General features: G+C 71.4%; 118 protein-coding genes and 1 pseudogene (1 of these 119 only partly in view). 85 read left to right on the forward strand and 34 right to left on the reverse strand.

Annotated features, from left to right (window positions below):
- A pseudogene (locus tag MJ604_RS00005) lies at positions 1-216 on the forward strand (FliA/WhiG family RNA polymerase sigma factor); the annotation flags it as partial.
- A 125-nt stretch (positions 217-341) separates the two neighbouring features.
- Here MJ604_RS00005 and MJ604_RS00010 read toward each other — a convergent pair.
- Positions 342-851 (reverse strand): inorganic diphosphatase, encoded by a 510-nt coding sequence (locus MJ604_RS00010; RefSeq protein WP_243056225.1) that lies wholly within the window; start codon positions 849-851, stop codon positions 342-344.
- 83 nt (positions 852-934) lie between these two features.
- Between MJ604_RS00010 and dacB the strand changes: the two genes are divergently transcribed.
- The 7 genes from dacB (at position 935) to folE (ending at position 8,620) form a co-directional block, all read left to right on the forward strand.
- A complete protein-coding gene (gene dacB / locus MJ604_RS00015) occupies positions 935-2,311 on the forward strand; it encodes a D-alanyl-D-alanine carboxypeptidase/D-alanyl-D-alanine-endopeptidase (RefSeq protein WP_243056226.1) in 1,377 nt (458 codons plus the stop codon).
- The gene (locus MJ604_RS00020; RefSeq protein ID WP_243056227.1) at positions 2,308-3,339 is read left to right on the forward strand and encodes a zinc-dependent metalloprotease; all 1,032 of its coding nucleotides are present in this window, start codon (positions 2,308-2,310) and stop codon (positions 3,337-3,339) included. Before dacB ends, MJ604_RS00020 begins: the two co-directional genes overlap by 4 nt.
- A gap of 2 nt (positions 3,340-3,341) precedes the next feature.
- A complete protein-coding gene (gene tilS, locus MJ604_RS00025; RefSeq protein WP_243056228.1) occupies positions 3,342-4,316 on the forward strand; it encodes a tRNA lysidine(34) synthetase TilS in 975 nt (324 codons plus the stop codon).
- 122 nt (positions 4,317-4,438) lie between these two features.
- Entirely contained in the window at positions 4,439-5,164 is a 726-nt protein-coding gene (locus MJ604_RS00030) for an Ig-like domain repeat protein (protein WP_243056229.1), read from the forward strand.
- Positions 5,165-5,179: 15 nt separating this feature from the next.
- Positions 5,180-5,731: a hypoxanthine phosphoribosyltransferase gene (hpt, locus tag MJ604_RS00035; RefSeq protein WP_243056230.1), complete on the forward strand. Its 552-nt coding sequence runs from the start codon at positions 5,180-5,182 to the stop codon at positions 5,729-5,731.
- Positions 5,732-5,957: 226 nt separating this feature from the next.
- Entirely contained in the window at positions 5,958-8,006 is a 2,049-nt protein-coding gene (ftsH, locus tag MJ604_RS00040; protein ID WP_243056231.1) for an ATP-dependent zinc metalloprotease FtsH, read from the forward strand.
- On the forward strand, positions 8,003-8,620 hold the full coding sequence (gene folE / locus MJ604_RS00045; protein WP_243056232.1) for a GTP cyclohydrolase I FolE: 618 nt from the start codon (positions 8,003-8,005) through the stop codon (positions 8,618-8,620). The genes ftsH and folE overlap by 4 nt, the downstream gene beginning before the upstream one ends.
- Positions 8,621-8,628: 8 nt before the next feature.
- On the opposite strand, the gene MJ604_RS00050 is transcribed toward folE, so the two are convergent.
- A complete protein-coding gene (locus tag MJ604_RS00050) occupies positions 8,629-9,813 on the reverse strand; it encodes a sulfotransferase (protein ID WP_243056233.1) in 1,185 nt (394 codons plus the stop codon).
- Between the two features lie 68 nt (positions 9,814-9,881).
- On the opposite strand from MJ604_RS00050, the gene folP reads away from it, so the two are divergent.
- The 6 genes from folP to MJ604_RS24105 are packed head-to-tail and all read left to right on the forward strand — an operon-like array spanning position 9,882 to position 13,910.
- Complete coding sequence (gene folP, locus MJ604_RS00055) at positions 9,882-10,706, forward strand: dihydropteroate synthase (RefSeq protein ID WP_243056234.1); 825 nt, start codon at positions 9,882-9,884, stop codon at positions 10,704-10,706.
- A 2-nt stretch (positions 10,707-10,708) separates the two neighbouring features.
- A complete protein-coding gene (folB, locus tag MJ604_RS00060; RefSeq protein ID WP_243056235.1) occupies positions 10,709-11,083 on the forward strand; it encodes a dihydroneopterin aldolase in 375 nt (124 codons plus the stop codon).
- Positions 11,076-11,645 (forward strand): 2-amino-4-hydroxy-6-hydroxymethyldihydropteridine diphosphokinase, encoded by a 570-nt coding sequence (gene folK, locus MJ604_RS00065; RefSeq protein ID WP_243056236.1) that lies wholly within the window; start codon positions 11,076-11,078, stop codon positions 11,643-11,645. The genes folB and folK overlap by 8 nt, the downstream gene beginning before the upstream one ends.
- 7 nt (positions 11,646-11,652) lie before the next feature.
- A complete protein-coding gene (locus MJ604_RS00070) occupies positions 11,653-12,138 on the forward strand; it encodes a DUF3180 domain-containing protein (RefSeq protein WP_243056237.1) in 486 nt (161 codons plus the stop codon).
- 9 nt (positions 12,139-12,147) lie between these two features.
- The gene (locus tag MJ604_RS00075) at positions 12,148-12,771 is read left to right on the forward strand and encodes a hypothetical protein (protein ID WP_243056238.1); all 624 of its coding nucleotides are present in this window, start codon (positions 12,148-12,150) and stop codon (positions 12,769-12,771) included.
- Positions 12,772-12,827: 56 nt separating this feature from the next.
- Positions 12,828-13,910, forward strand: a complete 1,083-nt coding sequence (locus MJ604_RS24105; protein ID WP_243056239.1) for a GNAT family N-acetyltransferase — start codon at positions 12,828-12,830, stop codon at positions 13,908-13,910.
- A gap of 60 nt (positions 13,911-13,970) precedes the next feature.
- Here the strand turns inward: MJ604_RS24105 and MJ604_RS00085 are convergent, their stop codons facing one another.
- Positions 13,971-14,978, reverse strand: coding sequence for an ABC transporter ATP-binding protein (locus MJ604_RS00085; RefSeq protein WP_374458327.1), 1,008 nt, complete (start codon positions 14,976-14,978; stop codon positions 13,971-13,973).
- Positions 14,979-14,981: 3 nt separating this feature from the next.
- Between MJ604_RS00085 and MJ604_RS00090 the strand changes: the two genes are divergently transcribed.
- From MJ604_RS00090 to MJ604_RS00100, 3 genes are read left to right on the forward strand one after another with little or no spacing between them, the layout of a single operon-like run.
- Complete coding sequence (locus tag MJ604_RS00090; protein ID WP_243056240.1) at positions 14,982-15,689, forward strand: ABC transporter permease; 708 nt, start codon at positions 14,982-14,984, stop codon at positions 15,687-15,689.
- On the forward strand, positions 15,686-16,450 hold the full coding sequence (locus tag MJ604_RS00095; RefSeq protein WP_243056241.1) for an ABC transporter permease: 765 nt from the start codon (positions 15,686-15,688) through the stop codon (positions 16,448-16,450). Before MJ604_RS00090 ends, MJ604_RS00095 begins: the two co-directional genes overlap by 4 nt.
- Before the next feature lie 51 nt (positions 16,451-16,501).
- Positions 16,502-17,467: an ABC transporter substrate-binding protein gene (locus MJ604_RS00100; RefSeq protein ID WP_243056242.1), complete on the forward strand. Its 966-nt coding sequence runs from the start codon at positions 16,502-16,504 to the stop codon at positions 17,465-17,467.
- Here the strand turns inward: MJ604_RS00100 and MJ604_RS00105 are convergent, their stop codons facing one another.
- Positions 17,468-18,577 (reverse strand): glycosyltransferase family 2 protein, encoded by a 1,110-nt coding sequence (locus MJ604_RS00105; protein WP_243056243.1) that lies wholly within the window; start codon positions 18,575-18,577, stop codon positions 17,468-17,470. It lies immediately after the preceding gene.
- A gap of 34 nt (positions 18,578-18,611) precedes the next feature.
- On the opposite strand from MJ604_RS00105, the gene MJ604_RS00110 reads away from it, so the two are divergent.
- The 9 genes from MJ604_RS00110 to MJ604_RS00150 all read left to right on the forward strand — a co-directional run bounded on the left by MJ604_RS00110 (position 18,612) and on the right by MJ604_RS00150 (position 28,834).
- A complete protein-coding gene (locus tag MJ604_RS00110) occupies positions 18,612-19,643 on the forward strand; it encodes a sulfotransferase family protein (protein ID WP_243056244.1) in 1,032 nt (343 codons plus the stop codon).
- A gap of 307 nt (positions 19,644-19,950) precedes the next feature.
- Positions 19,951-20,850, forward strand: a complete 900-nt coding sequence (locus MJ604_RS00115; protein ID WP_243056245.1) for a Rossmann-like and DUF2520 domain-containing protein — start codon at positions 19,951-19,953, stop codon at positions 20,848-20,850.
- Positions 20,847-21,719, forward strand: a complete 873-nt coding sequence (gene panC / locus MJ604_RS00120; RefSeq protein ID WP_243056246.1) for a pantoate--beta-alanine ligase — start codon at positions 20,847-20,849, stop codon at positions 21,717-21,719. The genes MJ604_RS00115 and panC overlap by 4 nt, the downstream gene beginning before the upstream one ends.
- Positions 21,719-22,207 (forward strand): aspartate 1-decarboxylase, encoded by a 489-nt coding sequence (panD, locus tag MJ604_RS00125; RefSeq protein WP_308194099.1) that lies wholly within the window; start codon positions 21,719-21,721, stop codon positions 22,205-22,207. Before panC ends, panD begins: the two co-directional genes overlap by 1 nt.
- 23 nt (positions 22,208-22,230) lie before the next feature.
- Complete coding sequence (locus MJ604_RS00130) at positions 22,231-23,865, forward strand: L-aspartate oxidase (protein WP_243056247.1); 1,635 nt, start codon at positions 22,231-22,233, stop codon at positions 23,863-23,865.
- A complete protein-coding gene (gene nadC, locus MJ604_RS00135; RefSeq protein ID WP_243056248.1) occupies positions 23,862-24,734 on the forward strand; it encodes a carboxylating nicotinate-nucleotide diphosphorylase in 873 nt (290 codons plus the stop codon). Before MJ604_RS00130 ends, nadC begins: the two co-directional genes overlap by 4 nt.
- A 2-nt stretch (positions 24,735-24,736) precedes the next feature.
- Positions 24,737-25,510 (forward strand): type III pantothenate kinase, encoded by a 774-nt coding sequence (locus MJ604_RS00140; RefSeq protein WP_243056249.1) that lies wholly within the window; start codon positions 24,737-24,739, stop codon positions 25,508-25,510.
- Positions 25,511-25,615: 105 nt separating this feature from the next.
- The gene (locus MJ604_RS00145) at positions 25,616-25,945 is read left to right on the forward strand and encodes an Lsr2 family protein (protein WP_243056250.1); all 330 of its coding nucleotides are present in this window, start codon (positions 25,616-25,618) and stop codon (positions 25,943-25,945) included.
- A 306-nt stretch (positions 25,946-26,251) separates the two neighbouring features.
- Positions 26,252-28,834, forward strand: a complete 2,583-nt coding sequence (locus tag MJ604_RS00150; protein ID WP_243056251.1) for an ATP-dependent Clp protease ATP-binding subunit — start codon at positions 26,252-26,254, stop codon at positions 28,832-28,834.
- 82 nt (positions 28,835-28,916) lie between these two features.
- Here MJ604_RS00150 and MJ604_RS00155 read toward each other — a convergent pair whose 3' ends face one another.
- Positions 28,917-29,780: an A/G-specific adenine glycosylase gene (locus tag MJ604_RS00155; RefSeq protein ID WP_243056252.1), complete on the reverse strand. Its 864-nt coding sequence runs from the start codon at positions 29,778-29,780 to the stop codon at positions 28,917-28,919.
- Positions 29,781-29,844: 64 nt separating this feature from the next.
- On the opposite strand from MJ604_RS00155, the gene MJ604_RS00160 reads away from it, so the two are divergent.
- The gene (locus tag MJ604_RS00160; RefSeq protein WP_243056253.1) at positions 29,845-30,615 is read left to right on the forward strand and encodes a hypothetical protein; all 771 of its coding nucleotides are present in this window, start codon (positions 29,845-29,847) and stop codon (positions 30,613-30,615) included.
- An 84-nt stretch (positions 30,616-30,699) separates the two neighbouring features.
- On the opposite strand, the gene MJ604_RS00165 is transcribed toward MJ604_RS00160, so the two are convergent.
- The 3 genes from MJ604_RS00165 to radA all read right to left on the reverse strand — a co-directional run bounded on the left by MJ604_RS00165 (position 30,700) and on the right by radA (position 33,570).
- Positions 30,700-30,903 (reverse strand): hypothetical protein, encoded by a 204-nt coding sequence (locus MJ604_RS00165; RefSeq protein WP_243056254.1) that lies wholly within the window; start codon positions 30,901-30,903, stop codon positions 30,700-30,702.
- Positions 30,904-30,974: 71 nt separating this feature from the next.
- Positions 30,975-32,057 (reverse strand): DNA integrity scanning diadenylate cyclase DisA, encoded by a 1,083-nt coding sequence (gene disA / locus MJ604_RS00170; protein WP_243056255.1) that lies wholly within the window; start codon positions 32,055-32,057, stop codon positions 30,975-30,977.
- A 94-nt stretch (positions 32,058-32,151) separates the two neighbouring features.
- A complete protein-coding gene (gene radA, locus MJ604_RS00175; protein ID WP_243056256.1) occupies positions 32,152-33,570 on the reverse strand; it encodes a DNA repair protein RadA in 1,419 nt (472 codons plus the stop codon).
- Between the two features lie 166 nt (positions 33,571-33,736).
- On the opposite strand from radA, the gene MJ604_RS00180 reads away from it, so the two are divergent.
- Positions 33,737-34,753 (forward strand): LacI family DNA-binding transcriptional regulator, encoded by a 1,017-nt coding sequence (locus tag MJ604_RS00180; protein ID WP_243056257.1) that lies wholly within the window; start codon positions 33,737-33,739, stop codon positions 34,751-34,753.
- Positions 34,754-34,767: 14 nt separating this feature from the next.
- Here the strand turns inward: MJ604_RS00180 and MJ604_RS00185 are convergent, their stop codons facing one another.
- Positions 34,768-35,562, reverse strand: a complete 795-nt coding sequence (locus MJ604_RS00185; protein WP_243056258.1) for a class I SAM-dependent methyltransferase — start codon at positions 35,560-35,562, stop codon at positions 34,768-34,770.
- A gap of 139 nt (positions 35,563-35,701) precedes the next feature.
- Between MJ604_RS00185 and MJ604_RS00190 the strand changes: the two genes are divergently transcribed.
- On the forward strand, positions 35,702-35,842 hold the full coding sequence (locus MJ604_RS00190) for a hypothetical protein (protein WP_243056259.1): 141 nt from the start codon (positions 35,702-35,704) through the stop codon (positions 35,840-35,842).
- A gap of 214 nt (positions 35,843-36,056) precedes the next feature.
- Positions 36,057-36,458, forward strand: a complete 402-nt coding sequence (locus MJ604_RS00195; protein WP_243056260.1) for a hypothetical protein — start codon at positions 36,057-36,059, stop codon at positions 36,456-36,458.
- A gap of 372 nt (positions 36,459-36,830) precedes the next feature.
- Here MJ604_RS00195 and MJ604_RS00200 read toward each other — a convergent pair whose 3' ends face one another.
- Entirely contained in the window at positions 36,831-37,289 is a 459-nt protein-coding gene (locus MJ604_RS00200) for a hypothetical protein (RefSeq protein WP_243056261.1), read from the reverse strand.
- A 193-nt stretch (positions 37,290-37,482) separates the two neighbouring features.
- Between MJ604_RS00200 and MJ604_RS00205 the strand changes: the two genes are divergently transcribed.
- A complete protein-coding gene (locus MJ604_RS00205; RefSeq protein ID WP_243056262.1) occupies positions 37,483-37,986 on the forward strand; it encodes a hypothetical protein in 504 nt (167 codons plus the stop codon).
- A gap of 252 nt (positions 37,987-38,238) precedes the next feature.
- Positions 38,239-38,772, forward strand: a complete 534-nt coding sequence (locus tag MJ604_RS00210; RefSeq protein ID WP_243056263.1) for a nucleotidyltransferase domain-containing protein — start codon at positions 38,239-38,241, stop codon at positions 38,770-38,772.
- A 96-nt stretch (positions 38,773-38,868) separates the two neighbouring features.
- Here MJ604_RS00210 and MJ604_RS00215 read toward each other — a convergent pair whose 3' ends face one another.
- The 3 genes from MJ604_RS00215 to MJ604_RS00225 form a co-directional block, all read right to left on the reverse strand.
- A complete protein-coding gene (locus MJ604_RS00215; protein WP_243056264.1) occupies positions 38,869-39,567 on the reverse strand; it encodes a class I SAM-dependent methyltransferase in 699 nt (232 codons plus the stop codon).
- A 2-nt stretch (positions 39,568-39,569) separates the two neighbouring features.
- Positions 39,570-40,208, reverse strand: a complete 639-nt coding sequence (locus MJ604_RS00220; protein ID WP_243056265.1) for a VOC family protein — start codon at positions 40,206-40,208, stop codon at positions 39,570-39,572.
- Positions 40,209-40,279: 71 nt separating this feature from the next.
- On the reverse strand, positions 40,280-41,044 hold the full coding sequence (locus tag MJ604_RS00225; protein ID WP_243056266.1) for a hypothetical protein: 765 nt from the start codon (positions 41,042-41,044) through the stop codon (positions 40,280-40,282).
- Between the two features lie 35 nt (positions 41,045-41,079).
- Here MJ604_RS00225 and MJ604_RS00230 point away from each other — a divergent pair, with 35 nt between their 5' ends.
- Genes MJ604_RS00230 through proC form a run of 8 tightly spaced genes read left to right on the forward strand, consistent with a single transcriptional unit; the run spans position 41,080 to position 47,155 of the window.
- Positions 41,080-41,556, forward strand: a complete 477-nt coding sequence (locus MJ604_RS00230; protein ID WP_243056267.1) for a hypothetical protein — start codon at positions 41,080-41,082, stop codon at positions 41,554-41,556.
- Between the two features lie 12 nt (positions 41,557-41,568).
- A complete protein-coding gene (locus MJ604_RS00235; RefSeq protein WP_243056268.1) occupies positions 41,569-42,504 on the forward strand; it encodes a Ppx/GppA phosphatase family protein in 936 nt (311 codons plus the stop codon).
- A gap of 1 nt (position 42,505) precedes the next feature.
- Positions 42,506-43,294: a sugar phosphate isomerase/epimerase gene (locus tag MJ604_RS00240; RefSeq protein WP_243056269.1), complete on the forward strand. Its 789-nt coding sequence runs from the start codon at positions 42,506-42,508 to the stop codon at positions 43,292-43,294.
- Positions 43,291-43,887: a TetR family transcriptional regulator gene (locus MJ604_RS00245; RefSeq protein ID WP_243056270.1), complete on the forward strand. Its 597-nt coding sequence runs from the start codon at positions 43,291-43,293 to the stop codon at positions 43,885-43,887. Before MJ604_RS00240 ends, MJ604_RS00245 begins: the two co-directional genes overlap by 4 nt.
- Positions 43,888-43,915: 28 nt before the next feature.
- Positions 43,916-44,629, forward strand: coding sequence for an ABC transporter ATP-binding protein (locus tag MJ604_RS00250; protein ID WP_243056271.1), 714 nt, complete (start codon positions 43,916-43,918; stop codon positions 44,627-44,629).
- Positions 44,626-45,357 carry an ABC transporter permease gene (locus tag MJ604_RS00255; RefSeq protein ID WP_243056272.1) on the forward strand — a complete coding sequence of 244 codons (732 nt, stop codon included), beginning with the start codon at positions 44,626-44,628 and terminating at the stop codon, positions 45,355-45,357. The genes MJ604_RS00250 and MJ604_RS00255 overlap by 4 nt, the downstream gene beginning before the upstream one ends.
- Before the next feature lie 50 nt (positions 45,358-45,407).
- Positions 45,408-46,343 carry a proline dehydrogenase family protein gene (locus tag MJ604_RS00260; RefSeq protein WP_243056273.1) on the forward strand — a complete coding sequence of 312 codons (936 nt, stop codon included), beginning with the start codon at positions 45,408-45,410 and terminating at the stop codon, positions 46,341-46,343.
- 8 nt (positions 46,344-46,351) lie between these two features.
- Positions 46,352-47,155: a pyrroline-5-carboxylate reductase gene (proC, locus tag MJ604_RS00265; protein ID WP_243056274.1), complete on the forward strand. Its 804-nt coding sequence runs from the start codon at positions 46,352-46,354 to the stop codon at positions 47,153-47,155.
- Here the strand turns inward: proC and MJ604_RS00270 are convergent.
- From MJ604_RS00270 to trpS, 5 genes are all read right to left on the reverse strand, one after another.
- Entirely contained in the window at positions 47,085-47,492 is a 408-nt protein-coding gene (locus MJ604_RS00270; RefSeq protein ID WP_243056275.1) for a hypothetical protein, read from the reverse strand. The two genes, proC and MJ604_RS00270, sit on opposite strands and share 71 nt — an antisense overlap.
- Positions 47,489-48,163, reverse strand: coding sequence for a TetR family transcriptional regulator (locus MJ604_RS00275; protein WP_243056276.1), 675 nt, complete (start codon positions 48,161-48,163; stop codon positions 47,489-47,491). The genes MJ604_RS00270 and MJ604_RS00275 overlap by 4 nt, the downstream gene beginning before the upstream one ends.
- The gene (locus tag MJ604_RS00280) at positions 48,129-48,545 is read right to left on the reverse strand and encodes a DUF393 domain-containing protein (protein WP_243056277.1); all 417 of its coding nucleotides are present in this window, start codon (positions 48,543-48,545) and stop codon (positions 48,129-48,131) included. The genes MJ604_RS00275 and MJ604_RS00280 overlap by 35 nt, the downstream gene beginning before the upstream one ends.
- Complete coding sequence (locus MJ604_RS00285; protein ID WP_243056278.1) at positions 48,542-48,958, reverse strand: hypothetical protein; 417 nt, start codon at positions 48,956-48,958, stop codon at positions 48,542-48,544. The genes MJ604_RS00280 and MJ604_RS00285 overlap by 4 nt, the downstream gene beginning before the upstream one ends.
- Before the next feature lie 77 nt (positions 48,959-49,035).
- Complete coding sequence (trpS, locus tag MJ604_RS00290) at positions 49,036-49,992, reverse strand: tryptophan--tRNA ligase (protein WP_243056279.1); 957 nt, start codon at positions 49,990-49,992, stop codon at positions 49,036-49,038.
- A gap of 169 nt (positions 49,993-50,161) precedes the next feature.
- Between trpS and MJ604_RS00295 the strand changes: the two genes are divergently transcribed.
- The 5 genes from MJ604_RS00295 to MJ604_RS00315 all read left to right on the forward strand — a co-directional run bounded on the left by MJ604_RS00295 (position 50,162) and on the right by MJ604_RS00315 (position 54,121).
- Entirely contained in the window at positions 50,162-51,334 is a 1,173-nt protein-coding gene (locus MJ604_RS00295; protein ID WP_243056280.1) for an acetoin utilization protein AcuC, read from the forward strand.
- 188 nt (positions 51,335-51,522) lie between these two features.
- A complete protein-coding gene (locus MJ604_RS00300; RefSeq protein WP_243056281.1) occupies positions 51,523-51,726 on the forward strand; it encodes a helix-turn-helix domain-containing protein in 204 nt (67 codons plus the stop codon).
- 119 nt (positions 51,727-51,845) lie between these two features.
- Positions 51,846-51,947 carry a 30S ribosomal protein bS22 gene (locus MJ604_RS00305; RefSeq protein ID WP_008356322.1) on the forward strand — a complete coding sequence of 34 codons (102 nt, stop codon included), beginning with the start codon at positions 51,846-51,848 and terminating at the stop codon, positions 51,945-51,947.
- A 16-nt stretch (positions 51,948-51,963) separates the two neighbouring features.
- Positions 51,964-52,992 (forward strand): NAD-dependent epimerase/dehydratase family protein, encoded by a 1,029-nt coding sequence (locus MJ604_RS00310; protein ID WP_243056282.1) that lies wholly within the window; start codon positions 51,964-51,966, stop codon positions 52,990-52,992.
- Complete coding sequence (locus MJ604_RS00315) at positions 52,985-54,121, forward strand: lysophospholipid acyltransferase family protein (protein WP_243056283.1); 1,137 nt, start codon at positions 52,985-52,987, stop codon at positions 54,119-54,121. Before MJ604_RS00310 ends, MJ604_RS00315 begins: the two co-directional genes overlap by 8 nt.
- A 64-nt stretch (positions 54,122-54,185) precedes the next feature.
- Here MJ604_RS00315 and MJ604_RS00320 read toward each other — a convergent pair whose 3' ends face one another.
- The 3 genes from MJ604_RS00320 to MJ604_RS00330 form a co-directional block, all read right to left on the reverse strand.
- The gene (locus tag MJ604_RS00320) at positions 54,186-55,361 is read right to left on the reverse strand and encodes a DUF5667 domain-containing protein (RefSeq protein ID WP_243056284.1); all 1,176 of its coding nucleotides are present in this window, start codon (positions 55,359-55,361) and stop codon (positions 54,186-54,188) included.
- A 58-nt stretch (positions 55,362-55,419) separates the two neighbouring features.
- Positions 55,420-56,181: a sigma-70 family RNA polymerase sigma factor gene (locus tag MJ604_RS00325; protein ID WP_243056285.1), complete on the reverse strand. Its 762-nt coding sequence runs from the start codon at positions 56,179-56,181 to the stop codon at positions 55,420-55,422.
- A gap of 91 nt (positions 56,182-56,272) precedes the next feature.
- Positions 56,273-57,175, reverse strand: coding sequence for an HAD family phosphatase (locus MJ604_RS00330; protein WP_243056286.1), 903 nt, complete (start codon positions 57,173-57,175; stop codon positions 56,273-56,275).
- Between the two features lie 36 nt (positions 57,176-57,211).
- Here MJ604_RS00330 and MJ604_RS00335 point away from each other — a divergent pair, with 36 nt between their 5' ends.
- The 7 genes from MJ604_RS00335 to hemB all read left to right on the forward strand — a co-directional run bounded on the left by MJ604_RS00335 (position 57,212) and on the right by hemB (position 64,748).
- On the forward strand, positions 57,212-58,741 hold the full coding sequence (locus MJ604_RS00335; protein ID WP_243056287.1) for a class I adenylate-forming enzyme family protein: 1,530 nt from the start codon (positions 57,212-57,214) through the stop codon (positions 58,739-58,741).
- Complete coding sequence (locus MJ604_RS00340) at positions 58,738-58,980, forward strand: glutaredoxin family protein (RefSeq protein ID WP_243056288.1); 243 nt, start codon at positions 58,738-58,740, stop codon at positions 58,978-58,980. Before MJ604_RS00335 ends, MJ604_RS00340 begins: the two co-directional genes overlap by 4 nt.
- Before the next feature lie 157 nt (positions 58,981-59,137).
- On the forward strand, positions 59,138-59,803 hold the full coding sequence (locus MJ604_RS00345; RefSeq protein ID WP_243056289.1) for a redox-sensing transcriptional repressor Rex: 666 nt from the start codon (positions 59,138-59,140) through the stop codon (positions 59,801-59,803).
- A gap of 67 nt (positions 59,804-59,870) precedes the next feature.
- Positions 59,871-61,160, forward strand: a complete 1,290-nt coding sequence (locus MJ604_RS00350) for a glutamyl-tRNA reductase (RefSeq protein ID WP_243056290.1) — start codon at positions 59,871-59,873, stop codon at positions 61,158-61,160.
- Positions 61,157-62,098: a hydroxymethylbilane synthase gene (hemC, locus tag MJ604_RS00355; protein WP_243056291.1), complete on the forward strand. Its 942-nt coding sequence runs from the start codon at positions 61,157-61,159 to the stop codon at positions 62,096-62,098. The genes MJ604_RS00350 and hemC overlap by 4 nt, the downstream gene beginning before the upstream one ends.
- Complete coding sequence (locus tag MJ604_RS00360; RefSeq protein WP_243056292.1) at positions 62,095-63,765, forward strand: uroporphyrinogen-III synthase; 1,671 nt, start codon at positions 62,095-62,097, stop codon at positions 63,763-63,765. Before hemC ends, MJ604_RS00360 begins: the two co-directional genes overlap by 4 nt.
- A complete protein-coding gene (gene hemB / locus MJ604_RS00365) occupies positions 63,762-64,748 on the forward strand; it encodes a porphobilinogen synthase (protein WP_243056293.1) in 987 nt (328 codons plus the stop codon). The genes MJ604_RS00360 and hemB overlap by 4 nt, the downstream gene beginning before the upstream one ends.
- Before the next feature lie 232 nt (positions 64,749-64,980).
- Here the strand turns inward: hemB and MJ604_RS00370 are convergent, their stop codons facing one another.
- Positions 64,981-66,177: a lytic murein transglycosylase gene (locus MJ604_RS00370; protein WP_243056294.1), complete on the reverse strand. Its 1,197-nt coding sequence runs from the start codon at positions 66,175-66,177 to the stop codon at positions 64,981-64,983.
- Between the two features lie 252 nt (positions 66,178-66,429).
- Between MJ604_RS00370 and hemL the strand changes: the two genes are divergently transcribed.
- The 6 genes from hemL to ccsB are packed head-to-tail and all read left to right on the forward strand — an operon-like array spanning position 66,430 to position 72,311.
- Positions 66,430-67,746 (forward strand): glutamate-1-semialdehyde 2,1-aminomutase, encoded by a 1,317-nt coding sequence (gene hemL, locus MJ604_RS00375; protein WP_243056295.1) that lies wholly within the window; start codon positions 66,430-66,432, stop codon positions 67,744-67,746.
- A complete protein-coding gene (locus MJ604_RS00380) occupies positions 67,743-68,426 on the forward strand; it encodes a histidine phosphatase family protein (RefSeq protein ID WP_243056296.1) in 684 nt (227 codons plus the stop codon). The genes hemL and MJ604_RS00380 overlap by 4 nt, the downstream gene beginning before the upstream one ends.
- A 1-nt stretch (position 68,427) precedes the next feature.
- Positions 68,428-68,997 (forward strand): TlpA disulfide reductase family protein, encoded by a 570-nt coding sequence (locus MJ604_RS00385; RefSeq protein WP_243056297.1) that lies wholly within the window; start codon positions 68,428-68,430, stop codon positions 68,995-68,997.
- The gene (locus MJ604_RS00390) at positions 68,990-69,751 is read left to right on the forward strand and encodes a cytochrome c biogenesis CcdA family protein (RefSeq protein WP_243056298.1); all 762 of its coding nucleotides are present in this window, start codon (positions 68,990-68,992) and stop codon (positions 69,749-69,751) included. The genes MJ604_RS00385 and MJ604_RS00390 overlap by 8 nt, the downstream gene beginning before the upstream one ends.
- Entirely contained in the window at positions 69,748-71,325 is a 1,578-nt protein-coding gene (locus tag MJ604_RS00395) for a cytochrome c biogenesis protein ResB (protein WP_243056299.1), read from the forward strand. The genes MJ604_RS00390 and MJ604_RS00395 overlap by 4 nt, the downstream gene beginning before the upstream one ends.
- A complete protein-coding gene (ccsB, locus tag MJ604_RS00400; protein ID WP_243056300.1) occupies positions 71,322-72,311 on the forward strand; it encodes a c-type cytochrome biogenesis protein CcsB in 990 nt (329 codons plus the stop codon). Before MJ604_RS00395 ends, ccsB begins: the two co-directional genes overlap by 4 nt.
- Here the strand turns inward: ccsB and MJ604_RS00405 are convergent.
- A complete protein-coding gene (locus MJ604_RS00405) occupies positions 72,308-72,517 on the reverse strand; it encodes a hypothetical protein (RefSeq protein ID WP_243056301.1) in 210 nt (69 codons plus the stop codon). The genes ccsB and MJ604_RS00405 overlap by 4 nt on opposite strands.
- Before the next feature lie 43 nt (positions 72,518-72,560).
- On the opposite strand from MJ604_RS00405, the gene MJ604_RS00410 reads away from it, so the two are divergent.
- Positions 72,561-72,827, forward strand: coding sequence for a DUF4229 domain-containing protein (locus MJ604_RS00410; protein ID WP_243056302.1), 267 nt, complete (start codon positions 72,561-72,563; stop codon positions 72,825-72,827).
- A 105-nt stretch (positions 72,828-72,932) separates the two neighbouring features.
- On the opposite strand, the gene MJ604_RS00415 is transcribed toward MJ604_RS00410, so the two are convergent.
- Positions 72,933-73,808, reverse strand: a complete 876-nt coding sequence (locus MJ604_RS00415) for a 1,4-dihydroxy-2-naphthoate polyprenyltransferase (RefSeq protein WP_243056303.1) — start codon at positions 73,806-73,808, stop codon at positions 72,933-72,935.
- A gap of 10 nt (positions 73,809-73,818) precedes the next feature.
- Positions 73,819-75,063, reverse strand: coding sequence for an MFS transporter (locus MJ604_RS00420; protein WP_243056304.1), 1,245 nt, complete (start codon positions 75,061-75,063; stop codon positions 73,819-73,821).
- A gap of 36 nt (positions 75,064-75,099) precedes the next feature.
- Between MJ604_RS00420 and MJ604_RS00425 the strand changes: the two genes are divergently transcribed.
- The 4 genes from MJ604_RS00425 to MJ604_RS00440 are packed head-to-tail and all read left to right on the forward strand — an operon-like array spanning position 75,100 to position 80,492.
- Positions 75,100-76,089, forward strand: a complete 990-nt coding sequence (locus MJ604_RS00425; protein ID WP_243056305.1) for an AMP-binding protein — start codon at positions 75,100-75,102, stop codon at positions 76,087-76,089.
- Entirely contained in the window at positions 76,086-77,042 is a 957-nt protein-coding gene (locus MJ604_RS00430; protein WP_308194100.1) for an o-succinylbenzoate synthase, read from the forward strand. Before MJ604_RS00425 ends, MJ604_RS00430 begins: the two co-directional genes overlap by 4 nt.
- On the forward strand, positions 77,039-78,604 hold the full coding sequence (gene menD / locus MJ604_RS00435; protein ID WP_243056306.1) for a 2-succinyl-5-enolpyruvyl-6-hydroxy-3-cyclohexene-1-carboxylate synthase: 1,566 nt from the start codon (positions 77,039-77,041) through the stop codon (positions 78,602-78,604). Before MJ604_RS00430 ends, menD begins: the two co-directional genes overlap by 4 nt.
- 13 nt (positions 78,605-78,617) lie before the next feature.
- On the forward strand, positions 78,618-80,492 hold the full coding sequence (locus tag MJ604_RS00440) for a Na+/H+ antiporter (protein WP_243056307.1): 1,875 nt from the start codon (positions 78,618-78,620) through the stop codon (positions 80,490-80,492).
- A 122-nt stretch (positions 80,493-80,614) separates the two neighbouring features.
- Here the strand turns inward: MJ604_RS00440 and MJ604_RS00445 are convergent, their stop codons facing one another.
- Genes MJ604_RS00445 through MJ604_RS00455 form a run of 3 tightly spaced genes read right to left on the reverse strand, consistent with a single transcriptional unit; the run spans position 80,615 to position 82,871 of the window.
- Positions 80,615-81,790 carry a cytochrome P450 gene (locus MJ604_RS00445; RefSeq protein WP_243056308.1) on the reverse strand — a complete coding sequence of 392 codons (1,176 nt, stop codon included), beginning with the start codon at positions 81,788-81,790 and terminating at the stop codon, positions 80,615-80,617.
- Entirely contained in the window at positions 81,787-82,266 is a 480-nt protein-coding gene (locus MJ604_RS00450; RefSeq protein WP_243056309.1) for a GNAT family N-acetyltransferase, read from the reverse strand. The genes MJ604_RS00445 and MJ604_RS00450 overlap by 4 nt, the downstream gene beginning before the upstream one ends.
- Positions 82,263-82,871 (reverse strand): LysE family transporter, encoded by a 609-nt coding sequence (locus tag MJ604_RS00455; protein ID WP_243056310.1) that lies wholly within the window; start codon positions 82,869-82,871, stop codon positions 82,263-82,265. Before MJ604_RS00455 ends, MJ604_RS00450 begins: the two co-directional genes overlap by 4 nt.
- A 17-nt stretch (positions 82,872-82,888) precedes the next feature.
- On the opposite strand from MJ604_RS00455, the gene MJ604_RS00460 reads away from it, so the two are divergent.
- A complete protein-coding gene (locus tag MJ604_RS00460) occupies positions 82,889-83,524 on the forward strand; it encodes an MBL fold metallo-hydrolase (RefSeq protein WP_243056311.1) in 636 nt (211 codons plus the stop codon).
- A gap of 8 nt (positions 83,525-83,532) precedes the next feature.
- Here MJ604_RS00460 and MJ604_RS00465 read toward each other — a convergent pair whose 3' ends face one another.
- A complete protein-coding gene (locus tag MJ604_RS00465; protein WP_243056312.1) occupies positions 83,533-84,753 on the reverse strand; it encodes an isochorismate synthase MenF in 1,221 nt (406 codons plus the stop codon).
- A gap of 66 nt (positions 84,754-84,819) precedes the next feature.
- On the opposite strand from MJ604_RS00465, the gene MJ604_RS00470 reads away from it, so the two are divergent.
- From MJ604_RS00470 to MJ604_RS00560, 19 genes are all read left to right on the forward strand, one after another.
- Positions 84,820-85,446, forward strand: a complete 627-nt coding sequence (locus MJ604_RS00470) for a hypothetical protein (protein WP_243056313.1) — start codon at positions 84,820-84,822, stop codon at positions 85,444-85,446.
- A gap of 18 nt (positions 85,447-85,464) precedes the next feature.
- A complete protein-coding gene (locus tag MJ604_RS00475; protein WP_279235269.1) occupies positions 85,465-86,160 on the forward strand; it encodes a demethylmenaquinone methyltransferase in 696 nt (231 codons plus the stop codon).
- Positions 86,161-86,763: 603 nt separating this feature from the next.
- Positions 86,764-87,123, forward strand: a complete 360-nt coding sequence (locus MJ604_RS00480) for an NADH-quinone oxidoreductase subunit A (RefSeq protein WP_243056848.1) — start codon at positions 86,764-86,766, stop codon at positions 87,121-87,123.
- A 126-nt stretch (positions 87,124-87,249) separates the two neighbouring features.
- Positions 87,250-87,807: an NADH-quinone oxidoreductase subunit B family protein gene (locus MJ604_RS00485; protein ID WP_243056315.1), complete on the forward strand. Its 558-nt coding sequence runs from the start codon at positions 87,250-87,252 to the stop codon at positions 87,805-87,807.
- A complete protein-coding gene (locus MJ604_RS00490) occupies positions 87,804-88,517 on the forward strand; it encodes an NADH-quinone oxidoreductase subunit C (protein ID WP_243056316.1) in 714 nt (237 codons plus the stop codon). The genes MJ604_RS00485 and MJ604_RS00490 overlap by 4 nt, the downstream gene beginning before the upstream one ends.
- Complete coding sequence (locus MJ604_RS00495) at positions 88,517-89,851, forward strand: NADH-quinone oxidoreductase subunit D (RefSeq protein ID WP_243056317.1); 1,335 nt, start codon at positions 88,517-88,519, stop codon at positions 89,849-89,851. Before MJ604_RS00490 ends, MJ604_RS00495 begins: the two co-directional genes overlap by 1 nt.
- Entirely contained in the window at positions 89,851-90,501 is a 651-nt protein-coding gene (nuoE, locus tag MJ604_RS00500) for an NADH-quinone oxidoreductase subunit NuoE (protein ID WP_243056318.1), read from the forward strand. The genes MJ604_RS00495 and nuoE overlap by 1 nt, the downstream gene beginning before the upstream one ends.
- Positions 90,494-91,804, forward strand: coding sequence for an NADH-quinone oxidoreductase subunit NuoF (nuoF, locus tag MJ604_RS00505; protein ID WP_243056319.1), 1,311 nt, complete (start codon positions 90,494-90,496; stop codon positions 91,802-91,804). The genes nuoE and nuoF overlap by 8 nt, the downstream gene beginning before the upstream one ends.
- Positions 91,801-94,170 (forward strand): NADH-quinone oxidoreductase subunit G, encoded by a 2,370-nt coding sequence (locus MJ604_RS00510; protein ID WP_243056320.1) that lies wholly within the window; start codon positions 91,801-91,803, stop codon positions 94,168-94,170. The genes nuoF and MJ604_RS00510 overlap by 4 nt, the downstream gene beginning before the upstream one ends.
- Positions 94,171-94,175: 5 nt before the next feature.
- Positions 94,176-95,459, forward strand: a complete 1,284-nt coding sequence (nuoH, locus tag MJ604_RS00515) for an NADH-quinone oxidoreductase subunit NuoH (RefSeq protein ID WP_243056849.1) — start codon at positions 94,176-94,178, stop codon at positions 95,457-95,459.
- Entirely contained in the window at positions 95,459-96,043 is a 585-nt protein-coding gene (gene nuoI / locus MJ604_RS00520) for an NADH-quinone oxidoreductase subunit NuoI (protein ID WP_243056321.1), read from the forward strand. Before nuoH ends, nuoI begins: the two co-directional genes overlap by 1 nt.
- A 26-nt stretch (positions 96,044-96,069) precedes the next feature.
- Complete coding sequence (locus MJ604_RS00525) at positions 96,070-96,867, forward strand: NADH-quinone oxidoreductase subunit J (protein ID WP_279235270.1); 798 nt, start codon at positions 96,070-96,072, stop codon at positions 96,865-96,867.
- Positions 96,864-97,163: an NADH-quinone oxidoreductase subunit NuoK gene (nuoK, locus tag MJ604_RS00530; protein WP_243056323.1), complete on the forward strand. Its 300-nt coding sequence runs from the start codon at positions 96,864-96,866 to the stop codon at positions 97,161-97,163. The genes MJ604_RS00525 and nuoK overlap by 4 nt, the downstream gene beginning before the upstream one ends.
- 13 nt (positions 97,164-97,176) lie before the next feature.
- On the forward strand, positions 97,177-99,108 hold the full coding sequence (nuoL, locus tag MJ604_RS00535) for an NADH-quinone oxidoreductase subunit L (RefSeq protein WP_243056324.1): 1,932 nt from the start codon (positions 97,177-97,179) through the stop codon (positions 99,106-99,108).
- A complete protein-coding gene (locus MJ604_RS00540; RefSeq protein WP_243056325.1) occupies positions 99,105-100,643 on the forward strand; it encodes an NADH-quinone oxidoreductase subunit M in 1,539 nt (512 codons plus the stop codon). The genes nuoL and MJ604_RS00540 overlap by 4 nt, the downstream gene beginning before the upstream one ends.
- Positions 100,643-102,238 carry an NADH-quinone oxidoreductase subunit NuoN gene (nuoN, locus tag MJ604_RS00545; protein ID WP_243056326.1) on the forward strand — a complete coding sequence of 532 codons (1,596 nt, stop codon included), beginning with the start codon at positions 100,643-100,645 and terminating at the stop codon, positions 102,236-102,238. Before MJ604_RS00540 ends, nuoN begins: the two co-directional genes overlap by 1 nt.
- 62 nt (positions 102,239-102,300) lie before the next feature.
- On the forward strand, positions 102,301-103,233 hold the full coding sequence (locus MJ604_RS00550; protein WP_279235271.1) for a polyprenyl synthetase family protein: 933 nt from the start codon (positions 102,301-102,303) through the stop codon (positions 103,231-103,233).
- Between the two features lie 126 nt (positions 103,234-103,359).
- Complete coding sequence (locus MJ604_RS00555) at positions 103,360-104,364, forward strand: ABC transporter substrate-binding protein (protein ID WP_243056328.1); 1,005 nt, start codon at positions 103,360-103,362, stop codon at positions 104,362-104,364.
- A complete protein-coding gene (locus MJ604_RS00560; protein WP_243056329.1) occupies positions 104,364-105,158 on the forward strand; it encodes a (2Fe-2S)-binding protein in 795 nt (264 codons plus the stop codon). The genes MJ604_RS00555 and MJ604_RS00560 overlap by 1 nt, the downstream gene beginning before the upstream one ends.
- Positions 105,159-105,165: 7 nt before the next feature.
- On the opposite strand, the gene MJ604_RS00565 is transcribed toward MJ604_RS00560, so the two are convergent.
- The 5 genes from MJ604_RS00565 to MJ604_RS00585 all read right to left on the reverse strand — a co-directional run bounded on the left by MJ604_RS00565 (position 105,166) and on the right by MJ604_RS00585 (position 110,381).
- The gene (locus MJ604_RS00565; protein ID WP_243056330.1) at positions 105,166-106,776 is read right to left on the reverse strand and encodes an FMN-binding glutamate synthase family protein; all 1,611 of its coding nucleotides are present in this window, start codon (positions 106,774-106,776) and stop codon (positions 105,166-105,168) included.
- A gap of 2 nt (positions 106,777-106,778) precedes the next feature.
- The gene (locus MJ604_RS00570) at positions 106,779-107,138 is read right to left on the reverse strand and encodes an STAS domain-containing protein (protein WP_243056331.1); all 360 of its coding nucleotides are present in this window, start codon (positions 107,136-107,138) and stop codon (positions 106,779-106,781) included.
- 117 nt (positions 107,139-107,255) lie between these two features.
- Positions 107,256-107,900, reverse strand: coding sequence for a response regulator transcription factor (locus MJ604_RS00575; RefSeq protein ID WP_243056332.1), 645 nt, complete (start codon positions 107,898-107,900; stop codon positions 107,256-107,258).
- Positions 107,901-108,062: 162 nt separating this feature from the next.
- On the reverse strand, positions 108,063-109,700 hold the full coding sequence (abc-f, locus tag MJ604_RS00580; protein WP_243056333.1) for a ribosomal protection-like ABC-F family protein: 1,638 nt from the start codon (positions 109,698-109,700) through the stop codon (positions 108,063-108,065).
- 9 nt (positions 109,701-109,709) lie between these two features.
- Positions 109,710-110,381: a hypothetical protein gene (locus tag MJ604_RS00585; RefSeq protein ID WP_243056334.1), complete on the reverse strand. Its 672-nt coding sequence runs from the start codon at positions 110,379-110,381 to the stop codon at positions 109,710-109,712.
- A gap of 116 nt (positions 110,382-110,497) precedes the next feature.
- Between MJ604_RS00585 and MJ604_RS00590 the strand changes: the two genes are divergently transcribed.
- Positions 110,498-111,781 (forward strand): hypothetical protein, encoded by a 1,284-nt coding sequence (locus MJ604_RS00590; RefSeq protein ID WP_243056335.1) that lies wholly within the window; start codon positions 110,498-110,500, stop codon positions 111,779-111,781.
- Positions 111,781-111,975, forward strand: the start of a protein-coding gene (locus MJ604_RS00595; protein ID WP_243056336.1) for a hypothetical protein. The gene runs 897 nt beyond the window's last position; the window shows 195 of its 1,092 coding nt (coding positions 1-195); its start codon is at positions 111,781-111,783; its stop codon lies off the right edge, out of view. Before MJ604_RS00590 ends, MJ604_RS00595 begins: the two co-directional genes overlap by 1 nt.

Here is a 111,975-nt window from a genome sequence, read left to right on the forward strand (position 1 = left end):
ACCGAGTCCCGGATCTCCCAGCTGCGTGCCGAGGCGCTGGTCCTCCTGCGCGACGCCCTCAACCACGAGCTGAACCCCGAGGCGCTCGCGCCCGAGACCAAGCCCGAGGGCTGCGCGGCCAAGCGTCGCGAGAGCTACTTCGCCGCCGTCGCCGACCGGCACGCCGCCGGCGTACGCCGCCCCGTGCGCGGCGATCGGGTCAGCGTCAGCGCCTGATTTCCGTGCGGCACGCCGGTGGCGTACGGCGTGCCGCGCGGGTTCCACCCCCGCGCGACTGTCCCCCACAGTCGCAGGAAGCCCCGGTTCGATGAACCGGGGCTTCCGTCATGTCGAGCAGAGGCTCAGTGGCCGCCGGTCGCCTTGAGGCGGTCGAACGAGGCGTGCACCTCGGCCTCGGCCTCGGTGCGGCCGACCCACTCCGCGCCTTCGACGGACTTGCCGGGCTCGAGGTCCTTGTAGACCTCGAAGAAGTGCTGGATCTCGAGGCGGTCGAACTTCGAGACGTGGCTGATGTCGCGCAGGTGCTCCAGGCGCGGGTCGCTCGCGGGGACGCACAGGACCTTGTCGTCGCCGCCGGCCTCGTCGGTCATGCGGAACATGCCGATCGCGCGGCAGCGGATCAGGCAGCCCGGGAAGGTCGGCTGCTGGAGGATGACCATCGCGTCGAGCGGGTCGCCGTCCTGGCCGAGGGTGTTCTCGATGAAGCCGTAGTCGGCGGGGTACGCCGTCGACGTGAACAGGGTCCGGTCGAGACGCAGCCGGCCGGACTCGTGGTCGACCTCGTACTTGTTGCGCTCACCCTTGGGGATCTCCACCAGCACGTCGAACTCGAGCACGTCTTCCTCCGCCATCGTCTTTTCGTCGGGGCCCGCGGAGCGGGCGCCGTCCAGTCTCCCGCACAATGGCCGCAAACGCGCAGTCGGAGGGGTGAACAGTGGGACGACGTGACGTACGCCACGGCTCCCGGGTCGCCTTCTGGCTCCCGGTGCTGCTGGTGCTGGGCGTCCTCGTCGCCGCCACTACGGTCTTCGTGCTCGACGACAGCCCCGCCGAGCCCGAGACGCCCGCCGCCGTGCCCCCGCCTCCCGGCCTCGACCTGCCCGAGCTGGTCGCGCCCGCCCCGGTCGCGGAGCAGGCGGCAGGTACGCCCGACCCCGCGAAGGTGCGCCGCGCCCTCGCCGGCCTCCTCGACGACGACGACCTCGGGCCGCACGTGCTCGCGATGGTCGCCGGGCTGGACGGGACGCTGCTGTTCGCCGACGGGGCCGGCTCGGCGATCCCGGCCTCGACGCTGAAGCTGCTCACCAGCGCCGCCGCGCTGGCGACCCTCGGGCCCGACCACACCCTCGAGACCTCGGTCGTCTCGGGCGGGCCGCGGCGCGTGGTCCTGGTCGGCGGCGGTGACCCGCTGCTGTCCGCCGAGGACCTGACGAAGCTCGCCCGCGAGACCGCCACCCAGGTGACCGGCGCGGTCCGCGTCGAGTACGACGCCACCCTGTTCAGCGGCCCCGACGACAACCCGCACTGGCCGGACACCTACGTGGGGGAGCAGATCGTGTCGCCGATCCAGGCGCTGTGGGTCGACGAGGGCCGCGACCCCGACGGCTACGGCCGGGTCGCCGACCCGGCGCTGGCCGCGGCCGAGCAGTTCGCCGCGGCCCTCGGCAAGGCTGGTGTGCGGGTGGCCGGCGAGCCGACCGAGGGACTCGCGGGCGACGGCGACGTACTGACCCAGGTCAGCAGCGAGCCGCTGTCGCGGATCGTCGAGCACACCCTCGAGTACAGCGACAACGAGGCCGCCGAGGTGCTCGCCCGCCACGTCGGGCTCGCCACCGGCGGCAGGGGCTCGTTCGAGGCCGGCGCCAGCGGCGTGCTCGAGACCCTGGAGGCGCTCGGCGTACCTCTCGAGGGCGCGAAGGTGTACGACGGCAGCGGGCTCTCCCGCGAGAACCGGCTCGAGCCGGCGACGCTGACCGCGCTGCTGGAGCTGGCCGGCGCGGCCGAGCACCCCGAGCTGCGGGCGGTGCTCACCGGGCTGCCGGTCGCCGGGTTCACCGGCTCCTTGAGCGAGCGGTTCGAGGACTCGGACGACCCCGGCCGCGGGCTGGTCCGCGCGAAGACCGGCACCCTCACCGGCGTGAGCGGGCTGGCCGGGACGGTCATCGACCGCACCGGGGCGCCGATGGTGTTCGCGCTGCTCGCCGACCGGATCGCGCTGCTGGACACGCTCGACGCCCGCGACGCGCTCGACGACATCACCGCCGCGCTTGCCGACTGCCGTTGTGGAGCCGCGGGTACGGTCGCTCCATGAGCACGGGCATGGTCGACTGGTCGCTCGCGGTGTCCGTGGGGTCCCGGCTGGCCGGCGAGGGCCCACAGATCGGCCGGGCCGAGGCCGACACCGTCGTCCAGGAGCTGCGCGACGGGGCGAACCGGTCGACCGGGCTGGTGCGCGACTTCACCGGGCTGGTCGCCGCCGACCGCACCGCCCCGATCCTCGTGGTCGACCGCGCCGGCTGGGTGCAGGCGAACGCCGACGGCTTCGCGACCGTCCTCGCCCCGGTCGTCGACAAGCTCACCTCCGGTTCGAAGGCGCCGACCGGGCTCGCCCGCACGGTCGGGTCCCGGATCACCGGCCTCGAGGTCGGCGCCCTGCTCGGCTTCATGGCCGGCAAGGTCCTCGGCCAGTTCGACCCGTTCCACGCGCCCGCCGGCCGGCTGCTGCTGGTCGCCCCGAACATCGTCCACGTCGAGCGCGAGCTCGACGTCGACCCGCACGACTTCCGGCTCTGGGTCTGCCTGCACGAGGAGACCCACCGCGTGCAGTTCACCGCGGTGCCGTGGATGGCCGACCACCTGCTCGGCGAGATGCACGCGATCGCCGACAGCCTCGAGCCCTCGGGCATGCTCGAGGACGGCGTCGGCCGGCTCGCCCAGGCGCTCAAGGGCGGCAAGGACGGCGGCAGCCTCGTCGACGCGATGAGCACGCCGGAGCAGAAGGAGATCATCGACCGGGTCACCGGCGTGATGTCGCTGCTCGAGGGGCACGCGGACGTGGTCATGGACGGCGTCGGCCCGTCGGTCATCCCGTCGGTCGCCTCGATCCGCAAGCGCTTCAACAAGCGCCGCAAGGGCGTCGGCGTGCTGGACCGCTTCCTGCGCCGCGCGCTCGGCCTCGACGCGAAGATGGCGCAGTACCGCGACGGCGCGAAGTTCGTCCGCGCGGTCGTCGACAAGGCCGGGATGGACGAGTTCAACGCGGTCTGGGCCGGGCCCGAGAACCTCCCCTCCAAGGGCGAGATCGCCGACCCGCAGGCCTGGATCACCCGAGTCCTCTAGCGGTGAGTCTCCACCCGTCGATCGCCGGCGTACGCCTCGCCGTACGCCGCTCCCTCGCCGGCCTCGACGCCGGGCGGACCGTCGTCGTCGCCTGCTCCGGCGGGGCCGACTCGCTCGCGCTCCTGGCTGCCACGGTCTTCGAGGGCCGCAAGGCCGGGTGGCGGGTCGTCGGCGCGACCGTCGACCACGGCCTCCAGGACGGCTCGGCCGAGCACGCCGCGCACGTCGTCGAGCAGATGGCCGCGCTCGGCGCCGACGAGACGTTCAGCGCGACCGTGCGCGTCGAGGCGAGCGGCATCGGGCCCGAGGCGGCCGCGCGTCGGGCGCGGTACGCCGTCCTCGAGGAGATCGCCGAGCGGGTCGACGCGACCGCGCTGCTGCTCGGCCACACCCGCGACGACCAGGCCGAGACCGTGCTGCTCGGCCTCACCCGCGGCTCCGGGGGGCGGTCGCTCGCCGGGATGCGGCGCCGCTACGACCGGGTGGTCCGCCCGCTCCTCGACGTGTCCCGCGCGGACACGGTCACCGCCTGCCAGGTGGAGGGCATCGAGTTCTGGGACGACCCGCACAACAGCGACCCGGCGTACACCCGCGTGCGCGTACGCCGCACCGTGCTGCCGGTCCTCGAGGAGCACCTCGGCCCCGGTGTCGCCGAGACCCTCGCGCGCACCGCGGACCAGCTCCGCGAGGACATGGACCTCCTCGACGACGTCGCCGAGGCGGCGTACGCCGCCCTGTCCGACCTGCCCGTCGACGGGCTGCTCGACCAGGCCGCGCCGATCCGGCGCCGGGTGCTGCGGCTGGCCGCGCTGGCCGCCGGTGCACCGGCCTCGGAGCTGTTCCACGAGCACGTGCTGGCCATGGACGCGCTGCTCACCGACTGGCGCGGGCAGAAGTGGGTGGACCTCCCGGGTCACCTCCGCTGCCGGCGCAGCGACGGCCGGCTCTCGATCACGGGGCATCCAGCGGCGGAATAGCCCCTCGGTGGCCTTCAGGTGCGGCGCCGGGCTGCCGATACCCCAATCAAGCGGTTCTGAAGCGGAACCGCGCGACTTCCAGCACACTGGTTGTGCGCCACGAACCATCCGAGGGGGGCCCGATGTCCTGGCCACGTGTCACTGCCGCGCTTTTCACTGGCGCGGCCCTGCTGCTCGCGCCGCAGGTCCTGCCGGCATCCGCCGCTCCGTCGCACACCGCGGTCTCGGTCGCCAAGGCGTCCAAGGTGAGCCCTGCCCCGCTGATCCAGGGCGTCGTCGCCGACCAGTTCGGCAACAACGTCGACGGCGTGACCGTCAGGGCGACCCAGGGCTCCACCGCGGTCGCGTCCGCCGAGACGTACGCCAGCGCCTGGGCCTCCGGCCCGCAGCACGGCTACTTCTACCTCGAGGTCGGCAAGCCGGGCACGTACACGGTCACGCTGTCCAAGAAGGGCTACGAGACCGTCAAGTACTCGGGCATCGAGGTCACCCGACCCAGGCAGAAGGTCAGCCTGGGCGAGATCGGCATCGAGAAGTCCCCGGACCCGACCACCACATCGGCCGCCCTGGTCAGCCGCAGCGTCACCACCAAGGGCCGCGGTGCGGTCGTCGTGACGGTCGCGTCCAAGGCGACGAAGACCCCGGCCGGCTCGGTCGAGATCCGCGAGGGCAACAAGGTCGTCGGCTCGGGTGAGATCAAGGTCGGCAACAAGGGCGCCGTGACCGTCGTCCTCGACAAGCTGGGCAAGGGCGGGCACGTCCTGAAGGCCCACTTCCTGGGCTCCGCCACCCTCGAGTCGTCCGCCTCGAAGACGATCACCCTCATGGTCGTGAAGTCCCGCAAGTGACCTAGGCTCTCCGCCATGGACTCGTCCCACGTGGAGAACGACCTCGTCAACGTCCTCTTCACGGAGGAGCAGATCCAGGACCGGCTGCGGGAGCTGGCCGGGGAGATCGAAGCCGACTACGAGGGCCGCGACATCCTGATCGTCGGCATCCTGCGCGGCGCGGTGATGGTGATGGCCGACCTGGCCCGCAGCTTCAGCCGGCACCTCGAGATGGACTGGATGGCGGTGTCGTCGTACGGCTCCGGAACGAAGTCCAGTGGCGTCGTCCGGATCCTCAAGGACCTCGACACCGACATCTCCGGCCGGCACGTGATCATCGTCGACGAGATCATCGACACCGGCCTGACGCTGTCGTGGCTGACCTCGAACCTCACCTCGCGCAACCCGGCGAGCGTCGAGATCTGCACGCTGCTGCGCAAGCCCGAGGCGCTGACCATGCCGGTCGAGGTGAAGTACGTCGGCTGGGACATCCCGAACGAGTTCGTCGTCGGCTACGGCCTCGACTACCGCGAGCGCTACCGCAACCTCCGCGACATCGGCACCCTCGCCCCCCACGTCTACTCCTGACGGTTGAATCGGGACTTTCCGTCCGTTGAGTCGGGGGTTTCCGTCCGTTCGATCGGGAGTTCCTGCCAGCCCGGTGACCGAAAGTCCCGATTCGAGTGACGGAAACTCCCGATTCAACGTGGAGTGAACCTCGGCGGACGCTCCTGGGTGGGCCTGCGACAATGGGACCGGTGACGCCTACACGTGTACCGTCGACCGTTCCGATGAGCTCGTCCGAGAGAAGCCTGTGAAGCGCATATTCAAGGGTCCCTGGCTGTGGATCGTCCTGGCCGTGGTGGGCGTCCTGCTCGCCCTGCAGTACCTCGCACCCAACCGGGGCGGCGAGGAGATCGAGTCCTCCGAGATGGTGGACCACATCTCCGCGGGCGACGTCAAGGAGATCACCTTCGTCGACGGAGGTGAGCAGCAGATCAAGGCGGTGCTCCAGAACGGCGACAAGGTCTCCGCGTTCTGGCTCGACGGCACCCAGGCCGAGATCCAGGCCGAGGTCCAGAAGCAGGTCGACGAGGGCAACACCGAGAAGTTCACGGTCGACGTACCCAAGCCGAGCCTGCTCGGCTCGATCCTGGCGACCCTGCTCCCGTTCGCGCTGATCATCCTGCTGTTCCTGTTCCTGATGAACCAGGTCCAGGGCGGTGGTGGCCGCGGTGTCATGCAGTTCGCGAAGTCGCGGGCGAAGCTGATCACCAAGGACATGCCGAAGACGACGTTCGCCGACGTCGCCGGCTGCGACGAGGCCATCGAGGAGCTCGGCGAGATCAAGGAGTTCCTCCAGGAGCCCGCCAAGTTCCAGGCCGTCGGCGCCAAGATCCCGAAGGGCGTGCTGCTCTACGGCCAGCCGGGGACCGGCAAGACGCTGCTCGCCCGCGCCGTCGCGGGTGAGGCCGGCGTCCCCTTCTACTCGATCTCCGGCTCGGACTTCGTCGAGATGTTCGTCGGCGTGGGTGCGTCCCGCGTCCGCGACCTCTTCGAGCAGGCCAAGGAGAACGCCCCGGCGATCGTCTTCATCGACGAGATCGACGCCGTCGGCCGGCACCGTGGCGCCGGCATGGGCGGCGGCCACGACGAGCGCGAGCAGACCCTCAACCAGCTGCTCGTGGAGATGGACGGCTTCGACGTCCGCGGCGGCGTCATCCTGATCGCGGCCACCAACCGGCCCGACGTCCTCGACCCGGCGCTGCTGCGCCCGGGCCGATTCGACCGCCAGATCCAGGTCGACGCCCCGGACCTCTCCGGTCGCCAGCAGATCCTCCAGGTCCACTCGCGCGGCAAGCCGCTCGCCCAGGACGTCGACCTGCGCTCGGTCGCGCGGCGTACCCCCGGCTTCAGCGGCGCCGACCTGGCCAACGTGCTCAACGAGGCCGCGCTGCTCACCGCGCGCGGCAACCAGAAGCTGATCACCAAGGAAGCCCTCGACGAGGCCATCGACCGCGTGATCGCCGGCCCGCAGCGGCGCACCCGCCTGATGAGCGAGAAGGAGAAGCTCATCACGGCCTACCACGAGGGCGGCCACGCCCTCGTCGCCGCGGCGCTGCCCGGCACCGACCCGGTGCACAAGATCACGATCCTGCCGCGCGGCCGGGCGCTGGGCTACACGATGGTGCTGCCCGACGAGGACAAGTACTCGCAGACGCGCTCGCAGATGCTCGACACGCTCGCCTACATGCTGGGCGGCCGGGCCGCGGAGGAGCTGATCTTCCACGACCCGACCACCGGCGCGGGCAACGACATCGAGAAGGCCACCAACCTGGCCCGGGCGATGGTCACCCAGTACGGCATGACCGAGCGGCTGGGCGCGATCAAGCTCGGCGACTCCAACTCCGAGCCGTTCCTCGGTCGCGACTTCGGCCACACCCGGAACTACTCCGAGGACGTCGCCGCGATCGTCGACGAGGAGACCAAGAAGCTGCTCGCGACCGCGCACCAGGAGGCCTTCGAGATCCTCGAGGAGAACCGCGACGTCCTCGACGCGCTGGTCCTCGAGCTGTTCGACAAGGAGACCCTCGACAAGGAGCAGGTCGCGCGGATCTTCGAGGCGCTGCGCCGCCGTCCCGAGCGTCCCGCGTGGACCGGGTCCGACCAGCGCGTGCCGTCGACGATCCCGCCGGTCGAGATCCCGCAGTGGATCAAGGACCGCGTGGCCGCGAACGGTGCGGCGAGCAACGGCGAGGAGTCCGGCGCGATCCTGACGCCGCCGGGGTCCGGTGGCGACGTGCACGGGGACCCGGGCATCGGCGGTGGATCGGGCCAGTCCCCCGAGCTGCCGCCGCGATGACCGACTCCATCCGCCCCGACGGCCGGGGCCCGCACGAGATCCCGCCGTTCGACCACGCGCGAGCCGAGGCCGCCGTGCGCGAGCTGCTGTACGCGATCGGCGAGGACCCCGACCGCGAGGGGCTGCACGACACCCCGGCCCGGGTCGCGCGGGCGTACGCCGAGCTGACCGCGGGTCTGCGGATGGCCCCGGAGGACGTGCTGACCACGACGTTCGACCTCGGCCACGACGAGATGGTGCTGGTGCGTGACATCGAGCTGTGGTCGATGTGCGAGCACCACCTGGTGCCGTTCACCGGCGTCGCGCACGTCGGCTACATCCCGGCCGAGACCGGCAAGATCACCGGGCTGTCGAAGCTGGCCCGGCTCGTCGACCTCTACGCCAAGCGCCCGCAGGTGCAGGAGCGGCTGACGACCCAGGTCGCCGACGCGCTGATGGACCTCCTCGGCGCCCGCGGCGTCATCGTGGTGGTCGAGGCCGAGCACCTCTGCATGACCATGCGCGGGGTGAAGAAGGCGGGCGCGCGCACCATCACCTCCGCCGTACGCGGCTCCATGCGGTCGAACGCCTCCACCCGCGCCGAGGCGATGGCGCTGATCCACCGCGCTGGCTAGCGCAGCCCTCAGCCCAGCGGCTCGGACTCCACCTCGAAGTACTCCTGGTACTCGCGCACCCGCTCGCGCAGGACGTTCTCGTCGAGGCCGGTCTCGCTGAAGGAGTAGCGCTTCAGGCTGCCGCCCTGGTCGCCGGGGTGGGCGGCGAGGAACGCGCGCATCCGGGACTCCGCCTCGGCGGTGAGCTCGAGGCCGATCTCGTCGTAGATCCGGCCGACCGCCCCGATCAGGTCGTGGCGGATGTCCTGGTAGCGCACGTCGACGACCTGCCCGGGCCCGAAGAGCCCGTCGCGGCGGGCCTGGAGGGCGCGGTCGAGGCCGACGGGGATGTCGTCGCCGTACTGCTCCGCGAGCCGGGTGACCTCGAAGTGGTCGGTGGTCATCTCGCGCAGGCTGGCGCCGAGGGCGCTGATCGACGCGATCACCTTGAGCGGGTCGCGGTGGGTCTGGATGACCACGGCGTCCGGGTACTCCGCGAGCAGCGCCGGCAGCGCCCACAGGTGCGCGGGCGACTTCAGCAGCCAGCGCTCGGCGTGGTGCTCGGACTGCAGGTGCTGGAGGAAGCGGCGGTGCCAGCGGTACGCCGGCGCCATGTCCGCCTCGTGCAGCAGCCAGCGGTTGTACGCCGGCACCTCGAACTGCAGCGAGTGCTGCATCGACCGGAAGTCGCTGGTGAAGATCCGGACGTCCTCCTGCGCCAGGCGCGCGCCGAGCTCGTGGAACGCGGTGAAGCCGGGGATGAACGACTCCACCAGGTCGAAGCCGGCCTGGCACTCGTCGATGCGCGGGTCGGTCCAGAACGTCTCCGTCCGCGGGGCCGGGACCGGGCGCTCGAGCTCCCAGCTGATCGGGGCGCGGTTGGCCGGGTCCTGCGCCATCAGGTCGTGCAGGATCGTGGTGCCGGTCCGGGGCTGGCCGACGATGACGATCGGGCGGCGTACCTCCTGCGCGGCCACCTCGGGATGCTCCGCGCGCCAGGCCTCGATCCGCAGCCGGTTGGCGAGGTCCCCGACGATCCCGTCGTCGGCGACACCGACGCCGATCTCGTTGAGCCGGGCGCTCTCGGCGAGCGACTCGAGGTAGATGTCGAGCCCCTCGTGCCAGCTGTCCGACCCGAAGTCGTCGTGGCCGGCGGACTCGATGGCGGCGGCGACCAGCCGGTCGCGGCGCTCTGCGGTGGTGATGACCGTCACACCGCGGATAATACGGGCTCTCAGTCGGGTGTCCAGGGGGTGCGGACCAGTACCACTAGCGTTGACCCATGCCCACGACCCCGCTGCTGATGGGCGTCGTCAACGTCACGCCGGACTCGTTCTCCGACGGCGGCCGCTGGCTCGAGCCCGCAGCCGCCGTCGCCCACGGCCGCGAGCTGCTCGCCGACGGCGCGGACATCCTCGACATCGGCGGCGAGTCGACCCGCCCGGGCGCGACCCGGCCACTGGTCACCGAGGAGCTCGGCCGGGTGATCCCGGTGATCACCGCGCTGGCCGCCGAGGGCGCGGTGGTCTCCGTCGACACGATGCGCGCCGAGGTCGCCGCGGCCGCGCTCGCGGCCGGCGCCACGATCGTCAACGACGTGTCCGGGGGGCTGGCCGACCCGGGCATCCTCGAGGTGGTCGCCGCGAGCGGAGCGACGTACGTGGCGATGCACTGGCGCGCGCACGCCGACCACATGCGTGACTTCGCCGTGTACGACGGCCCTGGTGGCGTCGTGCAGGCGGTCCGCGACGAGCTCGCGGCGCGGGTCAAGGCGATCCTGGCGGCCGGAGTCGCTCCGGAGCGCATCGTGCTGGACCCGGGGCTGGGCTTCGCGAAGCGTGCCGAGCACAACTGGGGGCTGCTGCGCGAGCTGGACGCGATCCAGGGCCTCGGGCACCCGCTCCTGGTGGGTGCGAGCCGCAAGTCGTTCCTCGGTAGTCTCCTCGCCGACGGCGGGACCGCCCGTCCGGTCGACGGGCGGGAGCACGCCAACACCGCCCTCACCGTGCACCTCGCGCAGCGCGGAGTGTGGGGCCTGCGGGTGCACGACGTACGCGCTGCCAGCGACGCCCTCCGGGTCGTCGAGCAGCTGAGAGATCAGGGGTGACGATGGTCGACGAGCTGAGCGTGACCGGCATCGAGTGCTACGGCCACCACGGCGTCTTCGAGTTCGAGAAGCGCGAGGGCCAGATCTTCGTGATCGACCTGGTGCTCGGCATCGACACCAGCCCCGCGGCGGCGTCCGACGACTTGCAAGACACCGTCGACTACGGGAGTCTCGTGGCCTCGGTGAAAGCCGCCGTGGAGAAGGATCCGGTCGACCTGATCGAGACTCTGGCCCAGCGGATCGCGGACGTCTGCCTCTTGGACGGTCGTGTTGAATGGGCGCGGGTCTCCGTTCACAAGCCGGACGCACCCATCGACGCGACGTTCTCGGACGTCGTGCTGACGATCACCCGGAAACGCGAGGGCCGCCGTGACTGAGACCCCCAACCCCAACATCATCGATGCGGACACCCTGACGGGGGAGATGCGCCCGATCCGACGGGCGGTGCTGGCGCTGGGCTCGAACCTCGGGGAGCGGCTGGCCAGCCTCCAGGGTGCCGTGAACGCGCTGGCCGACACCCCGGACGTGTGGATCACCGCCGTGTCGCCGGTCTACGAGACCGAGCCGGTGGACTGCCCGCCGGACGCGAAGACGTTCCTCAACGCCGTCGTGCTGATCGACACCACCCTGGCCGCGACGCGTCTCATGGACCGCGCCCTGGCGATCGAGGACGCGTTCGAGCGTGAGCGCAGCGAGGTCAAGAACGCGCCGCGCACCCTGGACGTCGACCTGATCGTGGTCGGCGACCGGCGCAGCAACGAGGACTTCCTCCGCCTCCCGCACCCGCGGGCCGGCGAGCGCGCGTTCGTGCTGCGTCCGTGGCTCGACCTCGAGCCCGACGCCGAGCTGCCCGAGCGCGGCCCGATCGCCGACCTGCTCGACCAGGCCGACCAGAGCGGCATGAAGCTGCGCGACGACCTGGTCCTCCAGTTCCAGTGACCCACTGGTGAGCGCCGACCCGTCCGGCGAGCCGCCGGGTGGGCGGCTGAGGCCGACCTCCGCGGGAGCCCTGACCGTCTGGGGCCTGATCGGCCTGGTCGGCGGCTGGGTCCTGCACCCGCTCGCCGAGCGGATGCGCGACACCGCGCCGATCGTCACCTGGGCGCAGCCGCTCGCGCTGGTCCTGGTCGCCGCGATCCTCGGCGCCACGGCGTTCCTCACCTGGCGCACGATCCACGTCCACGACCAGCGCCTCGAGCCGCAACAGGCCGTGAACCGGCTGGTGCTGGCCCGGGCCTGCGCGCTGGTGGGTGCGCTGGTGGCCGGCGGCTACCTCGGCTACGCCCTCAGCTGGGTCGGTGTGGACACCGAGCTGGGGTCCCAGCGGGTGTGGCGATCGGTCGTGGCTGGTCTAGCGGGCATCGCCATCGTGATCACCTCGCTGCTCCTCGAGCGAGCGTGTCGCGTCAAAACGGACGAAAATGAGTCCTAACCTGCCTGTATGTCTTCCCCACAGGCACGTCCGTCCGCGCGCAACCGGCGCCGGCAACGCAGCACCCGCCTGACCCTCGCAGCCGTCCTCGTGGGCGTCGCCGCGGTGGTCGTCGTCGGCGCGATCGCGAGCGGTACGCCGCTCCTGGTGTCGATCGCCGCCGTCCTGGCCGTCGTACTCGGCGCGGCCGCGTCCCGCATCACCTACTCCGAGCTGGTCACGGCGCGGCGCGAGGCCGCACGCGACCGGGCCGCGCAGGCCCAGGCCTACCGCGACATCACCGTCGAGCGGACGGCTGAGAACGCCGCGTTCGTCGAGGAGATGCAGTCGCGGCTCGAGCTGCACGAGGGCATCATCGTCGAGCTCGAGGACGCGCTCGCGGCCGCGCAGCAGCGCGCCGGCGACGCCGCCCGACGGCTGGCCGCGGAGACGCGTCGGCACAAGGCGGCCGAGCAGGACAGCCGCGACTCGGCGATCCGGCTCGAGCAGAGCCGCGCGGGTGCCGAGGCGCGCGCCAACGCCGCCCAGATGAAGGTCGCCGAGCTCGAGCAGCAGCTCGACGTCGTGCGCTCCGAGCTGGAGACGGTGACCGCCGCGTGGCAGGCCGCCGAGGCGCACAAGCGCGTCATCTGACGGACCCGAGACGCGTAACACGTTTCAGCCTCCTCCCAGAGCGGGAGGAGGTTGACGTGCTTCCGAACGACAACCGCTTCCACAGCGACCCGGAGGGCCTCGTCGGCGACGCCTCCGGGCTCCCCGCGGGCTGGTCCGTCGGCGTCCCCGACCCCGCGGACCGCTTCGACGTCGCTCGGCTGGCGCACCTGCTCCGCAACCACGAGCGGCACGGCCGCGGCTGGGCGGGCGCCTCGGTCGACGACGTGCTCGTCGAGGTCTCCGAGCACGGCCTGCGGATGCGCGAGAACGTCGTGATCCGTGACGCGGACGGCGAGATCCACGCCTGGGGGAGCGTCCACGACCGCTCGGCCGGCCGGATGCTGTTCGTGCACATCGTGGAGCGCGACCTGCCCGACGACGTCGCGGACCGCTGCTCCGACGTACTCCTCGCGTGGGCGGAGGCCCAGGCCCGCTCGGTCGGCGCCGCCCGCGGCCTGACGGCCCAGCAGATCGACACCGGCACGTTCCAGGGCGACGAGCGCCAGGCGAGGTGGCTGGAGGGTGCCGGCTTCGCCAAGGTCCGGACCTGGTGGCAGATGAGCCGCCCGGTCTCACCGGACGAGGACGAGCTCGTCGAGACCCCCGACCACTGGGAGTCCGGCGGCGTGGTGTTCCGGCTGGTACGCCGCACCGGCGACGGGATGCCCGACGAGGACGACCTGCGCGAGATCCACGACGTGCTCGAGAGCGCGTTCACCGACCACTTCAACTCCAGCGAGGAGACCTTCGAGGAGTTCCTGCACCGGCTGCGCGAGGACCCGGGGCACCGCTGGGACCACTGGTGGCTGGCCGAGCTCGTCGACGGTGACTCCCCGCAGCCGGTCGGTGCGTTGATCGGCAGCGTCTCCGAGAGCAGCACCGGCCCCGACGGGTCGTACGTCGCCTACCTCGGCGTGCTCGAGGCCGCCCGCGGCCGTGGGGTCGCCAAGGGCCTCCTGCGCACGATCATCGCCGACGCAGCGGCCCGCGGTCGCGACCGCGTCGGCCTCGAGGTCGACGCCGACTCGCCGACCGGCGCCGCCGGCCTCTACACGTCGATGGGCTGGGAGACGAAGTACGTCACCGAGTCCTGGCACCGCGACGTCCCGGTCAGCTGACGTTCTGGGGTAGTCCCTGACGTTTCCGGGGTTTGGGAACGTTCCCAGACCCCGGAACCGTCAGGGAGTATCAGCCAGGGCCATCTCCGCCAGAGCCGCCCGCAGCGCCTGGTGCACCCCGTTCGGCGTCAGCACCCCCACGAACCGGGCACCCTGCTTCACTCCCACCAGGCCGCGGTCCTCGCGCAGCAGTACGGCGAGCGCGTCGCCGAGCGTCGTGTCGACGTCGATGACCGCGTCGAGGTCGCCGGTGCGGACGCCGTCCAGCGGCTCGACGTGCTCGGGATCGAGCGGGATCACCGCCAGGCGCCGCAGCCCGCTGGTCGAGCCCACGAAGTCCGCGACGAAGTCGTCGGCCGGGCGGCCGAGCAGGCGCGCGGGGGTGTCGTACTGCGCCAGCCGGCCGCCGGTCGCGAACACCGCGACCCGGTCGCCGAGGCGCACCGCCTCGTCGATGTCGTGGGTGACGAACACGACCGTCACACCGAGCTCGTCGTGCAGCCGCAGGAACTCGTCCTGCAGCCGCAGGCGCACGATCGGGTCGACGGCGCCGAACGGCTCGTCCATCAGCAGCACCGGCGGGTTCGCCGCGAGCGCGCGGGCCACGCCGACCCGCTGCTGCTGTCCGCCCGAGAGCTGGTGCGGGTACCGGTCGGCGTACGTCGCCGGGTCGAGGCCGACGAGCTCGAGCAGCTCGCTGGCCCGCTCCCGCGCCTTGGCCTTCGACTCGCCGTACAGCAGCGGAACGGTCATGACGTTCTGGATGATCTTCTGGTGGGGGAAGAGCCCCACCTGCTGGATCACGTAGCCGATCCCGCGGCGCAGCTGGACCGGGTCCTGCCGGGTCACGTCCTGGCCGTCGATCTCGATGCTGCCCGTGGTCGGCTCGATCAGCCGGTTGATCATCTTCAGCGTCGTCGACTTGCCGCAGCCCGAGGGGCCGACCAGGCAGACGAGCTCGCCGCGCCTCACCTCGAGATCCAGCTGCTGCACCGCGACGGTGCCGTCGTCGTACGTCTTACCGACGCCGCTCAGCCGGATCATGGTGGCGGAACCGGTACCGTCCATGCGGTGACCCTACTAGCGGCATCGGCGGCCGCGGCCGAGCCGAGCTGCTACAGCAGGCTCACGAACGAGTGGTTCTGCGGGCAGTACGTCCGCGACTACCAGCAGGAGATCACCGACGCGACGATCCAGCACCTCGGCATCACGATCGCCGCGGTCGTCCTCGGCGTCCTGATCGCGTTCCCGCTGGCCCTCATCGCGCGCCGGCTCCCGCGCCTCGAGACCGGCATCCTCGGCACCGCCACGGCGATCTACACGATCCCGTCGCTGGCGCTGCTGCCCCTGATGGTGCCGTTCACCGGCATCAGCGCGACGACGGTCGTGATCGCGTTGGCGCTGTACGCGCTGACGGTCCTGGTGCGCAGCATGCTCGAGGGGCTGCGCTCGGTGCCGTCCGGTGTGCGTGAGTCCGCGCGCGGGATGGGGTACGGCGCGACGCGGCTGCTGTTCCTCGTCGAGCTCCCGCTCGCGCTGCCGGTGATCATGGCCGGCCTCCGCGTCGCCACCGTGTCGACGGTCGCGCTGACCACCGTCGGCTCGCTCGTGTCGTACGGCGGCCTCGGCAACCTGATCAAGGACGGCGTGACGTCGAACTTCCGCGCCGAGCTGATGACCGCGTCGATCCTGTGCGTGCTGATCGCGGTGCTGTTCGACGTGCTGATCGTCTTCGCCCAGTGGCTGCTGACGCCGTGGACCCGGGGGGTGCGGGCGTGATCGTCATCTCCGACACCTGGGACTACCTGACCGACCCGGCGAACTGGACGGGCGACGACGGGATGCTGCACCTGCTGGTGCAGCAGCTGCTGCTGAGCTTCACGGCGCTGGTGGTGGCGGCGCTGATCGGGCTGCCGATCGCCTTGTGGCTCGGCCACCTGGGCCGCGGGAACCTGCTCGCCATCAACGTCTCGAACGTCGGCCGCGCCGTCCCCACGTTCGCGCTGCTGGCGTTCCTCGTCACCGCCGACTGGCCCGGTACGGCGGAGTTCGGGCCGTACGGCCGCGCCGGGCTGGCCACGATCATCGCGCTCACGCTGTTCGCGCTGCCGCCGATCATCACGAACGCCAACGTCGGCATCCGCGAGGTCTCGCCGGCCGTGCGGCAGGCCGCGGACGGCATGGGCATGAGCGGCTGGCAGAAGTTCGCGCGCGTCGAGCTGCCGCTGGCGGCGTCGCTGATCCTGCTCGGGCTCCGGCTCGCTGTCGTGCAGGTCTGGGCGACCGCGACCATCGCCGCGCTGGTCGCCGGGCCGGGCCTCGGCAACGTGATCACGGAGGGCTTCTACCGCACCAACTACGGGCAGGGCATCGCCGGCGCGGTCGTCGTCGCCGTGGTCGCGCTGGTGCTCGAGGTGCTCGCCGCGCTGGCCCAGCGGGTGCTGGACCCGAACCCGCGCGCTCCGAGAACGAAACGCCGTCGGGGAATGTCGGCGGTCCCACCTATGGTTACCGAGGCGGCCGAGCCACCTCGGCCGTGAGCAGGATCCGGACACGCGCGGCACCGTTCGCGGGACACAGAAGGTGATGCAATGCAGGTACGACGTTCCCTCGCCGCGGTACTAGCCGTCGGCTCCCTCTTCCTCGCCACCGCCTGTGCCGGTGACGACCTGTCCGACGGCGAGGCGGCCGACGACGACAGCTCGACCCCGGCCGCCACGACCGACAAGGGCGCGGTCCGCATCGCCAGCCAGAGCTGGCCCGAGGCGGCCCTGGTCGCCGCGATGTACGACGAGCTCCTGACCGACGCGGGCTACGACACCGACCTCAAGCTGGTCGACACCCGGGACGTCTACATGGCGACGTTCCCCGACAGCGTGGACGTGATCCCCGAGTACGTCGGCGGCATCGTCAACTTCCTCAACGCCCAGGCCAACGGTGCCAAGGCCGAGCCGTTCGTCGCCGGCGACGGCCAGGAGCTCGCCGACCAGGGCAAGTCCCTGCTCGACGACGCCGGGATGACGCTGCTCGACCAGTCCACCGCGACCGACACGAACGCGTTCTTCGTGACGCAGGAGTACTCCGAGTCCGAGGGCGTCACCACGCTCTCCGACCTCGAGGGGAAGTCCGTCGTGCTGGCGGCCGCCCCCGACTGCGAGGGCCGCCTCGACTGCTCGACCGGTCTGACCGAGGACTACGGCATCGACATCACGAAGATCCTGCCGCTCGGCTTCGCCACCGACCAGACCTACCAGTCGGTGCTCGACGGTGAGGCCCAGCTCGGCCTGACCAGCACCACCGACGGCACCCTCGAGGGCCAGGGTCTGGTGCTCCTGGAGGACGACAAGCAGATCCAGCCGGCGCAGAACCTCGTCCCGGCGCTCAGCACCGAGTTCCTCGACGCCAACCCGGACATCGCGGACACGCTCAACGCGCTGATGGCGGCGCTGACCACCGAGAAGCTCACTGAGCTCAACGGCCAGGTGTCGATCGACCGGGCCAAGCCCGAGGACGTCGCGCACCAGTTCCTCGTCGACGAGGGCCTCGTCGAGGAGTAGCTAGACGCGCACCTCGAAGTCCCGCAGCACGAGGGCCGCGGGGTCGACGGTCGCCGGGTCCAGACCCGGCACGTCGATCCGCGGCCCTTGCGCTGTCCGGACCTGGGGCACCGGCCCCCCGAGCGCGGCGACGTACTCCATCACCCGGACGGCGTCGACGCGGCGGCCGGTCTCGACCAGCCAACCGGTCAGGCGGTGCACCGGCGGCAGGCCGGAGTGCACCAGCGACCGGGTGCCCCAGAACTCGCGGACGCCGGCCACCAGCAGGTCCCACCACTCGTCGGAGCAGCCGGGGATCTCGGCGAAGTAGCGGTGCAGGTCGCCGGCCAGCACCTTGTCGTGGAACACCCTGCTGGTCTTCTTGGAGCCGAAGTCCTCCACGGTCTGCAGCGACATCCGCTTGGTCGTCCAGCGGTCGCGCAGGTCGTCGAGTGACGAGCGCTGCTGGGTGATCGACGAGCCGTCGTACCGGATCCGCCAGTGGTAGACGACCTCCGGCGCGACACCGAAGCGGCGCGCGCGGACGTACGCCGCGGTCGTGGTCGGCTGGTCCTCGTAGCGGATGCCCTCGGGCCAGGCCAGCTCCGCGCCGTCCCAGAACGCGCGGCGGAACAGCTTGTTCCACGCGAACACGTCGCCCAGGATCTCCGGGTGCTGCTCGACCGGGAGCGCCACGCGCTCGCGGTGCAGCCGGCGCATCCACGGCAGCTCGGTGAGCACGCCGTCGTCCAGCCGGGCGACCGAGCCGGTGACGAAGTCCGCCCCGGACCGGGTGAGCTGGCGGAGCAGCACGGCGTACGCATCGGGAGGCACGACGTCGTCGGAGTCGGCGAAGGCCAGCAGGTCACCGGTGGCGTGCCGCTGCCCCTCGTTGCGGGCGGCGCCGAGGCCGCGGTTCTCGGTGTGCACCGCCAGGACCCGTGGATCGCGAGCGGCGTACTCGTCCGCGATCGCCCCGGACCCGTCGGTCGAGCCGTCGTCGACGACCACGACCTGCAGGTTCTCGTGGGTCTGGGCGAGCACGCTGTCGAGCGCGGCGGGCAGGTAGGCCTCGACCTCGTAGACGGGGACGACCACGCTGACCAGCGGCGAGCGCCGCCCGAACCTCATGGCCGCACCGTACCGACCGTTAGGCTCCCTCCTCGTGACCGACTACCCGCGCACGGTGCTGTTCGTGGCCGGTGCCGGCCGCAGCGGCACCAGCACGATGGCCGGCCTCATGCAGATCCTGGGGCTGCACGTCCCGCAGCCCGAGGTGGTCGCGGACGAGACCAACCCGAAGGGCTTCGGCGAGCCGCAGTGGGTCGTCGAGAACCACGACCGGCTGCTGCGCGAGGCCGTCGTCCAGGTGAGCGACGCGCGGCCGGACGCCTGGGTCGAGACCGACCGGCTCTCGGGCCACGAGCACGAGCAGGCCCGTGCGGCGCAGTGGCTCGAGGGCCACTTCGCGGCCGGGTCCGAGCTGGTCGTCAAGGACCCGCGGCTGAGCTGGTTCCTCACGCTCTGGCGCGTCGCCGCGGCCCGCACGGGTGCCCGCCCGGTGTTCGCGACCATGCTGCGCCCGCCGGCCGAGGTGGTTGGCAGCCGCCAGACCTACTACCAGAGCCGGCTCGGCTCGGCGCACCTCGCGGCGTCCTGGCTGAACGTGCTGCTGCACACCGAGCTGGCCACGCGCGGCAGCGACCGCGCGTTCGTCCGGTACGGCGACCTGCTCAGCGACTGGAAGAGCGTGGTGATGCCGGTCGGCGAGCAGCTCGGCCTCGCGCACGTGCAGCACGCGAGCCCCGCCGCGATCGCGGAGGGCGACCGGTTCGTCGACCCCGACCTGCGCCGGATGACCCAGACGCTCGACGACCTGGGCCTGCCGCCGCGGCTGCACGAGCTGACCGCCCAGACCTGGGCCGAGCTGAACAGGCTGGCCGAGCCGGGCGGCGACACCGCGGAGGTGCACGAGGCGCTCGACCAGCTCCGCGCTGGCTACGTCGACCTGTACGCCGAGTCCGAGGCGATCACCCGGTCGTCCGTGGTGGCCGCGGAGCAGTGCGCGCGCCGTACCCCCGGGAAGCCGGCGGCGCCCGCGCCCTCAGGTGCGGACCGGATCCCCCACGGCGTCCGCGCCCTGGTGCCCGCTCCGCTGCGTCGGGGTGTGCGGAAGGTGCTGCGCCGCCCGCGCTGAGCCGCCCAACCCATGTAACGCGGGGTTATGCCCTCTGGTATCCCCGTAAAAAGGGGGTCACCAGAGGGCATAACCCCGCGTTACAAGCAGCGGGGTCGGAGCGGCGGCGGCCCCGTTCCTGAGTGTCGGGAAGGTCACGTCGGCGCCGGGTTACCCCGGACTGGACCGGCGCGTACATTCGAACCGGTTGGGGTAGAAACTCCCCGACAGAAGCCACGACGAGCACACCGTCCGGTACCCGAACCGGCCCCGCCCCGCAGCTCAGGGAGGGGTGGTCGGAGGGACTGGAACGAAAGGTTCGACACCCATGACGCACCGCATCGGCGTCGTCGGCGCAGGCCGCGTCGGCGCCGTCCTGGCCGCCGCCCTGCAGGCCGCCGGCCACACCGTGGTCGCCGCCGCCGGCGAGTCCGACGCCTCGCGCTCGCGCATCGCCGACCTGCTCCCCGGGGTCCGGCACGCGAAGCCCTCCGACGTCGCGCGCTCCGCCGACCTGCTGCTGCTGACCGTGCCCGACGACATGCTCGAGAACGTCGTCACGGTGCTCAGCGACAGCGGCGCGATCCGCCCGGGGCAGTACGTCGTGCACACGTCCGGCCGCCACGGGCTGGCCGTCCTCGAGCCGGCCCGGCGCGTCGGCGCGCGGGTGGTCGCGATGCACCCCGCGATGACGTTCACCGGCACCGCTCTCGACCTCGACCGGCTGACCGGCTGCGTGTTCGGCCTGACCGCGGGCGACGACGAGAAGGCGTTCGCCGAGGGCCTGGTCGCCGACCTCGGCGGCAGCCCGATGTGGGTCCCCGAGCAGATGCGCACGCTCTACCACTCCGGGCTCGCGCACGGCGCGAACCACCTGGTCACGCTGGTGACGCAGGCGATGGAGCTGCTCGCCGCGGCCGGCGCCGACGACCCGGCCGGCACCCTGCGCCCGCTGCTCACCGCGGCCCTCGACAACGCCCTCGAGCACGGCGACGCCGCGCTCACCGGCCCGATCGTGCGCGGCGACGTCAACACGGTCCGCGCCCACCTGGCCGACATCACCGCGAACGCGCCGCACACGATGCCGTCGTACGTCGCCCTCGCCCGCGACACCCTCGACCGCGTGGTGACCGACGGCCGCGTGCTGCCGATCCGCGCCAACGCGATCCGCCGCGTCATCGACGACGCCGAGCGGACCGCCGTCCTCCAGGCCGCGCGGCGCCGATGACCTCCAGCCCCGCCCTCGCCCACACGCGCGAGGAGCTCGCCGCGCTGCTCGCGGACCGGTCCGGACCCGTCGGGTTCGTGCCGACCATGGGCGCGCTCCACGAGGGTCACGCCAGCCTGGTGCGGGTGGCCCGCGAGCGTGTCGGCAGCGGTCCCGTGGTCGTGTCGATCTTCGTGAACCCGCTCCAGTTCGGGCCGAACGAGGACCTCGACCGCTACCCGCGCACCCTCGACGCCGACCTCGAGCTGTGCGCCGCCGAGGGTGTCGACATCGTGTTCGCCCCCAGCGTCGACGAGGTCTACCCCGGTGGCGAGCCGCAGGTGATGGTGCGCCCCGGCCCGCTCGCGCGGGTGCTCGAGGGCAAGACCCGCCCCGGCCACTTCCGCGGCGTGCTGACCGTGGTCGCGAAGCTGTTCGGGCTGGTGCGCCCCGACGTCGCGGTGTTCGGGCAGAAGGACTACCAGCAGCTCGCGCTGATCCGGCGGATGGTGCTCGACCTCAACATGCAGGTCGAGGTCGTCGGCGCCGAGACCGTCCGCGAGCCCGACGGCCTCGCGCTGTCGAGCCGCAACCGCTACCTCGACGCCGAGCAGCGCGACAACGCGGTCGCGCTCAGCCGCGCCCTGCGGGCGGCCCAGGAGGTCGCCCACTACGGCCCGGACGTCGCCCTCGATGCCGCCCGCGCCGAGCTGCGCGCCGCGCAGGGCGTGGACCTCGACTACCTGGTGATCACCGATCCGTTCCTCGGCCGGCTGCCGGACGCCGTACCGGCCGGGACCGAGGCGCGGGCCCTGATCGCCGCTCGGGTCGGGACCACCCGGCTCATCGACAACGTGCCACTCGTGCTCGGACGACTGGAGGACCGCTGATGCTCCGCACGATGATGAAGAGCAAGATCCACCGCGCGACGGTGACCCAGGCCGACCTTCACTACGTCGGGTCCGTGACCGTCGACGAGGACCTCCTCGACGCCGCCGACCTGCTGGCCGGCGAGCTGGTGCACATCGTCGACATCACCAACGGCGCCCGGCTCGAGACGTACACGATCGCGGGCCCGCGCGGCTCCGGCGTGATCGGCATCAACGGCGCCGCGGCCCGCCTGGTGCACCCCGGCGACCTGGTGATCCTCATCGCCTACGCGCAGATGGAGACCGCGGAGGCCAAGGCGTTCCAGCCGCACGTGGTGTTCGTCGACGCGGACAACAAGATCATGGCGACCGGCTTCGACCCGGCGGAGGCCGTCGCCGGCTCCGGACTGGTGCGCGGCGACCAGCTGGCTGCTGGGTCTCGACACGCCGGTCGCGACCTCGTGCCTCAGTCGCGCGGCTCGCTCGACCACCAACATCCGATCCGCTGACGCGTCTCGGATAGCCTGCGCCAATGTCCACTCCGGTACGCCGCGTCCCCGGGCGCCTGATCGCGCCGGAGCCCGGCTGGACCACGGCCGCCGACGTCGTCGTGGTCGGATCCGGCATCGCCGGCCTGACCGCCGCGCTGCGCCTGCGCGGCCAGGTCGAGAAGATCCTCGTCGTCACCAAGGACGTGCTCGCGGCCGGGTCGACGCAGTGGGCGCAGGGCGGCATCGCCGCCGCGCTCGGCCCGGGCGACACTCCCGAGGAGCACGAGCAGGACACGCTCGTGGCCGGCGCCGGTGCGTGCGACCGCGAGGCGGTCCGGGTGCTCGTCAACGAGGGGCCGGACGCCGTGCGCGAGCTGATCGCGCTGGGCACGAACTTCGACCACGACCCGGACGGCGAGCTCTCGCTGACCCGCGAGGGCGGCCACCACCGCGACCGGATCGCGCACGCGGGCGGCGACGCCACCGGCGCCGAGATCCAGCGGGCGCTGATCGCCGCGATCGAGCAGGCGCCCGAGATCGAGGTCGTCCAGCACGCGCTCGCCGTCGACCTGCTGCTCGCCGAGGACGGCGGCGTCGCCGGGCTCACCCTGCACGTGATGGGCGAGGGCCAGCGCGACGGCGTCGGCGCGGTGCACTGCCGCGCGGTGGTGCTCGCCAGCGGCGGGCTCGGCCAGGTGTTCTCCCAGACGACCAACCCCGCGGTCTCGACCGGCGACGGGATGGCGGTCGCGCTGCGCGCGGGCGCCGTACTCCGGGACCTGGAGTTCGTGCAGTTCCACCCGACCGTGATGTACCTCGGCCCCGACTCGCACGGCCAGCAGCCGCTGATCTCCGAGGCGGTGCGTGGCGAGGGCGCGTTCCTCGTCGACTTCGAGGGCAACCGCTTCATGCAGGGCGAGCACGAGCTCGCCGACCTGGCCCCGCGCGACGTGGTCGCGAAGGCGATCATGCGCCGGATGATCGAGACCGGGCAGCAGCACATGTGGCTCGACGCCCGTCACCTGGGCCGCGAGTTCTGGGAGCGGCGCTTCCCGACGATCCTCGCGACCGCGCGCAGCCACGGCGTCGACCCGGTCACCGACCTGATCCCGGTCGCGCCCGCGTGCCACTACGCCTCCGGCGGGGTCCGCACCGACCTGTGGGGGCGCAGCAACGTCCCGGGCCTGTACGCCACCGGTGAGGTCGCCTGCTCGGGCGTCCACGGCGCCAACCGGCTCGCCTCGAACTCGCTGCTCGAGGGCCTGGTGTTCTCCCGGCGGATCGCGGACGTGCTGCCCGGCGAGCTGCGCCCGCTGCTCCCGCCGGCGCCGGACACCCGCACGCCGGGCCTGGTGCCCGGCGGACTGCGCCGCGAGCTCGAGGAGATCATGACCACCCGGGTCGGCGTGCTCCGCAACGCCACCGGCCTCGCCGACGCCACCGGCCTCCTCGACAAGCTCGCCGGCGTGACCGCGGAGGTCGTCGACCAGGAGTCGTGGGAGACCACGAACCTGCTCACGATCAGCACCGCGCTCGCCGACGCCGCGACCCTGCGCGAGGAGACCCGTGGCTCGCACTGGCGCGAGGACTTCCCCGAGCGCGACGACGTCCGCTTCTCGGGCCACTTCGACGTCGTCATGGACGACGGCACCACCACCCTGGAGCTCAGTTCATGACGCCGTACGACGACGAGCTGGCCGCGGCCGGCCTCGACCCCGCCGCGGTGCTCGCGCAGGTGCGTGCGGCGCTCGCCGAGGACCTGCCCGGCGGCGACGTCACGTCCCTGGCCACCATCGCGGCGGACGCGCAGGGGAGCGGGGTGTTCGCCGCCCGGGAGGCCGGTGTGGTGGCCGGTCTCGGCGTCGCCGCGCTGGTGTTCCACGAGGTCATGGGCGACACGGTGCAGGTCACCGACCGGGTCGCCGACGGCACTCGCGTTCGGCCCGGCGACGTGGTGATGCGCGTGTCCGGCCCGATCCGCGGGCTGCTCACCGCCGAGCGCACCGCGCTCAACTACGCCAGCCACCTCTCCGGCGTCGCGACCGCGACCTCCCACTGGGTGGAGGCGCTCGCCGGCACGAGCGCGAAGGTCCTCGACACCCGCAAGACGCTGCCGACCTACCGCGCGCTGCAGAAGTACGCCGTCCGCTGCGGCGGCGGGGTCAACCACCGCTTCAGCCTCAGCGACATGGCCATGGTCAAGGACAACCACGTGGTCGCTGCCGGTGGTGTGGTCCCGGCGTTCCACGCGGTCCGGGCCGCGTACCCCGACCTGCGCGTCGAGGTCGAGGTCACCGACCTCGACCAGCTGCGCGAGCTGCTCGACGTCGGCTGCACCGAGATCCTGCTCGACAACATGGACTCCCCGACGATGGCCGAGGCCGTGCGCATCACGGCCGGCCGCGCCACGCTCGAGGCGTCGGGCGGGCTCACGCTCGAGCGCGCCCGCGAGGTCGCCGAGACCGGCGTCGACTTCATCTCGGTCGGCGCGCTCACCCACTCCGTCAAGGTCTTCGACCTCGGCCTGGACCTGTCCGAAGGGTGACGATGGCGCTCCTCGCCGCCGACATCGGCAACAGCCACACGCAGCTCGGCCTGCTGTCGGGCGGGGAGGTCACCGCGGACTGGCGCGTCGAGACGAACGAGCGGCGTACGTCCGACGAGTGGGCGGTGCTGCTGCGCGGGCTGCTTGGCGCGGCGGTCGAGGACGTCGACGGCATCGCGGTGTGCTCGACGGTCCCGGCGGTCCTCCACGAGTGGCGCGACATGCTCGCGCGGCACTTCGGCGACGTGCCGGCGGTCGTGGTCGAGCCCGGCGTACGCACCGGCATCCCGGTGCTGATGGACAACCCGCGCGAGGTCGGCACCGACCGGATCATCAACGCGCTCGCCGCCGTGCACGAGTACGGCGGCCCGGCGATCGTGGTCGACTTCGGTGGCACCGCGACGACCTTCGACGTGGTCAGCGCGCAGGGGCAGTACGTCGGCGGCGCTATCGCCCCCGGAATCGAGATCTCGCTCGAAGCGCTCGGGCGTCGCGGCGCCCAGCTGCGCAAGGTCGAATTGCTGCGGCCGCGTTCGGTGATTGCGAAGAACACCGTCGAGGCGCTGCAGTCGGGAATGGTTTTCGGCGTCGCCGCCTCGGTCGAGGGAATTGTCGCCCGGATGGTCGAGGAGCTCGGCGCCGAGCCCGGCGACGTGCGGGTGATCGCCACCGGCTACCTGGCGCCTCTGGTGTTCGGCGAGTGCCGCGCTTTCACCGATCACGCGCCATGGTTGACGTTGCGCGGCCTGGAGCTCGTATTCGCGCGAAATCGCTAAACGGCACTGTGGTGTCCGTTTCATTTGGAGCGATCTCGCTATTCGCGTGGCATGATGTCCGCGGTTTTCAATTCAATTCGTCGAATTACAAGTGAGGTCCTGCAAATGGCCCAGAAGGTCAACATCGTTCTCGTCGACGACCTCGACGGCAGCGAGGCGACCGAGACCGTCACCTTCGGTCTCGACGGAACGACGTACGAGATCGACCTGAACGACAAGAACGCCGCCGCCCTGCGCGACGCGCTGGCCGGGTACGTCGGCCACGCCCGCAAGGTGGGCCGGGCGCCGAGCCGTGGCCGCAAGACCGCGGTCGCCTCCGGTGACGGCGCCAGCGCCAAGGAGATCCGCGACTGGGCGCGCGAGAACGGCTACGACGTCCCGGAGCGCGGCCGCGTCTCCGCCGACGTGCGTGAGGCCTACGCGAAGGCACATTGATCACGCCCCCGCGAGTGAGCCTGCGAGCTCGCGGCTCAGGGCGGGAGGACGAGTGAGGGCGGTGACCACCTGGTCACCGCCCTTCTTGCCTCACCGGATCTCGGTACGGCCGGTCGCGACCTCCTACGTCGGCCGCGCGGCCTACTCGATCTGGTCGAGCCCACGCGCCGGGTTCGTTCCTCACCCGGCGCTGCTCGCCTCATGTTCGCTCTCAGCGGACCGGTCTGGGCTGATTCGGGGGAACGCGTAGGCTGTCCGCGGGGTTAGTTGTCTTCGTAGCCCCCTAGAGCTTCAGGAGCGATACGCATGTTTGAGCGGTTTACCGACCGAGCCCGCCGGGTGGTCGTGCTGGCCCAGGAAGAGGCCCGCATGCTCTCCCACAACTACATCGGGACCGAGCACATCCTGCTCGGCCTCATCCACGAGGGCGAGGGTGTCGCCGCGAAGGCTCTCGAGAGCCTCGACATCTCGCTCGAGGCCGTGCGCGCCCAGGTCGAGGAGATCATCGGCCAGGGCCAGCAGGCGCCGAGCGGGCACATCCCGTTCACCCCGCGCGCCAAGAAGGTCCTCGAGCTGTCCCTGCGCGAGGCGCTGCAGCTCGGCCACTCCTACATCGGCACCGAGCACATCCTGCTCGGCCTGATCCGTGAGGGCGAGGGCGTCGCCGCCCAGGTGCTGCAGAAGCTCGGCGCCGACCTCAACCGGGTCCGCCAGCAGGTCATCCAGCTGCTCTCCGGCTTCCAGGGCAAGGAGTCGTCCGGCTCCGCCGCGGCCGCCAGCGCCGCCGGCAGCGACGCGCCGTCGTCCTCGCTCGTGCTCGACCAGTTCGGTCGCAACCTCACCCAGGACGCCCGCGAGGGCAAGCTGGACCCGGTCATCGGCCGGGAGCAGGAGATCGAGCGGGTCATGCAGATCCTGTCTCGCCGTACGAAGAACAACCCGGTCCTCATCGGTGAGCCCGGCGTCGGCAAGACGACGATCGTCGAGGGCCTGGCCCAGGACATCGTCAAGGGCAACGTCCCCGAGACGCTCAAGGACAAGCAGATCTACACGCTCGACCTCGGCGCCCTCGTCGCCGGGTCGCGCTACCGCGGCGACTTCGAGGAGCGCCTGAAGAAGGTGCTCAAGGAGATCCGCACCCGCGGCGACATCGTGCTGTTCATCGACGAGATCCACACGCTCGTCGGCGCCGGCGCGGCCGAGGGTGCGATCGACGCCGCCAGCATCCTCAAGCCGATGCTGGCCCGTGGCGAGCTGCAGACCATCGGCGCGACCACCCTCGACGAGTACCGCAAGTACCTCGAGAAGGACGCCGCGCTGGAGCGCCGCTTCCAGCCGATCCAGGTCGCCGAGCCGTCGATCGCGCACACGATCGAGATGCTCAAGGGCCTGCGCGACCGCTACGAGGCACACCACCGCGTCACGATCACCGACGAGGCGCTGGTCTCGGCGGCGACCCTGGCCGACCGCTACATCTCCGACCGGTTCCTGCCGGACAAGGCCATCGACCTGATCGACGAGGCCGGCTCGCGGCTGCGGATCCGCCGGATGACGGCGCCCGCGGACCTGCGCGAGTACGACGACAAGATCGGCGAGGTGCGCCAGCGCAAGGAGGCCGCGATCGACGGCCAGGACTTCGAGGCTGCCGCGCGTCTCCGCGACGAGGAGAAGCAGCTCATCCTGAAGAAGTCCGAGCGCGAGAAGCAGTGGCGCGCTGGCGACATGGACGAGGTCGCGGAGGTCGACGAGGAGCTGATCGCCGAGGTCCTCGCGGTCGCCACCGGCATCCCGATCGTGAAGCTCTCCGAGGAGGAGTCGACCCGGCTGCTCAAGATGGAGGACGAGCTGCACAAGCGCGTCATCGGCCAGGACGAGGCCGTCAAGGCGCTCAGCCGCGCGATCCGTCGTACCCGTGCCGGCCTGAAGGACCCGAAGCGCCCCGGCGGTTCGTTCATCTTCGCCGGCCCGTCGGGTGTCGGTAAGACCTGGCTGTCCAAGACGCTCGCGGAGTTCCTCTTCGGCGACGAGGACTCGCTGATCCAGCTCGACATGTCGGAGTTCGGCGAGAAGCACACCGTCTCGCGGCTGTTCGGCTCGCCTCCGGGCTACGTCGGCTACGAGGAGGGCGGCCAGCTCACCGAGAAGGTGCGCCGCAAGCCGTTCTCGGTCGTGCTGTTCGACGAGGTCGAGAAGGCCCACCCGGACATCTTCAACAGCCTGCTGCAGATCCTCGAGGAAGGTCGCCTGACCGACTCGCAGGGCCGGGTGGTCGACTTCAAGAACACCGTGATCATCATGACCACGAACCTCGGTACCCGCGACATCGCCAAGGGCCTGAACCTCGGCTTCTCGTCGGCCGGCGACGCGGCTGGCTCGTACGAGCGGATGAAGGGCAAGGTGTCGGAGGAGCTCAAGCAGCACTTCCGCCCGGAGTTCCTCAACCGTGTCGACGAGATCATCGTGTTCCCGCCGCTGTCGCAGGAGCAGATCGTCCACATGGTCGACAACATGGTCGCCTCGGTGGAGCTGCGGATGCGCGACCGCGACATGCGGATCGAGCTGACCCAGGCCGCGAAGAACCTGCTCGCCGAGCGGGGCTTCGACCCGGTCCTGGGCGCCCGCCCGCTGCGCCGCACGATCCAGCGCGAGATCGAGGACGTGCTCGCCGAGAAGATGCTGTACGGCGAGGTCGGCCCCGGCCAGATCGTCCTGGTCGACGTCGAGGGCGAGGGCCCGACCGCCTCGTTCTCGTTCGCGGGCCAGAAGATGGGCGAGCTGCCCGACCTGCCGCCGTTCGAGGCGGCCGAGGTGGCCGCCACGGACGTCACGCCGACCGAGGGTCCCGACGACTCCGACAGCGGCACCGACGTACCGCGCACCACGGACTGACAGCTCCACCGCGACGGCCCGCCCCGGTTCCGGGGCGGGCCGTCGCGCATTTCTACGCCCGACTAGGTGCTTCTAGCGGAATCTAGGGAAGTGCGTAGACGTCCGGTCCCGCGTGGACCAGCAGCCCGTCCTCCACCAGGGACGCCAGGCAGCGGACCCGCTGGCCTTCGTCGCTCCAGGCGGCGTCCAGGCGACTCCGGTGCACCGGGCCGTCGGTGTCCCGCAGCACGGCCAGCAGCCGGCCGCGGCACTGCCGGTCGGTCCCCGCCCAGGCCTGGGCCTTGCGGGGCGGGCCGTCGTACGCCGGGTAGCCGGCCGCACGCCACGCACAGAGGTCGGCGACCGGACAGTCGCCGCACCTCGGGTTCGCTGCCGTGCAGACGAGCGCGCCGAGCTCCATGACCGCGACCGACCAGGTGGGCGCGTCGTCCGCGCCGGGCAGCACCGCGAGGGCGACCTCGCGCTCGGCCCTGGTGACGGCGGTCGAGGGGAACTCCACCCCCTGGATCACCCGCGCGAAGACCCGGCGGACGTTGGTGTCGAGCACGACGTGGCGCCGGCCGTAGGCGAACGTCGCGATCGCGGCGGCGGTGTAGTCGCCGATCCCGGGCAGCGCGCGGAGGTCGTCGTACCCGGCGGGCACCTCGCCGCCGTGCCGCTCGACGATCGCGGTGGCCGCGGCGTGCAGGCGCAGCGCCCGTCGCGGGTAGCCGAGCCGGCCCCAGGCCCGCACGGCCTCCCCGGACGGCTCGGCCGCCAGGTCCGCAGGTGTCGGCCAGCGGGACAGCCACTGCTCGTGGACCGGCAGCACGCGGGTGACCGGGGTCTGTTGGAGCATGAACTCCGAGACCATCACCGACCACGGCGACGCCGACGGTCCGCGCCAGGGCAGCTCGCGAGCGTGCTCGTCGTACCACTGCAGGACGGGTTGATGGAGTTCACTCATGTCCGCGCCATTGTCGCCGGAGTGGCACCACCCGTGGGACCGGGGCCGTGACTAGCGTTGCGGCATGCCAGCCATGACCCGCGGACCGCTGCCGGCGCGCGTCTACTGGACGCGTCGGATCTTCGTGCTCGGCACGGCGCTGCTGCTCGTGTTCGGCATCGCCCGGCTGCTCGGCAACGGCAGCGACGCGGCCGACAGCGGGGCCGCCCGGCTCACCGCCGACACCACCTCGACCTCGCCGACCGTCGATACCTCGACCACGCCGAGCGAGACGGCCAAGCCCGGCAGGAAGAACAAGAAGACCCAGGAGCCCGACCCCACGCCGACCCTCGCGGCCCCGACCGGTACCTGCAGCGGTGCCGACGTCGCGGTGACGCCGCAGGTGAAGAGCGCCGTGGGCGGGCGGCCGGTGCTGATCGTGCTGCAGCTGCGCACGATGGTGTCGGAGGCGTGCACCTGGCGGGTCGCGCCGGACTCGCTCGCCGTGTCGATCACGTCCGGCTCCGACGACATCTGGTCGAGCCGCGAGTGCCGCAAGGCGATCCCGGTCCGCGAGGTCGTCGTACGCAAGGCGGTCACGACGAACATCGGCGTCACCTGGAGCGCCAAGCGCTCCGACGAGACCTGCTCGCGGTTCGCCGACTGGGCGGGGACGGGTTGGTACCACGTCACCGCCGCCGCCCTCGGCGGCGAGCCGTCCGACCTCCAGTTCGAGCTGGTGAAGCCGACCCCGGCCACGATCACCCGGACGATCACGCCGAGCCCGACGGCGACGGCCAGCGGTCGCCCGGTGACCCCGTCGAACTCGCCGTCGGGTGCGGTCGAGCCGGACTAGACGCTGCTTCTCGGCCCGCGGGTCTCGATACGCCCGCCGGGTCTCGATACGCCCGCCGCGAGTTCGTTCCTCACTCGCGGCGTGCTACTCGACCACCGATGAGTCGAGCTCCTCGACCACCGATGAGCCGTGCTCCTCGACCACCGATGAGCCGTGCTCCTCGACCACCGATGAGCCGTGCTCCTCGACCACCGATGAGCCGTGCTCCTCGACCACCGATGAGCCGTGCTCCTCGACCACCGATGAGCCGTGCTCCTCGACCACCGACGAGCCGTGCTCCTCGACCACCGACGAGCCGTGCTACTCGACCGCCGACGCGTCGAGCTACTCGACCACCGATGGGCGGACGAGTGACGTCGTCACACGTACCGCTCGAGGATCGTCGACTCGGCCAGGCGCGACAGGCCCTCGCGGACGCTGCGGGCGCGCAGCTCGCCGACGCCGTCGACGGCCTGGAGGTCGTCGACCCCGGCCGAGAGCAGCTTCTGCAGGGTGCCGAAGTGGTCGACCAGCCGGTCGACCACGGTGGGTGGGAGCCGGGGGACCTTGGCGAGCAGCCGGTAGCCGCGCGGCGCGACAGCGCCGTCGAGGTGCTCGCCGTTGCCGAGCCCGAGGGCCTTGGCGGCGGCAGCGGGGTCGACCAGCTCGGTCGACGACAGCGCCTCCAGCCGGTTCAGCAGCTGGTCGGGCGTCTTGGAACGCCGCCCGGCGGGCAGGTAGTCGCGGATGACCAGCTCGCGCTCGGTGTCGACACCGGTCACCAGCTCCTCGAGCTGCAGGGACAGCAGGCGGCCGTCGGTGCCGAGCTCGAGCACGTAGTCCTCGATCTCGCTGGCGATCCGGGTGACCATCTCGAGCCGCTGCGCGACCACGGCCACGTCGCGCACGGTGACGAGGTCCTCGATCTCCAGCGCGGACAGGGTGCTCGACACCTCGTCGAGGCGGAGCTTGTAGCGCTCGAGGGTCGCCAGCGCCTGGTTCGCGCGCGACAGGATCTGGCCGGAGTCCTCGAGGACGTGGCGGGTCTCCCCGACGTACGCCGCGATGATCTGCATCGACTGCGACACCGAGATGACCGGGAAGCCGGTCTGCCGGGCGACGCGGTCGGCGGTGCGGTGCCGGGTGCCGGTCTCCTCGGACGGGATCGTGTGGTCGGGCATCAGGTGCACGGCCGCGCGCAGGATCCGGGTGACGTCCTTGTCGACGATGATCGCGCCGTCCATCTTGGCCAGCTCGCGCAGGCCGGTGGCGGTGAACGGGACGTCGAGGGTGAAGCCGCCGGTGGCGATCGAGTCCACGACCTTGTCGTGGCCCATCACGATCAGGGCGCCGGTGCGGCCACGCAGGATCCGCTCCAGACCGTCACGCAGCGGCGTGCCGGGGGCGATGGTGGCGAGAGTCGCGCGCAGGCGCAGCGTCTCGTCCGAGCGATCCGTGGCCACCTGCGGTCCTCCCCGTGTGATCGCGGCGTCGACGGCCGCTGGCACGGAGTCTAGGGTCTTGCTCCCACTCCGCGCGCAGACCGGTACCGAAGCGTTATCGAGCGTCCACGGCGTGCGGCCGCTCGTGCTCGGTCTGCAGCAGGTGCAGCAGCCGGAGCGCGGAGCGCACGTCGGGCACGTCGAGCACGCGCATCCCGTCGACCGTCCAGGACTCGGGGGAGCGGGCCGGCGGGCGGCCGGGCTCGGTGGGGACGACCGCGAGCTGGAACCCCAGGCGCGCGGCCTCGGCCAGCCGCAGCGGCAGGTCGCGCACCCGACGCAGCTCGCCGGACAGCCCGATCTCGCCCATCGCCACCACGCCCTTCGGCGCGGGGACGCCGCGGCTGGCGGACGTCAGCGCGATCGCCACCGCCAGGTCGCTGGCCGGCTCGACCACGCGGGCGCCGCCGACCGTCGAGGCGAACACGTCGAGCGTGTGCAGCCGGACCTGGCAGTGCTGCTGCAGCACCGCCATCACCATCGCCACGCGGGAGGAGTCCAGCCCGGACGTCGTACGCCGCGGTCGCTCGGCGGCGCTGTGCGTCACCAGGGCCTGCACCTCGGCGAGCATCGGGCGGCGTCCCTCCATCGTCACCGCGACGCAGGTGCCGGGAACCATCGCGTGGTGGTTCTCCACGAAGAGGCCGGTCGGGTCGGTGACCGCGGTGATGCCGTCGGCGCCGAGGTCGAAGCAGCCGACCTCGTCGACGGGGCCGAAGCGGTTCTTCATCGCGCGCACCATCCGGAAGCGGGAGTCGCGGTCGCCCTCGAAGTGCAGCACCACGTCGACGACGTGCTCGAGCACCCGCGGTCCGGCGATGGAGCCGTCCTTGGTGACGTGGCCGACGATCACCGTGGTGATGTTGCGGGTCTTCGCGACCCGGACCAGGGCGGCGGCGACCTCCTTGACCTGGGTGACGCCACCGGGAACCCCGTCGATGCCCGAGGCGCCGATGGTCTGGATCGAGTCGACGACCAGCAGCGTCGGTCGGACCTCCTCGATGTGGGTGAGCACGGCGCCGAGGTCGGTCTCGGCTGCGAGGTACAGCTCGTCGTGGACACCGCCGGTGCGGTCGGCGCGGAGCCGGACCTGGGAGGCGGACTCCTCGCCGGTGACGTAGAGGGTGCGGTGCCGGTGCCGCGCGGTCTGGGCGGCGACCTCGAGCAGCAGCGTGCTCTTGCCGACGCCGGGCTCGCCGGCGAGCAAGATCGCGGCGCCGGGCACCAGCCCGCCGCCGAGCACCCGGTCGAGCTCGGGCACCCCGCTGCTGCGGAACGCGGAGTTCTCGACCGACACCTGCCCGATCGGCACCGCCGGGGTCGAGACCGGGCTCGCCGACGTACGCCCCGCGGGCTGCGCCGCGGCCTCGGCCACCGAGCCCCACGCCTGGCACTCGCCGCAGCGGCCGACCCACTTGCCGGTCTCCCAGCCGCACTCGGAGCAACGGAAGGAGGGGCGCGGCGACTTCGGCATGCCACGAACGCTAGACGCCGGCACCGACAGCATTCGGGAGGACCGCCGGTCCTCGGACGGCTGGTGTCCTATGGTGGGCTTGGAACGATCAAGACGATCCCAGCACGTCGAGGAGGTGGGGTTGTCCAGGACGACGGGCCGCCCGCTCGGCCGAGGGACCACTCCCGTGGCGCAGCCTGCCCTCCCTCCGACGCTCGCAGACGTCGCCGAGCGCGCCGGTGTCTCCCGCCAGACGGTCTCCAACGCCGTCAACAACCCCGACCTGCTGCGCGCCGACACCCTCTCCCGCGTGCAGGAGGCGATCGCCGAGCTCGGGTACACGCCGAACCGCGCGGCGCGCAACCTGCGCACCCGCTCCTCCCAGCTGATCGGCCTGCGCTTCAGCCCGGTCCAGGAGGGGACGGCCAACGCCACGATGGACCGGTTCGTGCACTCGCTCGTGGAGACCACGCGCGAGGCGGGCTACCACGTGCTGCTGTTCGCCGGTGACGCCGTCGACCCGATCTCGGGCTACCAGGACCTGCTCCGCTCCACCGCGGTCGACGCGTTCGTCGTCACCGACACCTACCTCGGCAACCCGCAGGCCACCTGGCTCGAGGAGCGACGCGCGCCGTTCGTCGCGTTCGGCCGTCCGTGGGAGCACCCGGAGACCCGGCACCCGTGGGTCGACGTCGACGGCGCCGCCGGCACCGAGCTCGCGACGAACCACCTGCTGGGCCGCGGCCACCGCCGGATCGCCTGGATCGGCTGGCGCAAGGACTCCTGGATCGGCGAGGACCGCCGCTCCGGCTGGCTGCGCGCCATGCATGCGCGCGACCTCCCGACCACCGGACTGGCCTCCCGGGTCGAGGACACCGTCGCCAGCGGCCGGGAGGCCAGCTCGGTGCTGCTCGACGAGGCCCAGCCGTCGGCGTTCGTCTGCGCCTCCGACACCCTCGCCATGGGTGTCCTGCAGACCCTGGACGAGCGCGGTCTGCGCGCGGGTCGCGACGTCGCCGTCGTCGGCTTCGACGACTCCCAGGTCGCCCAGCTCGTCCCGCGCGGTCTGACCTCGGTGCGCCAGCCGCTCGAAGAGGTCGCGGTCCACATCGTGAAGGCCCTCGAGGGCCTGCTCACCACGCCGGCCGTCGTGGGCCCGGGCGTGCTGCTCGCCCCGACCCTGGCGCTGCGCGGCTCGACCTAGCGGGATTGCGCCGCCTACACCTTGCTCGCCACCACCGTGTAGTTCTCGGCCGCAGGGTCGAACGTGCTGATCTCCGTCCGTAGCCCGACCCGGTCCAGCTCGGCCTCGAGCTCCTCGTACCGGTAGGGCCAGCACGACAGCAGCTCCGAGCGGACCAGCACCGGCCCGGTCGCATCGACCTGCGCGACCGCGATCTCGATGTGGTGCTCCTCCTCCCAGCGCGGCGCAATCTCCCAGCGGTAGACCACGACGGCATCGCGACCGTTCCGGCGGACGAGTCGGTCACTGATGTCCAGCCGGGAACCTCTGGCCCTGACGAGCTCCCAGGTGCGGGAGGTGAGTACCAAGCGCCCGCCTCGGCGCAGAAGCCGTGACATCGACTCCAGGGCGGCAACCCTGCCTGTCGCGCCCGCGGCATGGTGCAGCGAGTTGCCCACGCAGAACACCAGGTCGAAGGTGGCGTCATCGAAATGGTCGGGCAGCTCCTGCCAGTCCGCCCGGAGTGTCCGGACGGATGCCTCGAACTCCTCGGACAGCTCCGCCGTACGACGAACCATCGCCTCGCTGGCGTCGGTAGCGACAACCTGCATGCCACGACCGGCGAGGCCGACCGCGAGCTGTCCCGTTCCGCACGAGCAGTCGAGGACGTGAGCGTCCGGCGGCAGGAGACCGAGGACGTCATCGAACGCCGCAGCGAACTCGGCCGGAGCCAGCTTCGCATCCGAGATGAGCCACTCGTACACCTCGGCAAGCTCGTGGTAACCGCTCACAACCACTACCTCCGTCACCCGGCAGACTCGGTGGAACACCAGTACACCAGCGGAGCACGTCGGTCCCCCCGTGGTTTCGCCATGGGGCATGAGTCCGCTCCGGCCGCGATGCGCGCGCTCGCGCCGATGAGCGGACGGGGAACCGAGGCCGGCGCGACCGCGTCACACTCGTGACCGAGTGAGCAAGGACTGGACCCCGATGATGCGGAATCGACTGACAGCGCGCACCCTGCTTCTGGTCGTGGTGACGTTGGTGATCGTCGCAGCCCTGGTCTATCTGTACCTGCTCCTCAATGCGGGCAGTACCAGCAGCGCGTAGTACACGCAGCCCGAACCGGCGCGCATGATTCGGCCGCGTGGCGTGCGCCCGCAGACGGACACTTCTTCCGCGAGTAGCGCGGTCATGCCGATGCGCGGGTGGCGCGCGTCGGCCCACGCCGCTCACCGTGCCTGGGTGTCGCGTGCGGGAACGGCGAGCACGGTCGAGCCGTCCGACCTGCATGCGAAGTTCGGCGGTTCTGCTCGCGACGACCATGGCGTTGCTGGTGATCGCGCCGTTTCCCGAGGCTCCCGCGTCTGCGTCCTGCGCGGCTCCGTACCTCATGGACGCTGAGGGGCGTGTCCTTCAGCGCGGCGCGACGACGACTGTCGAGGGCCGGGCGTTCGTCAACGGCTGTCAGGACAGCATGAGCTGCTCGGCTGGATGTCACGCGTGTGAGTACGACTCGCCTCCTGAGACGCCGATCGAGGATGTACGGCTGCAGCTGGCCCAGGACGGCCGCACCTGGGACCTCGACGTCGCAGACGCGGGAACCGAGAGGAACGACCAGTTCGGGTGGGTGACGTGGACCTTCGCCGTCCCCGCCGACGCGACACCCGGCCGGGCCAGGTTGATCCCCGAGCACGGTGAGCCCGCCAGCATCCGGATCAGGTGAGCCGACGCCGGACACCCGGCCCGTTGGGTCGACCGGCAACCCGAGAACGACCCTCTGCGAGGACGACTCCGACCAGTTCTAGAACTGACGGACGCCCGCTCAGGCCGCGATGCGCGTGCGCATCCCGGGCTCTGTGCGCTTGTGGCAGCGCACGCAGCCGAGGTACCGCTCGCCGTTCTCGTCATGCTGTGGCCCCCACCTGTGCCAACCGAGGCGGCACCGGAGTGGCTTCTTCGCCATCACCCCAGCCTGCTCTCCACGAGTCACGGTCTGCAAGCGGGCCGACGCACGAAATGCCACTGCGATGAAGGGCCGCCCGCTGCGTGTGCTCAGGCGCGCGATGCGCGCTCATGCCGATGTCCGCCCTGCGCGTCACTCGATGACAGTGACCTGCTCGTCGGCGTTGAACACTGCGATCTCGCCCCACTTGTTCGTCGGGCAGTCCGCGAGCGGCTCGGCGAAGTGTGCGTGCAAGTCGGAGAGATACGGATACCCACCGCCTCCACGGACTCGATCACCCCCGGCGATTACTTGTCCGTCAGACAACTCGACCGCCTGGCTCTCCGCATCCCAGGTGGTGCCGTGCGGCCAGATGACGGGATACTCGCCGACCAGCAGGCAACCCTTCGACAAAGTCAGGGTGCCCTCGATCAGTGCCTGCATGGCGTCGCCGTTCCCCTCGTCGGGGTGAGCGACGACTGGACCGTTCCCGTTCGAACCGGAGTCAACACCGGCGCTCTCATCGTCGCCGCAGGCAGCAACAAGCGTGACGAACAGAAGGATCGCAGCGGCCAGTTGCAGTTTTCTCACAGGCTTGGGACGTTCGCGCATGCCTCACGGTTGCACAAGAAACGTCCGCCTCTGCCGCGCTGAGTGCGCCTCCAAGGCGCGTCCTACCGCCGTGATCCGGACGCCCCAGCCGACGTACTTGCCTCGGGGGTTCCGGTTACGGGCGAGTTGGCGGATGCTGGATGCGACGACCCGGCAGTTCGAAGCGGGCCGCGTCCTAGCTGCGGAGGTAGCCATGAGGAACTCGACGGGGCTGGCCGGCGCCGCATTGCTCGTCGCGATGCTCACGGGTGCCCTTGCTCCCGCCTCTGCAGAGACGGTTCGTCGAGACGACTCGCGCAATGACGCACCAGCTCGTATCGACGTGTCCCGCGCGACCTATACCCACGCGCAGGAACAGGTCCGCGTTGTCGCTCGCATCCCGAACCTCGGACGTGGCGGTACAGCGGCGCTGAGCATCTCCCGGTTCGAGATCTTCGAAGCGGGCTTCGTCGTCGAGATCAAGAAGCGTGCGGGCAAGCCACCGCGCACCAGGCTCTTCTTCTTCAACCACTTCGATCTCGAACCACGGCGATGCGACGCCGTGACCGGAACCTGGGGCCGGCGCCGGGTGAGCCTGTCTGTCGACCGGGCCTGCCTTGATGGCCATGCACGTGAGCGGGTGTTCACCCAGTTCGGCATCCAGAGCGGCGCTCACGTCGACCGCGCTCCGGCGGTCAAGCGGCTTCGCCGGTCCTGATTAGTCAAGCGCCGGGGCCGCGCCGCCACCCTCGACTCGGCTCGCCGGAAGCTCGACTCCCCGTTGGCCTCCAGGCACCAGGCGCGCTCGTGCCGTCGCGTCCGGTCGAGGTGGCAGGATCCCAGGATGTCTTCGCGGCCATCCGACGTCCCACTGCCTGAGCCGCCAGGAGCGGGGCACCTGCCGCCCGAGGAGTTCCAGCGTTGGTACGGCGGGTGGGATCCGCTCAGCCCTAGCTCCATTGCTGAGTTCATGGCCGGATTCGACCGGCCCTGGTGGGTCATCGGCGGCTGGAGCATCGAGGCGTTCACCGGCATCCAGCGCGACCACGACGACATGGACATCTCGATCCTCTCCAGCGACGCTGAGGCGTTCCGGGTCTTCCTGGGCGACCGATGGACCCCGTGGAATGTGGACGACGGGTGGTTCCGGCCGTTCGACCATCGGTTCGCAGAGGTTCGGCCCGACAGCCAGCTGTGGGTGCGCCGTGACGCCCGGTCACCGTGGGTCCTTGACGTTCCGTTCACGCCGGACACCGATGGTCGCTGGACCAACAAGCGGCATCCAGCGCACACCGAGGACCTCGACGACGTCACCTGGGTGGCGCCCGACGGGCTGCGCTACGCCAAGCCTGAGGTCAGCCTGATGTTCAAGGCCGCACAGTCTCGCCCGAAGGACCGAGTGGACGCAGAGAACACGCTTCCCAGGCTCGATCCGACTGCGCGTGCCTGGCTCTCCGCCGCTGTTGGGCGCATCGACCCTCATCATCCCTGGGTCATGCGGTGAGCCATCACGGCAACGCACGCGTGAGGCGCTGGATGGGCGTGGTCCAAAACCGACGGGCGCGGACGAGCCCGTTCAGTGGCCGGTCGGGACGTCCGGCTACGAGACCTCGTAGTGCCGCCACCAGAGGTTGACCGCGTAGTCGACCTCGGTGCCCTCGTGGCCGGCCAGCACCTCGTCGGCGACCTCGCGCGTGAACTCGATGCGCACGACGGCCTCGAGGTCGGCGCGGGACGCGAACGACCAGCGCATGTCCACCGGCGTGCGTGACCAGCCCCGCGTCGACCAGAACCGCTGCACAGCAAGGGGATCGACCTCGGGGTAGCCGCGCCGGAACCACGCGCCGAACGTCGACCGCGTGGGGTCGTTGTCGATCACGAACGCCGTGCCGCCGCGACGTACGACGCGGTCGAGCTCGGCCAGCCCGGGTTCGCAGCCGGGGCCGAAGAAGTACGCCCAGCGGGCGTGCACGACGTCCACAGACGCATCCGGGAGCGGCAGCGACTGTGCGGTGCCCTGGTGCACGGCGACGTTCGCGAGCCTGCGCGTACGACGTCGCGCCAGGGCCGCGAGGTCACCGTGCGGCTCCACGCCGACCACCGAGGCGGCCGTGGTCGCGAACCACGGCAGGTGGAAGCCGGTGCCGCAGCCGACGTCGAGCACGGTGCGCCCGGCCCAGGACGCGACGTCCTGCATGGCCGCGGCGATCCGCCCGTCGGGGTCGACCGCGTGGTTCTCGATCTCGTACGTACCCGGGGTGTTCCAGATGTTGGGGCTCGGCCGAGCCCCAGGCGACACGGTCAGAGACGAACCAGACCGTTCGGCGTCTGGACCTGGACGGCGAGGATGCCCGGGGTGCCGTTGGGGGCGACCCACTCGACCTTCACGTCCTCCAGCGGAGCCTCGACGGTCTCGCCGAGCCAGTCGCTGACGCGCTTCGGGTCACCGGCGATCTCCAGGCAGGCAAGGGAGAACGACTCGTCGGCGCCCGCGCTCGGGTGCATCGCGGCCGGGCTCTCCCACTGGATGAAGAACGGCAGCTGCGGGTCCTGGATCAGGCCGTTGATGCCGATCTGCTTCCACTGCAGGTTCTCGCCGTCGGGGCGGTGCCGGTTGCCGTTCACGGCCTCGCGGCCGAGACGCTTCTCGACGATCGCGATGTCGCTGACCGCGACGACCCAGCCGAGCCAGCCGCCGCCGAGGAGGGAGCGGGCGCGGACGGCCTGACCGAACGGGGCCTTGTCCGAGGCGGGGTGGTCGAGCACCTCGACCACTTCGATGTACGTGTTGCCGGCGAGCGGCAGGATCATGTTGCGGGTCCCGAAACGCGGGTGGACTCCGCCGTCGACGAAGTCCTTGCCGAGCAACCCCCCGATGCGCTGGGCAGTGCTGGCGAGCCCATCAGGTCCTGCTGCGAAAGAGAGATGGTCCAGGCGCATACAGGGATTCTCGGCATGTGCCCGACGTCACTGAACATCGGGGTCGCTTCTTCTTGACGTCGAGAGAAATTTCAGTGCGGGTCTGCGGGATGCAGCGCGAGCGCCGATCGCGACCGCACATGGGCCTCGCAGTGGCGCACCAGCTCGATGTACGCGGGGCGTCCCATCAGCGCGACCAGCTCGGCCTCGTGCGTGACGTACACGGGCTCCGGCGCGACGTGCGCCTCGGTGTTGCCCGAGCAGTACCAGTCGAGGTCATGGCCCCCGGGACCCCAGCCCCGCCGGTCGTACTCGCCGATCGAGACCTCGGTGTACGTCGACCCGTCCTGGCGGGTGACCTCGCGGAACGTACGCCGGATCGGCAGCTGCCAGCACACGTCCGGCTTGGTCTCGACCGGGTTCTTCTCGATCACGTACGCCAGTGCGTGCAGGGCGCAGCCCGCGCCGAGGTGGAAGTCGTTGCGGTTGTGGAACACGCACGCCTGCTGGCCGTCGACGGTCGTCGTGCGCGTCTTGCGCTCGCCGTCGTCGTCGAGCTCCACCCAGTCCTTCGTGCGGACCTTGCGGCCCTTCGGCTTCTGCTGCCACAGCTCGTCGTCGAGCATCTCGACGTACGCCTTGACCCGCTTCTCGTCGTCCTTGTCGGCGAAGTGCGCGCCGAGCGTGCAGCAGCCGACATCGGGAGCGTCGGCGTAGATGCCCTGGCAGCCCTGGCCGAAGATGCACATGAAGCTCGACGTCAGCCAGGTCAGGTCGCAGCGCAACATCTCCGTCTCGTCGGCCGGGTTCACGAACTCGACGAACGCACGGGGGAACACCAGGTCGACTTCAGGCACGGGCCAACCCTACGGGCTCCAACTACGGTGGACGGATGCGAGCGCTCGGGCTGGTGGCAGCAGTCACCGCAACGCTGTTGCTCGCCTCGGGATGTTCCTCGGGCGAGGAGGATCGCCGGACGTCGGCTCCGGAGACCTGCAAGGTCAGCATCGACCGGGTCGAGGTCGAGCGCGAGCGGCTCGAGTGGCTCGACCGCCGGGGCCCGAACATCGACCGCGACCTCAGTGCGACCCGGTTGCCGGGGCGCGGCCTGTGCGTGGAGATCGTGACCGACCACGCCGACCCGGGGTCGACGGCGGTCTCGTACAGCATCGTGGCGCGCCAGGGCGACCAGGAGTGGCGCACCGAGGGGGTGGACCCGTCCGGGCAGCTGCCGATGCGCGTCGACACCTCCGGATGCGTTCGGGTGACCGGCGAGCTCGGCGTGCTCGGCCAGGACGGCGAGACGTACCCGTACCGCGCGCGGATGTCCGTCGGCTGCGATGGCCGAGAGGCCGGGGGCAGGCACTAGTACCGTGGACCCATGCGCCTGGGCGTCCTCGACATCGGGTCCAACACCGGGCATCTCCTGGTCGTCGACGCGCACCGGGGTGCCGCCCCGCTGCCGGCGTACTCCTACAAGGAGCCGCTGCGCCTCGCCGAGCACCTCGACGAGGCGGGAGCCGTGACCCAGCAGGGGATCGACGCGCTCGCGGCCTTCACCACCCAGGCGATCCGGGTCGCGGAGGACAAGGGCTGCGAGGACATGCTCGCGTTCGCGACGTCCGCCGTGCGCGACGCGGTGAACTCCGAGGCGGTGCTCGCCGAGGTCGAGCAGCGCAGCGGCCAGGCCATCGCGGTGCTCTCCGGCGAGGACGAGGCGCGGCTGACCTTCCTCGCCGTACGCCGCTGGCTCGGCTGGTCGGCCGGCCGGCTCTCGGTCTTCGACATCGGCGGTGGCTCGCTCGAGATCGCCGGCGGCGCGGACGAGGCGCCGGACGTCGCGTGGTCGCTGCCGCTCGGCGCGGCGCGACTGGCGCGCCAGCACTTCGCGGGCCGGGTGCCCGACGAGGACGAGATCCGCGCGCTGCGCAAGCAGATCCGTGCCGAGGTCGCGCACGATGCCGGGCGCCTGCTGCGCGCGGGGACGCCCGACCACGCCGCGGCGACGTCCAAGACGTTCCGGTCGCTGGCCCGGATCTGCGGGGCCGCGCCGTCGGCCGACGGGCCGCTCGTGCCGCGCTCCATCCCGGCCTCCACGCTCGCGGAGTGGATCCCCAAGCTGGTCGCGATGACGCCCGACGAGCTCGCGTCGCTGCCGGGTGTCTCGGCCAGCCGCAGCCACCAGATCGTGCCGGGCGCCCTGGTCGCCGAGGCCGTGATGGACATCTTCGACCTCCCGGCGCTCGAGGTCTGCCCCTGGGCGCTGCGTGAGGGCGTGATCCTGCAGCGCCTCGACCAGATCACGGGACGGGGCTGACGTGGCACGGGTCGGCCTCTCGACGGTCTCGGTCTACCCCGAGTCCTCCGCCCACGCGTTCTCGTACGCCGCCTCGCTCGGCTACGACTCGATCGAGGTGATGGTCGGGATCGACGCGCTCAGCCAGCAGACCGCCGCGATCAAGCAGCTGTCCGAGCACCACGGCGTGCCGGTGTCCGCCGTGCACGCGCCCTGCCTGCTGTTCACGCAGCGGGTCTGGGGCACCGAGCCGTGGGGCAAGCTCGAGAGGTCCGCGGACATGGCCCAGGCCCTCGGCGCAGACGTGGTCGTCGTGCACCCGCCGTTCCGCTGGCAGAAGCAGTACGCCGCGAGCTTCGTCGACGGCATCGCGGCGCTCGAGTCGTCGACCGGCATCCGCTTCGCGGTCGAGAACATGTACCCCTGGCGGGCGTCGAGCCGCCGCGGCATGGAGATGTACCTGCCCGGCTGGGACCCGTCCGAGGAGTCCTACGCCAACATGACCATCGACCTGTCCCACGCGTCGATCGCGCACTCGGACGTGATCGAGATGGCGCAGCGGATGGGTGACCGGCTGCGGCACATCCACCTCACCGACGGCACGGGGTCCGCGAAGGACGAGCACCTGGTGCCCGGCCGCGGGGTCATGAACGCCGCCGGGTTCCTGCGCCACCTCGCGTCGGTCGGGTTCGACGGCGAGATCGTGCTGGAGATCAACACCCGCAAGTGCAAGGACGCCGTCGAGCGCGAGGCCGACCTCCGGGAGTCGCTGGAGTTCGCTCGCGAGCACGCGCGCGTGGACGTCCCGTGAGCACGGCGGCGCCGCGCCGCGGTCGCCGCCCGGGAGCCCCCGACACCCGCGCGGCCATCCTGGCGGCGGCCCGCGAGCTGTTCGCCGCGCAGGGGTACGCCGGCACCTCCGTGCGGTCGATCGCCGCGTCCGCCGGCGTCGACGCCGCACTCGTGCACCACTACTTCGGCACCAAGGACGACCTGTTCGTGGCCGCCCTCGAGCTGCCGGTCGACCCGCGCGAACGGCTGGCCGGGGTGATCGCCGAGGGGCCGGACGGTGCGGGCGAGCGGATGGTGCGGACCTTCCTCTCGGTCTGGGACGACCCGGAGCACCAGCTCCCGCTGCTCGGCCTGGCGCGCAGCATCCTCGACCCGTCCGGCCAGCGGCTGCTGCGCGACGGCTTCCTGCCCGCGGTCCTGCACCCCGTCGGGGTCGCGCTGGGCATCGACCGGCCGGAGGTGCGGATGTCGCTGGTGGCCAGCCAGATGGTCGGCCTGATCGTCACCCGCTACGTGCTCGAGGTCGAGCCGGTCGCGTCCCTGCCGGCCGAGGACCTCGTGGCGATCTACGGCCCGACCCTCCAGCGCTACCTCACGGGACCCTTGCCCTGAGCCGCCTGCCGGCACCATAATTCATCACATGGTGAAAAACGCAGTCGAGATCCGCGGGCTGCGCGTCGTGCGCGGCGACCGCCCCGTGCTCGACCAGCTGGACGTCACGATCGGTGGTGGTGTCACCGGCCTGCTCGGCCCGTCCGGCTGCGGCAAGTCGACGCTGATGCGCTGCCTGGTCGGCGTGCAGCGGGTCGCCGGCGGGACCGTCAGCGTGTTCGGTCGTCCCGCGGGCAGCCGGGGCCTGCGCGACAAGGTCGGCTACGTCACCCAGGCGGCCAGCGTGTACGACGACCTGACCGTCGCCGAGAACCTGCACTTCTTCGCCCGCGTCCTCGGTGTCGGCTCGCCGGAGGTCGACCGCGTGATCGAGGAGGTCGACCTGGCAGGCCAGCGCGACCGGGTGGTCGGCCGGCTCAGCGGCGGCCAGCGCGGCCGCGCCAGCCTGGCGGTCGCGCTGCTCGGGACGCCGGACCTGCTGGTGCTCGACGAGCCCACCGTCGGCCTCGACCCGGTGCTCCGCGTCGAGCTGTGGGCGCTGTTCCACCGGCTCGCCGACGCGGGTACCGCGGTGCTCGTCAGCAGCCACGTGATGGACGAGGCCGAGCGCTGCAGCCGGCTGCTGCTGATGCGCGAGGGCCGGATCATCGCCGACGGGACGCCTGCCGAGATCAAGGAGAAGGCGGGCGTCGACGACGTGGAGTCGGCGTTCCTCGCGATCGTCCGCGAGGACACCGCATGAGTCCCCGGATCCTCGGCGCCGTCGCCGGCCGCGTGCTGGTGCAGCTGCGGCGCGACCACCGCACGCTCGCGATGCTCCTCGTGCTGCCGTGCGCGCTGATCACCCTGCTGTGGTGGATGTTCGAGGACACCCCGATCTTCGACGAGGTCGGGCCGGCGCTGCTCGCGCTGTTCCCGTTCATCGTGATGTTCCTGGTGACCAGCGTGACCACGCTGCGCGAGCGCAGCGGCGGCACGCTCGAGCGACTGCTCGCGATGCCGATGGGCAAGCTCGACTTCCTGCTCGGGTACGGCGTCGCGTTCGGCGTGGTCGCCGCGGTCCAGTCGGTGCTCGCCGTGGGGCTCAGCGTCACGCTGCTCGACCTCGACGTGCAGGGCCCGGTCTGGCTGCTCACGGTGGTCGCGGTCGTCGACGCCGTGCTGGGCACCGCGCTCGGCCTGTTCGTCAGTGCCTTCGCGCAGACGGAGTTCCAGGCGGTGCAGTTCATGCCGCTGATCGTGATCCCGCAGATCCTGCTGTGCGGACTGTTCGTGCCGCGCGACCAGCTCCCCGACGCGCTCAGCGTGATCAGCGACCTGCTGCCGCTGAGCTACGCCGTCGACGCGATGACGACACTGACCACGACGACCGAGACGGGCGACGTGTGGGTCGACCTCGCGGTGGTCGCCGCGTTCGCCGTCGGTGCCCTGGCGCTCGGTGCGGCGACCCTGCGGCGGCGTACCCCCTGACGGCGCCGCGAAATCGGGGTTCGGGGCGCCCCGGACGTAACCTGGGAGGCATGTCGCTCCTCCGTCAGCCGCTCCTTCTCCTCGCGCGCAGCGCACAGGTGAAGAAGCTCGTCAGCACCATGCCCGTGTCCTCCGGGATCGTCCACAGCTACGTCCCCGGTGAGACCACCGAGACCGCCGTGGCCGCCACGTCCAGCCTCGAGGCCGACGGCCTGCGGGTGACGTTGGACTTCCTCGGCGAGGACACGCTGGACGCGGAGCAGGCCGACGCGACGGTCACGGCGTACCTCGAGCTGCTCGACCAGCTCTCGGCCCAGGGCCTCACCCGCGACGCGGAGGTGTCGGTCAAGCTCAGCGCGATCGGCCAGTTCCTCCCCGACAACGGCCACAAGATCGCGCTCGAGAACGCCCGCACGATCTGCCGCGCGGCGCGTAACGCCGGCACCACGGTGACCCTCGACATGGAGGACGCCACCACCACCGACTCGACGCTGTCGATCCTGCGCGAGCTCCGCAAGGACTTCCCCGAGACCGGCGCCGTGCTCCAGGCCGCGCTGTTCCGCACGGAGGCGGACTGCAAGGCGCTCGCCCACGAGGGCTCGCGCGTCCGCCTGTGCAAGGGCGCCTACCTCGAGCCCGAGGCGGTTGCGTTCCAGGACAAGCTCGACATCGACAAGTCCTACGTCCGCTGCGCCAAGGTGCTGCTGGAGGGCGATGGCTACCCGATGTTCGCCACGCACGACCCGCGCATCGTCGAGATCGTGTCGTCGCTGGTCAGCCGCTACGGCCGCGACCAGGGCTCGTACGAGTTCCAGATGCTGTACGGCATCCGCCCCGAGGAGCAGCGCCGGCTGGCCGCGGCCGGCGAGACCGTGCGGGTCTACATCCCCTACGGCCTCGAGTGGTACGGCTACCTGATGAGAAGGCTCGCCGAGCGTCCGCAGAACCTGACATTCTTCCTGAGGTCCCTGATCTCCAAGAGCTAGGTAGAGCAATGTCCCAGACCGCCATCCTCGGCGCCGGCGTGATGGGCGAGACCCTGCTCTCCGGCCTGGTCCGCGCCGGCCGTCGCGTCGACAACCTGCTGGTCGGGGAGAAGCGCGCCGACCGCGCTCGTGAGCTCGAGGAGCGGTACGGCGTCGCCGTCGTCAGCAACGTCGAGGCGGCCGCGAAGGCCGACACCGTCGCCATCGTCGTGAAGCCGCAGGACATGGGTGACCTGCTCGACGAGATCTCGGGCTCGCTGCGTCCCGGCCAGCTGGTCGTGTCGCTCGCGGCCGGCATCACCACCGCGTTCATCGAGTCCCGCGTGCCCGAGGGCGTGGCCGTCGTCCGCGTCATGCCGAACACGCCTGCCCTCGTCGACGAGGGCATGGCCGCGGTCTCGCCGGGCTCGCACTGCTCCGAGGAGCACCTCGCGGAGGCCGAGGCGCTGATGGCGTCGGTCGGCAAGGTCGTGCGGATCCCCGAGCGCCAGCAGGACGCGGTCACCGCGATCTCCGGCTCGGGCCCGGCGTACATCTTCTACGTCGTCGAGTCGATGATCGAGGCCGGCGTCCACCTCGGCCTGCCGCGCAGCACCGCCACCGACCTGGTCATCCAGACCCTCGTCGGCTCCGGGAAGATGCTGCGCGAGACCGGCACCCACCCGACCGTGCTGCGCGAGCAGGTCACGTCGCCCGCAGGCACGACCGCCGCCGCGCTTCGCGAGCTCGAGGTGCACAAGGTCAGGGCGGCGTTCCTGGCCGCGATGGAGGCCGCTCGCGACCGCTCGCGCGCGCTCGCAGAAGGCTCCTGAGCACCAGCACGTTCAGCAGCGCGGCCCCGGCCATCGCGAGGACGCCGACCACGTCGGTCGTGACCGCGAACCACGGGGCCAGGCCGCCGGTGGTGGAGGACACGCACTCCCCGCTGGGCGAGCAGGACGCCGACCCCGAGCTGCTCGACGGGTTCGCTCCCGGGACCAGCGCCAGCAGGCCGTAGGCAACGTAGAAGCCGATCATCCCCGGCACGCTCGACGGCAGCGCGAGGGCGGCAGCGAGCAGGATCGGCGCCGTCGTGTCCGTGGCGAAGCCCCAGCCCGCCACCGCGGCGACCGTGCCGACGTACGACGCCGCCACGGCCCGGCCGGTCATGACCGCAGCGTCCTGAGGAGCCCGACGACGTCGTCGACCAGGCCGCGCACCACGGGCAGGCGGGACAGCTTCACGAGCCGGTCCACGATCGGCACCAGGGCGGCGACGAGCTGCCGGCTGCGCCGCTGGTGGGGACTCTCGTCGTACACCCAGAACAGCACGAGCCCCATCTGCAGCAGCCACAGGAGCTCTGGCAGGTCGGCGCGCAGTGCCGCCACGGGCTTCGCGTTGGAGCCCTCGAGCAGCTGCTCGAACAGCGCGATGCTCGCGTCTCGGGCCGGTGCCGACTCGGGGCTGAAGGGCGACAGCGGGCTGCTCGGATCGGCGGCGTTGCGGAAGAACTGGCCGGCGAACTCGTGATGGGGCTCGGCCACGTCGAGCCACGCGGTCAGCACGCCGCGCAGGCGTTGGTCGAACGCGGTCTCGCGTTCCAGGACCTGGCCGGCCGCGGTCGCGTGCTCGGCCTGGAGCTGGTCGTAGAACGCCTGGACCAGGTGCTCCTTGGACCCGAAGTAGTAGTACGCGTTGCCCAGCGACACCCCGGCGTCGGCCGCGATCGACCGCATCGTGGTCTTGTCGTAGCCCTTGCTGCGGAACAGCCGCATCGCCGCGTCGACGATGTTCTGGCGGGTCTGCTCAGCCTTGGGCGATCGGTTGGCAGGATCCGGCACAGGCGTCAGGGTAGTCATCCCGCTGCACCTCCTCCCGGGTGAGCAGGTGTCGCAGCCCGGCGGCGCCGAGGGCAGCACCGCGGGCCAGCGGCAGCAGCTGCGGGCGGCTGAGCCGCTCCGCGAGTCCGCGGTACGGCCGGGTCGCCCACAGGCACATCACCCACGCGTGCTCCTTGGTCCACACCGACCCGTCACTGCCCACCACCGTGATGTCCTCGAGCGTGCTCGCATGGTCGAGGGTCGGCCAGCGGCGGCGGGCCTCGTCGGACCCGGCGGCGAGGAGCTCCAGCGGGACCAGCGTCGGCTGCCCGCCGAGCCAGGCGGCGAACCGCCGGCACAGCGGGCAGTGCGGGTCGGTCAGGACGGTGAGGCCGGTGATCACTGCGGGTACGCCGGCTGCGCGGGCCCGACGAAGCCCTGCGGCGCGACCGGGGCGACCGGGTTCTGCTCGAGCCGGGTACGCCGCCGGATCGCGTTGAAGACGTACACGTTCACGAAGTGCACGACGCCCAGCACCAGCATGACCACGCCGACCTTGAGGCTCAGCGTCTCGAACAGGCCGCGCAGGTCGTAGACCGGCTCGGAGACCCGCAGGAACAGCATCACGAACCCGACGTTCAGCAGGTAGAAGCCGACGACGAGCAGCCGGTTCACGGCGTGCGCGAGCGCGTCGTTGCCGTGGAAGACGTCCTCCAGGAACACCTGGCCGTTGCGCGACAGCGTGCTCGCGACCCAGATGGTGAGGGGGAGGGTGATCAGCAGGTAGACGACGTAGGTGCCGACGGTCCAGTCCATCGCGGGACTCCATTTCTGAACGTGTTCAATTCTGATGATGGAGCGAGCGTAGGACATGTTTTGAACATGTTCAAGACCTAGAGCCCGATGGCCGCCTCGGCCGCCGCGAGGACCGGCGCGGTCACCTCGCGGCAGCGGGCGGCGCCGGCGTCGAAGACCGACGTCACGTAGGCCGGGTCGTCGGCGAGCTCGGCGTACCGCTTCTGGACCGGCTCGAGCTCGGCGACCACCGCGTCGGTCACCGCGCGCTTGAGGGCGCCGTACGTCGTGATGCCCTCGGCCGACCCGCCGCACGCGGCGAGGATGTCGAGCAGGTTCGAGACGCCGGGCTTGTCCGCGCCGGGCCGCACCGCGTCCGTCCCGGTGTCGGAGTCGGTGACCGCCCGGGCGACCTTGCGGCGTACGACGTCGGGGGAGTCGAGCAGCAGCACCACCCCGGCCGCGTCGGCGTCGGACTTGCCCATCTTGCGGGTCGGGTCGTCGAGCCGCATCACGCGGGCACCGGCCGGCGGCACCGTGATCTCGGGGATCGTGAACACCGGGCCGTAGGTGCGGTTGAACCGGATCGCGAGGTCGCGGGTCAGCTCGACGTGCTGGCGCTGGTCGGCGCCGACCGGCACCTGCTCGGCGCGGTAGAGCAGGATGTCGGCGGCCATCAGCGCGGGGTACGTGTAGAGCGAGACGCGGGTCGAGTCGACGCCGCGGCCCTTCTCCTTGAACTGGATCATCCGGTTCAGCTCGCCGGTGTAGGCCGTGCACTCGAGCAGGTACGCGAGCTGGGCGTGCGCCGGCACCCGGCTCTGGAGGAACAGCGTCGACTCGTCGAGGCCGACCGCGAGCAGCAGGGCGGTGGTCTCGCGGACCAGCGACCGCAGCCGCGCCGGGTCGTGGGCAGTCGTCAGGGCGTGCAGGTCGGCGATGCCGTAGAAGCAGTCGGCGTCACCCTGGCCGGCGGCCATCGGGCGCAGCGCGCCGAGCAGGTTGCCGAGGGTGAGGCGGCCGCTCGGGGTGAGCAGCGAGAGGTTGCGGGACATGTGAGCTCCTGGAGGTGAGGGGCCCACGGGTCGGCGGAGATGCAGAACGGCCGCCCGTGGGCGGCCGATAGGTGACGTGGATGCGCGTCGAGAGGTGGTCCGCCCTCAGGCGGGCCACCAGAACAGGGGACGCGTCAGCACCTGTCCAGGGTAGCGGTACCGTCCAGCCATGCCCGCGTGTCAGGGACCGGCGACGGTCGTGTTCGACCAGAGCCTCACGGAGTACGACTTCGGCCCCGACCATCCGATGGCCCCGATGCGGGTGGACCTGACCATGCGGCTCGCCGCCGACCTCGGGGTCCTGGGCCGCGGCCTGCGGCAGGTCGCGGCGCCGATGGCGAGCGAGGACCTGCTCGCCACCGTGCACGACCCCGCACTCATCGAGGCCGTGCAGCGAGCGACGTACGACGAACGCTTCGGGCTGGGCACCGACGACAACCCGGTCTTCCCGGGGATGCACCACGCCTCGGCCCACATCGTCGGCGCGAGCGCGGAGGCGTTCCGCCAGGTGTGGTCGGGGGAGTCGCTCCACGCCGCGAACATCACCGGCGGCCTGCACCACGCGATGCCGGGGCGCGCCAGCGGCTTCTGCATCTACAACGACGTCGCGGTCGGCATCCAGTACCTCCTCGACCAGGGCGCCGAGCGGGTGGCGTACGTCGACGTCGACGTCCACCACGGCGACGGGGTCGAGCGGATCTTCTGGAACGACCCGCGGGTGCTCACGATCTCCCTGCACGAGACCGGCCAGATGCTGTTCCCCGGCACCGGGTTCCCGGCCGACCTCGGCGGCCCGGACGCGCTGGGTACGGCGGTGAACGTCGCGCTGCCGCCGGGGACCTCGGACGGCGGCTGGCTGCGCGCCTTCCACGCCGTGGTCCCGCCGCTGCTGCGGGAGTTCGGGCCGGACGTGCTGGTCACCCAGCACGGCTGCGACTCGCACACCGAGGACCCGCTGGCGCACCTGATGCTCACGGTCGACGGGCAGCGGGCGGCGTACCTCGCGCTGCACGAGCTGGCGCACGAGGTCGCCGACGGCCGCTGGGTCGCCACCGGTGGCGGCGGGTACGCGGTCGTCGACGTCGTGCCCCGCGCCTGGACCCACCTGCTCGCGATCGTCGGCGGCCATCCGCTGGACCCCGCGACCGAGACGCCGGACTCGTGGCGCGAGCACGTCCTGCGCCGCCTCGGCCGGACCGCGCCGCACCGGCTCACCGACGGCCGGGACCCGATCTACCGCGACTGGTCCGAGGGCTACGACCCCGACACGTGGCTCGACCGGGCGATCCACGGCACCCGGATGGAGGCCTTTCCGCTGCACGGCCTCGACCCGTTGCCCTGACTCCGGGACTCACCCGAAGTGGGGTTCGCTGACTGGACCAGCGCAAGCCGACACGCCGGGTCACCCGAGCTACTTTGGTGAACCCCTTCCCCACGAGTCACATCAGGCCCTATTCTCACTGAGCGCGACGCGTGCACTCACCGGTGGGGAAGCCGGTGGCGCGTCAGACAGAAAGTATGTGGTGCACGATGGCTACCAACTCCGGGGACATCTCCGACTCGAAGTTCCTCACGGTCGCCGAGGTCGCGGCAATGATGCGCGTCTCCAAGATGACCGTCTACCGGCTCGTCCACGGCGGCGACCTGCCCGCCGTCCGCGTCGGCCGCTCGTTCCGCGTGCTGGAGAGCGACGTCGACGAGTACCTGCGCAAGAGCTTCTACAGCGCCGGCTGATCCACTGGCTGATCTCGCGCGACCGGCCGATTCTGCCAGGGGGCGACCCTCCGGATAGGCTTGGCCGGTCCCGCGGGCCTTTCCCGGGGACCGCACGTACTGCGTTGAAAGGTTTCCCTGTGGGTTCTGTCATCAAGAAGCGGCGCAAGCGCATGGCCAAGAAGAAGCACCGCAAGCTGCTGAAGAAGACGCGCGTCCAGCGTCGCAAGCTCGGCAAGTAAGGCCGCTCGCGTCCGTATGGGCAGTGCCGGCAGGGTCGTCCTGGTCACCGGGGTCTCGCGCGACCTCGGCCGGCGATTCGCGCGCGCTGCCGCGGACGATCCCACCGTGGCGCGGGTCATCGGCATCGATGCCGTCCCGCCCCGCGGTGACATCGGCGACGTCTCCTTCGTGCGTGCCGACATCCGCAACCCGGTCATCGCGAAGGTCATCGTCAAGGAGGACGTCGACACCGTCGTCCACATGAGCGTCATCTCCACCCCTGGCAGTGCCGGCGGGCGGAACACGATGAAGGAGCTCAACGTCATCGGGACGATGCAGCTCCTCGCGGCCTGCCAGCAGGCGCCCGGGTTGCGCACCCTGGTCGTGAAGTCGACGACGACGGTGTACGGCGCGAGCAGTCGCGACCCCGCGATGTTCACCGAGGACATGGAGCCTCGGCGGGTGCCCCGAGCCGGGTACGCCAAGGACGTCGCGGAGATCGAGGGCTACGTGCGCGGGTTCGCCCGGCGCCGTCCCGACGTCCGGGTCGCCCTGCTCCGCCCGGCGAACATCATCGGCCCCGACGTCAACAGCCCGCTGACGTCGTACCTCCGGCTCCCGGTCATCCCGACCGTGCTGGGCCACGACCCGCGCCTGCAGTTCCTGCACGAGCGCGACCTGATGGCCGTGCTCCGCCACGCGATGCTCACCGACGTCGCGGGCACGTTCAACGTCGCCGGCGACGGGATCCTCAAGCTCTCCCAGGTCGTACGCCGGCTGCAGCGGCCGAGCATCGGTCTGCCGCCGTTCGCCGTCGGCGGCGTCGGCTCCGCGCTCCGCTCCGCCCGGCTCGCCGACTTCTCGCCCGAGCAGGTCGAGCTGCTGACCTACGGTCGCGGCGTGGACACCACCCGGATGCGCACCGACCTCGGCTTCGAGCCGGAGTTCACGACCGCCGAGGCGCTCGCCGACTTCGGGTCCACCCTGCGCCCGACCGGCGGACGCACCGACCGCGCCCTCGCCCAGCTCGAGGCGAGCCTGCCGGCGGGAGCCGGCCGTGGGTGACGCCGAGATCATCCCGATCGGGACCCGCGGCCGCCCGGGCCGGGGCACCGGCAAGACCTCGTCGTCCGCCGCCCGCAGCCTGGCGCCCGATGCGAAGCCGGCCGTGAAGGCGGCGGCGGCCCCCAAGCCCAAGCCGAAGCCGAAGCCCAAGCCCAAGCCCGAGCCTGCTCCTGAAGAGGTGGCGGTCGAGGCGCCGCGGCCGCCGGCGACCACGGTCGACCGCGACCCCACCGGCGGCATCCCGGCCGGTGACTGGCTCGCCGCGATCCAGGTCGGCGCCCGCGAGGTGTTCGGCGAGCAGTGGGAGCCGCAGCTGGCGCAGTTCCTCGCGTTCCTGCGCCGTCGGGTGACCGGCGACTACAGCGTCGACGAGTACGGCTTCGACCAGGAGATCACCCAGCGGTTCTTCATGGCCACGCTGCGCCCGATCGCGGAGAAGTGGTTCCGCATCGAGGTCCGCGGCGCCGAGAACATCCCGGCGACCGGCGGCGCGCTGGTCGTCTCCAACCACTCCGGCACGATCCCGGTCGACGGGCTGATGACGATGGTGTCGATCTTCGACAAGACCGGTCGCCACCTGCGCCCGCTCGGCGCCGACCTGGTCTTCAAGATGCCGTTCGTCAGCACGCTGGCGCGGATGGGCGGCACCACCCTGGCGTGCACCGAGGACGCCGAGCGGATGCTGAGCGGCGGCGAGCTGGTCGGCGTCTGGCCCGAGGGCTTCAAGGGCATCGGCAAGCCGTACTCCGAGCGCTACAAGCTGCAGCGCTTCGGCCGTGGTGGGTTCGTGGCCGCGGCGATCCACACCGGCGTGCCGATCGTGCCGCTGTCGGTCGTCGGCGCCGAGGAGATCTTCCCGCTGGTCGGCAACGTGCCGTCACTGGCCCGCCTGCTCGGACTGCCGTACATCCCGATCACGCCGTTCTTCCCGCTGCTCGGCCCGCTCGGCCTGGTCCCGCTGCCGTCGAAGTGGCTGCTGGAGTTCGGCGAGCCGATCCGCACCGACGAGCTGGACGAGGGCGCGGCCGACGACCCGATGCTGGTCTTCAACGTGACCGACCAGGTCCGCGAGACCATCCAGCAGACGCTCTACACGCTGCTGATGCAGCGGCAGTCGGTGTTCCGCTAGCGGAGACGCGCCAGCGGATCCGCCGATGGTGGCCGGCGTTCCGTGAGCCAGTCGGTCTACGGAGTCAGTCGCCCTGCTTCGGCTGGACCTGACCCGTCAGCGGGTCGATGACGCCCTCGAGGATCTGGCCGACGCCGTCGAGCAGGTCCGACACGATCGGGACGCGCGGCGCCTGGGAGTCGCTGCTCCCGCCGCTGCCCGCGCCACCGCCGGTGAGGCCGTTGACGAGGTCCTGCAGCGGGTTGCTGCCACCGACCGGCTGGCCGCCGGGCAGCAGCGTGCCGCCGCCGGGGTTCACGCTGCCCGGCGGGATCTCCTCGCCGTCGACGTCGGGGAGGTTGGTGCCGGCGCCACCCTTCCCGTCGCCCTTGCCGTTCTGCTTGCCGGCGTTCTCCGCCTGCTCGGTCGGGCTCGGCGACGGCGGCAGGGGCAGCGCGGGCGCCGCGACGGGCATGAGCACGGGCGGGATCGAGTCGATCGGCCGGCCACCGCAGGACGGGCACTGCTGCGCGGCCTCGGAGTCGATGTTGGCCATCACGCCGGCGGCGCGGATCAGCTCGTCGCGGGCCGCGGGCGGCACCAGGGGCTCGAGCGCCGCGAGCTGGTCGAGACTGGACGACGCGAAGTCGCGCAGCTGCGCGATCGAGGAGGCGTTGCCGTTGTTGGCGTAGTCGGCGAGCAGCAGGTCGGAGGCCTCGATGGCCTGCTCGGTGAACGTGTCGAGGGTGCGCTCGATGCGGGCCTCGTCGGCGGCGTCCGGGTCGCTCTGGCGGGTGAGCGCGTCGACCTCCTCGAGGCGGGACGAGGCGCTCGCGAGGACGGTGGTGCCGCGGCTGCCCTCGCCGACCGAGATCCCGGTGTGCACGCGCTCGATGACCCGCTTGACCGGGTAGAGCGAGTCGCCGGGCAGTGCGCCCTGGGACGCGACGGCGATCGAGGTGGTGGCGCCGACGATCGCGATGCCACCGACGACGGCGGCGAGCCGGCGTTCGCGGGTGGGCCTGCGGTCGGGCAGCTTCAGCTTCGAGACGTCGGACGGGACCAGCGCGGTGTCGGCCTCCGCCATCAGGCGTTCGCGCAGGTCGGCGACGAACTCCGGCCGGGCGGTGACCGGTGGCATCGTGCGCATCGCGCCCACCAGCTCCAGCAGATCAGCATCGTGAGACTCGACGGTCGAGTCGCCCTCGACCATCGCGTCGAACCGTTCGGCGCGCCGTTGCGCCGAGAACCCCCATGTCATGTCCACCTCAACGAGGTGTCAGGAGGCGAGGTTACGGGCGTGCCGGGTGTGACGTGCATCAGTCGCGCAACCCTTCCGGCATCAGCTTGGCGAGGTTGCGTACGCCGCGCAGCTGGAGCTGCTTCACGGCGCCGTCGCTGCGCCCGAGGACGGCGGCGGTCTCGGCGATGCTCATGCCCTGGAGGAAGCGCATCACCAGGCAGTCGCGCTGCTCGGACGGCAGCTCGGTGAGAGCGCGGAGCAGGATCTCGTTGGTGAGCCCGGCGAGCACCGTGGACTCGGGGCCCTCGGTCGCGTCGTCGTGGAGGCCCATGTCCTCGGTGGTGAGCTCGAGGCGGGTGCGGCCGGCCTTGAAGTGGTCGGTGGCGAGGTTGCGGGCGATCGTCATCAGCCAGGCGCCGAAGTCCTTGCCCTGCCAGCGGAAGTTGTTCATGCTCCGCAGCGCCCGGAAGAACGTCTCCGACGTGAGGTCCTCGGCCAGCGTGCTGGAGCGGGTCCGGTAGAAGAGGAACCGGTAGACCGACGACTGGTAGTGGTCGTAGAGCAGCCCGAACGCCTCGGAGTCGCCCTGGCGGGCCAGCTCGACGAGCGCGATCAGGCGGGTCCGCTCGGCCTCGTCCTCCTCGGACGACGCGGCGAGGTCGGCGTCGCCGTACCCGCTGCCGCCGCCCGGGCCACCGGCGTCGGTGCGGCCGCCGGCGACCGCCTCCATGGCGAGCATCCCGGGCCCACCCGAGAGTGCGGGTGCCAGGAGGGCCTCGGCGACGAGCCGGCGCAGGGTGTCGAGCCCGCGCACGAGCTCGGTGTCCTCCCACGCCATGTGTGACCCCTCCCGGAAGCTTCCCTCCGCAGTCTTCCCCGATCGTAAACATGAGTTACGACATTGGGAACCGGCCGTCTCGCGGCCGGGGTCAGTCGCGGCGTCCCTTGACCGCGACCCCCGCCGCGACGGTGCCCACGACCGCTCCCGCCACCGCGCCGGCGGCGACGCCGGCCCGCAGCGCCTTGCGCTTGGTGCGGTAGTCGCGGATCCGCCAGCCGTGCTCGCGGGCATGCGCCCGTAGCTTCGAGTCGGGGTTGATCGCACAGGGGTCGCCGACCATCGAGAGCATCGTCAGGTCGTTGTAGGAGTCGGAGTACGCCGAGCAGCGGCTCAGGTCGAGCCCCTCGCGCGCGGCCAGCGCCTTGATCGCCTCACCCTTGGCCGGGCCGTGCAGCATCTCGCCGACGAGCCGCCCGGTGTACACGCCGTCGACGTGCTCGGCGACGGTGCCCATGGCGCCGGTGAGGCCGAGCCGCCGGGCGATGATCTGGGCGATCTCGATCGGGGCGGCGGTGACCAGCCAGACCCGCTGGCCCTCGTCGAGGTGCATCTGGGCGAGCGCCCGGGTGCCCGGCCAGATCCGGTGCGCCATGCCCTCGTCGAAGATCTCCTCGCCGAGCTCCTCGAGCTCCTGGACGGTGTGCCCGGCGATGAAGCTCAGCGCCGACGCCCGCGCCTCGGCGACGTGCTCGGGGTCCTCGACGCCGGCGATCTGGAAGTAGGCCTGCTTCCAGGCGGCGCCCAGGATCTCGCGGGTCGTGAAGAACTTCCGCTTGTGGAGGCCCCGCGCGAAGTGGAAGATGCTCGCGCCCTGCATCACCGTGTTGTCGACGTCGAAGAACGCCGCGCTCTCGGAGTCCTGCGGCGCGAGCAGCGCGGACTCCACCTCGGCGGCCGCGGCCGCGGCCTCGCCGGCCAGCGTCGAGCGCGACTGCAGGTTGCGCGGGCGGGCCCGCTTGTCCTGGGCCCGCTTGTCGGGGGGCGGTGTCACACAGGGCAGGGTAGACCGGTGTGGAAGTATCCCCACATGTCTGACGTCCGTGACGTGGCAGAGCTGGCGGCTTCCGCGGCCGCCGATCACCCCGATCGGCTGGCGCTGGTCGAGGCCGGCGGGCGCAGCCTGACCTGGGCCGCGCTCGACGAGGAGGTCGGCCGGATGGCCACCGGCCTCGGCAACGCGGGCGTGCTCGGCGGCCACCGCGTGCTGATCGCGGTCGGCAACCGGCTCGAGTTCGTGACGACGTACCTCGGCGTGCTCCGGGCCCAGGCCGTCGCCGTCCCGGTCAACCCCGGCTCGCGCCCCGGCGAGCTGGCCCGGATGATCGCCGACTCCGGCTCGCGCCTGGTCGTGGCCGACCCCGCGACCGCGGCCGCCGTCCGCGAGGCCGCCGACAGCCTCGACCCGCCGCCGCGGGTCGCGGTGGTCGGGGAGCCGTCGTACGACGAGCTGCGCGCGGACGCCGCCCGCCCGGTGCCGCCGCTGCAGGACCCCGAGAAGCTCGCGGTGCTGCTCTACACGAGCGGCACGTCCGGGCTGCCGCGCGCTGCGATGCTCACCCACCGCGCGCTGCTGGCGAACGTCGAGCAGGTCGCCCGGGTCGAGCCGCAGATGATGCACGGCGACGACGTCGTGCTCTGCGTGCTGCCGCTGTTCCACGTCTACGGCCTCAACGCCGTCCTCGGCGGCGCGCTGCGGCACCGCGCCAAGCTGGTGCTGGTGGAGCGGTTCGACCCGCACGAGACGTTGTCGCTGATCGACGACGAGGCGTGCAGCGTCGTCCCGATCGCGCCGCCGGTGTTCGCGTACTGGCAGGGCGAGGAGCACCTCGAGGAGCACCTCGGCCCGGTCCGGCTGGTGCTGTGCGGCTCGGCGCCGCTGTCGGCCGAGGTCGCCGAGCAGTTCACCGCGCGCACGGGTATCCCGGTGCACCAGGGCTACGGCCTGACCGAGGCCGCGCCGGTCGTGACCAGCACGCTCTGCAGCACCGTGCGGCAGCCCGGGTCGGTCGGCGCCGCCCTGCCCGGCGTGGACATCCGGCTGGTCGACGAACTCGGGCAGGAGCCCGACGGCGACGACCCCGGTGAGATCCAGATCCGCGGCGACAACCTGTTCAGCGGGTACTGGCCCGACGGTGCCGGGGGACCGGACGCCGAGGGCTGGTGGTCGACCGGTGACGTCGGCTTCCTCGACGCGACCGGCGACCTGTTCCTCGTGGACCGGATCAAGGAGCTGGTGATCGTCTCCGGCTTCAACGTCTACCCGACCGAGGTCGAGGACGTCATCGAGGAGGTCGACGGCGTCCAGGACGTCGCGGTCATCGGCGTCGAGGACCCGGTCACCGGCGAGGCCGTCGTCGCCTACGTGCTGGCGCCGGGGGTCAGCCCGATCACGCTGGTCGACCAGGTCCGCGAGCACTGCGAGCGGCGGCTGGCGCGGTTCAAGGTGCCCACGCGCATCGAGGTCGTCGACGAGCTGCCGAAGACCGTCACCGGCAAGGTGCAGAAGGGCCGGCTGCGCGGCATGGAGCGGCGCCGGGCCCTCGGGATCCTGGAGTGAGCGAGCCCCGGGTCACCCTCTACTCCCGCCCGGGCTGCCACCTCTGCGACGACGCCCGCGCGGTCATCGAGCGGGTGTGCGCCGACCTCGGCGAGGAGTACGTCGAGGTGTCCATCGACGACGACCCGCAGCTGCAGGAGCGGTTCGGCGAGGAGATCCCGGTGACGTTCGTCGACGGCCGCCAGCACGACTTCTGGCGGGTCGACGAGACCCGGCTGCGGGCCGCCCTCGCCCTCTGACGACCCCGGAGAGCGTGGCTCATCTCACATGTGCTAGCCCGCCCGCCGGGACGGCTACTGCTCGGTTTTGTTCTCGCGTTCACAAACTCCTACAGTGAACGGGCCGCGGGCGGTCGGAAGCGTCCGAACCCGCGGCTAGATCACGGAGACGAGACCAGTGACCGCACGGACCTCCCCGGAGAGCGCTCGGGACATCCCCGAGGCCACCGTCGCGCGACTGCCTGTGTACCTCCGGGCTCTGGTCACCCTCTCCGAGAGCGGCACGGTGACCTGCTCGAGCGAGGAGCTCGCGGTCGCCGCCGGCGTGAACAGCGCCAAGCTCCGCAAGGACCTCTCCTACCTCGGCAGCTACGGCACCCGCGGCGTCGGGTACGACGTGGACTACCTGCGCTACCAGATCGCCCGCGAGATCGGCGTGACCCAGGACTGGCCCGTGGTCATCGTCGGCATCGGCAACCTGGGACAGGCGCTGGCCAACTACTCCGGGTTCCGCAGCCGCGGCTTCCGCGTCGTCGCGCTGCTCGACGCCAACCCCGACCGGCACGACGAGGTCGTCGCCGGCATCGACGTACGCCCGTTCGACCACCTCGAGCAGATCGCCCGCGACCACGCGGTCGCGATCGGCGTGATCGCCACCCCGGCCGTGGCCGCGCAGGACGTCGCCGACCGGATGGTCGCCTGCGGCATCACCAGCATCCTGAACTTCGCGCCGACCGTGCTGAACGTCCCCGACCAGGTCGACGTCCGCAAGGTCGACCTCTCCATCGAGCTGCAGATCCTGGCGTACCACGAGCAGCGCAAGACCCACGGAGCGGCCGGATGAGCGAGCGATTCATCCCGAGCAGCGCCGGACGTGCCTCAGGCGCGCACGGAGCGAAGCGAGTACGCCCATGAGCGTCCTGGTGGTGGGGATGTCCCACAAGTCGGCCCCGGTCTCGCTGCTGGAGCGCGTCGCGCTCGACGGTCCTGGCGTGCAGAAGCTGATCGACGACGTCACGGCGTGCGAGCACGTCAGCGAGGCGACGGTGATCGCGACCTGCAACCGGCTCGAGATCTACGCCGACGTCGACCGCTTCCACGGCAGCGTGGAGGACGTCTCCCGGCTGCTCGTCGAGCGGGCCGGCGAGCGCACCGAGGCGATGCTGCCGCACCTCTACGTCCACTACGACGACGGCGCCGTCTCGCACCTCTTCCAGGTCGTCGCGGGGCTCGACTCGATGGCGCTCGGTGAGGGCCAGATCCTCGGCCAGACCCGCGACGCGCTCAGCACCGGCCAGGAGGTCGGCAGCGTCGGTCCGGCGCTGAACTCCCTGTTCCAGCAGGCTCTTCGCGTCGGCAAGCGGGCCCGCGCCGAGACGGACATCGACCGCGTCGCGCCCTCGCTGGTGACCGCCGCGCTCGACCGCAACCCGCACGCCGCGGACCTCGCCGGCAAGCGGGTCCTGGTGCTCGGCGCCGGCGCGATGGCGGGCCTCGCCACCGCGACCGTGTCCCGTCGCGGCGCCGAGAGCGTGACGGTCGCGAACCGCACCGCCGGCAACGCCGACCGCCTTGCCGGGGAGTACGGCGCCCGTGCGGCGCAGCTGACCGAGCTCGAGGCCGAGCTCGCGCTCGCCGACGTCGTGGTCTCCTGTACCGGTGCCGCCGGCGTGCTGGTCACCGCCCCGATGGTCGCCGCGGCGAACCCCGACGGCCGCCCGATGGCGCTGATCGACCTCGCGCTGCCGCACGACATCGACCCGGCGGTCGCCGACCTGCCCGGCGTGCTGCTCACCAACCTGGCCGAGCTCGCCGCCGAGCTGCGCGACTCCGACGCCGGCCGCGAGGTCCAGGCGGTCCGCTCGATCGTCACCCAGGAGGTCGCGGCGTTCCTCGCCGCCCGCCGCCAGGCCAGCGTCACCCCGACCGTGGTCGCGCTGCGCTCGATGGCCACCTCGGTCGTCGACGCCGAGATGGAGCGGCTCGCCGGCCGGCTCCCCGACCTCGACGAGGCCGCGCGCGCCGAGGTGCTGCACACCGTGCGCCGGGTCGCCGACAAGCTCCTGCACCAGCCGACGGTCCGCGTGAAGGAGCTCGCCAACGAGGACGGCGCGGTCTCCTACGCCGCTGCCCTCGCCGAGCTGTTCGCGCTCGACCCCGAAGCCGTCACCGCCGTCACCCGACCGGAGGGGCTGTCGTGATCCGTATCGGCACCCGCGCCTCCCTGCTCGCGACCACCCAGTCCCGCTGGGTCGGCGAGCGGCTCCGTCAGAAGTCGGGCCTCGAGTTCGAGCTGGTGGAGATCACCACCGACGGTGACCGCAGCCAGGCCGCCGGCACCTCGCTCGCCGAGGCGTCCGGCACCGGCGTCTTCGTCAACGCGCTCCGCGACGCGCTCCTCGACGGCCGCATCGACGTGGCGGTCCACTCGCTCAAGGACCTGCCGACGTACGCCCACGAGGGGATCCTGCTCGCCGCCATCCCGCCCCGCGAGGACCCGCGCGACGTCGTCGTCGCCCGCGACGGCCTCACGCTGGGCGAGCTGCCGGTCGGCAGCAAGGTCGGCACGGGCTCCCCGCGCCGGGCCGCGCAGCTGCACGCGCTCGGTCTCGGTTTGGAGGTCACGGGCATCCGTGGGAACGTCGACACCCGGATCGGCAAGGTGCGTTCCGGCGAGTACGACGCGGTCGTGCTCGCCCGGGCCGGGCTGGCCCGGATCGGGCGTCTCGACGAGGCGACCGAGGTGCTCGACCCGTTGCAGATGCTCCCCGCCCCCGGGCAGGGCGCGCTCGCGGTCGAGTGCCTCGCGGAGGGTGACCTCGGCGAGGTCCTCGCGGGGGCCCTCGACGACCGGTACGCCCGCGCCGCGGTCGAGGCGGAGCGAGCAGTGCTGGCGACTCTCGAAGGCGGTTGCTCCGCACCGATCGGGGCGCTGGCCGAGGTCGTGGAGGGAGAAGACGAGGAAGAGCTCTGGGTGCGAGCAGTGGCGCTCTCACCCGACGGGGTGCTCACGGTGCGGATGTCCGCATCGGGTGACCCCTCCGACGCGGCAGGCGTCGGGACCCGGCTGGCGGACGACATGCTCGCCGACGGTGCAGCAGGACTCACTGGTACAGCAGACAAGAGGCAGAACGCATGACGCGCAGCAACACCACTTCCGCCACCACTTCGGGAGCCACCCGAGGCTGGGTGTCGTTCGTCGGCAGCGGTCCGGGCGACCCGGGCCTGCTGACCGTGCGTGCGGTCGACCTGCTCCGGCGGGCCGACGTCGTCGTCACCGAGGCCCCGGAGCACCCGGCCCTGGTCCGCAGCGTGCTGGGGATCCCGGAGCCGGACCCGGAGGCCGAGGCCCCGGTCGAGACCTCCGGTCCCGAGTTCGTCGACGGCGGCTTCGGCGAGGACGGCCAGCCGCTGACCCACGCGGCCCGTGCCAAGGTCGTCGTCAAGCAGGCCAAGCGCGGCCTGCGCGTCGTACGGCTGATGGCCGGCGACCCGTTCCTCTACGCCTCGGGTCCCGAGGAGGCGCAGGCCTGCGTCAAGGCGGGCCTCGGCTTCGAGATCGTCCCCGGCGTCTCGTCGGTCGCCTCGGTCCCGGCGTACGCCGGCATCCCGCTGACCACCAAGGACCACCGTGAGGTCGCCGTCGTCACGTGTGGCGACAAGGTCGACTGGAGCCGGTACGCCGACAAGCGCACGCTGGTGCTGCTGTCGGCCGTGGGCCAGATCGGTGACATCGCCAAGGCGCTGGTCGCCGCCGGACGCCCGGCCGAGACCCCGGTCGCGATGACCCGCGTCGGCACCACCACCGAGCAGTCCACGGTCACCTCGACTCTCGAGCGGATCGCCGCCGACGCGCGCGCCGCCCGGATGGCCCCGCCCGCGATCACGGTCGTCGGCGACGTCGTCGACCTGCGCGAGACGCTGTCGTGGTTCGAGACCAAGCCGCTGTTCGGCTGGCGCGTGCTGGTGCCCCGCACCAAGGAGCAGGCCGGCTCGGTCTCCGAGCGGCTGCGCGGCTACGGCGCCGTCCCGGACGAGGTCCCGACCATCTCCGTCGAGCCGCCGCGCAACCCGCTGCAGATGGACAAGGCCGTGCGCGGCCTGGTCGAGGGCCGCTACGAGTGGATCGCGTTCACCTCGGTCAACGCCGTCCGCGCGGTCCGCGAGAAGTTCGAGGAGTACGGCCTGGACGCCCGCGCGTTCTCCGGCCTGAAGATCGCTGCGGTCGGCGAGAAGACCTCGCAGGCCATCTCCGACTGGGGCCTGCGCGCCGACCTGGTGCCGTCAGGTGACCAGTCCGCCGCCGGTCTCCTCGAGGACTGGCCCGAGTACGACGAGCTGCTCGACCCGATCAACCGGGTCTTCCTGCCGCGCGCCGACATCGCGACCGAGAACCTCGTCGCCGGCCTGGTCGACCTCGGCTGGGAGTGCGACGACGTCACGGCGTACCGCACCGTCCGTGCGGCTCCGCCGCCGGCGCCGACCCGCGACGCGATCAAGACCGGCAAGTTCGACGCGGTCGTGTTCACGTCGTCGTCCACGGTGCGCAACCTCGTCGGCATCGCCGGCAAGCCGCACCCGTCGACGATCATCGCCGTGATCGGCCCCGCCACCGCGAAGACCGCGGAGGAGCACGGCCTGCGGGTCGACGTGCTGGCGCCCAAGCCGGACGTCGACGAGCTGGTCGACGCGCTTGCCGACTTCGGCGCCTCGCGCCGCGCGGCGCTGGTCGAGGCCGGCCAGCCGGTCACCAAGCCGTCCGACCGCAAGCCGTCGGCGCGCCGGAAGGCCAGCACCTCTCGATGACGACCGACGGTCTCGGACCCACCATCCGGCCGCGGCGCCTGCGGACCACTGCGGCGCTGCGTCGGATGGTGGCCGAGACGTCGGTCGAGCCGCGGCAGCTGGTGCTGCCGCTGTTCGTGCGCGAGGGGCTCACCGAGCCGCAGCCGATCTCGTCGATGCCGGGCGTCGTCCAGCACACCCGCTCGACGTTGAAGGCGGCCGCCGCCGAGGCGGTCGAGCTCGGGCTGGGCGGCGTGATGCTGTTCGGCATCCCCGAGCACAAGGACGCCACCGGCTCCGGGGCGATCGACCCCAGCGGGATCCTCAACCTCGCGATCACCGACGTGGTCGCCGAGGTGGGTGACGGGCTCACCGTGATGAGCGACCTGTGCCTCGACGAGTTCACCGACCACGGCCACTGCGGCGTGCTGACCGCCGACGGCAAGGTCGACAACGACCGCACGCTGGCGGCGTACGCCGAGATGGCGCGCGCCCAGGCGCACGCCGGCGTCGACATGGTCGGGCCGAGCGGCATGATGGACGGCCAGGTGGCGGTGGTCCGCGACGCCCTCGACGCCGCCGAGCACACCGACGTGTCGATCCTGGCCTACTCCGCGAAGTACGCCTCCGCCTTCTTCGGCCCGTTCCGCGAGGCCGTCGACTCGTCGCTGCAGGGCGACCGCCGGACCTACCAGCAGGACTCCGCGAACGCGATCGAGGGCGTCCGCGAGGCGCTGCTCGACGTCGAGGAGGGCGCGGACATCGTGATGGTGAAGCCGGCGCTCGCCTACCTCGACGTGATCCGCCAGGTCCGCGACGCGGTCGACGTCCCGGTGGCGGCGTACAACGTCTCGGGGGAGTACGCCATGCTCGAGGCGGCGGCCGCGAACGGCTGGATCGACCGCGAGCCGGCGATCCTCGAGACCCTGCTCGCGATCCGGCGCGCCGGCGCCGACGTGATCCTGACCTACTGGGCGGCCGAGGCGGCTCGCCTGCTGCGCTGAGCCCGACGTCGTCGGTCGAGTCGCGAGCGCCAGCGAGCCGCTCGTTGGTCGAGTAGCGAGCGCCAGCGAGCGTATCGAGACCATGCTCGCCCGATCTCGGTACGCCGGTCGCGACCTGGTTCTCGGAGGTCGAGTGCCGTCGCGAGGAACGAGCGACGGTGTATCGAGACCCGGTCGCGCGGCTACTCGATCCAGCGCGTGCTTCTCGGCCCTCGCGAGCCGAGCGCCCTCGTCACCGGTGGGTGTAGGCGTACACGCACTTGTCGAACGGGTCGTCGCTCCTGAGGATGTTGTCGATGTAGCCCTCGAGCGTGCACTGCACCACGGCCTGCGCGTGCGTGAGCAGCGCGTCGAGCGGCGGGATCGAGGTCGACGGCAGCGGCGGGAGGCTCGGCGTCGGCAGGTGTCCGCCGCCGCCCGGGTTCGTCGGGTTGGTCGGCTGCTCCGAGGGCTCCTCGGTCGGCTGCTCCGAGGGCTCCTCCGTCGGCTGGCCACCGCCGTTGTTGCCGCCGTTGTTGCCGCCGCCGTTGTTGTTCCCGTGGTGACCGTTGTTGTTGCCCTGGTGCGACGGCTGCTCGACCGGTTCGGCCGGCAGGAGGTACCCGGCCGACGTGGTGCCGTTGGGCACCGAGGTGAACTCGCCGTCGAGGTAGGCGTTCATGATCGAGACGACCAGGTCGACGTACTGCGTGCTGTGGTTGTAGCGGAAGATCGCGGCGCGCTGGCCGGGGACCTCGGAGAGGTCGTCGGCGCCGGAGCAGAGGTAGACCGCGGTCCCGAGGGCCGCGTCGTCGACGTCCTGCGGATTGCGCTTGCCGTCGCCGTCGGCGTCCACGCCGACGACCGACCAGGTCGAGGGGATGAACTGCATCGGCCCGATCGCCCGGTCGTACGTCGCGTCGGAGTCGTACTGGCCCGCGTCGGTGTCGGAGATCCGGGTGGTGCCGTGGTTGCCGTCGAGGGCGATGCCGTAGATGCCGGGGCGGGCGACGCCCAGGCGGTCGAGCGAGTTGCCGTTGACCCGGCCGTGGTCGGACTCGACCTTGCCGATCGCGGCGATCAGCTGCCACGAGAGGTTGCAGCTGCGGTCCGCGGAGTTGATGACGGTCTCGGCGCGCTGGTAGGCGGCGAGGGCCGCGGCCGGGATGCCGGAGGTGGTGACGCGGGAGGCCACGGTCTGCGGGTTGCCGCGCAGGCCCGGGGCGATGCCACCGTTCAGGTCGCCGCCGCCGGAGACGCTGGCGGGCGCCTCGATCGCGGCGGTCGGCACGCTGGAGCCGTCAGGAAGCGTGGTCTCGGGGCTGGCATCCGCGCTGACGGCGGTGATCCCGCCGATGCCGGCGATGCTGGCGGTCCACGCGGCAGAGAGCACGGCGAGGGGCACGATGGCCATCGCCTTGTGCCCGCGTCCGAAGCGTGCAGTCGACATCGTGAGCTCTCCCGTTCCCTCTCGACCCGGTGTGCTCCCACAGCACTGGGGTGACCGAACCAACGACTGCCGTCACTAGCAGTTACGGTACGCCGCCCCCGAAGATGTCGGACCGGTAACCCCGAGACGACCGTTCCCGCAGGTCATGACGGTGAAACACGTTGCTGTTCGGAAAGTGGTCCAGCCCACCCCGTCGCACCCCCGTGCGCACCTCGAATCGGCGGTGTTGGTCGTCTCGGGGACAATGGCCCGGTGACCGGACGCACTGACGCCAGCGCCGCGCTCTTCGAGCGGGGCCGGGCCGTCACCCCCGGTGGTGTGAACTCCCCGGTGCGCGCGTTCAACGCGGTCGGCGGCACGCCGCGCTTCATCCGGTCCGCCGCCGGCGCCTGGCTGACCGACGTGGACGGCAACGAGTACGTCGACCTGATCTGCTCGTGGGGCCCGATGCTGCTCGGCCACGCGCACCCCGAGGTGCAGGCCGCGGTGACCGCGGCCGTCGCGCGCGGGACGTCGTACGGCACCCCCACCGAGCCCGAGGTCGAGCTGGCCGAGGAGATCGTCGCCCGGGCGCCCGTCGAGCGTGTCCGCTTCGTGTCCTCGGGCACCGAGGCCACCATGTCCGCGATCCGTCTCGCCCGCGGCTTCACCGGCCGCGACGTCGTGCTGAAGTTCGCCGGCTGCTACCACGGCCACGTCGACTCGCTGCTCGCCTCGGCGGGCTCGGGCCTGGCGACGTTCGCGCTGCCGGGCACGCCCGGCGTCCCTGAGTCGTCGACCGCGCTGACGATGGTGCTGCCGTACAACGACCGCGCCGCGGTCGAGAAGGCCTTCGCCGAGCACGGCGACCGGATCGCCTGCCTGATCACCGAGGCGGCGCCCGGGAACATGGGCGTCGTCCCGCCCGAGCCCGGTTTCAACCAGTTCCTCGCCGAGACCTGCGCGAAGCACGGCGCGCTGTTCGTCAGCGACGAGGTGATGACCGGCTTCCGCGTCTCGCGCCGGGGCCAGTGGGGCCTCGACGGCGCCGTCGAGGGGTGGACGCCCGACCTCGTGACCTTCGGCAAGGTGATGGGCGGCGGCTTCCCGGCTGCGGCGTTCGGCGGTCGCGCGGACGTGATGTCGCGGCTCGCGCCCGAAGGGCCGGTCTACCAGGCCGGCACGCTGTCGGGGAACCCGATCGCGACCACTGCCGGCCTCACCACGCTGCGGCTCGCGACCGACGACGTGTACGCCCACATCGGCGCCGCCGCCGACACGATCAAGACCGCCGCCGCGGACGAGCTGAGCAAGGCCGGTGTCGCGCACGTCGTGCAGGCGACGGGCACGATGTTCTCCGTCTTCTTCTCGAGCACCGCCGCCCGGGACTTCGACGACGCGTCGAGGACCGACTCGAAGGCGTACGCCGCCTACTTCCACGCGATGCTCGACCACGGCGTGTACCTCCCGCCGTCGGCGTACGAGGCCTGGTTCCTGTCCGCCGCCCACGACGACCGCGCCGTGCAGACGGTGCTCGACGCCCTGCCCCACGCCGCGCGCGCCGCGGCCGCAGCCCAGGAGAACGCGTGAGCCAGACCCCTGACACCATCGTCCACCTGTTGCGGCACGGCGAGGTCTACAACCCGGAGGGCATCCTCTACGGCCGTCGCGACGGGTTCCACCTCTCGGACCTCGGCAACACCATGGCGCAGCGGGTCGCCGACAGCATCGGCGACCGCGACATCGTGCACCTGCGGGTCTCGCCGCTCGAGCGCGCGCAGGAGACCGCCCGCCCGCTCGCCGCGGCGCGCGGCCTCGAGATCGTCACCGACGAGCGGGTCATCGAGTCGACCAACAAGTTCGAGGGCCTGAACTTCGGCGAGGGCGCGATGACGATCGTCAAGCGGCCCCGGCTCTGGCGCTACCTCTACAACCCGTTCAAGCCGTCGTGGGGCGAGGCGAGCGCCACGATCGTGGCCCGGATGATGGCCGCGGTCGAGGACGCGCGGCAGGCCGCCGCCGGCCACGAGGCCGTGATCGTCTCGCACCAGCTGCCGATCTGGACGACCCGGCTGCACGTCGAGGGCCGGCGCCAGCTGCACGACCCGCGACGCCGCGAGTGCACGCTCTGCTCGCTGACCTCGCTGCACTTCGTCGGCGACCGGATCACCCAGGTCAGCTACTCCGAGCCGGCCGGTGACCTGATCCCGCTCAAGGACAAGAAGGCGCCGTTCTCCGCCGGTGGCGCGCCCGAGGCGGACCGACCCTGACATGTCCCGTTCTCTCCTGGGTGCCCTGGCGCTCACCTCTGCCCTGCTGCTCGCGACCGGCTGCTCCTCCCTCGAGGGCACCGGCAGCAACGGCTACATCTCCGGCAACGGCGACGTGCAGATCGTGAAGGCCGTCGACCGCGGCGACCCGATCGAGTACGCCGGCGAGGACCTCGACGGTGACCCGATCGCGGTGTCGGACTTCCGCGGCAAGCCGACCGTGCTCAACGTGTGGGGCTCGTGGTGCGCCGAGTGCGTCGCCGAGGCCTCGGACCTGGTCGACGCGGCGGAGGAGCTCGGCGACACCGCCAGCTTCGTCGGCATCAACCTGCGCGACCCGTCCACGGCGCAGGCCCTGTCGCACGACCGCAAGTACGGCGTGGAGTACCCGTCGTTCTACGAGCCGGACGGCAAGGCGCTGCTCGCGTTCCCGGGCGTCCTCTCGCCGCGCACGGTCCCGGCCACGGTCGTCCTCGACGCGGAGGGGCGCGTGGCCGCGAGCATCATCGGCCCGATCCCGTCGACCCAGACGCTCGTCGACGTCGTGGAGGACGTAGCAGCCGATGGGTGACTGGTTCCGTGAGACCGCGCTGTCCGGGTCGATGCTGCTGGCGATCCCGGTGGCGCTGATCGCCGGACTGGTCTCGTTCTTCTCCCCGTGCGTGATCCCGCTGCTGCCGGGCTACCTCTCCTACGCGACCGGGCTGTCCGGCGCCGACCTCGCCAACGGCGTCGCCGGCACGCGCCGCGGCCGGATGTTCCTCGGGTCGCTGCTCTTCGTGCTCGGCTTCACGGTCGTGTTCGTCATCCTCGGCACGGCCTCGGGGGCCCTCGGCGCCTGGCTGGTCGACTGGAGCCGCGAGCTCGCGATCGTGCTCGGCGTGCTGATGATCGTGCTCGGTCTCGCGTTCGCCGGCTGGCTGCCCTTCCTCAACCGGGACTGGCGGATCCACCAGGTGCCGGCCGTCGGCCTGGCGGCCGCGCCGGTGCTCGGCTTCCTGTTCGGGCTCGGCTGGACGCCGTGCATCGGCCCGACCCTGGGGGCGATCACCACCCTGGCCGTCACCGAGGGCACCGCCGCGCGCGGTGGCCTGCTGTCGGCCGTCTACGCCCTCGGGCTCGGGATCCCGTTCATCCTGGCCGGCCTCGCCTACGAGAAGGCCCTGTCGGCCATCGCGTGGGTGCGCAAGCACCAGCTCTGGGTGATGCGCGCGGGCGGGCTGATGCTCGTCGCCGTGGGCGTCCTGCTGATCACCGGCTGGTGGGCGGACGCCGTGACCTGGATCCAGGTGCACCTGATCGACACGTCCGAGGTGTCCCTGTGAGCACGTCCCTGAGCACCCGTCCCCCCGAGGACGACCGCAAGCCCGGCGAGCTCGGCTTCGGCGAGCTGCTGCGCTGGATCTGGCGCCAGGTCACCTCGATGCGGACCGCGCTGATCCTGCTGCTGCTCCTCGCGCTCGCGGCGATCCCGGGCTCGGTGATCCCGCAGTCCGGCGTCGACGCCCTGAAGACGTCGAACTGGCAGGCCGACCACCCGGAGCTCACGCCGATCTACGAGAAGCTGAGCCTGTTCTCGGTCTACGACTCCCCGTGGTTCTCGGCGATCTACCTGCTGCTGATGCTGTCGTTGGTCGGCTGCATCGTGCCGCGCACGTGGCACTACTGGCGCGGCATCCGCGCCAAGCCGCCGGCCGCGCCCCGCAACCTCACCCGGCTGCCGGACCATGCGGCGTACCACTCCACGGAGGACCCGGACGTGCTGCTGGAGCGCGCCCGGGCTGCGCTGGGCAAGCGGCGCTACCGGCTGACGGTGTCCGACGGCCCCGACAAGTGGGTCTCCGCCGAGCGCGGCTACCTGCGCGAGGTCGGCAACCTGCTGTTCCACCTGTCCGTGCTGGTGGTGCTGGTCGGCTTCGCGATCGGCAGCCTGCTCGGCTACAAGGGCGGCGTGATCCTGGTGGTCGGCAACGGCTTCTCGAACACGCTCACGCAGTACGACGACTTCGACCCGGGCAGCCTGTTCGGGGCCGACGACATGGAGCCGTTCTTCCTCACCGTCGACGACTTCGACATCGACTGGCTCACCGAGGGCGCCGCCGCCGGCCAGGCGCGCGGCTTCGTCGCGCACACGACGTACCAGGAGTCGCTGGACTCGCCGGAGGAGGAGTACGACCTCAAGGTCAACCACCCCCTCACGATCGGGAACACCGACGTGTTCCTCATCGGGCACGGCTACGCGCCGGTGATCACGGTGAAGGACGGCAACGGCGACGTCGTCTACAGCGGGCCGACGATCTTCCTGCCGCTCGACCAGACGTTCCAGTCCATCGGCGTCGTGAAGGCGAACACCGCGGAGCCGACGCAGATCGGGCTGGAGGGGGAGTTCTACCCGACCGCGGCGTTCAGCGACCACACCGGCACGTACTTCTCGGCGTTCGGCGACCTCGGCAACCCGATGATCTCGATGCTCGTCTACACCGGCGACCTCAACATGGACGCCGGGGTCCCGCAGTCGGTGTACTCGCTCGACAAGTCCGACGCCCCGATGCTGCGCAAGAAGAACGGCGCGCCGTACCGCGTCGACCTGCAGCCCGGCGAGGAGGTCACGCTGCCCAACGGCCTCGGGACCGTGAGCTTCGACGGCGTCGAGCGCTGGACCAAGCTGCAGATTAGCCAGACCCCCGGGAAGTGGATCGCGCTCGCCGGTGTCGTGCTCGCGCTGATCGGCCTGCTCGGGTCGCTGTTCATCCGTCCGCGTCGGGTCTGGGTTCGCGCCCGTCGCGACGAGCACGGCACACTGGTCGAGGTGGCCGCCCTCGACCGGTCCGGTGGTGGAGACACCGCCGCCGTCGTCGACGAGCTCGTGGCCGCCCTGCAACGAGAGGACAAGGCATGACCGACGCCTCCTGGGAGACGCTCAGCAACCAGGCGGTCGCCGCCGCCGGGCTGGTGTACTTCCTGGCCCTGATCGCGCACCTGATCGAGTGGAGCTCGCTGCGCACCCTCCCGGTGGCCGCCGGCTCCGAGCGACAGAGCTCGGTCGACATCCCGGGCGGCATCGCGGTGGCGACCGGCCCCGACGAGGCCGGTGAGGCGAAGCGGCGGCGTACCGAGCTGTTCGGGCGGCTCGGCTTCCTGCTGACCTGCCTGGCCGTGGCGATCCAGTTCGTCGCGCTGCTCGCGCGCGGGATGGCCGCCGACCCGAACCGGGTGCCGTGGGGCAACATGTACGAGTTCACGCTGGCCGGCAGCTTCGTGGTCGCGCTGATCTACGTCGCGCTCTACCACCGGCTCAAGCTCGCGTGGATGGCCCCGATCGTCGTCGCGTTCGTGCTGACGGTCCTCATGGTCGCGGCGATCTGGCTCTACGCACCGGTCGCGCCGCTCACCGAGGCGCTGACGTCGTACTGGCTGGTGATCCACGTGGTCTCCGCGATCATCGCCACCGGCGCGTTCACGCTCGGCGGCATCACGTCGGCGATGTTCCTCGTGAAGTCGCGCGGCTCGGAGCGGACCACCGGGTACGTCGCGCGGCTCCCGCAGCCCGAGGTGCTGGACCGGGTGTCGTACCGGCTGCACGCGTTCGGCTTCCCGGTGTGGACCTTCGCGGTGCTGATCACCGGCCCGATCTGGGCGCACCAGGCCTGGTCGTCGTACTGGAACTGGGACCCCAAGGAGGTGTGGGCGTTCATCACCTGGGTGGTCTACGCGGCGTACCTCCACGCGCGCACCACCGCCGGCTGGAAGGGCCGCAACGCCGCGATCCTGGCGCTGGTCGGCATGGCGACGCTGTGGTTCAACTTCATCGGGATCAACTACTTCTCGACGACCAGCCAGCACTCGTACGCCGGCGGCGCGCCGGCTGTGGTGCAGCAGCGCTAGCCGGCTTCCGGGTCCTCCGGGTGCTTGCGCTTCCGGTCGAGGTCGCGCAGGAAGTCCGGGTCGTCGTCGGGCCCCATCACGCGGGGCGGCTGCGGCTTGGGCTTCGGCCGGCGGGGGGCCGGGGCGACGCCGCGCCGCTGGATCACACGCACGGTGAGGTAGATCGCGACCGCGACGAGGATCACCACGAGCAGGAATCTCAGCACCCCTCCAATGTAGGCGGTGCGTGGTCACGCCTACTCTGATCGGGTGAAGGAGTTCTGGATCTACACCCTGCTGCGCCTCGTCCTCTTCCTTGGCTCGTTCGGGATCGTCGCCGGGGTCTGGGTCCTCGTCGCCGGCGAGGTGCCCGTCTTCTGGGCCGTCGTGATCGCGTTCGTCATGAGCGGCCTCGGGTCGTACTTCCTCCTCAACGGGCCCCGTGAGGCGCTGGCGCGGAAGGTCGACACCCGTGCCCAGAAGATGTCCTCCAAGCTCGACGAGATGCGCGCCAAGGAGGACGCGGACGGCGCCTGACGTCGCCGCGCCGCCCCCGCTTGTAACGCGGGGTTTGTGCCACTGGGCACCCTGAAATTTCGAGGTCACCAGAGGGCATAACCCCGCGTTACATGTGTTGGGGCGTCAGCCGCAGACGACCAGCGCGGCGCTGACGAGGACCGCCCAGAGCAGCTCGGCGAGGCCGGTCTCCTGGAGCACCGGGATCAGCCCTGGGCCGGTGGCGCCCCCGAGGACGGTGCGCGCGGCGGGCAGGGCCAGCAGCAGGAAGCCCAGGCCCACGAGGACCCACCAGCACGACACGAGCGCGACCAGCACGACGGCGACGGCGGCGAGGAGCACCAGGGCGGCGTACAGCAGCCGGGTGCGCCGGTCGCCGAGCACGACGGCCAGGGTGCGCTTGCCGGCGAGCGTGTCGGTCGGGATGTCGCGCAGGTTGTTCGCGACGAGGATCGCGCAGGCGAGGGCGCCGATGCCGACGGCCGCCCAGAGCGAGGCCCACTCCCACGTCTCGGTCTGGACGTACGTCGTGCCGACGACCGCGACCAGTCCGAAGAACACGAACACCATGACCTCGCCGAGGCCGAGGTAGCCGTACGGCTTCGAGCCGCCGGTGTAGAACCACGCGGCCAGCACCGAGACGAGCCCGACCGCCACGAGCCACCAGGCGGTGGTGGCGGCGAGCACCAGGCCCGCGACCGCGGCGACGCCGAAGGCCAGGAACGCCGCTCGCTTCACCGCGGCAGCCGGAGCGGCACCCGAGCCGACCAGCCGCATCGGGCCGACCCGGTCGGCGTCGGTCCCGCGGATGCCGTCGGAGTAGTCGTTCGCGTAGTTCACCGCGACCTGCAGCGCGAGGGCGACGACGAGCGCGAGCAGCGCCTTCCACCACACGAAGCCGTCGACGTACGCCGCGACGCCCGAGCCGGCGAGCACCGGGGAGAGCGCGGCCGGGAGCGTGCGGGGCCGCGCGCCGGCGAGCCACTGGGAAGGAGTTGCCACGAAGGGAGATTCAAGCAGCCGCGGGCTGCTGGCTGCGCGTCAGGTAGCGCTCCGCCGCCGCGGCGGTCGGCTTCATGAAGATCGTCGCGACCACGACGATGCCCGCGATCGTCAGCCAGCCGAGGGTGCCCTGCTCCATCGCGAGGTAGGTGAACACCGCCGGCGCCCAGACGCTGCCCAGGGTCCCGCCCAGGTGGGCGGTGCCTTGGTACTCCCCGCGTCGCTCGGGGTCCGAGAGCTCGGACAGGAAGCCCCAGTGCCCGGCCGACTGGAACAGCTCGGCCCCGGTCACGGTCACGTGCCCGACCCAGACCAGCAGGATCGTCGTCCAGCCGACCGTGTCGTGGGTGACCAGCACGATGAAGCACGAGAGCACGAAGAACGCGGCCGAGATCCGGGCCGCGCGCAGCGATGACGAGACCGAGTTCACGCCTCGGGCCGCCGGCACCTGGAGGAGCACGGCGAGCACCGTGTTGGTGCCGAACAGCCACGCCAGCAGCACGTGCGGTGCGTCGGTCTCCTGCACCAACCAGAGCGGGATCACGATGTTCAGCAGCACCTGGTTGGTCCCGAGCACGCCGTCGAACACGTTGAGCAGCACGAACCCGCGGTTGCGGAGCGCGCCGGACGTCAGCGCCTTCTCGACCGGCGTGGCCGGGAGCTCGTCGTGCTCGGCGTTCGGGAGCCGGCTGACCATCAGCGCGTTGAGGAAGAGGATGCCCGCGGTCACCCACGGCACCGCCTGGAGGATCGTGTCGCTGTCGAACGCGAGCGCGATCCCGCCGATCATCGCGCCGAGGCTGTAGCCGATGTTCCGGGCTGCCCGCATGAACGCCATCGAGCGGACCCGTTCGTCGTGCGGGAACACGTCGATCGTGTACGCGCCGCGGCCGTTCCAGGCCGCGACCTGCACCACCTCGAGCACGACCATCATCACGAGGAACGCCGCGAAGCTGCCGATGAACGGCCAGGCAAGGAACAGCGCCGCCTGCCCGGTGGCGCCCATCCACCACAGCCGCTTCGGGCCGATCCGGTCCGCCGCTCGGCCGAGCGGTACGGCGCAGAAGAACGCCGCGATCCCGGCGACGGTCAGGCCGAGGCCCACCTGGGCCGCGCTGAGCCCGACGATCTGGGTGAAGAACACCGCGCTGCCCGTGAGGAACGCGCCCTCGCCGGCGGCCGAGAGGACCGACTGCTCCGACAGCCTCCGAGCCAGGGGAGTGGGTGGCAGGAAGCGGTCGAGACGGGATGGCACGGCGGTATCCCACCACGCCCGACTAGGGTCGGTCGCGTGAATTCCGCGGTCCGCGAGCTCGCCGCCTGGCTGGCCGCCGACGACCCCGCTCCGTGGCTGGTCGAGACGTCCGGGTCGACCGGCGTCCCCAAGCGGGTGGCGCTCTCCCGGGCTGCTGTGCTGGCCTCGGTGGAGGCGTCCGCGCGCCGACTCGGGGCATCCGGCCGGTGGCTGCTCGCCGTGCCGTCGTCGTACGTCGCCGGCCTCCAGGTCGTGTGCCGCTCGCTGGTCGCGGGCCACGAGCCGGTGCTGCTCGACGACCACGCGTCGTTCGCCGAGGCCGCGCGGGACGCCGACTTCGTCTCGCTGGTGCCGACCCAGCTGCACCGCCTGCTCGACGGCGACGCCGACGCGCTGCGGTCCTTCCACACCGTGCTGCTCGGCGGCGGCCCGATCGACCCGGGCCTGCGGGCGCGTGCCGAGGAGGCGGGCGTGCACGTGGTCGCGACCTACGGCTCCGCGGAGACCGCGGGCGGCTGCGTGTACGACGGCTACGCGCTCGACGGCGTGGCGCTGAAGATCGACAACGACGGCCGCATCCGGATCGCCGGGCCCACGCTGTTCGACGGGTACGACGGTGACCCGGCGCGGACCGCCGAGGTCCTCGTCGACGGGTGGTTCCTGACGTCCGACGCCGGTCGCCTCGACGACGACGGCCGGCTGCAGGTGCTGGGCCGCCTGGACGACGTCGTGGTCAGCGGCGGGGTCAACGTCCCCGGCCCGGCGGTCGCGGCCCGGCTGCGCGCGCACCCCTCGGTCGAGGCGGTCGAGGTGCTCGGCGTACCGGACGAGGAGTGGGGCAACCGGCTGGTCGCGTTCGTGGTCGGCACCCTCGACCTCGAGGACGCGCGCGCCTGGGTGGCGGAGACGCACCCGCGGTCGTGGGGACCCCGGCAGGTCGTCCTTCTCGACGCGATCCCGCTGCTGCCCAACGGCAAGCCGGACCGGCTCACGTTGAAGGACTCTGTCATTCAGGGGGGAGTGTGAAGGTCTACAGCCTGCCGATGCGCACGAGGTTCCGCGGCATCACGGTCCGCGAGGGTGTGTTGTTCCGCGGCTCCCCGGAGTCCGGGGGGCGCGGCTGGGGCGAGTGGAGCCCCTTCCTGGAGTACGACGACGAGGTCGCCGAGCCCTGGCTGCGCTGTGCCGAGGAGGCCGCGGCAGGGGACTGGCCGGAGCCGGTGCGCGACGCCGTACCGGTCAACGTCACGGTCCCCGCCGTCGGGCCCGAGCAGGCGCACGCGATCGTCACGCGCGGCGGCTGCCGCACCGCGAAGGTCAAGGTCGCCGAGCCGGGCCAGACCCTCGCCGACGACCAGGCGCGGCTGGAGGCGGTCCGCGACGCGCTCGGTCGCGACGGGCGGATCCGCGTGGACGCCAACGGGCTCTGGGACGTCGAGACCGCCGTCGCGTCGATCACCGTGCTCGACCTGGCCGCCGACGGCCTGGAGTACGTCGAGCAGCCCTGCATGGCGGTCGAGGACCTGGCCGCCGTACGCCGCCGAGTGTCGGTGCCGATCGCGGCGGACGAGTCGATTCGTCGGGCCGCCGATCCGTACCGGGTCCGGGATCTCGAGGCCGCGGACGTCGCGGTGCTCAAGGTGCAGCCGCTCGGCGGGGTGCGCGCGTGCCTGCGGATCGCCGAGGACATCGGGCTGCCGGTCGTGGTCTCCTCGGCGCTGGAGACCAGCGTCGGGATCGCCGCCGGTGTCGCCCTGGCGGCCGCGCTGCCGGACCTGCCGTACGCGTGCGGGCTGGCGACCGTGCAGCTGCTCGAGCGCGACGTCGTCACGGACCCGCTGCTCCCGGTCGACGGCATGCTCCCGGTGCGGGTGCCGACCGTCGACGAGTCGCTGATCGAGGCCGATCCCGAGCGGGTCGCGCACTGGGAGGCCCGGCTCGCCGCCGTACGCGCGGTGCGGCAGGATCGACGCTCGTGAGCTCCACCGCGCTGGCCCGTCAGGTCGTCGCCGCCCTGATCGAGGCCGGCGTCACCGAGATCGTGATCGCGCCCGGATCGCGCAACGCACCGCTGTCGTTCGCGGCGTTCGACGCGGCCGCCGCAGGACTCGTCCGGCTGCACACGCGGATCGACGAGCGCACCGCCGGGTTCCTCGCCCTCGGGCTGTCGCGCAACCACCGGCGGGCGGCGGTGATCTGCACGTCCGGCACCGGCGTCGCGAACCTCCACCCGGCGATCCTCGAGGCCGCCCATGCCGACGTCGACCTGGTGGTCGTGACCGCCGACCGTCCGGCTCGGATGCGCGGCACCAGCGCCAACCAGACCACCGACCAGGTCGGCGTCTTCGGCCCGCTCGTCGAGACGCAGGACGCCACCGGGCTGCTCGAGCTCATGACGACTGGTCCGGTGCACGTCAACGTCCCCCTCGAGGAGCCGCTGGTGCCCGAGGGCCGCTGGACGCCCGACGTCATCCCCGGCGAGCCCGTGCGGCACCTGCGCGCGGCCGTGCACGTGACGATCCCCAACGGTCCGCGCACGGTCGTCGTCGCCGGCGACGACGCCGGACCGCCGGCGCGGATGCTCGCCGAGCGGGCCGGCTGGCCTCTCCTCGCCGAGCCGTCGAGCGGCTCGCGCACCGGCGAGAACGCCATCCGCGCCTACCGCTTGCTGCTCGGCACCGACCTCGGCGACCGCGTCGAGCGCGTGGTCGTCTGCGGGCACCCGACGCTGTCGCGCCCCGTCAGCCGGCTGCTCGCGCGCGCCGACGTCCACGTCATCGACACCCCGGCGTACGGCGTCTGGCACGAGCGCCCGTTCCCGGTCACCGAGCGGCTGCCGGTCGTCCCCACCGTGGCGCAGCCCGACGACCCGGCCTGGCTCGAGGAGTGGCACGCCGCCGACCGCTCGGTCTCGCGCCAGCTCGACGCGCTGCTCGCGGCCGAGCCCGAGCTGACGCCGCACGAGGTCGCCGGTGCCGTCGCGCGGGCGTTCGAGGAGGGCGCGCTGCTCGTGGTGGGGGCCTCGAGCCCGATCCGCGACCTGGACCTGATGGTGCCGCGCTACCGCGTCGGCGCGCGCCGCAAGGTGCTCGCGAACCGTGGCCTCGCCGGCATCGACGGCACCATCTCCACGGCGATCGGCGCCGCCTTGGCCCGCCCGGACAGCACGCGGTCCCTCGCCCTGATGGGGGACGTGACGTTCCTGCACGACTCCAACGGCCTGGTCATCGGCCCGGGGGAGCCGATGCCGGACCTGACGATCGTGGTCGTGAACGACGACGGTGGCTCGATCTTCTCGATGCTGGAGCAGGGCGCGAGCGAGTACGCCGAGCAGCACGAGCGGCTCTTCGGCACCCCGCACGGCGTCGACCTGGCGTCGCTGTGCGCCGCCACGCGCACCCCGCACCTGCGCGTCACCAGCCTCCCGGAGCTCGAGCAGGCGCTGGCCAGCCCCAACGGCGGCATCGAGGTCATCGAGGCCGTCGTACGCCGTGACAACCGCCGCGCCTTGGACGAGCGCATCCGGTCCTTGCGGCCTTAGGAAGAATGACCCCGTGGACGTCGCCCTCTTCATGATCTCGCTCGCCATCGGTGTCCTCGGCGGCGTGATGGTGTCGCGCTGGGTCGGGATCCCGTCGCCGCTGCTGCTCGTCGTCGCCGGCGTCGGGGCGTCGTTCCTGCCGTTCGTCCCGCAGGTGCACCTCGAGCCCGAGGTCGTGCTGATCGGCCTGCTGCCGCCGCTGCTGTACGCCGCGTCGATCTCGTCGTCGCTCGTCGACTTCAACGCCTACCGGCGCCCGATCCTGCTGCTCTCGGTCGGGGCCGTCGTGTTCACGACCCTCGGCGTCGCCTGGGTGGTGCACGAGCTGATCCCCGGCATCCCGTGGGCCGTCGCGATCGCGCTCGGCGCGGTCGTCGCCCCACCGGACGCCGTCGCGGCGACCGCGATCGGGCGGCACATCGGCCTGCCCCGCAAGATCGTCACGATCCTCGAGGGCGAGTCGCTCTTCAACGACGCCACCGCCCTGGTGCTGCTGCGCACCGCCCTCGGCGTCGCCGCCGGCACCGTCGCGGTGTCGGTGTGGGGCATCGGCCTCGACTTCCTGGTCGCCGCGGTCGGCGGCACGGCGATCGGCCTGGCGGCGTACTGGATCGTCGCCCGGATGCGGCGCCGGATCACCGACCCGGCGATCGACGTCGCGCTCTCGCTGGTGGTGCCGTTCTTCTGCTACATCGTCGCCGAGGAGGTCCACGTCTCCGGCGTGATCGCCGTCGTCGTCGCCGGCCTGCTGCTCGGTCACCGTGCCCCGGTGCTGCAGACCGCGCAGTCGCGGATCGCGGAGCGCATCAACTGGCGCACGGTCTCCTTCCTGCTCGAGAACACCGTCTTCGCGCTGATCGGCCTCCAGGCCCAGTGGCTGTTCCAGGACCTCGCCGACAGCGACCTGGGTGCCGGCCGCATCGTCGCGGTCTGCCTCGCGACGCTCGCGGCCGTGATCGTGCTCCGGCTCGTGTGGGTGATGGGCTCGCGCTGGGTGCTCTTCCGGCGCCCGCGCGACCGCGACGCGAGCCACGCCGTACCGCCGTGGTCGTTCATGTTCCTGCTCGGCTGGGCGGGCATGCGTGGCGTGGTCACGCTCGCCGCCGCGTTCGCCATCCCGCCGACCACCGAGCACCGCGAGGTGCTCTTCATGATCGCGTTCACGGTCGTGGCCGGGACCCTGCTCATCCAGGGCCTCTCGCTGCCGTGGTTCGCCCGCAGGCTCCGCGTCCCCGCGCCGGACCCGCTCGACGACGCGCTCGCTCGCGCCACCCTGCTGCAGCAGGCGTCGAAGGCCGCGCTCGAGGAGCTGGACTCCCTGGAGTACGACGACCCCGCGGGCGTCGTCGACCTGATCCGGCAGCGGCTCGACCAGCGCAACTTCGCCGCCTGGGAGCGCCTCGGCACCCAGAGCGACCAGGAGTCGCCGGCCGCGCTGTACTACCGGATCCGCAGCCGGCTCATCGACGCCGAGCGCAACCGGATCCTGGAGATCCGCAGCGAGGGACAGGTCCCCTCCGAGGTGGTCGCCGACGTGCTGGCGATGCTGGACGTCGAGGAGTCGATGCTCGACAGCGCGGAGCAGGAGCGCGACGAGACCGCGGCGTACGCCGCCCGCCGCTGGCAGATCGGCGACCTGTGCGCCGACCTCGAGCAGCACCCGACCGTCGATGAGGAGCCGGCGACGTACTGCCGGGCCTGCGTGGAGGCCGGCACCCCGTGGGTGTCGCTGCGGCGCTGCCTCGAGTGCGGCAACGTCGGGTGCTGCGACTCCTCGCAGCTCCAGCACGCCACCGAGCACTTCCACGACACGCAGCACGCCGTCATGCAGTCCGCCGAGCCCGGCGAGAACTGGCGGTGGTGCTACGTGCACCACCTGACGGCGTAGCTGGGCGGGTCGCCCTGTCGCAGGTTCACCATGTTCAGTGGTCGAACCTGCACTTCACATGGCCTGCACGCCATGAGAAGTGCAGGTTCGCCTGCATCACATGGTGAAGCTGCGACAGCCGGCTAGCTCGCCGCGAACCGGATCGGGAACCGCACGGCTCCCGTGTTGCCCGACACCGGCAGCCAGTCGCCCGGGCCGTCGGGCACGGCGTCCGGCATCCGCTGGGCGAGCAGCGGCAACGCGACCGCCATGTCGGTGCGGGCGACGAAGTGCCCGAGGCAGTGGTGCACGCCGGCCCCGAAGCCGTGGTGCGGCGGGCGCTGCTGGGTGATGTCGAACGCGGGGTCGGGCATCGCGGACGGGTCGGTGCCGGCGCTGTGCGAGAGCGTCTGCACGATGCCGCCCTTCGGGATGTGCAGGCCCTGGAACTCCAGGTCCTCCAACGCCTCGCGGGTCACCCAGGTCACCGTCGGGTTGACCCGCATGACCTCCTCGACGGCGTTCTCGCCGAGCTCCGGCCGCTCGGCCAGCAGCTTCCACTGGTCGGGGTGCTGGAGCAGCGTCTGCAGCGCGAGGCCGAGCTGGTTGCGCGTGGTCTCCATCCCGGCGAACGCGAGGAACACCAGCGCGACGCCGAGCTCGTGCTCGCTGAGCCGGTCACCGTCGTCGGTCGCCTGCACCAGCGTCGTGACCAGGTCGTCCTGCGGGTGCAGGCGCCGGTCGGCGACCACCTCGGCGACGTAGCCGTACAGCCCGTCGAGCGCGGCCTCGATCCGCGGGACCTGGTTGCCGACGTCGATCGAGAACGACGCTCCGAGGTCGTCGGCCCAGTGCGCGACCTGCGGCCAGTTGTCCTCGGGCAGCCCGAGCAGCACGCAGATGATGCGGGCGGCGTACGGCTCCGCGAACTCGCTGATGAACTCGACCTCGCCCCGCCCGGCGAAGCCGTCGATCAGCTCGTTGGCGAGCGCCTGGAAGCGGGGCCGCATCGCGGCGATCGTCTTGTTGCGGAACGCCGGCATCAGCAGCCGCCGGATCCGCGAGTGGTCCTCGCCCTCGAGGCTGAGCAGGGTCTCCTGCCACCAGTCCGAGAACAGTCCGGAGTGGATGCCGTTCTGCGCGGGCCAGCGGGCGTTGCCCTGGCGGAACCGGCGGTCGCGCAGGATCGCGCTCACCTCGGCGTACCGCAGGACGGCCCAGCCCCAGTTGGTCTCGACGTACCAGCTGTCGTCACGGGCGTCGTGCACCGTGGGTGAGGTGACGTCGAACGTCGGGTCGGAGAGGTCGAAGTACGTCATGGTCGGACCATTCTGATCTCCCAGGTGCCGAGGTCGTCGTAGAGCTCCCGCGCGCCGTCGGGCTCGAAGCCCTGCCGACGGTAGAACGCGACCGCTCGGGCGTTGTCCTCCAGCACCCACAAGGAGCACGGGTCGTCGGGTCGTACGGCGTCCCAGAGCCGCTGCCCGAGCCCCGTGCCCCAGTACGCGGCGCGCGTGTAGAGCGCGTACAGCTCCACCGGCGTCCCGGCGTCGTCGCGGGTCGGGCCGAGGGTGGCGAAGCCGACCAGCTCCCCGTCGGCCTCCGCTAGGATCCGCGGCGGGCCGTCGGTGAGCTGCTTGGTCCAGGCGCTCAGCCAGCGCGGAGTGTCGGCCAGGCGCTCGGCGAGCCTCTCGGGTACGGCGTACGGGGCGTACGCCTCGCGCCAGCAAGCGTTGTGCATCGCGGCGCCGGCCGCGGCGTCGGCGGGCGCGGCGACCCGCAGGGTCGGAGTCACCCGAGCATCGTATGGAGGGCCAGTCCGGCGATGACCACCGAGGACACCAGGCCCGTGACCAGGTGCGCCCGGTGACCGGTCGCGACCTTGCCGAGCGCGGCGCCTCCGCCGGCGAGCAGCAGCTGCCAGGACGCGCTCGCGAGGAACGCGGCGAGCACGAACACGACGCCCTCGACGGCGTTCGAGACCAGGTGCTGGTTGCCCAGGACGACGGCGGCGAAGTAGACGACGGTCGTGGGGTTCACGGCCGTGATGCCGAGGAACAGGGCGAACGCCGTCCGCGCGCTCATCGGCCGGACCTCGCGCACCCTGCCCGCGGTGCCGATCGCATGGACCGCCGTCAGGCCGGCGATCACGAGCAGCACGATCCCGGAGGCGATGGTCAGCGCGTGGCTGATCGGCTCGAGGACAGTGGCGATCGCCGCGCCCGCGACCACCGCGAGTGCCGCGTAGGCACCGTCGATCGTGGCGATGCCGAGCGCGCCGGCCGCGCCCACGCGGAACGACGTACGCGCCGCGAGCGTGACGAGGAACGCCCCGACCGCGCCGATCGGGATGGCGATCGCCCAACCGGTGACGAGACCGGAGAGGACCACCTCGAGCACGGTGGCATCGTAGAGACATGAGGATCACGAAGTTCGGCCACGCCTGCGTCCGCATCGAGCACGACGGCACGACCGTCGTCCTCGACCCGGGGATGTTCACCGACGCCGAGGCCGTCGACGGCGCCGGCGCGGTGCTGATCACCCACGAGCACTTCGACCACATGGTCGTCGACCACCTCCGCGCGACCGACGCCCCGATCTTCACGATCGCCGCCGTCGAGGCCTCGATCCGCGGCGAGGCGCCGGACGTCGCGGAGCGGGTCACCGTGGTCTCGCCCGGCGACTCCTTCGACGTCGGCCTGCCGGTGCGCGCGGTCGGCGAGATGCACGCGGTCATCCACCCGGAGTTCCCGCGGATCTTCAACAGCGGCTACGTGATCGACGCCGGCGGCACGAAGATCTACCACCCGGGCGACGCGCTGACCGAGCCCGGCGAGGCGGTCGACGTACTCCTCGTGCCGTCGTCGGCCCCGTGGCTCAAGGCCTCCGAGGCCGTCGACTTCGCCCGCGCGGTGAAGGCACCGCGCAACCTCGCGATCCACGACCGGATCTACACCGACGCCGCGCACGGGATCCTCGAGAACCACATGAACGCGTTCCTGCCCCAGGAAGGGCTGGAGTACCTGCGTCGCAAGGACGGCGAGGACCTCTGACCCGAAGCTCAGCTGGTGAGGGCGTCACGCACGGGGACGAACTTCGCCTGCGACTCGGCCAGCTCGGCCTCGGGGTCGGAGTCGGCGACGATGCCGCACCCGGCGAACAGGCGCACGGTCGAGCCGGAGATCGCGGCGGAGCGCAGCGCGATGCCCCACTCGCCGTCGCCGGAGGCGTCCATCCAGCCGACCGGGCCGGCGTAGCGATCGCGCGCCATGCCCTCGATCTCCTCGATGAGCGACGTGGCGACCACGGTCGGGGTGCCGCCGACGGCGGCCGACGGGTGCAGCGCCTCGGCGAGCTGCAGCGAGGAGACGGTGGCCGCGTCGTGCACGACGCCCGCGACGTCGGTCGCGAGGTGCATGACGTTCGGCAGGTGCAGGACGAACGGCGCCTCGGGGACGTTCATCGACGAGCAGTGCGGCTCGAGGGCGTCGGCGACCGAGCGCACGGCGTACTCGTGCTCCTCGAGGTCCTTCGACGACCGCGCGAGCGTGGCCGCCAGCGCCAGGTCGCGCTCGTCGTCGCCGGTGCGCCGGATGGTGCCGGCCAGGACGCGTGACGTGACCAGGCCGCGCTCGCGGCGGACCAGCATCTCCGGCGTCGCGCCGAACATGCCGTCGACGTTGAACGTCCAGCACATGGGGTACTGCTCGGTGAGCCGCGCGAGCGGCCAGCGCACGTCGATGGGCTCGCTCGCGGTCGCCACCAGGTCGCGCGCCAGCACGACCTTCTCCAGGTCGCCGCGGCTGATCCGGGCGACGGCGTCGGCGACGACCGACATCCACTGCTCGCCGTTCAGCGCACCGTCGGCGAAGCTCACCGCAACCGGTGCGGCCGGCGGCTCCGCCGGAGCGGGTACGACGCTGACGTCGCCGACGGTCGTCAGCCAGGCCACGTCACCGCGGCGGCCGACCACGACCTGCGGGACGACGAGCACCGAGTCGCCGGGCTCGTCGCCGAACGCGAACGAGCCGAAGGAGACCAGGCCGGTGCCCGGCTCGCTGACCTCGTCGCGCACGTCGGCCCGCGCGGTCAGCTCGCTCCACCACTTGGCGGCGTCGGCGAACCGGGTGATGCCGTGGGTGCGCACCTCGGCCGCCACGCCCCATCCGACCAGGCCGTCGCCGTTGCGCAGCCACGTCACGGGCCGGTCGGCGGGGACCAGGTCGAGAAGCTTCGCCGCCGCGTCGAGGTCGAGGCGGACGGTGCGCACGGTGAGCGTCACGGCCCCGAGACTACTCAAGGACCCCGCGCGGAGCAGGTTCCGGGAGTCGGGGTACCGTCGAATCCCGTGAGCGCCACCACTTCCTCCAGCCGGGTCCCCATGTTCATCGGGATCGTCCTCGGACTCCTGATCCTGACCAGCATGGTCCTGTTCTCGGTCGTCCTGCCCGAGGCCACGGCGGACGAGGACTCGTCCGAGTCGATGTCCCTGACGCTCCCCGACTCCCTTCCGGGCGGGTACGCCGCTGCCGACCTCGAGTCCTCCTTCACCGAGGGTGAGCTCGCCGCGCAGGCGGAGGCGATCGCGAAGCAGCAGGCCGACAGCACGTCGTACGGCAACAAGGTCCTGCCGGACGTCCTGGGCACGTCGGCGGTGACCCGGAGCTACGTCGTCAACGCCACCGAGGCGGTGTTCGTCCAGGTGATCGAGGCCGAGGGCGGCGCCTTCGCCCCGAGCTCGCTGACCGACCCCGAGGCGACCGAGGGCGCGGGCGGCATCACGATGGAGAACGTCGGCGACGGCGTCTGCATCATCACGTCCGGCTCGAGCCAGCAGGGCATGCCCGCCCAGACCGCCAGCGAGTGCCAGGTCACCCGCGACGGCGTGACCGTCCAGCTCAGCTCCGACACGGTCACCGCCGAGGACCTCATGGACCTCGCCGACGACGTCTTCGAGGCGGCCGTCGAGTCCTGACGGCAGGCCCCGTAGTCTCTGCGCGTGGTCCGCGCAGAGCTCGACAAGCAGCCGTCCGACGTACGTCGCATGTTCGACGCCGTCGCCCGCCGCTACGACGTCACCAACGACGTCCTCTCGCTCGGGCAGGACCGCCAGTGGCGCAAGGCCGTGATCGCGGCCGTCGACCCGCGTCCGGGCGAGCGGGTCCTCGACCTCGCCGCCGGGACGGGTACCTCGAGCCAGCCGTTCGCGGATCGGGGTGCCGACGTGGTGCCGTGCGACTTCTCGCTCGGGATGCTCAAGGTCGGCAAGGCCGCCAAGCCGCACCTGCCGTTCACGGCCGGTGACGGGACGCAGCTGCCGTTCGCCGACGACACGTTCGACGCGGTCACGATCTCCTTCGGGCTGCGCAACATCGTGGACCCGCTGGCCGGTCTGCGCGAGATGCGCCGGGTGACCAAGCCCGGTGGCCGGCTCGTGGTGTGCGAGTTCAGCCACCCGACCTGGGCGCCGTTCCGCACGGTCTACGTCGAGTACCTCATGAAGGCGCTCCCGCCGGTCGCGCGGGCGCTGTCGTCGTCGCCGGACGCCTACGTCTACCTGGCGGAGTCGATCCGGGCGTGGCCCGACCAGCAGGGCCTGGCCAACATGGTCGAGGCCGCCGGCTGGAACGCGCCGGAGTGGAGCAACCTCTCCGGCGGGATCGTCGCGCTGCACCGCGCGACCGCCTGACCTCCGTCGGTCGAGCCCGACGAGACCTGCACTCGACGCGCTGCGTCGGCTTCGGGGGTTTCGACGACGCTCGCTGGCGCTCGCTGCTCAACCACCGGGAGTGCCGGAGCCGAGCCTGACGAGACCCCGCACTCGACGCGCTGCGTCGGCTTCGGGGGTTTCGACGACGCTTCGCTGGCGCTCGCTGCTCAACCACCGGGAGTGCCGGAGCCGAGCCTGACGAGACCTGCACTCGACGCGCTGCGTCGGCTTCGGGGGTTTCGACGACGCTCGCTGGCGCTCGCTGCTCAACCACCGGGAGTGCCGGCGTCGAGCCTGACGAGGCCGTGCCCCGGCGCTCGCTGCTCAACCACCGGGAGTGCCGGAGTCGAGACTGTCGAGGCCCTGCCCCTGCGCTCGCCCGCGCTCGCCGCTCCATCACCGGAGGCCCGAATTAGCACACGTTCCCATTGCCGAAATCCCCAGGTCAGGCTGGGTATTCAGGGGGTGCGCCGGGTTCGGGCACCCCCGGGTGCGGCCTGCTTTCGGGAGTGGTTAACTGTGTTCCGCGACACTTAGTGATTCAGTTCACAAAGTCACAAAATGCTGATGGGAAGGCAAGGCATGGAGCTCTACACGCCGGTGCTGGTACTGGCTCTCATCGCTGCAGCGTTCGCGGTCGGCTCCGTGATCATGAGCGCGTTCGTCGGCCCGAGCCGCTACAACCGGGCCCGGCTGGACTCCTACGAGTGCGGCATCGAGCCCACTCCGCAGCCGGTCGGCGGCGGCCGGTTCCCGGTGAAGTACTACATCACCGCGATGCTCTTCATCGTCTTCGACATCGAGATCATCTTCCTGTACCCGTGGGCGGTGCAGTTCGACTCCCTGAAGCTCTTCGGGCTGGTCGAGATGGTCATCTTCATCGCCACCGTCTTCGTCGCCTACGCCTATGTCTGGCGCCGCGGCGGCCTCGAATGGGATTGAGGGCCGTGATGTACGCACCCTGCCTGCGTTCTCGTCGGTCGACGACCGCCAGGGCGCTTCGCGCCCCCCTCGGCCTTGGCATGGCACGCACCTCACGACTCTCGACGAGCTGGGAGAACAACTGACATGGTCGGTATCGAAGAGAAGCTCCCCAGCGGCGTCCTGCTGACGACCGTCGAGGGCGTCGCGGGCTACATGCGCAAGGCGTCGTTCTGGCCGGCGACCTTCGGCCTCGCCTGCTGCGCCATCGAGATGATGACCAGCGGCGGCCCGAAGTACGACCTGGCTCGCTTCGGCATGGAGGTCTTCCGCGCCAGCCCGCGCCAGGCCGACCTGATGATCGTGGCCGGCCGCGTGAGCCAGAAGATGGCCCCGGTCCTGCGCCAGATCTACGACCAGATGCCGAACCCCAAGTGGGTACTGGCGATGGGCGTCTGCTCCAGCAGCGGCGGGATGTTCAACAACTACGCCGTCGTCCAGGGCGTCGACCACGTCGTCCCCGTCGACATGTACCTCCCCGGCTGCCCGCCGCGTCCGGAGATGCTCATCGACGCGATCCTCAAGCTGCACGACCAGGTCCAGAACACCAAGCTCGGCGTCAACCGCGAGCGCCAGATCGAGGAGCTCGAGACCGCCGCCCTCCGCGCGCTGCCCACCTCCGAGATGAAGGGCATGCTCCGGTGACCGAGTCCGACCACACCGACAAGACTCCCGAGAACGTCCCCGCCCCGACCGGCGAGGTCCAGCAGGTCGGCGTCCGCCAGGGCATGTTCGGCGTCCACGGCACCGGCGACACCAGCGGGTACGGCGGCCTCACCCAGGCCAAGGTCCTGCCCGGTGAGGCCCAGCGCCCGTACGGCGGCTGGTTCGACGAGGTCGCCGACGCGCTCGAGGCCGCGGCCGGTGCCGCCGGGCTCGAGCTCGGCGCCAGCCGCGTGGTGGTCCACCGTGGCGAGATCACGTTCCACGTGCGTCGCGAGGACCTGCTCGCGGTCGCGCAGCTGCTGCGCGACGACGAGCGGCTGCGCTTCGAGTTCTGCTCCGGCGTCAGCGGCGTGCACTACCCCGAGGACTCCGGCCACGAGCTGCACGCGGTCTACCACCTGCTCTCGATGACCCACAACCGCCGGATCCGCCTCGAGGTCACCGCGCCCGACGCCGATCCGCACATCCCGTCGATCGTGTCGGTCTACCCGACCAACGACTGGCACGAGCGCGAGACGTTCGACATGTTCGGCATCGTCTTCGACGGTCACCCCGCGCTCACGCGGATCCTGATGCCCGACGACTGGCCGGGCCACCCGCAGCGCAAGGACTACCCCCTCGGCGGCATCCCCGTCGAGTACAAGGGCGGCACGGTTCCGCCTCCTGACGAGCGCAGGAGCTACAACTGATGAGCACCGACTACTACGCAGGCAGCTCCGAGACGACCGAGGGCAAGGTCTTCACCGTCACCGGTCAGGACTGGGACTCGATCGCCGAGGGTCTTGCAGAAGAGGCCGACGAGCGGGTCGTGGTCAACATGGGCCCGCAGCACCCGTCCACGCACGGCGTGCTCCGGCTGATCCTCGAGCTCGAGGGCGAGACGGTCACCGAGGCCCGCTGCGGCATCGGCTACCTGCACACGGGCATCGAGAAGAACATGGAGTACCGCTCCTGGACGCAGGGCGTCACGTTCTGCACCCGGATGGACTACCTCTCGCCGTTCCACAACGAGATGACCTACGTGCTCGGCGTCGAGCGGCTGCTCGACATCGAGGACGAGATCCCCGAGAAGGCCCAGGTCATGCGGGTCCTGCTCATGGAGCTCAACCGCATCTCATCGCACCTGGTCTGCATCGCCACCGGCGGCATGGAGATCGGCGCGCTGACCGTGATGACGATCGGCTTCCGCGAGCGCGAGCTGGTGCTCGACCTGTTCGAGCTGATCACCGGCCTGCGGATGAACCACGCGTTCATCCGCCCCGGTGGTGTCGCGCAGGACCTGCCGCCGGGCGCGCTCGACGAGATCCGCGGCTTCATCGCGCTGATGCGCAAGCGCCTCCCCGAGTACGCCGACCTCTGCAACGCGAACCCGATCTTCAAGGCCCGTCTCGAGGGCGTCGGCCACCTCGACCTAGCCGGCTGCCTCGCGCTCGGCCTCAGCGGACCGGTGCTGCGCAGCACCGGCTACCCGTGGGACCTGCGCAAGACCCAGCCGTACTCCGGCTACGAGACCTACGACTTCGACGTGCAGACCTGGGACACCAGCGACTCGTACGGCCGGTTCCGGGTGCGCCTCGCCGAGATGTGGGAGTCGCTGAAGATCGTCGAGCAGGCCGCGGACCGGCTGGCGAAGATGGACGGTCAGCCGGTGATGGTCGGCGACAAGAAGATCGCCTGGCCCAGCCAGCTCGCGATCGGCAGCGACGGCATGGGCAACAGCCTCGACCACATCCGCCACATCATGGGTGAGTCGATGGAAGCGCTGATCCACCACTTCAAGCTGGTGACCGAGGGCTTCCGGGTCCCGGCCGGCCAGGCCTACGTCCCGATCGAGTCGCCCCGCGGCGAGCTCGGGGCGCACGTCGTCTCCGACGGCGGCACGCGACCGTTCCGGGCGCACTTCCGGGACCCGTCGTTCACCAACCTGCAGGCCACGAGCGTGATGAGTGAGGGCGGCATGGTCGCCGACGTCATCGTCGCGATCGCGTCCATCGACCCGGTGATGGGAGGCGTCGACCGGTAATGGCGATCGACGACAAGACCAAGAGCGAGCTCCGCGAGATCGCGGCGCGCTACCCCGAGGCCCGCTCCGGCCTGCTGCCGATGCTGCACCTGGTGCAGTCGGTCGAGGGCCGGGTCACCTCCGAGGGCATCGAGCTGTGCGCGGAGATCCTCGGCATCACCGCGGCCGAGGTCAGCGGTGTCGCGACGTTCTACACGATGTACAAGCGCCGCCCGGTCGGCGACTACCACGTCGGCGTCTGCACCAACACGCTCTGCGCGGTGATGGGCGGCGACGCGATCTTCGAGCGGCTCAAGGGCCACCTCGACGTCGGCAACGACGAGACCACCGAGGACGGCAAGATCACCCTCGAGCACGTCGAGTGCAACGCGGCCTGCGACTACGCACCGGTCGTGATGGTCAACTGGGAGTTCATGGACAACCAGACCCCGGAGTCCGCGACGCAGCTGGTCGACGACCTCCGCGCGGGCAAGGAGGTCCAGTCGACCCGGGGCCCGAAGATCTGCACCTGGCGCGAGGCCGAGCGGGTGCTCGCCGGCTTCCCCGACGGACGTGCCGACGACGGCCCGGCCGCCGGTCCGGCCTCGCTGGTCGGCCTCGAGATCGCCCGCGAGCAGGGCTGGACCGCACCGGAGGCCAACAATGCCTGACACCCTGACCCCGGTCCTCACCGACAACTGGGGTGACGACCGCGCCTGGACGCTCGCGTCGTACGCCGCCCGCGGCGGCTACTCCGCGCTCGACAAGGCGTTCGCGATGGACCCCGACGCGATCATCGCCGCGGTCAAGGACTCCGGTCTCCGCGGTCGTGGCGGCGCCGGCTTCCCGACCGGCATGAAGTGGGGCTTCATCCCGCAGGACAACCCGAAGCCGAAGTACCTCGTCGTCAACGCCGACGAGTCGGAGCCGGGCACCTGCAAGGACATCCCGCTGATGATGGCCAGCCCGCACACGCTCGTGGAGGGCGTGATCATCAGCTCCTACGCGATCCGCGCCAACAAGGCGTTCATCTACATCCGCGGCGAGGTGCTGCACGTGATCCGCCGCGTGCAGAACGCCGTGCGCGAGGCGTACGACGCCGGGCACCTCGGCAAGAACATCCACGGTTCCGGCTACGACCTCGACGTCGTGGTCCACGCCGGCGCCGGCGCCTACATCTGCGGCGAGGAGACCGCGCTGCTCGAGGGCCTCGAGGGCCGTCGCGGCCAGCCGCGGCTGCGCCCGCCGTTCCCCGCGGTCGCCGGCCTCTACGCCTCCCCGACGGTCATCAACAACGTCGAGTCCATCGCGTCGGTGCCGAGCATCATCGGCAACGGGGCGAGCTGGTTCTCGTCGATGGGCACCGAGAAGTCCAAGGGCTACGGCATCTTCTCGCTCTCGGGCCACGTCAAGAAGCCCGGCCAGTACGAAGCCCCGCTCGGCATCACGCTGCGCACGCTGATCGACCTGGCCGGCGGCATGCGTGAGGGCCACGAGCTGAAGTTCTGGACGCCCGGCGGCTCGAGCACGCCCATCCTCACGGCCGAGCACCTCGACGTACCCCTCGACTTCGAGGGCGTCGGCGCGGCCGGCTCGATGCTCGGCACGCGCGCGCTGCAGATCTTCGACGACACCACCTGCGTGGTGCGTGCGGTGCTGCGGTGGACCGAGTTCTACAAGCACGAGTCCTGCGGCAAGTGCACCCCGTGCCGCGAGGGCACGTGGTGGCTGGTGCAGACCCTGGCCGCGCTGGAGAAGGGGCAGGGGAGCGAGGCCGACCTCGACCTGCTGCTCGACCAGTGCGACAACATCCTCGGCCGCTCGTTCTGCGCGCTGGCCGACGGTGCGGTGAGCCCGATCTCGAGCTCGATCCAGTACTTCCGCGACGAGTACGTCGCGCACCTCACCCACGGCGGTTGTCCCTTCGACCACACCGCCTCGACCCTCTTCGCCGCTGAGGGAGCGAACGCATGACGGTCACGACAGGCTCGACCGACGGAGTCGAGAAGGTGGACCTGGTCACCGTCACCATCGACGGCATCCAGGTCAGCGTTCCCAAGGACACGCTGGTGATCCGCGCGGCCGAGCAGGTCGGCGTGCAGATCCCGCGCTTCTGCGACCACCCGCTGCTCGCGCCGGTCGGCGCCTGCCGCCAGTGCCTGGTCGACGTGCCGGACGCCGGCAACGGCCGGGGCTTCCCGAAGCCGCAGGCCTCCTGCACGCTGCCGGTCGCCGAGGGCATGGTCGTGCACACGCAGGCCACCAGCCCCGTCGCCGACAAGGCGCAGCAGGGGATCATGGAGTTCCTGCTGATCAACCACCCGCTGGACTGCCCGGTCTGTGACAAGGGCGGCGAGTGCCCGCTGCAGAACCAGGCGATGTCCAACGGCCGCGGCGAGACCCGCTTCGAGGGCGTGAAGCGCACCTTCCCGAAGCCGATCAACATCTCCCCGCAGGTGCTGCTCGACCGCGAGCGCTGCATCGTCTGCCAGCGCTGCACCCGCTTCGCCTCCGAGATCGCCGGCGACCCGTTCATCGAGCTGGTCGAGCGCGGCGCTCAGCAGCAGATCGGCATCGCCGAGAACGCGCCGTTCCTCTCGTACTTCTCCGGCAACGTCATCCAGATCTGCCCGGTCGGTGCGCTGACGAGCGCGGAGTACCGCTTCCGCTCGCGGCCGTTCGACCTGGTCTCGTCGCCGTCGATCGCCGAGCACGACTCGTGCGGCTCCGCGATCCGCGTCGACCACCGCCGCGGCAAGGTCATGCGCCGGCTGTCCGGCAACGACCCCGAGGTCAACGAGGAGTGGATCACTGACAAGGACCGGTTCGCGTTCCACTACGCGAACCAGCCCGACCGGTTGACCTACCCGCAGGTCCGTGACGAGGACGGGTCCCTGCGCCCCGCCTCGTGGCCGGAGGCCTTCGCCGTCGCCGCCCGCGGGCTGCGCGCGGCGGGCTCGTCCGCGGTCCTCACCGGCGGTCGGCTGACCGCCGAGGACGCCTACGCGTACAGCAAGTTCGCCCGCGTGGCGCTGGGCACCAACGACATCGACTTCCGCTCCCGGCCGCTCTCGGCCGAGGAGGCGTCGTTCCTCGCGTCCGAGGTGGTGCTCCGCACCCCGTCTCAGGGGGCGGTCTCCTTCTCCGACCTCGAGTCGGCGAAGACCGTGGTGCTCGTCGGGCTCGAGCCCGAGGACGAGGCCGGCGCGATCTTCCTGCGGCTGCGCAAGGCGGTGACGGCAGGCACGACCCGCGTCGTGTCGATCGCGCCGTACGCCACCCGCGGCCTGACGAAGCTGGCCGGAGAGCTGGTCCGGACGGCGCCCGGCGAGGAGGCCGCCGCGATCGCGGCCCTCGACGTCGACGCCGACACGGTCCTGCTCGTCGGCGAGCGCCTCGCGACGTCGCCCGGCGCGCTGAGCGCTGCCGCCGAGTCCGGCGCCCGTCTGGCGTGGGTGCCGCGCAGGGCCGGCGACCGCGGTGCGGTCGAGACCGGCTGCCTGCCGAACCTGCTGCCCGGTGGCCGCCCGGTCTCCGACGCCGCTGCCCGCGTCGACGCCGCCACCACGTGGGGTGTCGACTCGCTGCCCGACTCCGCAGGCCGTGACGCCGACCAGATCGTCGCGGCGCTGGTCGCCGGCGAGCTCGGCGGCCTGGTCATCGGTGGCGTCGACCCGGACGACACCAGCGACCCGGCCGCGACCCGTGCGGCGATCGAGGCGGCGTCGTTCGTCGTCGCGCTCGAGCTGCGTGAGACCGACGTGACCCGGGCCGCCGACGTGGTGTTCCCGGTCGCCCCGGTCACCGACAAGGCCGGGATGTTCGTGACGTGGGAGGGCCGCCCGCGGACCTTCGACGCGGTCTTCAGCAACCCGAACTCCCTGCCGGACCTGCGGATCCTCGCCGGCATCGCCGAGGAGCTGGACCTGTCCCTGGGCTTCCGCACCGTCGCCGAGGCGCGGGCGCAGATGGAGGAGATGGGCCCCTGGGACGGCGCGCGAGCTGCCCACAGCCCGGTCCCGACGAGCTCGACCACCGGGGACGGTCTGGCCGTCTCGACGTGGAAGCTGCTCGTCGACAACGGCTCGATGCAGGACGGCGACAAGGCCTATCTCGCCACCGGCCGTGCGCCGGTCGCGCGGCTGAGCCGGTCGGCGTACGACGCGGTCGGGCCGACCGTCACCCTCACCGGTGACCGCGGCTCGGTCACGCTGCCGGCCGAGCCCGCCGACCTCGCCGACGGTGTGGTCTGGGTCCCTGCGAACTCCTTCGGCCGCGGCGTGCTGGCCGACCTCGCCTCGCCCGGCAGCCGGGTCACCGTGAAGGGAGCGAACCAGTGATCGTGATGGAGGCCGACGACCTGTCGGAGTTCGGCAACGACGTCTGGTGGATCGTCCTGGTCAAGGCCCTGATGATCTTCGTGGTCCTGGTCCTGCTCACGCTGTTCAACATCTGGTGGGAGCGCCGGGTCGTGGCCCGCATGCAGCACCGGATCGGCCCCAACGTGCACGGACCCTTCGGCCTGCTCCAGTCCCTCGCGGACGGCGTGAAGCTGGCGCTGAAGGAGGACATCATCCCGAAGGCCGCGGACAAGTGGGTCTTCCTGCTCGCGCCGGTGATCGCGACGGTCCCCGCGTTCGTGACGTTCGCGGTGATCCCGTTCGGCCCGGTCGTGAACCTCTTCGGGCAGGAGACGCCGCTCCAGCTGACCGACATGCCGGTGGCCGTGCTGTTCGTGATGGCGGTCGCCTCGATCGGCATCTACGGCATCGTGCTCGGCGGCTGGTCGAGCGGCTCGACGTACTCGCTGCTCGGCGGCCTGCGCTCGAGTGCGCAGATGATCTCCTACGAGGTCGCGATGGGCCTCGCGCTCGTCGCGGTGTTCCTGTACGCCGGCTCGATGTCGACCTCCGAGATCGTCGAGGCGCAGGACGACCTGTGGTTCGGCCTGATCCTGGTGCCGTCGTTCGTGATCTACGTGATCGCGATGATCGGTGAGACCAACCGCGCGCCGTTCGACCTCCCCGAGGCCGAGGGCGAGCTGGTGGGTGGCTTCCACACCGAGTACAGCTCGCTGAAGTTCGCGCTGTTCTTCCTGGCCGAGTACATCAACATGGCGACGGTGTCCGCGCTCGCGACCACGCTGTTCCTCGGCGGCTGGCACGCGCCGTTCTGGATCGACGAGGTCTGGGCGGGCGCCAACCAGGGCTACTGGCCGGTGCTGTGGTTCTTCGGCAAGGTGCTGTTCTTCATCTTCATCTTCATCTGGCTGCGCGGCTCGCTGCCCCGCCTGCGCTACGACCAGTTCATGGCGTTCGGCTGGAAGCGGCTGATCCCGATCGCGTTGGTCTGGATCGTCGCGGTCGCGACCATCCGCTCGATCTCGCTCGACGGCGGCATCGACCGGCAGTACCTCCTGATCGGCATCGGCGCCCTGGCGGTGATCTTCCTGGTGCTGTTCTTCGTCGGCGCCAAGGAGGAGTCCGACGCCGAGGAGGCCGCCGTCGCGGCTCCGCACCCGGGCGGCTTCCCGGTCCCGCCGATGCCGGCCGGTGGTGCCGTCCGCGGCGCGGCCCAGCCGCTGACGTTCTCATCATCCAGCCCCACCGTCACGGGAGGCGACGCCTGATGGCCGACGAGTCCAAGAGCATGAAGGAACAGTTCTGGGACCCCATCGCGGGTTTCGGGGTGACCTTCCGGACGATGTTCAAGAAGGTCGTCACCGAGCAGTACCCGTTCGACAAGGACCAGCACCCGACGGCACCGCGCTTCCACGGCCGGCACCAGCTCAACCGCTGGCCCGACGGCCTGGAGAAGTGCATCGGCTGCGAGCTGTGCGCCTGGGCCTGCCCGGCCGATGCGATCTACGTCGAGGGTGCGTCGAACACCGATCTGCCCGACGGGTCTGGGCGCTTCAGCCCCGGCGAGCGCTACGGCCGCGTCTACCAGATCAACTACCTGCGCTGCATCCTCTGCGGCCTGTGCATCGAGGCCTGCCCGACGCGCGCGCTCACGATGACCAACGAGTACGAGCTGGCCGACAACAACCGGGCGGACCTCATCTACGAGAAGTCCGACCTGCTCGCCCCGCTGCTGCCGGGCATGGAGCAGCCGCCGCACCCGATGCGGCTCGGTGACGACGAGGGCGCCTACTACCGCGGCGAGTACTCCGCGCCGGCGCCGGCCGCCGCTGGACAGGAGGCGGACAAGTGACCGCGTTCTGGATCCTCGCGCCGATCATGGTGATCGCCGCGCTCGGCATCCTGTTCGTCCGCAAGGCCGTGCACGCCGCGCTGCTGCTGGCGGTCGTGATGATCAGCCTCGCCGTCCTGTACGCCGGGCTCGACGCGCCGTTCCTCTTCGCGGTGCAGATCATCGTCTACACCGGCGCGATCCTGATGCTGTTCCTCTTCGTGCTGATGCTCGTCGGCGTCGACGCGTCGGACTCCGTCGTCGAGACGATCCGCGGCCAGCGGGTGCTCGCGATGCTCGGCGGACTGGCCCTCGGCCTGCTGCTGGTCATCGGCCTCGGCCAGATCTCGCTCGGCACCGCGGTCGGCCTCGACGAGGCCAACGAGGGCGGCAACATCCAGGCCCTCGCCAACATCCTGTTCTCCCGCTACGTCTTCGGCTTCGAGGTCACCAGCGCGCTGCTGATCACGGCGGCCGTCGGCGCGATGGTGCTCGCGCACCGCGAGCGCCTGACGCCCAAGCCGACCCAGCAGGCCCAGGCCGCCCAGCGGGTCCAGGACTACGCGGAGTCCGGCAAGCACCTCGGTCCGCTGCCGTCGCCCGGCGTCTACGCCCGGCACAACGCGGTCGACACCCCGGCGCTGCTGCCGGACGGCACCGCCGCCCCGACCTCGGTGTCGCGGGTGCTCACGGCCCGGGGCGTCGTCCGCTCCGCGCCGGCGCTCGCCGAGGACATCCAGGAGATCGACCGCCAGGTCGGCGGGGCGCCGCACGCCGGCGGCCGCGACGCGGCCACGCCGGCGTCCACGACCGAGGACGCTCCGGCGACGGGAGATGACGCGTGAACATCACCGCCTACATCGTCCTCTCGGGCATCCTCTTCACGATCGGGTGCGTCGGGGTCCTGACCCGGCGCAACGCGATCGTCGTGTTCATGTGCGTCGAGCTGATGCTCAACGCCTCGAACCTCGCGCTGGTCGCCTTCGCCAAGCAGCACGGCAACCTCGACGGCCAGATCGCCGCCTTCTTCGTGATGGTGGTGGCCGCGGCCGAGGTCGTGGTCGGGCTCGCGATCATCATGACCATCTTCCGGACCCGTCGCTCGGCCTCGGTCGACGACGCCAGCCTCCTCAAGTACTAGGAGCGACGTACAGATGATTGCTCTGCACGGAGGCGAGACCATCCCGGTCGTCGACCCGACCTCCGCGGACGGCGTCTTCAGCCTGCTCTGGCTGATCATCGCGCTGCCCCTGGCGGGCGCTGCGATCCTGCTGATCGGTGGCAAGTACACCGACAAGTGGGGCCACCTGCTCGGCACGGCGCTGCCGATCGGCTCGTTCGTCCTGTCGGTGGTGATGTTCTTCAGCCTGCTCGGCCGGGCCGACGACGACCGCCAGGTCTCGCAGCACCTGTACACCTGGTTCGAGGTCGGCCACCTCGACGTGGGCATGGACCTGCTGTACGACCCGCTGTCGGCGCTGTTCCTGCTGCTGATCACCGGCGTCGGGTCACTGATCCACGTCTACTCGATCGGCTACATGTCGCACGACCCGCGTCGGCGCCGGTTCTTCGGCTACCTCAACCTCTTCGTCTCCGCGATGCTGATGCTGGTGCTCGCCGAGAACTACCTCGGCCTGTTCCTCGGCTGGGAGGGCGTCGGCCTGGCGTCGTACCTGCTGATCAGCTTCTGGCAGCACAAGCCCAGCGCAGCGGCTGCGGGCAAGAAGGCGTTCGTGATCAACCGCGTCGGCGACATGGGTCTGTCGCTCGCGATCATGATGTTCTTCGTCCTGTTCGGCTCCACCAGCTTCACGGTGATCAGCGAGAACGTCGCCAACGCGTCGGAGACGCAGGTGACGATCCTCGGCCTCCTGCTCCTGGTCGGTGCCTGCGGCAAGTCCGCGCAGTTCCCGCTCCAGGCCTGGCTGCTGGACGCGATGGAGGGCCCGACCCCGGTGTCGGCGCTCATCCACGCCGCGACCATGGTGACCGCGGGCGTCTACCTGATCGTCCGCTCCAACTTCGTGTTCGAGCTCGCCCCGCACGCGCAGACCGCCGTGGTGGTCGTCGCGATCATCTCGATCTTCTGGGGTGCGTGGATCGGCTGCGCGAAGGACGACATCAAGAAGGCCCTCGCCGGCTCCACGATGAGCCAGATCGGCTACATGATGCTGGCCGCCGGCCTCGGCGTCGCGGGCTACGCGTTCGCGATCTTCCACCTGCTGATGCACGGCTTCTTCAAGGCCAACATGTTCCTCGGCGCCGGCTCGGTCATGCACGGCATGGACGACGACGTGGACATGCGCCACTACGGCATGGTCCGCAAGGCGATGCCGATCACGTACCTGACGTTCGCGATGGGCTACCTCGCGATCATCGGGTTCCCCGGTTTCTCCGGCTTCTGGTCGAAGGACAAGATCATCGAGACCGCGCTGGCCGACAACTGGCTGGTCGGGCTCTGCGCCCTGCTGGGCGCGGGCGTCACGGGCTTCTACATGACCCGGATGATGCTGATGACGTTCTTCACCAACAAGCGCTGGGAGAAGGACGTCCACCCGCACGAGTCGCCGTCGGTGATGACCGTGCCGTTGATCGTGCTCGCCGCACTGTCGGTGCTCGGCGGGGTCCTCATCCTCAACGACTGGATCGTCGACTTCCTCGCGCCGGTCACGGGCGTCGGTGCGCACGAGGACCCGCCGCTCCCGGCGCTTGTCATCAGCATCATCGCCGTGTGCGTGGTGGCTGTCGGTGTCGCCCTGGCCTGGGTCCTGATCGGCAAGCGCGACGTGCCGCGCGAGGCGCCCCAGGACGTCTCGTTCGTCACGCGGGCCGGCCGTGAAGAGGTCTACGGCAACCTGATCAACGACACCCTCGTGGTGAACCCGGGTCGTCACGCAGTCGCCGGCTCGCTGGTCCTGGACGACAAGGTGGTCGACGGCGTCCTCACCGGCGGCCCGATGGCGGTCGGCGCGCTCGCCACCGTCGGACGCCGGGTCCAGAACGGCTACGTCCGCTCCTACGCCCTGTCCCTGCTCGCCGGCACCCTGATCGTCGTGCTGGCCCTCCTGGCGGTGAACCTGACGTGAACGACTTCCCCTGGCTGACAGTCCTCTGGGCCGTGCCCCTCGTGGGTGCGGTGCTGGTGGCCTTCCTGCCCAAGGCGCCCGGCTCGGTGCTGCCCAAGCAGGTCGCGCTGGGCTTCTCGCTGCTCACGCTCGCGGTGGGCATCGCGGTCGCCGCGCAGTTCGACACCGGCGACGGTGGCATGCAGCTGCAAGAGACGCACACGTGGATCGAGGCGTTCGGCGTCCACTACGCGCTGGGTGTCGACGGGCTCGGCCTGCTGCTGATCCTGCTGACCGTGGCCCTCGTCCCGGTCGTGTTCGTCGCGTCCTGGAACGAGGCGGACGGCAGGAACGTGCCGGCGTTCTTCGCCTGGGCGCTCGCCCTCGAGGCGTTCGCGCTGATCGTGTTCGCGGCGACCGACGTGTTCCTGTTCTACGTCGTGTTCGAGGCCACGCTGATCCCGGCGTACTTCCTGATCGGCGGGTTCGGCCGTGAGGGCCGCGCGTTCGCGGCACTCAAGTTCCTGATGTACCAGCTCGGCGGTGGCCTCGTGCTGCTCGCCGCGGTGATCGGGCTGTACGTCGTGTCGGCCGACGCCGGCAACCCGTCGTACCTCCTGTCGGACCTGCAGAACATCGACATGAGCACCACGTGGGAGCGGTGGCTGTTCATCGGCTTCATGATCGCGTTCGCGGTCAAGGCGCCGCTGTTCCCGCTGCACACGTGGCTGGCCGACACGACCGAGAAGGCGACGCCGGGAACCAGCGTGCTGCTGGTCTGCGTGCTCGACAAGATCGGCACCTTCGGCATGCTGCGGTTCTGCCTCGGGCTGTTCCCGGAGGCCTCGCAGTGGGCGACGCCGGTCGTCGTGACGCTGGCGCTGATCTCCATCGTGTACGGCGCGTTCCTCGCGATCGGCCAGGACGACATCCTGCGCCTCATCGGCCTGACGTCGCTGAGCCACTTCGGCTTCATCACGCTCGGGATCTTCGCGTTCAGCAGCCAGGGTGGCTCCGGCTCGATCCTCTACATGGTCAACCACGGTGTCGGGACCGCCGCGCTGTTCCTGATCGCGGGCTACCTGATCAAGCGCAAGGGCACCTCGCTCATCAGCGAGATCAGCGGCGTCCAGAACCGGGCGCCCGTCCTCGCCGGCCTGTTCCTGATCGCCGGCCTCGCGACGCTCGGCCTGCCCGGCCTCAGCCAGTTCGTCTCCGAGATCCTGGTGATGATCGCGGCCTTCGACTACCACTGGTGGGTCGGCGTCGTCGCGGTCACCGGCATCGTGCTCGCCGCGATCTACGTGCTCTGGCTCTACCAGCGCACGATGACCGGCCCGTCGGTCCCCGGCGACGAGGGACTCAAGGACCTGAACCGGCGCGAGCTGGTCGCGGTCGTGCCCCTGATGGTCGCACTGGTGTTCTTCGGGTTCTTCCCGATGCCGCTGCTCGACGCCGCGAACCCGACCGTCGACACCCTGCTGGAACACGTCGGGGTGTCCGATGACGAACCCACGGTGCCGGCCGCGGACCACGCCGAGGAAGGTGCTCACTGATGGACTTCGTGAAGCCCAGCATCGAGTACGCCGAGATCTGGCCGCTGCTCGTCATCTTCGGGGTCGCGTGCCTCGGTGTCGTCGTCGAGGCCTTCGTGCCGCGCGAGCGCCGCTACCTCGTGCAGACCGTGCTCGCCGCCCTGGGGCTGGTGGCCGCCCTGGTCGGCACCATCATGATCGCGGGCGAGCTCGACGTCCTCGGGGACGGCCAGGCGCGTGGCCTGATCGGCGTCGAGGGCTCGCTCGCCATCGACGGGCCGACGGTGTTCCTGTGGGGCATCATCCTGGTCTTCTCGCTCGGCGGCGTGCTGCTGTTCGCGGAGCGCCGGCTCGAGGGCGGGGTGTCGGCGTTCGCCGGCCAGGCCGCCGCGCTGCCGGGCACCGAGGCGGAGCGCCAGGCGTCGACCCGCGGCCTCGAGCACACCGAGGTTTACCCGCTGATGATGTTCGCGGTCTTCGGCATGATGATGTTCCCCGCCGCGAACGACCTGCTGACGCTGTTCGTCGCGCTCGAGGTGCTCTCGCTGCCGCTGTACCTGCTCTGCGGCCTCGCCCGCCGGCGCCGGCTGCTCAGCCAGGAGGCCGCGCTCAAGTACTTCCTGCTCGGTGCGTTCTCCTCCGGCTTCTTCCTGTACGGCGTCGCGCTGGTCTACGGCTTCGCCGGCTCCATGGACTACGCCGACATCAGCGAGGCGGTCAGCAACGACGTCGGCAACAGCACGCTGCTGCTGATCGGCCTCGGCATGCTCGCGGTCGGCCTGCTGTTCAAGGTCGGCGCCGCGCCGTTCCACAACTGGACCCCGGACGTCTACCAGGGCGCCCCGACCCCGGTCACCGGCTTCATGGCCGCCGGCACCAAGATCGCCGCTTTCGGCGCGCTGATGCGACTCTTCTACGTCGCCTTCGGATCCGAGCGCTGGTCGTGGCAGCCGATGCTGTGGGTGATCGCGATCCTGACGATGGTCGTCGGCGCCGTCCTCGCGGTCGTGCAGACCGACATGAAGCGGATGCTGGCCTACTCCTCGGTGGCGCACACCGGCTTCCTGCTCACCGGCGTGCTCGGCGTGCAGCAGGCCTCGCAGCTCTCCGACGGCGAGGTCACCTCGATGCAGGCGGTGCTGTTCTACCTGACGACGTACGGCTTCGCGATGATCGGCGCCTTCGCCGTGGTGACGCTGGTGCGCGACTCCGGTGGCGAGGCGACGTCGTTCGCGCGCTGGCAGGGTCTCGGCAAGCGGTCGCCGCTGGTGGCCGGCCTGTTCGCGTTCTTCCTGCTGTCGATGGCCGGCATCCCGCTGACCGCCGGCTTCGTCGGGAAGTGGGCGGTGTTCACGGTCGCGCTGTCCGCCGGCGCCTGGCCGGTGGTGATCGCCGCGATCCTCTGCAGCATCGTCGCGGTGTTCTTCTACGTGCGGGTGATCGTGCTGATGTTCTTCGTCGAGGGTGAGCCCGAGGGCGAGGTGGCCAGCGTGACCCGGCCGTCGATCCTGACCAGCGCGACCATCCTCGTGGGCCTTGCCGCGACCCTCGTCCTGGGCATCCTGCCCGGCCCGGTTCTCACGCTCGCGGCCCATGCGGGAGAATTCGTCAGGTGACGTTCCCTGGGTTGGCGCTTCCCGTAACTGACGACGCTCTCGCCGGTCGGCTTCGCGACCGGATGGTCGTGGTCGAGGAGGCGCTGGCGGGCCACGTCCGCAGCCGCGCAGGCTTCGTCAGTGAGACCGCCGGCCACCTGATGGCCGCGGGCGGGAAGCGGTTCCGGCCGCTGCTGGTGCTGCTCGCCGCGGAGACCGGCGACCACCCGGAGTCCGAGGAGGTCGTCACCGCGGCGTGCGTCGTCGAGCTCACCCACCTGGCGTCGCTGTACCACGACGACGTCATGGACGAGGCGGACCTGCGCCGCGGCGCCGACACCGCCCACTCCATCTGGGGCAACCACGTCGCGATCCTCACCGGCGACTTCCTGTTCTCGAAGTCCTCGGAGCTGACCGCCGACCTGGGCGCGGACGCCGTCCGCATCCAGGCGCAGACGTTCACCCGCCTGGTCGAGGGGCAGATCCTCGAGACCGTCGCGCCGCAGCCGGGGGAGGACCCGCTCGCGCACTACCTCGAGGTGGTCGCCGGCAAGACCGGCTCGCTGATCGCCACGTCGGCCCGGTACGGCGCCCGCTTCGGCGGCGCCTCCCAGGAGGTCGAGGAGGCGCTGACGGCGTACGGCGAGATCGTCGGCTCGGCGTTCCAGCTCTCCGACGACATCCTCGACATCGCCTCCGACTCCGGCGAGTCCGGCAAGACCCCGGGCACCGACCTGCGCGAGGGCGTGCCCACGCTGCCGGTGCTGATGGCCCGCGCCGCGAACGACCCCGCCGACGCCCGCCTGATCGAGCTGCTCGACGGTGACCTCGGCGACGACGACCGGCACGCCGAGACGCTCGACCTGCTCCGCAAGCACCCGGCGATGGACGAGGCCCGCGCCTACGTCGTCGCCCAGGCGGCCGAGGCCAAGGCCAAGCTCGCCGTACTCCCCCCGGGCCCGGTCCGCGACGCCCTCGAGGCGTTCGCCGACGTGGTCGCCGTCCGCTCCTCCTAGTCCGGTCGTCCTAGTCGGGTCGTCCGCCTCTCGGGTGGCTCTGGACCGTCGGCAGGCGGACGACTCACCCTGCTCGATTCGGGTTAGGTTAGGCTCACCTCACTTTCATAGAGTGAGGAGTCTCCCGTGGCGCGTCGTGCCCTGTTCGTCCTGCTCGCCCCTGCGCTCCTCGTCGGCTGCGGCAGCGAGAGCGATGACAGCACGGTGGACGCCGAGCCGACCACGCGCGTCGTGGAGAGCGCGTACGGCGAGGTCGAGATCCCGGCCGAGCCGCAGCGGATCATCGCGGACCTGATGACGGTCGACTACCTCACCGCGCTCGGCTACGACACGAACAACGTCATCGGCGTCTTCGGGCTCGACTTCCACGCGTCCGACGAGGAGCACTACCTCGCCGACGAGCTGGCCCGCGACGACCTGTTCGACCCCGGCTTCCCGTACGAGGTGGACCTCGAGGCCGTCGCCGCGGCCGACCCGGACCTGATCCTGCTGCCGTTCGACCAGATCGACGGCGCCAAGGGCCGCGAGAAGCTGGCGGCGATCGCGCCGCTGGTCGCGGTGCCGACCAGCGAGGAGGACGCCGACGGCGGGCGGTACGGCGGCACCGCGTCGTTCCAGGACTGGCGCGGCACGCTGCGGTCGTACGGCGAGCTGCTGGACCGCGAGGACGAGGCCGAGGCCTACATCGCGGAGACCGAGGCCGAGATCGAGGAGCTCCGCGAGGAGCACGCGGACCTCATCGCCGGGACCGAGGTCGTGCAGGCCAAGAGCACCCCGGACTACGTGGCGATCAACCCGATCGAGACCGACCTGGCCGCGCTCGGGTCGATCCTGCTGGGCGAGCTCGGCTTCCACGAGCCGGCGGCCGTGCAGGACGCGGAGATCGACGAGTGGGGCTCGGTCGACGTCTCCCAGGAGAACACCACCCTGCTCGACGGGGACCTGCTGTTCCTGGAGGTGCGCGAGGGCTCCGACCGGCACGAGGGCTCGCCGCTGTGGGGCACCCTCGACGTCGTGCAGAACGACCGCGTCGTGACGGTCGGCAACCACTGGCAGTTCGGCGGTGCCGTCGGCGCCCGCGAGGTGCTCGCGGACATCGACGAGACGCTGACCGAGCTCGCCGCGTCCTGATGCACCCCCTCGCCGCGACCGCGGCCCGCGCCGACGCGCGTCGCGACTGGCTCGCCATCTCGTACGGCGAGTCCGTCCCGGACGGCTGGTCGCGCTGCAGCGAGGTCGACGCCGAGCGCATCGCCGCGTGGGAGGACCGGGTCGAGGCCTGGCACCGCACCGAGATCGGCAGGAGCCACCCGATGTCGACGACGGGCTACGTGCTGAGCTACTACGCCGACATCGCGGCCACGGTCGGCGGGCTGTTCTTCCACGTCGACCGCCGGGTGCCGTCGCTCGCGCGTGAGTCCGTGGCGTTCCGGACCGAGGACACCTACACCTACCCGGACGGCGTGGTCCTCCTGGACGGCGCGTTCTGGTGCCTGCCCGGAGACGAGGCGGCAGGCCACCCCGACGCGACCGTCGTGCCGGACGAGGCGGCGCTCGCGGCGGTGCTGCGCGCGCAGGTGCGCGACCACGCGGACGACTTCCTGGCGTCGTACCGCCCCACTGCCCGGCTGCCGCGCCGAGCCCTGCTCGGGGCCTTCTTCGATGCCCTGGACAGCGGCTTCGGGCCCGAGCAGCCGGACCCGTCGGAGGTGACCGCGACGTTCGGCTCGGCGCGGGCGGTGCTGCCCGGCCCGACCGACCAGTTCCCGCAGGGCAGCTCGTACTACCTGCTCGGAGGCGAGCACCTCATCCGGACGCGGGTGGGCTGCTGCTACTACTTCAAGGTCGGCGACGACGGTGCGTGCACGACGTGCCCGCGCACCTCGGAGGAGGAGCGGGTGCGCCGGATGGCCGCCACTCCCTGACGTTCTGTCACTCGCTCGGGACCTCCCCGGCGGCGTCGTCGCCGCGTACGCCGTCCTCGGCCGTCTCGGGTGGCCCCTCGGTCTCGGCCTCGGCCTCCTCGGTCGCGGCCATGATCCGGGCGATGTCGGCCCGGTCGCGCTCGGACGGGAAGCCCCAGCCCGGCCGGTAGCCGTACACGTCCTCGAGGAGCCGGCCCTCGCTCAGGTTGTCGAGGACCTCCACGCTGTCGGGGCCGATCAGCGCGGGGTGCTCGACCCCGCAGGTCTCCGAGACCTTGAGCAGGTCCCGGCGCAGCGTCTTCACGTAGTTCGTCACGCGCTCGGCCTTCGACGCCGGGTCGAGCCCGCGCGCCAGCCACGGGTTCTGCGTCGCGACGCCGGTCGGGCACTCGCCGGTGTGGCACTTCTGGGCCTGGATGCAGCCGACCGCGAGCATCGCCTCACGGGCGACGTTCACCATGTCGGCGCCGAGCGCGAACGCCACGACGGCGTTGTCGGGCAGGCCGAGCTTGCCGGAGCCGATGAACGTGACGTCCTCGTGGAGGCCGCGCTCGGCGAAGGCGGCGTACGCCCGGGCGAACCCGAGCCGGAACGGCAGCGAGACCGCGTCGGTGAAGATCAGCGGGGAGGCGCCGGTGCCGCCCTCGCCGCCGTCGATCGCCACGAAGTCGACGCCCCGGTCGCGGCGGTCCATCAGGTCCGCCAGCTCGTTCCAGAAGCCGAGGTCGCCGACGGCGGACTTGATGCCGACCGGGAGGCCGGTCTCCGTGGCGAGCAGCTCGACGAAGTCGAGCATCGAGTCGACGTCGTCGAACTCCGCGTGCCGCGACGGGCTCAGGCAGTCCACGCCCTCCGGCACCCCGCGCGTCTCGGCGATCTCGCGGGACACCTTCGGCGCGGGCAGCACGCCGCCGAGGCCGGGCTTGGCGCCCTGGCTGAGCTTGATCTCCAGCGCCCGGATCGGTGTCGACGCGACGAGGTCCTTGAGGCGAGCCAGGTCGAAGCGCCCCTGCTCGTCCCGGCAGCCGAAGTACGCCGTACCGATCTGGAACACGAGGTCGGCACCGTTGCGGTGGTACGGCGACACCGCGCCCTCGCCGGTGTTGTGCAGGCAGCCGGCCTCGGCGGCGCCGCGGTTGATCGCCTCGATCGCGCGGCCGGACAGGGAGCCGAAGCTCATCCCGGAGACGTTGACGACCGACGCGGGGCGGAACGCGTGCGTGCGTCCGCGCGGGCCGCCGAGGACCTTGGCGGACGGCAGTCGCGCCTCCTGGCCGACCGCGCCGTGGGTGGGATGGGCGCGGCCGAACGTGCGGTGGTGGACGATGACGTTGCCGGAGCCGTGCTCGAGGTCGTTGTCGGTGCCGAAGCCGAAGTAGTTGTTCTGCAGCTTCGACGACGCGTACACCCACCGGCGCTGGTCCCGGCTGAACGGCCGCTCCTCGTCGTTGCCGGCGACGATGTACTGCCGCAGCTCCGGGCCGATCGCCTCCAGCCAGAACCGCGCGTGCCCGACCACGGGGAAGTTGCGCAGGATCGCGTGCCGACGCTGGAGCAGGTCGTGGGTGGCGACCGCGCCGAGCGCGGCCAGGGACACGCCGGCCAACGTCTTCTTCATGCCTAGCCGGTACCCGCAGCCTCCATGGCATGCACGGCGGGAGCGGGCATGGAGAACACCTCGGTCAGCCCGGCGAGGTCGCACGCGCGCCGGAAGTGCTCGTCAGCGCCGATCAAGGTGATCGAGCCGTCGAGTCGCTGCGCGGCGTTGTGCAACCGCACCAGCGCACCCAGGCCGGCCGCGTCGACGAAGGTCACGTCCGTGACGTCCACGACGAAGTGGCGGGACCCCAGCGCCAGCGCGTCGTCAGCGCGCCAGCGCAGGAGCAGTGCGGTGAAGGCGTCCAGCTCCCCGCGGAGGGTCAGCCGTGCTCGATCGTCTTGAACGGAGAGGGATGCGAAGAACTCCATGCGCCGGTCCACTTCGAATGGTGTCTCGACCGGGAACGGAGGCGCCTTGGGCGGCGGGTCACGAGAAACTCTCGGCACCTTCGACGGTACGGCGCACCCTGCGGAATGCCTCCACCCGCGCGGGTGTGATCACACGCCGGTGTCGTCGGTCGAGTCGAAGCCGTTGCGGAAGCCCCAGGCCACCGCCTGCGCCCGGTTGGTCGCCCCGATCTTGCGGTAGGCCGTGCGGATGTAGGTCTTCACGGTGTTGATGCTGAGGTAGGACCGGCGCGCGATGTCGCCGTTGGTGAGGCCGCGCACGATGAACGACAGCATCTCCGCCTCCCGCTCGGAGAGCCCGGCGGCCTGGCCGGGCCAGGTCTGGGTGGGTGCGTCGTCGCCGCCAGCGACCGGCACCTGTTCGCCGCTGTGCAGCGCGACGATCGCGCCGACCAGCTCGGGAGCGCTCATGCTCTTGTGCAGGTAGCCCGCGGCGCCGGCCTGCCGGGCCGCGTCCTCGGGGTAGTCGTCCCAGCTGTAGACGACGACCTTCGCGTCGTTCTCCGCGACCATCCGGCGCAGCTTGGCGTCCTCCCCCGGCAGCCGGCCGAACGTGTCGAAGAGGATCACGTCGGGCTCGTGCAGCATCGCGTTCGGGTTCGTCGTGATGTCGACGATCTGGACCTGGTCGGGATGGCGCGCCAGCATCGCGGCGAGACCGAGCAGAGCGATCTCGTAGTCGTTGGACAGCGCCACCCTGACCGGGCGCTCCGGGCTGTGCGTTGCAGGTTCCACGACCACTCCGTTCCCGTCCGCGCGACACCCATTCCTCAAAGTCCACCCGTTCGGGTGGGATTCGCGTCCTCGCGTTCGCGGTACCTCCAGGTCAGTGCAGGCGATGGCCCCGACTTCCCCTCACGCAGCGGGGAGTCGGGGCCATCGCTCGGCGCCGTCGGATCAGGAGCCGGAGACCCGCCCGCCCTCGACGTGCCAGCGCTGGTCGAGCCGGACGTTGTCCAGCAGCCGGCGGTCGTGCGAGACCAGCAGCAGCGCGCCGTCGTACGACTCCAGCGCCTCCTCGAGCTGCTCGATCGCCGGCAGGTCCAGGTGGTTGGTGGGCTCATCGAGCACGAGCAGGTTCACGCCGCGGGCCTGGAGCAGCGCCATCGCAGCGCGGGTGCGCTCGCCGGGCGAGAGCCGGCCGACGAGGCTGGTGACCTGGTCGGCCTTGAGGCCGAACTTCGCGAGCAGGGTGCGTACGTCGGCGGGCGTCATCTGCGGCAGGACCGCCTCGAACGCGTCGCCGAGCGGCAGGTCCTCGGCCAGCCCGGTGCGGGCCTGGTCGATCTCCCCGATCTCGACCGAGGCGCCCAGGCTGGCCCGCCCGGTCGTCGGCGCCAGCCGGCCCAGCAGCAGCCGGAGCAGCGTGGTCTTGCCGGCACCGTTCGGGCCGGTGACGCCGATCCGGTCGCCGGCGCTGACCTGGAGCGAGGCGGGGCCGAGGGTGAACTCGCCGAGGGTCGCGGTCGCCTGGTCGAGCGTCGCGACGACCGAGCTCGACCGCGGAGCCGCCCCGATGGAGAACTGCAGCGTCCACTCCTTGCGCGGCTCCTCGACCTCCTCGAGCCGGGCGATCCGGGACTCCATCTGCCGCACCTTCTGCGCCTGCTTCTCCGAGGACTCCGTCTGCGCGCGGCGGCGGATCTTGTCGTTGTCCGGCGACTTCTTCATCGCGTTGCGCACGCCCTGCGAGCTCCACTCCCGCTGGGTGCGGGCGCGGCCGACCAGGTCGGCCTTCTTGGCCGCGAACTCGTCGTACGCCTCGCGGGCGTGCCGGCGCGCGATCGCCCGCTCCTCCAGGAACGAGTCGTAGCCGCCGTCGTACACCGTCACCTGGTGCTGGGCGATGTCGAGCTCGACGATGCGGGTGACGACGCGGGCGAGGAACTCGCGGTCGTGGGAGACGAGCACGACCCCGGCGCGCAGCCCGCGCACGAAGGTCTCCAGGCGCTCGAGACCGGCCAGGTCGAGGTCGTTGGTGGGCTCGTCGAGCAGCACGACGTCGAAGCGGCTGAGCAGCAGCGCGGCGAGCGCGGCGCGGGCGGCCTGGCCTCCGGAGAGGGACGTCATCAGCGCGTCGGGTCCGACGTCCAGGCCGAGGTCGGCGAGCGTCGGGGCCAGCCGCTCGTCGAGGTCCGGGGCGCCGCTCGCCAGCCAGTGGTCGAGCGCGTGGGCGTACTCGTCCGCGGCGGTGGGGGAGTCGCCCTCGAGGGCGGAGGCCGCGCGCTCCATCGCGTCGGTCGCAGCCGAGGCGCCGGTACGACGCGCGACGTACTCCCCGACGGTCTCGCCGGCGACCCGCTCGTGCTCCTGGGGGAGCCAGCCGACGAACGCGTCGCTCGGCGCGGTCGTCACGGAGCCGTCGAGCGGGTCGAGGTCGCCGGCGAGGATGCGCAGCAGCGTGGTCTTGCCGGCGCCGTTCGCGCCGACGACGCCGACCACGTCGCCCGGAGCGACGGTCAGGTCCAGCGCCTCGAAGAGGGTCCGGTGTGCGTGGCCGCCGGCGAGGTTCTTGGTGACGAGGGTCGCGCTCACCGGGGAATCCTAGTTTCCGGCGGTGATGCGCCAGTCGGCGACGTCGACCACGAAGTGCGTGAGCACCAGCGCGCCGAGGTAGAACGTCGACACCGCGAGCGCCGCACCGGCCCGCGCGAGCAGCGAGCTGTCGCGCACGTAGGTGAACGCCGTGGCCGCCGCCCACCCGAGCGCGGCCTCGGCAGGTACGACGTACACCGCGACTCCCAGCAGCCGGTGGGTGTCGCCCACCGGCTCCCAGAGGCCCAGCGTCGGCGCGAGGATCTCCGCGCCGAGGAACACCAGGCCGGCGAGGAGGGCGGACCGGCCGGGCCGGCAGTCGGCGAGCGCGAGCGCGATGAACAGCGGGGCGAGCCACATCGCCGCCATCGCCAGCGGGATCACGTCGTCCACGCGCGGGCCACCGGTGTCGGGGAACCGCAGCGTGCCGATCACGTCGGCGAGCACCCAGTCCGGCAGCACCTGGAAGACCGAGACCAGCGCGAGGAAGCCGGCCAGCGCGAGCAGGTCGCGGCGGCCGGTCGCGCGGCACACCCACAGCAGTGCGGCGGCGTACGCCACGACGACGACGAGCACGCCCCAGCCCTGGGCGGGTGGGTCCAGCGCCAGGGCGACCGCGCCGCCGGCGAAGAGCCCCACGTGGACGCCGATGATCGGGCCGAGGCCTCGGGTCGCGGTCACGCGGGACAAGGTAGCGGTGGCAGGCTCCGTCGTGTGACGGATGATGAATTTGACTATTCAAGTGGTCAGAGTGACAGTGGAACGACTCCTTCCCCGTGAGTCTCGAGGTCGTCCTCATGTCCCGCCGCACCATCTTCGTCGCGCTCGGCGTCCTGGTCCTCCTGCTCGCCCTGCTCCCGTTCGTGCCGCGCGGGGGTGGTGGAGACGACGCGCTTCGGCCCTCCGGTGACGAGGGGTACGCCGCCGCGCGCCCTGCCGGCGCTGCCGGTGCGTCGGTGGTCACGGCCGAGGCGCGCGCCGAGATCGAGCGGGTCGTGGCCGCGGGGACCCGGCTCCAGCGGTCGCTGTCGCGTACGTCCGGGAAGGCGAGCCCCGAGCAGCTGGCCGCGAGCCTGGTGCGCTGCGCCGAGTTCGAGGGCCAGCGCTACTGCCTGGGCAGCGGCTGGACCGAGGACACCGAGGACGACGTCCAGGCCCGGGCGGCGCGCTCTGCCCGTACGGTCGCAGCCCGTCCGGCGGGCGCCGTCGAGCAGACCGGCGACCTCGACGCTGCCGCCGCGCTCGCCCAGCGGGCCCGGATGAGTCCGCAGGCGATGGCCCGCGCCGACCGCGCGGAGCTCACCATGGCCGCCCGGTCGATCGCGAAGGTGTGGTTGCTGCGCCACGAGATCGAGGGCGTGCCGCTGCCGGCGGACTTCCTCGCCGACCACCCGGAGGCGCGGGTCGCCGTACCGTCCACGAGCGCAGCGAAGCCCACGTCGAAACCCACGGCGTCGGCCACCGCGTCGCCGAGCACCACCTCGAGCGCGGTCACGGTGAAGACGGCGGCCGACTACCCGCAGCGCTTCCAGATCCTGAGCGGCGTGCAGAGCACCGCGCAGATCCGGACGTACTGGTGCGGGCCGACGTCGATGCAGATGATCGCGTGGGGCTGGCGCAAGGAGGCGCAGCCCCAGCAGCACTGGGCGAAGCGGCTGGGGACCACCACCAGCGGCACCTCGATCTACGACATGGTCCGCGTCGTCAACCGGGCCACCGGGTGGGACAACGCCAAGCACGCCGGGCCGTACATCGTGCTCGACATCGGGAAGTACTCGTACGCCAAGTGGATGCTGCTGATGATGCGGCACATCCACGACTACCGAGCACCGGTGGTGCTGCACCCGATCCTGCTGAAGCGCTACTACCCGTACCTCGACGACGACGCGTCCGGGCACTTCCAGGTCGGTCGCGGCTTCGCGCAGCGCGGCGCGAAGACCGACAAGCTCGGGTACTTCGAGCCGTGGAACCAGCAGCGCTTCGATCCGTCGGAGCCGTACATCGCCCGGGTCCAGTGGCGCGACGCCTACCGCAGCTTCCGCGCTAACCAGGCCCACTACGCGCACAACGTGGGTGTCTGATGCGCGCCGTGCCCTGGGCCACCGCCGCGATCCTGGTGCTCGCCGTGGCCGGGTGCAGCAGCGACGAGGACCCCGGCGCGGAGCCCACGCCGACGACCGGCTCCACCGTGGCCTCGAGCACGCCGACCGCGTCGCCCTCGCAGACCCCCGAGTCCAGCGCTCCGCCGGCGACGGAGCTGGACTGGCAGCCGGTC

The sequence above is a fragment of the Nocardioides sp. SR21 genome, assembly GCF_022761125.1.
Classification (GTDB): domain Bacteria; phylum Actinomycetota; class Actinomycetes; order Propionibacteriales; family Nocardioidaceae; genus Nocardioides.

Coding starts and splice junctions, on each gene's coding strand:
- nuoH (WP_243056849.1), top strand. CDS start 94,176: ATGGAGGCCGACGACCTGTCGGAGTTCGGCAACGACGTCTGGTGGATC.
- nuoE (WP_243056318.1), top strand. CDS start 89,851: ATGGCGATCGACGACAAGACCAAGAGCGAGCTCCGCGAGATCGCGGCG.
- nuoN (WP_243056326.1), top strand. CDS start 100,643: ATGGACTTCGTGAAGCCCAGCATCGAGTACGCCGAGATCTGGCCGCTG.
- MJ604_RS00085 (WP_374458327.1), bottom strand. CDS start 14,978: ATGGACGGTACCGGTTCCGCCACCATGATCCGGCTGAGCGGCGTCGGT.
- MJ604_RS00550 (WP_279235271.1), top strand. CDS start 102,301: ATGGTCGTGGTCGAGGAGGCGCTGGCGGGCCACGTCCGCAGCCGCGCA.
- MJ604_RS00590 (WP_243056335.1), top strand. CDS start 110,498: ATGTCCCGCCGCACCATCTTCGTCGCGCTCGGCGTCCTGGTCCTCCTG.
- MJ604_RS00310 (WP_243056282.1), top strand. CDS start 51,964: ATGGGCAGTGCCGGCAGGGTCGTCCTGGTCACCGGGGTCTCGCGCGAC.
- MJ604_RS00200 (WP_243056261.1), bottom strand. CDS start 37,289: ATGCGCGAACGTCCCAAGCCTGTGAGAAAACTGCAACTGGCCGCTGCG.
- MJ604_RS00195 (WP_243056260.1), top strand. CDS start 36,057: ATGGCGTTGCTGGTGATCGCGCCGTTTCCCGAGGCTCCCGCGTCTGCG.
- MJ604_RS00140 (WP_243056249.1), top strand. CDS start 24,737: ATGGCGCTCCTCGCCGCCGACATCGGCAACAGCCACACGCAGCTCGGC.
- MJ604_RS00460 (WP_243056311.1), top strand. CDS start 82,889: ATGAGGATCACGAAGTTCGGCCACGCCTGCGTCCGCATCGAGCACGAC.
- hpt (WP_243056230.1), top strand. CDS start 5,180: ATGGACTCGTCCCACGTGGAGAACGACCTCGTCAACGTCCTCTTCACG.
- MJ604_RS00295 (WP_243056280.1), top strand. CDS start 50,162: ATGCCCGCGTGTCAGGGACCGGCGACGGTCGTGTTCGACCAGAGCCTC.
- MJ604_RS00010 (WP_243056225.1), bottom strand. CDS start 851: ATGGCGGAGGAAGACGTGCTCGAGTTCGACGTGCTGGTGGAGATCCCC.
- MJ604_RS00300 (WP_243056281.1), top strand. CDS start 51,523: ATGGCTACCAACTCCGGGGACATCTCCGACTCGAAGTTCCTCACGGTC.
- MJ604_RS00260 (WP_243056273.1), top strand. CDS start 45,408: ATGTCGCTCCTCCGTCAGCCGCTCCTTCTCCTCGCGCGCAGCGCACAG.
- MJ604_RS00270 (WP_243056275.1), bottom strand. CDS start 47,492: ATGACCGGCCGGGCCGTGGCGGCGTCGTACGTCGGCACGGTCGCCGCG.
- MJ604_RS00285 (WP_243056278.1), bottom strand. CDS start 48,958: ATGGACTGGACCGTCGGCACCTACGTCGTCTACCTGCTGATCACCCTC.
- ccsB (WP_243056300.1), top strand. CDS start 71,322: ATGACCGACGCCTCCTGGGAGACGCTCAGCAACCAGGCGGTCGCCGCC.
- panC (WP_243056246.1), top strand. CDS start 20,847: ATGACCTCCAGCCCCGCCCTCGCCCACACGCGCGAGGAGCTCGCCGCG.
- MJ604_RS00235 (WP_243056268.1), top strand. CDS start 41,569: ATGCGCCTGGGCGTCCTCGACATCGGGTCCAACACCGGGCATCTCCTG.
- MJ604_RS00150 (WP_243056251.1), top strand. CDS start 26,252: ATGTTTGAGCGGTTTACCGACCGAGCCCGCCGGGTGGTCGTGCTGGCC.
- MJ604_RS00370 (WP_243056294.1), bottom strand. CDS start 66,177: ATGTCGACTGCACGCTTCGGACGCGGGCACAAGGCGATGGCCATCGTG.
- MJ604_RS00385 (WP_243056297.1), top strand. CDS start 68,428: ATGTCCCGTTCTCTCCTGGGTGCCCTGGCGCTCACCTCTGCCCTGCTG.
- MJ604_RS00485 (WP_243056315.1), top strand. CDS start 87,250: ATGGTCGGTATCGAAGAGAAGCTCCCCAGCGGCGTCCTGCTGACGACC.
- MJ604_RS00250 (WP_243056271.1), top strand. CDS start 43,916: ATGGTGAAAAACGCAGTCGAGATCCGCGGGCTGCGCGTCGTGCGCGGC.
- MJ604_RS00495 (WP_243056317.1), top strand. CDS start 88,517: ATGAGCACCGACTACTACGCAGGCAGCTCCGAGACGACCGAGGGCAAG.
- MJ604_RS00320 (WP_243056284.1), bottom strand. CDS start 55,361: ATGACATGGGGGTTCTCGGCGCAACGGCGCGCCGAACGGTTCGACGCG.
- MJ604_RS00445 (WP_243056308.1), bottom strand. CDS start 81,790: ATGACGTACTTCGACCTCTCCGACCCGACGTTCGACGTCACCTCACCC.
- MJ604_RS00220 (WP_243056265.1), bottom strand. CDS start 40,208: ATGCGCCTGGACCATCTCTCTTTCGCAGCAGGACCTGATGGGCTCGCC.
- MJ604_RS00525 (WP_279235270.1), top strand. CDS start 96,070: ATGGTGATCGCCGCGCTCGGCATCCTGTTCGTCCGCAAGGCCGTGCAC.
- MJ604_RS00350 (WP_243056290.1), top strand. CDS start 59,871: ATGAGCGTCCTGGTGGTGGGGATGTCCCACAAGTCGGCCCCGGTCTCG.
- MJ604_RS00390 (WP_243056298.1), top strand. CDS start 68,990: ATGGGTGACTGGTTCCGTGAGACCGCGCTGTCCGGGTCGATGCTGCTG.
- MJ604_RS00160 (WP_243056253.1), top strand. CDS start 29,845: ATGCCAGCCATGACCCGCGGACCGCTGCCGGCGCGCGTCTACTGGACG.
- MJ604_RS00105 (WP_243056243.1), bottom strand. CDS start 18,577: ATGAGGTTCGGGCGGCGCTCGCCGCTGGTCAGCGTGGTCGTCCCCGTC.
- radA (WP_243056256.1), bottom strand. CDS start 33,570: ATGCCGAAGTCGCCGCGCCCCTCCTTCCGTTGCTCCGAGTGCGGCTGG.
- MJ604_RS00210 (WP_243056263.1), top strand. CDS start 38,239: ATGGCCGGATTCGACCGGCCCTGGTGGGTCATCGGCGGCTGGAGCATC.
- MJ604_RS00230 (WP_243056267.1), top strand. CDS start 41,080: ATGCGAGCGCTCGGGCTGGTGGCAGCAGTCACCGCAACGCTGTTGCTC.
- MJ604_RS00100 (WP_243056242.1), top strand. CDS start 16,502: ATGCAGGTACGACGTTCCCTCGCCGCGGTACTAGCCGTCGGCTCCCTC.
- MJ604_RS00360 (WP_243056292.1), top strand. CDS start 62,095: ATGACGCGCAGCAACACCACTTCCGCCACCACTTCGGGAGCCACCCGA.
- MJ604_RS00145 (WP_243056250.1), top strand. CDS start 25,616: ATGGCCCAGAAGGTCAACATCGTTCTCGTCGACGACCTCGACGGCAGC.
- MJ604_RS00205 (WP_243056262.1), top strand. CDS start 37,483: ATGAGGAACTCGACGGGGCTGGCCGGCGCCGCATTGCTCGTCGCGATG.
- MJ604_RS00115 (WP_243056245.1), top strand. CDS start 19,951: ATGACGCACCGCATCGGCGTCGTCGGCGCAGGCCGCGTCGGCGCCGTC.
- folB (WP_243056235.1), top strand. CDS start 10,709: ATGGTCGACGAGCTGAGCGTGACCGGCATCGAGTGCTACGGCCACCAC.
- nuoF (WP_243056319.1), top strand. CDS start 90,494: ATGCCTGACACCCTGACCCCGGTCCTCACCGACAACTGGGGTGACGAC.
- MJ604_RS00335 (WP_243056287.1), top strand. CDS start 57,212: ATGTCTGACGTCCGTGACGTGGCAGAGCTGGCGGCTTCCGCGGCCGCC.
- MJ604_RS00325 (WP_243056285.1), bottom strand. CDS start 56,181: ATGGCGTGGGAGGACACCGAGCTCGTGCGCGGGCTCGACACCCTGCGC.
- MJ604_RS00510 (WP_243056320.1), top strand. CDS start 91,801: ATGACGGTCACGACAGGCTCGACCGACGGAGTCGAGAAGGTGGACCTG.
- hemB (WP_243056293.1), top strand. CDS start 63,762: ATGACGACCGACGGTCTCGGACCCACCATCCGGCCGCGGCGCCTGCGG.
- MJ604_RS00480 (WP_243056848.1), top strand. CDS start 86,764: ATGGAGCTCTACACGCCGGTGCTGGTACTGGCTCTCATCGCTGCAGCG.
- nuoL (WP_243056324.1), top strand. CDS start 97,177: ATGATTGCTCTGCACGGAGGCGAGACCATCCCGGTCGTCGACCCGACC.
- MJ604_RS00020 (WP_243056227.1), top strand. CDS start 2,308: ATGAGCACGGGCATGGTCGACTGGTCGCTCGCGGTGTCCGTGGGGTCC.
- MJ604_RS00155 (WP_243056252.1), bottom strand. CDS start 29,780: ATGAGTGAACTCCATCAACCCGTCCTGCAGTGGTACGACGAGCACGCT.
- proC (WP_243056274.1), top strand. CDS start 46,352: ATGTCCCAGACCGCCATCCTCGGCGCCGGCGTGATGGGCGAGACCCTG.
- folP (WP_243056234.1), top strand. CDS start 9,882: ATGCCCACGACCCCGCTGCTGATGGGCGTCGTCAACGTCACGCCGGAC.
- trpS (WP_243056279.1), bottom strand. CDS start 49,992: ATGTCCCGCAACCTCTCGCTGCTCACCCCGAGCGGCCGCCTCACCCTC.
- MJ604_RS00030 (WP_243056229.1), top strand. CDS start 4,439: ATGTCCTGGCCACGTGTCACTGCCGCGCTTTTCACTGGCGCGGCCCTG.
- MJ604_RS00560 (WP_243056329.1), top strand. CDS start 104,364: ATGCACCCCCTCGCCGCGACCGCGGCCCGCGCCGACGCGCGTCGCGAC.
- MJ604_RS00565 (WP_243056330.1), bottom strand. CDS start 106,776: ATGAAGAAGACGTTGGCCGGCGTGTCCCTGGCCGCGCTCGGCGCGGTC.
- MJ604_RS00255 (WP_243056272.1), top strand. CDS start 44,626: ATGAGTCCCCGGATCCTCGGCGCCGTCGCCGGCCGCGTGCTGGTGCAG.
- panD (WP_308194099.1), top strand. CDS start 21,719: ATGCTCCGCACGATGATGAAGAGCAAGATCCACCGCGCGACGGTGACC.
- nuoI (WP_243056321.1), top strand. CDS start 95,459: ATGGCCGACGAGTCCAAGAGCATGAAGGAACAGTTCTGGGACCCCATC.
- nadC (WP_243056248.1), top strand. CDS start 23,862: ATGACGCCGTACGACGACGAGCTGGCCGCGGCCGGCCTCGACCCCGCC.
- MJ604_RS00130 (WP_243056247.1), top strand. CDS start 22,231: ATGTCCACTCCGGTACGCCGCGTCCCCGGGCGCCTGATCGCGCCGGAG.
- folE (WP_243056232.1), top strand. CDS start 8,003: ATGACCGACTCCATCCGCCCCGACGGCCGGGGCCCGCACGAGATCCCG.
- MJ604_RS00075 (WP_243056238.1), top strand. CDS start 12,148: ATGTCTTCCCCACAGGCACGTCCGTCCGCGCGCAACCGGCGCCGGCAA.